Genomic DNA, 112,216 nt, shown 5'->3' with positions numbered 1-112,216 from the left:
GCACTATGCGTTCGGCGCGCTCGGTATCGTCGGCCTGATGTGGGCTGCGGCGTGGCTGGTCATGGGCAAGGAAGGGCCGCTGGTTCACACCGTTACAACGGCTGCAACCGATCCGCGCGTTCCGTATTTGCAGCTCCTGACTTCGCGCACATTCATCGGCTGCGTCGCCGCGACCTTCGGCGCCTATTGGGCGCTGTCGCTCGGGCTCACCTGGTTCACGCCGTTCATCGTCAAGGGGCTCGGCTTCTCGCAGACGGATGCAGGCTGGATTTCGGTTTTACCCTGGGTGTTCGGCGCGGCCGTCGTGCTGCTGACCGGCTGGGTTTCGCAGGTGATGCTGACGCGCGGTTACACGACGCGCGGTGCGCGCGGTGTGCTCGGCTCGGTGCCGCTGATCGTCGGCGGGGCCATCCTTACCGTGCTGCCCTATGTCAATGGCGCTGGATGGCAGATTGCGTTCCTCGTGGTCGGGTCCGGGCTGTGCGGCTCGATCTATGTGGTCTGCCCGCCGATGCTCGGCGAGTTCACACCGGTGAAACAGCGCGGCGCCGTGATCGCAATCTATGGCGCGATCTATACAGTGGCGGGAATGATCGCGCCGTTCGTGATGGGCGCCGTGATTCAGAATGCGGCGGTGCCGCTCGACGGTTACATGACCGGCTTCACCATCAACGCCGTGATCATGGCGGGTTCTGGGTTGCTCGGCCTGTTGCTGCTGTGGCCGAACACGGAACGCGCAAGGCTGATGGCGCAAGCCGCGGCACAGCCGAAATTCGCGTGACGCAAATGGCGCGCTACCGGCTTCATTGCATTGGCGCCTCCGGCAATTCCTACAAGCTGGCGCTCTATATGAATTGCGCCGGCCTCGACTGGGAGCCGGTGGGGGTGGATTTTGCCGGCGGCCAGACCCGCGATCCGGCTGGCGGGCAACTACGAACGCCATGGGCGAGGTCCCGGTGCTCGAAGTCGACGGGCAGCTTATGTCGCAGTCGGGCGCGATCCTGATTTGGCTCGCGGAAACCACCGGCAAGTTTGCGCCCAGCGCTGACCAGCGATACGAGGCCTTGCGCTGGATCATGTTCGATAATCACAAGTTCACGAACAACCATGCGATGCACCGGTTTCAGAGGTCATTCATGCCGGAGCCGGTGCATCCGGCCATCCTGTCGTTCCTGCGCTCGCGTACCGAGGCGAGCTTTGCGATCGCCGAAAAGCATCTCGCCGATCGCGCCTTCATGCTCGGAGACAAGCCCACCATCGTGGATTTTTCGATGGCGGGATATGTGTATTACCCCAAGGAGGAGACCGGCTTCGACATCGCGGCGGATTTTCCGGCGCTCCATGCCTGGCGCGAGCGCCTCGCGGCGCTGCCGGGCTGGAAGCCGCCTTACGAACTGATGCCGGTGGGATCGGATCTGCGGCTCTCGATGCTCCGACCCGCATAACCCTGCAGAGTTTCGTAGCCCGGATCGAGCGAAGCGCAATCCGGGTTCAGCCGATCCGCGTGTGAGGTCCCCGGGGTTACGCTTCGCTCCGCCCGGGGCCACGCTCAACTCGCCGCCGCGTCGAACTGCGGCTTTGAGCCCTGCGTGCCGCGCACCAGTTTGCCCGGGCGGGCGTCGGTGGCTTTACCGGCGCGCTGCGTCACCACGCCGGAGACGATGGTGGCGTCGTAGCCGTCGACCTGCTGCATCAGGCGGCGGCCACCGACCGGCAGGTCGTAATGCACTTTTGGCGGATGCAGATGCAGGCGGTCGTAATCGATCACGTTGACGTCGGCCTTGAAGCCGGGCGCGATTACACCGCGGTCGTAGAGGCCGACCGAGAGCGCGGTCTTGCGCGATTGCGCGGCGACCACGAACGGGATCGACAGTTTTTCACCGCGGGTGCGGTCGCGCGTCCAGTGCGTCAAGAGATAGGTCGGGAAACTGGCGTCGCAGATGATGCCGCAGTGGGCGCCGCCGTCGGATAGCCCCGGCACGGCATTGGGATCGCGCAGCATCTCGCTGACAGCATCGAGATTGCCGTCGGCATAGTTGAGGAACGGCACGTAGAGCATGCCGCGGCCGTCATCCGTCAGCATCGCATCATAGGCGAGTTCTTCCGGTTGCTTGCCCTGGCGGCGGGCCTGCGCACCCAACGTATTCTCCGGCGGCTGCTCGTAGTCCGGCGGATTTCCGAGCAGGTACATCTTGTCGTAGTTCGGCCGGAAGAACAGCGGATCGTCGGTCGCGGTGGCGTGCTCGCTCAGGATTGCCTTGCGCACTTCGGGCTGGCGCAGGCGGGCGAGCCGCTCGGCGAGCGGCAGATGCGCGATCGCCTGATAACTCGGGTGGTCTGGAACGGATTGCGCGACAGTTCGAGTCCGAGCATCAGTCCGACCGGGCGGGCGGCGATCTGCGCGGTGATCGACAGGCCGCGCACCGAGGCCTCCCTGATGGTGTCGAGCGTCTGGCGCCAGCGCTGCGGCGCCTTGTCGTTCTGGGTGATCGAGAACGACACCGGGATTTTGGTGTTCTCGGCGACCCGCAGCATCATCGGCAGGTCTTCGTCGATGCCGGAGAGATCGAGCACGAACTGAAAGACGCTGCGGCCCTGCGCATGCATCGCCGCCGCGATCGCGGTCAGTTCGTCCTCACCGGCTTTCAGCGTCGGCGTGAAATCGCCGGTCGAGGTGCGGTGGTTGAGCGTGCGCGAGGTCGAGAAGCCGAGCGCGCCGGCCCGCACGGCATCGGCAGCCAAGGCCGCCATCGCCTTGTTGTCGTCTGATGTCGAGGGATCGCGGCGCGCGCCGCGCTCGCCCATCACATAGACGCGCAAGGCCGCGTGCGGCAGTTGCGCGCCGATGTCCATGTCGAAGCTTCTTTTCGACAGCCACTCCATGTAATCCGGAAAGCTTTCCCACGCCCATGGAATGCCGGCGCTCAGCACCGGCTCGGGAATATCCTCGACGCCTTCCATCAATTGAATCAGCCGGACATGGTCGGCCGGACGGCACGGCGCAAAACCGACGCCGCAATTTCCCATGATCGCTGTGGTGACGCCGTTCTGCGAGGAGGGCGTGATGTCCTGGCTCCAGGTGACCTGGCCGTCATAATGGGTGTGGACGTCGACGAAGCCCGGCGTGACCAGCTTGCCGCGGGCGTCGATTTCCTCCTTGCCCTTCGCGGCGACCTTGCCGACTTCGGTGATGCGGCCGCCTGCAATCGCCACGTCGGCTTCGAACAAGTCGCCACCCTTGCCATCGGCAATTGTGCCGCTGCGGATCACGAGGTCGGGGGTCGAGGTCATGGCTTCCATCCCGCTTTTTGGTTTTGTTGCCGCATCATCCGACCTCATCGGATGCTGTCAACCGGCGGGGATGACGCTCAGGAATGCATTACAGCGGCTTCGGGACCGCCGGTTTGCGGTCGGTCACCAGCGCCAGCAGCACCGTCAGCACCATGAAGGCGACTGAGGCGCCGAATACCCAATGTGGCAAGCTCTGGTCCATGATCCAGCCGAACAATAACGGGGAGAGTATGCCGCTGAAATTAAAGCCTGTGGAGACGATGCCGAAGGCGCGGCCCGCGGCGCCCGCAGGAGCCGCGTTGCGCACCAGCATGTCGCGCGAGGGGGCGATGACGCCGCCGAGGAATCCGGCCAGCCCCATCGCAGCGGTCAGCACCACCGATGGCAAATTGATCGTCGCAATGATTGTAATGATGATGGCGTTGATGGCAAAGCACGCAGCGGCGACATTGCCATGCCGCTTGGTGCGGTCGGCGAGATAGCCGCCGGCGAGCACGCCGGCCGCGCTGGCGCCGAGATAGGCGGTCAGCGCGACGTTGGCGGCCGAGATCGTCACGCCATAGCCGCTCATCAGCGCAACGACGCCGAAATTGCTGATGCCGGCGCTGGACAGGCCGAGCAGCATGAAGAAGATCGTCAGCACGATGATCGCAGGCGTCACGATGCTCTGCTGCGGCGCTGCAGGGTCATCGGCCTTGCGATCGGCCGAACTGGCATCGGGAATTCTGACCGCGATCAATAGCAGTGCCGCCACTGGTCCCACCGCGCCGGCCACGATCAGCGCGCCGAGCCCGCCGACGGCTGTCACCAGCATGAGCATGATCGTGGGTGCCACCGCACCGCCAAGAAAACCCGCAAAGGTATGGACCGAAAACGCCCGGCCCATCCGCGCTTCATCCATATGTGTCGACAGGATCGCATAGTCGCAGGGGTGATAAACGCTGTTGGCAAGGCCAAGCAGCGCGGCCGAGATGATCAGCGAGACGTAGCTCAGGTGCAGGCCGAGCATGATCAGCGCGAGGCCGCCGACGGTCAGGCCGATAAGCAGCACTTTTCGTGCGCCAATGTGGTCGGCGAGATAGCCGATCGGGGCCTGCGTCAGGCCGGAGACGACGCCGAACACCGTGAGCGCGAAGCCGAGCTCAATGTAGCCGACGCCCAACTGCTCCTTCAGGAACGGAAACAGCATCGGCAACACAAACAGATGGAAATGGCTGACCCAATGGGCGACCGAAATCGCCGCGAGCGTGCGCAGCGAAGTGTCCGCTTTGGCTTGTTGCGGTGCGGCCAGAATATCGACCATGTCAGCTCAAAAATCCTGTGTAACTTTGGGCCCGGCTGGGCGGGGGCCGAAAATATAGGCAGGCGGTTATTTGTCCATGAATGCCGCTGCATGGCTGCCCCGGCGCAGGGCAGGGCGCACGAATGCCACTACTAAATCGGGAGACAAGGCGGGTCCACGTGGCAATGATCCGGCATGCCTGATCCCGCAAAACCGCTCCGGGTATTGGTCTCCGAAGGTTCCTCGACCTCGGCCCGGGAGGCCATTACGATTCTCGGTCTTTCGGGCCATCACGTCGAGGTCTGCGATCCCTCGCCCTGGTGCCTGTCGCGGTTCTCGCGCTTCGTCCGCAAGTTTCACCGCTGCCCTGGGCTGCGGGACGATCCCGCCGGTTACCTGGCCTTTGTCGAGCAGCGACTGGCCGGCGGGAAGTTCGACGTGCTGCTGCCGACGCATGAGCAGGGATTTTTGTTTGCGCGGGTTGCGCAGCGCATCGAAGGCCCCGCCGGTCTCGCGCTGCCGGACTTCGAGAGCTATCGCGAGGCGCATAGCAAGGCTGGCTTCAGCCGGCTGCTCGATCGGTTGGGATTGCCGCAGCCGCCGACGCGCATCGTGAAATCCGCGCAAGGGTTGCGCGATGCGGTTCGCTTTCCGGCCGTCGTGAAGACTTCTGTCGGCACCGCCAGCCGCGGCATCTGGTTTGTGCGCAGCGCGGACGACCTGATGCGCGCGCTGCACGATCTCGGCGGCGGCGATGCATTCGCCGGTGAGGTGCTGGTGCAAGACCTCGTCGCAGGCACCACCGAGAAGGCGCAATCGGTATTCTGCCGTGGCCGGATGCTCGGCTTTCATGCCTATCGGCAGATCGCGGCGGGCGTTGGCGGCGGCGAGGCGATCAAGCAGAGCGTGAGCCGGCCGGTCGTTCGCGCTTACGTCGAGCAGATCGGCCGGGCGCTCGATTGGCACGGCGCGCTGTCGGTCGATTACATCATGCCGGACGTCGATACCGCGCCATTGCTGATCGATTGCAATCCGCGGCTGGTCGAGCCGATGAATGCCTATCGTTCCGGCGTCGACCTCGTCGGACTTTTGCTTCTGATCTCGCTGGGCGAGACGCCGGCTCCGTTGCTCGCAAGCCGCGAGGGCGTGCTCACGCACCTGGCGATGCAGGCGTTGCTCGGATGTGCGGCGCGCGGCGGAACGCGGCCCGACATTCTCAGGGAATGTTTGCATCTCGCTGCGGCGCGCGGGCCTTATGCCGGCAGCAGCGAAGAACTCACACCGGTGCAGTCGGACTGGATCAGCGCCGTGCCGCTGGCGATGACGGCAGCCGTGCTGCTGGTTTCGCCGAAGCTGGCGGTCAAACTGGCGCGCGGCGGCTTTAGCGCGCATCTGCTCGATGCAGCGAGTATTCGGGTGATTGAAAGCGAAGGCTTCTACCAACACCGCTCGTCATCGCCAGCGAAGTGAACCGTAGGGTGGGCAAAGGCGCCCTTCGCGCCGTGCCCACCATTTGTACCGCGATCTCGTCTTGAATGGTGGGCACGCGCAGCCTGTCATCACTCCGCGAGCGCCCTTGCGCTCGTCGCTGGGCGCGCATTCGCGCGACCCGTTGGCTTAGCCCTACTGAGTCAGAGGGTCGCGGGCGATCGACTAGAAGAATCAGATAATTGCGAGATTCAAGCTCAGCGTGGAGGCTAAGATGAATCTCGATATCCGGTTTGCGTCCTATGTTGAGGAACTTGCGAGCGCGATGGGTCAGGCGGATCGGGCTCGACCGCTGCGCGACTACTGCACCGGGCTGATCCTGCCGGGCGAGCGCAAGAGCGTAGAGCCGATGGCGGCGCGGACCGATCCAGCGCGTGTCTCTGCGCAACACCAGTCGTTGCTGCACTTTGTCGGTGCTGGCGGTTGGTCGGACGAGAAGGTGCTGGCCAAGATCAGCGAACTGGTGGTTCCGGCAATCACGAAGCACGGGCCGATCGAGGCCTGGATCATCGATGACACCGGCATCCCGAAGAAGGGCCGACATTCGGTTGGGGTGAAGCCGCAGTATTGCGGGCAGCTTGGCAAGGAAGCCAATTGCCAAGTGGCAGTGTCGCTGTCGATTGCGAACCACTTTGCCAGCTTGCCGGTCGGGTATCGGCTCTATTTGCCGAAAGAGTGGGCCGAGGATCGCGCGCGTCGGGATCGGGCCGGGGTGCCTGAGGACATCCGCTTCAAGACCAAACAGCAGATTGCGCTCGAGTTGATCCAACGGGCGCACGCGGCAGGCCTTCCGCTGGGAGTGCTGTTGATGGACCTCGACTACGGCCGTGACTCGCGATTGCGCACGAGCGTGTCTGCCCTGGGATTGAGCTATGTGGCGGGCATTCAGCCGAACGTGTTGATGTGGGCGCCTGGCACCGGTCCGAAGCGGCCCGACAAATCGCTCAACAATAACGGCCGACGCAATGAGCCCGATCTGATCTCGGCCCAAGAAGTGGTGCGTGCTCTACCTGAGCACGCCTGGCGCACGATCCGCTGGCGCGAAGGCTCGGCCGATTGGCTGTCCTCGCGCTTTGCACGGGTGCGCGTACGCGTCGGCTACAATGGTGCAATCCCCGGGCAGGTCGCAGAGGAGTGGCTGCTGATCGAGTGGCCGGAGGGCGAAACAAAGCTCAGCAAATACAAATACTGGCTCTCCACACTGCCGGCAGAGATCAGCTTCCGCCAGCTCGTCGATATCACCAAGATGCGCTGGCGGATCGAGCGCGACTATCAGGAACTCAAGCAGGAGGTCGGGCTTGGGCACTACGAAGGGCGCGGATGGCGTGGCTTCCATCATCACGCAACGCTCTGCATCGCGGCCTATGGGTTCCTGGTCTCCGAGCGAGCCGCGATTCCCCCCTCAGGACCTCGTTCCCCCGCGCTGCTCTCGACGCCTGCATTACCCGACGGTTATCGACCCCGCGGATCCGCCCTTGCGGCCTGAACGCCACATTCCAAACTCGATCGCGACCATGCGTGCACGCTTGATCAAAGCGCTTACAAAGTGGCTCCCGCGATGCCCCTGTTGCGGAGCCCGTGCCGCTCGATATGTCAGAAAGCGCTCGTGACGCAGTAGGATTAGCCCACCCTACGGGCTACCAACTTTTATGAGGCTACAACGGCTCATCATCAGGACCATAACGGTCCCGCTTCGGCGTAGCGATGTCGCCGTCCTCGTGGTCCTCCTCCTCCTCAACCGGCGGGCGCGGCGGCTTCTTCGGTTTGGCATCGCCTTGTTTCGGAGGCTCGCTGTTCTTCCTGCCTGTTCCGCCCATATGATTTCACCAAAGTGATGCTTCTTCGCCGGATCAATCGGCGTTTGCGCTGCATGCCGACTCAGGGTAACGGCATGACCTCAATCTAATCGCGGCCGGAAGGTATCCTAGCGCCGGTCAAACGATTCTTCCCGCCCTTTTTTCGGCTTCAGCTCGAAGGGCATCACATGGAGCCAGTATGAAGAAGCCCCGCATTGCGCTCGATGAACCGCAACAGCGCAAGATCCTCCGCGCCGACAAGGCTCCGACCACCGGTTATTCGCTGGTCGTCGATGGCCACTTCAAGTCGCACCACGATACGGTGGAGGCGGCCGAGGAAGCGGGCATGGCGTTGAAGAACCGCTTCCAGATGCTTCAGGTGCAGGTTTACGATGCCGAGAACAAGACGCGATCGATGATCGATTGGCCGGGGCCGGCGTAACGCCGGATCTTTGAGCTCGATCGGCCGATCTCAGGTTCGTCGTCCGCCGTTCTGCTGGCTCGCCAGCCACTCGGACAGGGCCACCGGCTTCTCGTCGGGCCGCTTTGCGCTGCTGCGCGCCTTCTTTGCGGCCTTTGTGGCGGGCGCACGTTTCGGCTCGGCTGCTTCGCGCGCGAGCCGCAATGCCTTCAGCTTCGCCATATTGTCGAGCACGGCTTTCGCCGCTGCGTCGCGTTCGGCCTTGCCGGACTTTGCGTCCTGAGCCGCCTTGGCAGCCTTGTCGAAGCGCGCCTGGGCGCGATCGCGATCCTCTTTCGTCATTTCAAGTCAGCCTCTTTTCGCAATCCTGGCTCTGGTCTTGCCCTTGACTTTCGATTCCGGCGGATTTGCGCGGTCTGCCGCTTCCTTCGCCAGACGCAGCGCGCGCAGCTTCTCGGTTCGCTTGCGGATCGCGATATCGGCAGCCGCGATCTCGGCCATTGCCTTGATGCCATCGACTTCCTGGGCGCGCTTGCGGTTGAGCCTCATTTCTTTCAGCTCGGCGGCGCTCTTCGGCTCATCATTCATGTCATACCTCTGAAATCACGACTGATATCGTCGAGCGGTCTGTGGCCCATTTACCACGGATCGGCGCGCAGAGGACGTTATTTTCGGTCGAAAATGGCGCAGTTTCTGACAGAATCTGCCTTGATATGAAAGGCTGGCGGGGAACACGGCAGGTCGAGCCGGTCCGGCAGCAAGCCGAACCGGCTGTATCGGTCAGAACGTCGCGCCGGCCTTCACCATGAAGGTGCGGCCCGGGAGTGGATAGGCCGCGAAGCGGCCAGGCGTGAACGAGCTCGCGATCGCGTAGTCGTAATAGAGCGCGTTGAACAGATTATTCACGCCGACAGACCAGAAGAAGCGGTCGTAGGCGCCGCTCAGTTTCAAATCGACGGTGGCGTCCGCCGGAATGCGGTGCTGGGTATTGGCCTGGTCATTGTCCATGATGCGTTCGCTCCAGGCCCGCACCGTGGCGTCGAACACCAGATAGTTCTGCCAGATGTTCCAGGTCACGCCGCCGCTTGCGGTGTAACGCGACACCAGCGGCACGTCATTGCCGGCGAATGCACCCTCGCGGAAGACAGCGCGGGTGTAGGCCACGCCGCCGCGGAGCGTCACCGTGTCACTGACACGCAGCGAAGCGCTGGTCTCCGAGCCGTAGCGGCGGGTCGGACCGAGGTTGACGTTGAAAAACAGCGCCGGGATGAAATGGATCTCGTTCTCGAGGTCCATGTTGTAGATGCTCGATTGCATCTGGAAGCCACCGCTCTTGATGCGGAAGCCGCCCTCGATGTCGTGGGAGGTCTGCGTCTTCAACTCGAAAGTCCCTGGAACGAAGAAGGGGCCGCTGGAGACGCGCTCGTCGACGGTCGGGGTACGGAATGCGCGCGCGGCGCGGCCGAATACCGAGAACACGCTATTGAATCGATGCTCGAGCCCAGCATGCAGCGCGTATTGTGTTTCGTTGCTGTCCAACGGAGAGGCCGCTGGGCTGCAATTGAAGAACATGGCGCAACCGGGCGCATTGGGATCAAACCGATCCCGGGCACTCAGGCTGGTGTTTTGAATCCTGGCGCCATAGGAGAAATCCGTCGTCGGCAACAGACCGACGGTTTGCTGCCAATAGCCCGCCACCGTCTGTTGCGACAGATCGTAGATGTGGGTAGGCGGAAGGCCTTTGAACGCCCCGCGTTCCTGGTTGAACGTCGCATCGTAATAATCGATGCCGGTCAGGATCTGTGAGGGCATCCCGAGGATCGAGTTCTTGACGCTCAGTCGCGGCGTGATCGACCAGGTCTGCAGTGCCGCATCGTTATAGGTCGAGGAGAAGCTCGGCAGCGGCGACGCAAACGGTACCGCACCGAAGAAACCGCTTTGCGTGTCCTTCTTCCGAAAGCCGCCGTCGACGATGAGGTCGACGCCGTTCATGATCGTCTTGGTAAAGCCGGTGGTTGCGCTGGCGCCCTGCTGATTGCCGTAGTCGAACGGCGTATTGGTGCCCCTGCGATCAGTGACGAGTTGATTGAGTCCGATTGAGGGATCGACGGTGCGTCCGCCCGGGAAGCCGAGCTTCTGGTCGTCACCGGTCACTGTAAGGAAGGCCTTGAGGTCCGGTGTGGTATAATTGAGATTGCCGACCCCGTTGCGCTGGTCGAGGGCGTTGTTGACCCGGTAACCATCAGACTTGATGGCGTTGCCATAGAAGGACGTCGACCAAGGTCCGTAGTTGGTCGCGGTCGAAATGTTCGCAAGCCGCTGGTTGAACGAGCCGACGCCGGCTTCGCTGCGAATCGCGACAGGCGGGCCGCCGGCGCCGTCCTTCAGGACGATGTTGACGACGCCGCCGACCGCGTTGTCGCCGTAGAGCACCGCGCCGCTGTTGCCACGGGTGATTTCGATCCGTTCGATCGAATTGAGCGGAATGGTCGAAAGATCGACGCCGGCCATATCGATATCGTTGAGCCTGCGGCCATTGATCAGGACGAGGCTATTGGCCGTCGCGAAGGCGCCGAAGCCGCGGAGGTCGACGGACGTCTTGGCGCCGTTCACACCGCCGTAAAGGCTGGTCAATTGCACGCCCGGCACCTGCGCGATGATGTCGGGCAAGGTCTGCGCCGGCGAATGCGCAATGTCGTCCGCGGTAATGACGGTTGCGGACGTGCCGACGATGCCGGAGAACTGCCGTCCGCCGCCTGCGCCTTGCGGGGCCCTTTGCGATGCGACGTTCGAGCCGGTCCCCGCCGCAGGTCGCGTGCCGGTCGACGGTGCAGCCGCGGGCACGATGCGGCGCGAGGTCGATGGTTCATCATAGGTCGGCTTGGCGCGGGTCCGGTTCGGGTCGGTAGGCGAAGTTACCTCGATCGGCGGCAATGGCTCCGGCGTCTGCGCGTGCGCGCCGGAAATGCCGAGCGACACGATGGGAACGAGAAAACTGGAAGCGAGCCAAAAGCGGCGGCGCCTTGCGGCTCTGTTGGTGAAAGACATGACTTGGACCTCGGTATGACGTCAGTGGCACGTCACAGCGAACCAAGTCTCACCATGTGCTTTGAGCAGCTCTGGTGAAGCTAATGTCTGTACTCCCCGACCGACATCTTCGCGTGTGACCACGGCTGACGGCAGGTCTCCTGGCTCGCGGGTCGTTACCCCATCGTCGCCTTCCCAGGACCGAGATGCCCAGTGGCTTATGACGAAGGATTCGCCGCTTACAGTTGCGGGGGCAGCCGCGGAATTGGGGGATTTCCCCGCACCGCATTCCCTTTTGATCCCCAAACGGGAACCGTCGGGAACTATGGTAGAAGTTTGTCAAAGTCCGAGTCAATGCGCCCCGGGGCGTCCGGCGATCCTCACTGGACGAGTGCGCTATTTTTGCCGCATGAGCACGCCTGCCCGCCGTCTGTACCGGGGCGGGTAAACCTGCTTTAGGACGATCGATGAGTGTTGAGGCCGTAACCCTGACCAATGAGGAAGCCGCGCGCCGGCGGATCGGCGCGACCGCGGCGCTTGCCGCCCTCGTTGCGCTCTTGATGCTGATCTCGCTCGGCATCGGGCCGGTGCGGCTGTCGCCGCTTGCGGTGGCGGAAGCGCTGTTCGGCGGCGGCAGCGAGGTGGCGCAGGTCATCGTGCGGGAAATCCGCCTGCCGCGCACGCTGCTGGCGCTCGCAATCGGTGCCATTCTCGGGCTGTCAGGCGCGTCGCTGCAGGGTTTGCTCCGCAATCCGCTGGCTTCGCCCTCGCTGTTCGGCGCGCCGCAATCGGCCGCGTTCGGCGCAGTGCTGGTGATCGCGCTCGGGCTGGCCGACGTGCGCTCCTATGCGCTCCCGGTCGCGGCGATCGTTGCGGCATTCGCTTCGGTGTTCGTGCTGCTCTCGATCGCCGGCCGCAATGCGGGTTTGCTGATCCTCATTCTGTCGGGACTGGCGATTTCGAGCTTTGCGGGCGCTGCCACCGCGCTGGTGATGAACCTCTCCAGCAATCCCTTCGTGGTGCTGGAGATCGCATTCTGGCTGCTCGGCTCGCTGGAGGACCGCAGCTTTCAGCATGTGATGCTGGCGTTTCCCTTCATCATTGCCGGCGCGCTGATGCTGTTCAGCCAGCGCCATGCCTTTCGGGCGCTGAGCCTGGGCGAGGAAACCGCGCAGAGCCTCGGCGTCGATGTCGGGCGCTTACGGTTATTCGTGATTTCGGGCGTCGCGCTCGGTGTCGGCGGCGCGGTCGCCGTCACCGGCACCATCGGTTTCATCGGCCTGGTCGCGCCGCATCTGATGCGGCCGTTGATCGGCCACGATCCCGGGCGGCTGTTGGTGCCGAGCGCACTCGCAGGCTCGGCGCTATTGCTAGCTGCCGATATTGCGGTGCGCATCATTCCCTCGACGTCGGACATCAAGGTCGGCGTGCTGACCTCGATCATCGGCGTGCCGTTCTTCCTCTATCTGATCATGCGCGAACGCCGCGCGCTCGGCGGAGGCGTCGCATGAGCGAGGCTGCGCTGCTGATCGCAAGGAGACTCGGCGTGCGGCTCGCCGGCCGCGTCGTGCTGAGGGACGTTTCGCTGGCGCTATCGGCGGGACACCTGGTGGCGCTGGTCGGCCCGAACGGCGCCGGTAAGACGACGTTGTTGCGGGCGCTGGCCGGGCTAATCCCCTCCGAAGGCGAGATCGCGGTCGGCGGCGATGCGCTGGCCTCGCTGCCGCTGCGCGAGCGCGCCAAACGTTTCGGTTATCTGCCGCAGGGGCATCTCGTGCATTGGCCGCTGCCGGCGCGCGATATCGTGGCGCTCGGCCGCTACCCGCATGGCGCAACCGATCCGGCGCGGCTGTCGCCGAAAGACGCCGAGGCCGTGCTGCGCGCGATGCAGGCGGTCGACGTGATGGAGTTCAGCGATCGCCGCGTCACCGAGTTGTCCGGCGGCGAGCGCAGCCGCGTGGCGCTGGCGCGTGCGCTCGCGGTGGAGGCGCCGATCATCCTGGCCGACGAGCCGACCGCCTCGCTCGATCCGCGGCACCAGATCGACGTCATGAAGAACTTGCGCGCGACCGCGGACAAGGGCGTGCTGGTCATCGTGGTGACGCACGATCTCGGGCTTGCTGCGCGGTTTGCCGACCATGTGCTGGTGCTGAAGGAAGGCAATCTAGTGTCGTGGGGCACGCCGAGCGAGGGGTTATCGGAGCAGGTGATGGCGGACGTGTTTCGGATCAGCGCCTACCGCGCGGAATATCAGCGCGAGGCGGTCATCGTGCCCTGGGCGGATATCTGATGCCACGGTTCGGCTTTCTTGTCGCGATCGTCGCGTTGGCGATGTCAAGCGGCGCGGCATTCGCGGCCAGCCTTCCGCGTATGGTGTCGATGAATGTCTGCAGCGATCAGCTGCTGCTGACGCTGGCCGACCCCGAGCAGATTTTGGGCCTCAGCCGCTTCGCGCGCGACGGCCGGCAATCGCAGGCGGGCGACATCAGCCGCTATCCGGTATTATCAGGCGCGGCCGAGGACGTGCTCTTGCTCAAGCCGGACCTGGTCATCGCCAGTGCGTTTGACAAGCGCTCGACGCGGGAGCTGTTGAAGACGAAGGGCCTTCATCTTGCCGAGCTCGCCGTGCCGCGAAACCTCGACGAAGCCCGCGCGCAGATCCGCGAGGTCGGCGATAGGACTGGACACCCCGATCGCGCGGCCGCCGAAATCGCGCGGCTCGACGCTGCATTGGCGCGCGCCCGCCGTGCCGCCGCCGAGCGGCATTATCGCGTGCTGCCGCTGTCGCGGCGCGGCTGGGTAGCGGGCAGCGACAGTTTTCTCGGTTCGATGCTGCGCGAAGTCGGGCTGCGCAGCGCCGCCGGCGATCTCGGCTTTACCTTCGGCGGCTTTGCCTCGCTGGAAGCGGTCGTGTCCTTGAGGCCCGATTTCATCGTGGTTTCGCAAGCCGGCGATTATGCGCGAGACGACGGCCAGGCGTTTCTGGTCCATCCGGCGCTGGAGCGCTTCTACCCGCGGGAGCGGCGCATCGTAATTCCGGAGCGCCTGACCGAATGCGGCGGCGTGATGCTGGCCGACGCGCTCGATGCGCTGACGGCGGAATTGGCGCGGGTGGGGCGGTGAGGCTTGCTCGATTTTGTAGGGTGGGCAAAGCGAAGCGTGCCCACCATCCAGAGTCGATGTGCTGATAGATGGTGGGCACGGCGCTTGCGCCTTTGCCCACCCTGCGATCTTCACCCTTGAACCACCGGGCCACCTACCTTCTTCCACGCGTCCAGCCCGCCTTCGATATGGGCGGTGTTGGCGAGCCCCGCGTTCTTCGCCGCGGCCACCGCCATCGCGGAGCGTTCGCCGAAGGCGCAGAAGAACACCACCCGGCGGCCGGTCGCGGCGGCGACTTCGCGCAGCATACCGCCGGGCTTGAGGCTCTCGGCGATGCCGGGATAGGGCGCATGGAGCGCGCCCGAGATCGTGCCGTGCTTAGCGCGCTCGCCGGTCTCGCGCAAATCGACGAGCAGGATATCGGGCCGGCCGAGACTGTTGATCGCATCGCGGGCAGACAGCGCGAGCCCCTGCTTGGTAAGCTCCTCCTGGTGCAGGCCGACATGCATGTTGGCGGGCACCGCGACGTCCATCATCTTCGGGTTCGGCAGCTTCAGGTTCGCCATCAACTCAATGTATTCGTCAACGTTGCGTACCTGCAGCCGCGGATTATAGCGGCGCTCCTCGCCGATGGTGGAAACCGTGTCGCCCTTGTAGTCATGGGCGGGGAATACCAGCGTCTCGTCCGGCAGTTTCAGAAGCCGGTTGAAGATCGATTCATATTGCGCCCGGGAGGAGCCGTTCTGGAAATCGGTACGCCCGGTGCCGCGGATCAACAGCGTGTCGCCGGTGAAGACGCGGTCGCCCATCAAATAGCTATAGGAATCGTCGGTGTGGCCGGGCGTGTACATGACATCCAGGCTCAACCCCTCGATCGTCACCTTGTCGCCGTCGGACACCCGCATCGAGACCACGTCGGCCTTGCTCTGCTCGCCCATGATGGTGATGCACTGGGTGCGGTCGCGCAGTTCGCCGAGGCCGGTGACGTGGTCGGCGTGCAGATGGGTGTCGACCGCCTTCACCAGCCGCAGATCGAGCTCCCGCAGGAGCTGGCAGTAGCGATCGGCCTTTTCCAGCACGGGATCGAGGATCAACGCCTCGCCGCCGGCGCGGCTCGCCAGCAGATAACTGTAGGTACCGGACACGCTGTCGAAGAGTTGACGAAAGATCATGGCTACACGTCCGCGTTAACTCAGGTTGGATCAAGGCCGGACGTAGTTCCAGCCCTGCTCCTGCAATTTCATCAACTCTACCACGCCTGAGGGCGCGATGAAATTACGACAACTCTCTCCCCGTCATTGCGAGGAGTGCGCGCAATGAATTCACGGCCGCACCAACGTATACCCGTTCTCCGTCAGAAACAGGATCTGCGCGACGCCGACCTGCACAGGCGTTGCCGCGGCGATGAATTCCGGCCGCTTGCCGGCCTCGCGTTCGAGCGTGTCGACGGTGTTGAGGCAGACGTCGAAACGCGCGCCTTGCGCGACCAGGCTCTCGACCATCTTGCGGTTGGGATTTTCCGGGCGCAGCAGGTCGATACCGGGGCCGAATGCCACGACCTCGATCGCGACCTTGTCAGGATCGTAATGCTTCATCAGGTTGCTGGCGACGCTGAGCACGAGGCCCTGCTTGCGCGGATCGCTGTCGGAGAGCTGCAGCACGATTTTGTGCTCCGCGAACGGCTTGTCCTGCAGCGGCGCCTGCTGGGCGCGGGCGTGTGGCGCGGCGGCTGTGATCAGAAGCGCCGCGGCGGTTGCGCGAAGCATGGTCGAAAAGCCCGTCATGCCTGTCCCGCAATGCCCGGATTGCCTTCAACGCCTTTCAGCGTCACGCCCGGCAGCGAGCGGTTCGGCGGTTTGCCCGACCTCAGATGCCTTGCGACCACATCCCATACCGGCGCGCCGGTCTGCTCGTTGACGGAAGCCCAGCCCGCCACTCTGTAGTGCTTGTCGGCTTCCAGCGCGCGGCCATTGTCGAGCTTGAGCTCGGAAATCCGTTTTCCCACGGTTTCAGTCGGCGTGCAGGTGTAGGCGAGCCCGCCGACGCGGACCATGTCGCCGCCCTGCTGGTAATAGGGGTCGGTGTTGAAGAGATTGTCGCAGATGTCTTCCAGCACGTCCTTGATCTGACCGCCGGTCATGGTCTGGACATAGGTTTCCGGATAGGTGACGGCGGTCTGCGCCATCACTTCCTCCATCGTAAGCGGCTGGCCGGCCAGCGCGGTGGTGCCCCAGCGAAAACCCGGCGACAGCGCGATCTCCGCGTTCAATTCGCCGAGCAGCGCGTCGCAAATGAGTTGGTCCATGCTGCCGCTGAAATTGCCGCGGCGATAGAGCAGACGGTCGGCTACACCGAGCTTCTCGCTAAGCGCAACTGCCTGCGGCTCGCGGATCTCATCGATCAGCGCCTGCATCGCCGGATCGGGCTTCAGCAATTCGGAAAACACCGGCAGTAGCCGGTAGCGCACTTCCTTGATTTTGCCCTTGCCGATGTCGAGGTCGAGCACCGCCAGAAATTTTCCGTTCGAGCCGGCATTGGTGACGAGCGTGGTGCCGCTCGCGTTGGTGACGGCAATCGGCTGCGGCACGGCGTCATGGGTGTGGCCGCCGAGAATGACGTCGATGCCGGTGACGCGGCTGGCGAGCTTGAGGTCGACATCCATGCCGTTGTGCGAGAGCAGAATGACGGCGTCGACCTTGTCGGTGTTGCGATGCGTATCGACGAGTTTCTGCAGTTCATCGTCGCGGATGCCGAACTTCCAGTCCGGTGTGAAGCGCTTCGGATGGGCGATCGGCACGTAGGGGAACGCCTGTCCGATCACGGCAACGCGATAGCTACCGATTTCCTTGATGACGGACGGCTTGAACACGCGCCCCGATGCCGGGTCGAACGCCTTGGCGTCGTTGAAGGCGGCTTCCTCGGTGAGATAGACGTTCTGCGCCAGGAACTCGCCCTTGAAGCGTTCGAGGTTGGCGCGCAGCGCCTTCTCGCCATAGGTGAATTCCCAATGGCCGGTCATCGCCTCGATGCCGAGCAGATTGGCGGCCTCCACCATGTCGACGCCACGCATGGTATTGGCAAGACCGGTGCCCTGCCAGAGATCGCCGCCGTCCAGCAGCAGCGAGCGGCCGGAGCCGGCTTCGCTTCGCATGCGATCAATCAACGTCTTCAGATGCGCGAAGCCGCCGAGCTTGCCGAACCGGCCGGCGGCCTTCTCGAACTCGACGTAGGTGAAAGCATAGGCATCGGCACTGTCCGGGCGGATGCCGAAGCGATCGAGAAAGGCGTGTCCGACCAGATGCGGCGGGTTGCCCTGCATCGGTCCAACGCCGAGATTGACGCTCGGCTCGCGGAAGAACACCGGCCGAAGCTGCGCGTGCGTATCCGTGATGTGCAGGATACGTGCATTGCCGAAGCGCTCGAGATCGTAAACGCCCCCATTATCGGCGCCGCGCGCCAACCGTGGCAGGCTGCCGGACAGGGCGGCAGCGCCCGCTAGCGTCAGAAAATCGCGGCGGCGGATGGTCATGCGGGTCTCCGCGCGTCGTAACGGTGTCAGCGTATTTCCAGATCCTTCCAGCGGGTCTTCTCGCTGGTGGCCTGGAAGATCGAAGCCTTGGCCAGCGCCTCCGCTTCCTTGGCCGATGCGGCGGCCTTATCGAAATCACCCGCGTCCGCTGCCTTCTTCGCCGCCGCCAGCGTGTTCGCCGTGGTGGTCCATTGGTTGCGTAGCTTGCCGGCCTCCTTGTTGGCGGCTTCAGCCGCGGCGTAGGCCGCCTTGAATTCCTCCTCGGAGCCTGCGGCGAGCGCGGGTACAGCATCCGCGGCAAATAGCGCCAGAACTAATGCGGATTTCTGCATCAAGTTCCTCATGGCCGCGCTCCTGGACCTGAAATCGGCAGTCCGTTGCTGACATAGGACAGGTAATATTCGACGTTGCGATATTCGTCGTCCTGCGGGCTGAGCGGCACTGCGCGGATCTGGCTGTTGCAGGTGGTGAAGCGCCGGCTGGTGGTGCCCATGCCGCTCCATTCCGAGCGGTAGATCGGCATTGCGTTGACGATGCCGAGCGCGGGCGCGAGGATTTCGGCGCGGATGCGCTCGCCCGGGCTCTGCACGTGGCAGGTGGCGCAGGAGAAATTGAGCTGGCCGCGGCGCGTGTAGAAATATTCCTTGCCGTTTTCGTAAGCCGCGAGCGCGCGCGGATCGTTCGGGATCTTGATGTCCATCGGCTTGCCGCGCGAGGTGAAGGCCATGTAGGCGGTCAGCGCCGCCATTTCGTCCTTCACATAGGAGAACGGCGGCTCGCCATTGGCCTCACGGCAGCGGTTCAAGGCCAATTCAAGCGTGATGACCTTGCCTTCCTTCTCGTCGAAGTAAGGGTAGTTCTGACGGATGCCGATGCCGCCGTTCGGGAAGCAGTCGGCATAGGTCTTGCCGTTCTTGAACGGCTTGGAGAACATCTCCTTGCCCATTTCGAGCGAGAACTCGTAGGGCGGGAATTGCTCCTTGTCCTGCCACTGCCGATAAAGGTCCTCGTTCATCGAATAGGGGCCGTTGACGAAGTCCTCGAACTTTACCTTGGGAAATTTGTCTCTGAAGAACTTCTGGAACGCCTTGGCGTCGGCGACAGGATCGATCTTGTCGTCGGCTGCCAACAGCGGCGCGGCCGCCAGCGTCAGCGCGGCGAGCGCAATCGCGGCAGATGCCAGGAGGATCGCGGATCGCAGCTTCATTGGATCTTCGCCATGGTGGTGTCGGTCGCGCCCTTGTTGTCGACCCAACTGATCTTCAGCTCGTCGCCCTTCTTGGCTCCCTTGAACGCGAACTTCACATAGGGGTCCTTGGAGATACCACCGCCCCAATCGGCGGCGAACACGTTCTTGCCGTCATGCTCGAAGGTGAGCTGCTGGATGAAGTGCGGCGGAATGGTCTCGCCCTTGGCGTTCTTGACGAAGCCGGAATCCATCGGATGCTGGATCAGCGCCTGCACCTCGGTGATGTCGCCGTTCGAAGAAGCGCGCACGCGAATGGTGGATGCCATGTGAGTTCTCCCTGCCTTAACCGCCGCAACCGCCGACGGTGACTTTGACTTCCTTGGACGCGCTGTAGAGCTTGCCGCCGGCTTCCACCAGCACGGTCACGTTGCTGGTCTTGGCCATCTTGATGCGGTTGGCGACGCTCGGCAGCGTGCCGGCCGGGATGTTGTACTTTGCGATCAGCACGTTCGGATTCTCACTGACGAGGAACGCAACCGAGGTTACGTCGGCAAGGGTTGTAGAGACCGAGATCGGCACGACGGCGCCGTTCTCGGCGATTTCGGGCGCGTCCATCTTGACCTTGTCCGATGGCTCGGCGGTCTTGCCGTAGAGCGTCTTGATGACGTCGGCGTCACTCTTCTGCTTGAACGCCTCTTCCGGATATTTGTCGTTGGCCGCGGCGAGCGCCGGCGTCAGGCCGAAGGGAAGGTTGCCGAGGCCGATGAGCGCGACTGCGCCGGCACCCTGCAGGATCAGTCGCCGCGTGGTCGAAAATCCAACATCAATCTTATTCATCGAAAATCTCCTAAAACCTGCGTTGGCACGTCACAGGCTTGATCTCTCGTCTTGCGTTTAAAGCGTCTGCAGGAAATCCACCACTGCGTCGATTTCCTTTTCGGTCAGGATCCGGTTGCGTCCGAACGGCGGCATCACGGTGAGCGGATTGCGCAGGGTCTCGTCATGGAGAATGGCGACGAGATCCTCGCGCTTCGGATATTTGCTCTTGATGTCGACCAGTTCGGGCCCGATCGTGCCGGGGAGGTTGCCGCCCTTGATGACATGACAGGTCAGGCAGTTGCCCTTGCTGCGGTCGAAGGCCAGCTTGCGGCCTTCATCCACCGCGGACTGCGCCTGCGCGGCGCCCGCGGACGCCAGAGCGACGAGCAGCGCCAACGCCGGAAGCTTTGCGGATTTCGTCGGGAAATGATCGGTCACAGGCGTTTCCGTAATTTCTACTTCTGTTGCATCGTATCGAGTGGCCCGGTCGTGCGCGGCGTCAGATTCCTGCCCTCAGCCGTCGACGATATCCTGACATCGGCGGCGTTAACGCAATCGTTCATGCAGGGTTTTGTCATCGTATCGGGGCGCGGATCGGTCCAGATGAAATTGTCGCGATTGCGCATTTTGACTTTCGGCAAACTGTTGCGATCGGCAACGAATTCAGGGGGAACGAGATCGTTAAGGTTCAGAATATAGGCGGTCAAAGCATAAACGTCATCCGCTGACAATGTGTGCGGCGCCTGCATCGGCATGGCGCGGTTAATATAGTCCCACAGGGTCGGGGCGAATGGCCAGTAGCTGCCGACCGTCGGCTCCGGGCGCTCGTCCCGGAGCGATCCGACGCCGCCCACCAGCTTCGGAAACCGGCCTTCGCCCTCGCCGAAGGTTCCATGGCACGCCGCGCATTGCTCGGCATAAACCTCGGCGCCCCGGTCGACCGTGCCCTTGCCGGGCGGCAGGCCCGTTCCGTCCTCGCCGCGCACGTCGATGTCCCATCCGGCGATCTGCGCCGGCGTGGCTACGCTGCCGTAACCGAACGAGCCGGGTTCGGCCGCGCCGGCGAGACTTGCGGCGCAGGCAAGCAGGATGGCCATGATCGGCAGGCAAATCTTACGCGAGCTGTACATTGAAGACGCTTCCGTCGGGCTTGACCTGCCAGGTCTGGATCGAATTGTTGTGGTAGACCGAGTTTGAGCCGCGTTGTGCGCGCAGTTGTGCAATTGTCGGCTGCACATAGCCGGTCTCGTCGATAACGCGGGATGCGACCAGCGCGGGCCGGCCGTCCCAGCGCCAGGGCAGGGTGAATTTCGTCAGCGCCTTCGACAGCACCGGTTCGTGCAGCCGCGCGGTCTGCCAGTTGATGCCGCCGTCCATGGAGACATCGACGCGCTTGACCCTGCCGTTGCCGGTCCAGGCCAGTCCCCGGATTTCATAGAGGCCGGGCCCATCGAGTGGCTTTTCCGGGCAGGGAAAGGTGACGACCGATTTGGCGTCGATCAGCCAGGTGAAGCCGCGCGAGGTGCCGTCCGGCATCAGGTCGGTATATTTCGAGGTTTCCTCGCGGGTATGCCACGGCTTTTCGCCGAGCTTGATCCGGCGCAGCCACTTGATGTTGACGTTGCCTTCCCAGCCCGGCACCACCAGTCGCAGTGGGTAGCCCTGTTCGGGCCGCAGCGCCTCGCCGTTCTGCGCATAGACCACGAGGCAATCGTCGAGGCATTTGTCGAGCGGCAGGCTGCGGTTCATATGCGCGCCGTCGGCGCCTTCGACCATCGCCCACTTCGCCTGCTTTTTGATGCCGACCTCCTCCAGCAGCGTCGACAGTTTGACCCCGGTCCATTCCGCGCAACTGACCATGCCGTGGCTAAACTGCAGCGAATTCATCTGCGCCGCGCGCCAGTTCATGCCGCCATTGGCCGGGCATTCGATGAAATGGATGCGCGACACGGACGGGAAGCGCATCATGTCCTTCATGGTGAGAAGTAGAGGACGCTCGACGAGGCCGTGGATCATGAGTTTGTGCTGCGCCGGGTCGATATCGGGGCGGCCGGCGTGATGGCGCTCGAAGAACAATCCGTTCGGCGTGATGATGCCGTGCATATCCTGCAGCGGCGAAAAGCTCACTGACGATTCCGCGCTCGCGGTCAACCAGGGCACGTTGCGGCGGATGACGGAGGCTTCGGTATCGGCGGGGCGGCCATAGGGCCGGTCGACCACGCCGGCGCCGATCGATTGCGACCAGGGCGCGTCCGCGGGAGGAGACTCCTGCGCGGGGTTCGCTATAGCCTGTTTGCCGCCAACGGCGAGGCTGCCGGTCAGGACTGCGCCGAGGCCAAGGAAGCGGCGGCGGCCCATCGGGGTATCCGGGGCGGCGGGATCAGAAAGAACAGCTTTGCTGCGCAACGGGTCTGGCCGCACGTTTTCTTCCCCTCGCGGCCGCATCGCCGCATAATTTCTTGCTTTTTTGAACCGGTATCCACATTTACTAATTTAGTCAATGCTAAAGAAGGGCCGGCGCGCTAGTATGGTATGTCTGCTTCGCAGGCGCGGAAAACGATATCGGATCTGCAGTGATGAGAGCAGCCGCCCCGGCAGCCCAAGAAACTGAACAACAGACTACGCAAGAGACCGCCCCCGGCGCCGATGACGCGGCGGCGCTGAAGAAGCTGGCGAAGCAGGCCGGCGATGCCGCGCAGCTCCTGAAAATGCTCGCCAATGAAAAGCGTCTGCTGATCCTCTGCTTTCTTGCCGTGCGCGGCGAGATGACGGTGGGCGAGTTGGTCGCCATCGTGAATCTCAGTCAGTCCGCATTGTCGCAGCATCTGGCGAAATTGCGCGCCGACGGCCTGGTCGAATTCCGGCGAACCTCGCAGACGCTGCACTATCGCGTCGCCGACCAGCGCACATTGCGTCTGCTTGGGGTGTTGAAGGAGATCTTCTGCGGCGATCTGAAGTGATGGCTGCGCCACTGATTTTTTCGGGACCGAACTGCGATGGCTGAGCATGTGGCGGAATTCGGCAAGGATGGCCGGCCGGTCGAGTCCGATGGCCGGCTCGACGCGGCGGCATTCCACCGCAACCACGAACCGATCTGGGCGGTGCTGCAAAAATTCCTCACCGGCAAATCCGGCGACGTGCTGGAAGCCGGCAGCGGTACCGGCCAGCATGTGGTGCATTTTGCAAAGCGCACGCCCGACATCACCTGGTGGCCGAGCGATCTCAATGAACGACATCTCAAGAGCATCGAAGCGTGGCGCACGCATGCCGGTCTGCCGAACATTCGCTCAGTGCTGCGGGTCGATCTCGCTGACCCGGCCTGGTGTCCGGCGATGCATGACGGCAGCGGGCCGGGCAACCTGCTCGCGGTGTTCTGCGCCAACGTGATCCACATCGCGCCCTGGCGCGTCGCCGAGGGCCTGTTCGCCGGCGCGGCGCGTTATCTGCGCGATGATGGGCGGCTGTTTCTCTATGGCCCGTTCAAGCGCGACGGCAAGCACACCGCGATAAGCAACGCCGTGTTCGACACCAGCCTTCGCGAGCAGGACGCCGAATGGGGCGTGCGCGACATCGGAGAACTCAGTACATTGGCTGAGAGCGTCGGCCTTTCACTGATCGAAACCGTAGCAATGCCGGCCAACAACATGATTGTGGTCTTCGCGCGCGCCATCCACCAAAGGTGACGTCGGCGCATAGCGCGCGCCCGTTTGCGTCGGTTGATCGCGCCGCCCCGTGTCTTCATAGTTGCTGCGGAATCAATCAACGAGGCTCCCGGCCCGGGGCCTGCCGGGCGGGAATGCCGATGCTGGATACGACAGCCACCGAAGAGATATCGAACGACGCCCGCGCGCGCGCCAACGTGCTGCGGCTCGCCGCGGCGCAGGCGCTGACCGGCGCCAATTCGGCGGTGATTTTCGCCACCGGCTCGATCGTCGGCGCGACGCTGGCGCCGACCATATCGCTCGCCACCGTCCCGCTGTCGATGTACGTGCTGGGGCTCGCCGCCGGCACGCTGCCGACAGGTGCGATCTCGCGCGCCTATGGCCGCCGTGTCGCGTTCATCATTGGCACCTTCTGCGGAATCCTCACCGGTGCGCTCGCCGCCGCCGCCGTTCTCTACGCCTCGTTCTGGCTGTTCTGCTTCGCGACTTTCCTCGGCGGCCTCTACGGCGCAGTCGCACAGTCCTATCGTTTTGCCGCCGCTGACGGCGCCAGCACAGCGTTCCGGCCGAAAGCCGTGTCCTGGGTAATGGCCGGCGGCGTGTTCGCCGGCGTGCTCGGTCCGCAGCTCGTGCAGTGGACCATGGATATCTGGCCGCCTTATCTGTTTGCGTTCAGCTTCGTGGTGCAGGCGTTCGTCGCGCTGGTGGCGACGGCGGTGCTGTGGGGCGTCGACGCGCCGAAGCCGGCACCGTCGGACATGCATGGCGGGCGGCCGCTGTTCGAGATTGCACGGCAACCGCGCTTCATTGCCGCGGCGCTGTGCGGTGTGATTGCCTACCCCATGATGAATCTCGTCATGACTTCTGCGCCGCTCGCCATGAAGATGTGCGGGCTCACGGTGAGCGATTCCAATTTCGGCATCCAGTGGCACATCGTGGCGATGTATGGCCCGAGCTTCTTCACGGGAACGCTGATCGCGCGTTTCGGCGCACCGACAATCGTGGCACTTGGCCTGACCCTGGAAGCCGCCGCTGCCGCGATCGGCCTTTCCGGCATCACCGCGCTGCATTTCTGGGCGACACTGATCGTGCTCGGCGTCGGCTGGAATTTCGCCTTCATCGGCGCCTCGGCATTGGTACTGGAGACGCACCGGCCGCAGGAGCGCAACAAGGTGCAGGCGTTCAACGATTTCCTGATCTTCGGGATGATGGCGCTGGGGTCTTTTTCGTCCGGTCAGTTGCTGGCGCATTACGGCTGGTCGATGGTAAACATGGTGGTGTTCCCGCCGGTGCTGCTCGGCCTTGCAGTGCTGTCGTTTGCGTCATTTGCAAAGCGTCGCGCGAAGCTGCAGGCGGTCGACGAGATTCCAGGTCCGAGTGTCTAATTGCCGGAGGTCCCATGCCGTCGCGCGCCCGTCTCGATGAGTTCATCGCCGCCGTCGTCTCCGGCGATCACGCCGGCGCGATCGAGCGCTTCTACACCGAGGACGCCAGCATGCAGGAGAACGCCGCTCCGCCACGGGTCGGCCGCGACGTACTCGTGGCGCATGAGCGCGCGGTGTTGGAGCGGGTCAAAAGCGTGACCTCGACCTGCGTGACCTCGATCGTCGAGGGCGACCATGTCGCGATCCACTGGATTTTCGACTTTGTCTTTCATTCAGGCAAGACCGGGCGGTTCGACGAAGTCGCGCTGCAGGAATGGCGCGGCGACAAGGTTTGGCGCGAACGATTCTTCTACGATCCGTCGAAGCCGGCCTAGCTGCCACGTGCTGACAGTTCGGCCGGCACCGAAGCAATTGGCTTGCGGGTCTGCTAACCTTCTCCGTCATGGCCGGGCTTGTCCCGGCCATCCACGTCTTTGACCGCCGCAGGAAGGACGTGGATGCCCGGGGCAAGCCCGGGCATGACGATGTGAGAAATAGCAAAGAGAAGCAAACGACGTTGGACGCTCGCAACTACGCCACCATCGACGAGACCTCGATCCGCTACGACGGCTGGCGCATCGTCGTCGTGTGCTTCCTGCTGGCAACCTTCGGCTGGGGGCTCGGCTTCTACGGCCAGAGCGTCTATGTCGCCGAGCTGCAGCGGCTGCACGGCTGGCCGGCGTCGCTGATTTCGTCCGGCACCACGTTCTTCTATCTGTTCGGCGCGCTGCTGGTCGCCTTCGTCAGCGAGGCGATCAAAGCGTTCGGTCCGCGCAGTTGCCTGATCGCGGGGACATTCGCGATGGCCGCGGCCGCGATCTCGATCGGTCAGGTGCGCGAACCCTGGCAGCTTTACCTTGCGAACGCCGTGCTGGCGTTCGGCTGGGCCGGCACCAGCCTTGGCATCATCACCAACACGCTGGGGCTGTGGTTCGACAACAAGCGCGGCATGGCGATTAGCCTGGCGCTGAACGGCGCGAGCTTTGGCGGCATCGTCGGCGTGCCGCTGCTGGTGACCGCGATCGGCTATTTTGGTTTCCCTGGCGCTATGATGGCGTCGGCCGTCGTATTGGTTGCGTTGATGGTGCCGGTGATCCTGCTCTTGGTCGGGCGCCCCCCGCTTCACCTGAGTGCGGGCGGGTTAGAGGCTGCCGACGCGCCGTCGCCGACGCAAATTCGCGCACGTGCCTTTCGCGACATCGGCTTTCTCTCGGTGTCGTCGGCGTTCGCACTGGTGCTGTTCGCGCAGGTCGGCTTCATCGTCCACCTGATCGCATTTCTGGATTCCGTGATCGGCCGGCAGCGCGCGGCGATTGCGGTGGCGCTGTTGACGGCGATGGCGGTGGTCGGCCGTGTGCTGTTTTCCTTCGTGATCGACCGGATGAACCAGCGGCTGGCGTCCTCGCTGTCCTTTGTCAGCCAGGCGGTGGCGTTGCTCATTGTCATCAATGTGCATAACGATTACGTGCTGATCGCAGCCTGCGCGCTGTTCGGCTTTTCCGTCGGCAATCTCATCACATTGCCGGCGCTGATCGTGCAGCGCGAATTCGATCCGCGTTCATTCGGCGTGCTGGTCAGTTTGATCACGGCGATCAACCAGATCACGTATGCGTTCGGTCCCGGCGTAGTGGGATTGTTGCGGGATCTGTCCGGCAGCTACGCGCTGCCGTTCTACGGGTGCATCGGCGTGGAGTTGACGGCCGCAGTGTTGATCATGATCCGTGGTAGCCGCGCAAACACCTCATCCTGAGGAACTGCCGCCAGGCTGCGTCTCGAAGGATGGGCCGCGGGCCTCGTGGTTCGAGACGGCGCTGGCGCGCCTCCTCACCATGAGGGTCAGCTTTCCCGCTGCCGCAGCAAATCCTCCAGATCCAGCCGCTTGGTGAACATCGCGAGCGATCCGTCGGGCGCGTGGGGCCATTCTTCTTTCGGCCGGTCGCGATAGAGTTCGACGCCGTTCTGATCGGGATCGCGCAAATAGAGCGCCTCGCTGACGCCATGGTCGCTGGCGCCGTCGAGCTCGATGCCGGCCTGGATCACACGATACAGCGCATCCGCCAGCGCCGGGCGGGTGGGATAGAGAATGGCGGTGTGAAACAGGCCGGTGGTGCCTGGCGGCGGCGGATGGCCGCCCTTGCTTTCCCAGGTGTTGAGGCCGATGTGATGGTGATAACCGCCGGCCGAAATGAATGCCGCGCCAGAACCCATCCGCTGCATCACCTCAAAGCCGAGCACGCCGCAATAAAAGCCGAGCGCCCGTTCGAGATCGGCGACCTTGAGATGGACATGCCCGATCCGCGTGCCGGCGACGATGGGTGGGGATTGGGGCATGTGTTGTCTCCATTCGGAAGGTGACGTGCCCCGGATGCTGCGCAGCGCGAAGCGGTGCGCTGCTAAGCCGGGGCCTATGGCGCACGCCCGCATGGGTCCCGGCTCTGCAGTGCACCGCTGAAGAAGCGCTGCACTGCGTCCGGGACACGTAGGCGCGGATTCTCGTCACACAAGATCCGATACCTCGCCGTCCGGCAGCCCGAACTCAAACGTGTTCAGCGTCATCGACACCATCGTGTAATAGCCGCACAGCCCGATCACCTCGACAATCCCGCGTTCGGTGAGCACTTTTACCGCTTCGTCATACAGCGCTTGCGACACGCCGTGGCCCTCATGCAGCGATTTGGCGAGATCATAGATCATCCGGCCCTTGGGATCATCGAAGACGGGCGTGCGGCGGTCGCGGATGTCCTCGATGATTTTCGGATCCATGCCGCCCTTCAGCGCCAGGCGCTTGTGCGCATACCATTCGTAATGCGACGTCCAGTGCCGCGCAGTGACGAGGATCGCGATCTCGGAAAGTTTTGCGGGAAACATCGTGTTGAAACGAAGCTGCTCGCCGAGCCGCGTGGCGTGCCGCGCCATCTCCGGGCTGTTGAGCCAGGCCATCATCGGTGCCGGCGGGGCGCCGCGCTTGCCGGCGATGGCCTCGTCATAGGTTTCTTTTTGCGCGGCGCTCATTTCGCCTGGCGAAAGCAACTTCAGCCGCATGCCTGTTTCCCCTTGTTTTTCAATTGTTATCGTCTAGCGCATACACCCGATCGGGCATCGTGACCACCGCCAGAGCGGCATGGGCTGATGTCAGACATATATTGAATTCCGCAACGCGAGGGCTAAGGTCACTTCCAAACATTCCCACATGGAAGCGCCTGATATGTCCGACCTGGAAACATTCCGCCGTGAAACCCGCGCCTGGCTGGAGGCCAATTGCCCGCCGGAAATGCGACGGCCGATGACCTCCGAAAGCGATACCTACTGGGGCGGTCGCAACGCCAAATTCTCCTCCGAGCCGCAGCGCGTCTGGTTTGAGCGGATGCGCGACAAGGGCTGGACCGTGCCGGATTGGCCGAAGGAATATGGTGGCGGAGGGCTGGAGCCCGCCGAGCACAAGGTGCTGCGTGAAGAAATGGCGGCGATGGGCGTGCGCTCGCCGCTTTCGAGCTTCGGCATCTGGATGCTTGGGCCGGCGCTGTTGAAGTACGGCACCAAGGCGCAGAAGAAAGAGCACCTGCCTGACATCGCCGCGGGACTGATCCGCTGGTGCCAGGGCTATTCCGAGCCGAACGCCGGATCGGACCTCGCCTCGCTGCAAACCCGCGCCGATAGCGACGGCGACGACTACATCATCAACGGCCAGAAGATCTGGACGTCGTATGCGAACTACGCCGACTGGATTTTCTGCCTGGTGCGTACCGATCCCACCGCGAAGAAGCATGACGGCATCAGCTTCATCCTGTTCGACATGGCCTCGAAGGGCGTGTCGACCAAGCCCATTCTTCTGATCTCCGGTTATTCGCCGTTCTGCGAAACCTTCTTCGACAATGTGCGGGTGCCGAAATCGCATGTGGTCGGCCAGGTCAACCGCGGCTGGGATGTTGCAAAATATCTGCTGCAGCATGAGCGCGCGATGATCTCGGGCACTGGAGAGCGCGGTATCGGCCGTCCGCTCGGACAGGTCGCAGCCGACTCCGTCGGCAGCGATGATTCCGGCCGGCTCGACGATGCCGTGCTGCGCGGCCAGATTGCGGCGTTCGATATCGACGAGGCGGCGTTTGCGGCCGTGGCTGAGCGCGCCGTTGATCTCGCGAAAGCCGGGCAATCGCATCCGGCGTTCTCCTCGGCGATGAAGTATTACGGCACCGAGCTCAACAAGCGCCGCCACGAGATCCTGATGTCGGCCGGTGGCATCGACGCGCTGGAATGGGAAAGCGAGCGCTCGAAAGGCGGCGCCCGTCCGCGCGCCTGGCTGCGCACCAAGGCCAACTCGATCGAGGGCGGCACCAGCGAGGTGATGCTCGGCATCGTCGCCAAGCGCATCCTCGATCTGCCGGGGGCGTGAGTTTCTCTCGGTCGTTCCGGGGCACGCGAAGCGTGAACCCGGAACCTCGAGATTCCGGGTTCGGTGCTTTCGCATCGCCCCGGAATGACGCCTCAAAAGTCACGCGTTATTTTTAAACCCGGAATTACCTCCATGCCCCTCGTCCTCACCGAAGAACAATCCATGCTGCGCGACAGCGCGCGCGGCCTCATCAGCGACAAGGCGCCGGTGTCGCATCTGCGCAGCTTGCGCGACAGCAAGGACGAAACGGGCTTTTCCCGCGAGCTCTGGAAGGTGTTTGCCGAGATGGGCTTTTCCGGCCTGCTGGTGCCCGAAAATTTTGGCGGCAGCGGGCTCGGCTGCGTCGAGGCCGGCATCGTGATGGAGGAAATCGGCCGCACCCTGATGCCGTCGCCGTTCCTGTCGACTGCGGTGCTGGCGGCGTCGGCACTGTCGCGCAGTGGAAGTGACGCGCAAAAGTCCGCACATCTGCCGAAGATTGCGGACGGATCGCTGCTGGCGGCGCTCGCGATCGATGAAGGCGCAAAACATCGCCCGCTGCAGATCAATTTGCAGGCGGTGCGCTCCGGCAACGGCTTCAAGCTGAACGGTGCCAAGGCGTTGGTGGTCGACGGCCACACGGCCGATCTCCTGATCGTCGCGGCGCGCACTGGCGGCGCGGCCGGCGAACGCGATGGGTTGACGCTGTTTCTGGTCGATCCCAAGGCCAAGGGCATTGCGATCGAACGCACGGTGATGGTCGACGCACATAACGCTGCGCGGATCGAATTCAGCAATGTCGAGGTCAATGCCGATCAGGTGCTCGGCGAGGTCGATCAGGGCGGCGCGTTATTGGAGGGCGTGCTCAATATCGGCCGCGGCGCGGTAGCTTCCGAAATGGTGGGCTTGAGCGAGGAGGTGTTCGGCCGCACTGTCACGTATCTGAAGGAGCGCAAGCAGTTCGGCAAATTGATCGGCGAATTCCAGGCGCTGCAGCACCGCGCCTCCCAGCTCTATATTGATATCGAGATCACCCGCGCGGCCGTGCTGAAGGCGCTGCAGACCCTCGACGGCGATTTCGAGCACGCCGGCGCGGCGGTCGCGGTCGCCAAGGCACGCGCCGGCACCACGGCGACGCTGGCGGTACAAGAGGGCGTGCAGATGCACGGCGGCATGGGCATGACCGACCAGTTCGATATCGGCTTCTTCATGAAGCGCGCCCGCGTCTGCCAGGAATTGTTCGGCGACAGCAATTACCACGCCGATCAGTTGGCGCGGATGAAGAACTACTAGCCGCTGTCATTCCGGGGCGCGCAAAGCGCGAGCCCGGAATCCATTTCTCCACGGCGACTGCGGCACGATGGATTCCGGGCCTGCGCCTGTCGGCGCATCCCGGAATGACGCGGAGAGAGACCTACCTAATCGGTGGTGCGTACTGAATCCCGCCGTTGCTCCACAGCGAATTCAGGCCGCGCGGGATCTTCAGCTTCGATCCTTCGCCGACGTTGCGTTCGTAGACCTCGCCGTAATTGCCGACATGGCGGATGATGCGGGCGGCCCAGTCCTTGGGCAGGCCGAGATCTTCGCCATAGGCGCCTTCGGTGCCAACCAGTCGCATCACGTCGGGCTTCTTCGACTTCAGCGCCTCGTCGATGTTCTTCGAGGTGATGCCGAGTTCCTCGGCGTTGATCATCGCATACAGCGTCCACTTCACGAGCATCATCCAGTCGTCGTCGCGCTGGCGCACCACGGGCGCGAGCGGCTCCTTGGAAATCACGTCGGGCAGGATGACGTGATCGCTCGGCTGGATCAGGTTCAAGCGGAGCGCGTAGAGCTGAGAGACGTCGGCGGTGAAGGTGTCGCACTTGCCGCCCTCATAGGCCTTGAGCACGTCTTCCAGCTTGGGAAACTTGACCTCGGTATATTTCATATTGTTGGCGCGGAAATGGTCGGCGACATTGAGCACCGTCGTCGTCCCTTCCTGCACGCAAACCTTGCTGTTGTTGAGGTCCAGCGCGGAATCGATGTTGCGCGAGCGCGGCAGCATGAAACCCTGGCCGTCATAATAGGCGACCGCCGGGAAATAGAGGGCGTAGTTGCTCTCGCGGGACATGCTCCAGGTCGTGTTGCGCGAGAGGATGTCGACCTTGCGGCTCTGCAACTCCTTGAAGCGCTCGTTGGCATCCAGCGCCACGAATTTCGCCTTCTTGGGATCATCGAAGATCGCCGAGGCAACCGCGCGACAGAAATCGACGTCGAAGCCGGTCCAGTCGCCCTTGTCGTCGGGGATCGAGAATCCGGGCAGGCCCTTGTTGACGCCGCACAGCACTTCGCCGCGGCGGATGGTCCGCTTCAGCGTCTTGGTGTCGTAACGTTCATAGGTGATTGCAGCGGCCGCGACCGCGATTGCGACCGCCAGCCCGATGAGCAGGCCGCCTCGAAATGTCCGTAGCATTTTCTAACTCACGATTTCAGGAGAATGGACCGTCTGAACAGACAGCGGCGGGATTAGAGCTCCGGCTTCTGCCGGATAATCACCTTGGTGCCGACAGGCACGCGCTCATAGAGATCGGTGACGTCGGCGTTGACCAGCCGGAAGCAGCCGGAGGAGACGGCGGTGCCGATGGTGTCGGGCCGGTTGGTGCCGTGGATACGGTAGACGGTGGTGCCGAGATACATCGCGCGCGCACCGAGCGGGTTGCCGGGGCCGCCAGCCATGAAACGCGGCAGATAGGGCTGGCGCGCGATCATCTCGGGCGGCGGCGTCCAGTCCGGCCACTCGGCCTTGCGGGTAATGTTCACCAGTCCCTGCCATTGAAATCCTTCGCGGCCGACACCGATGCCGTAGCGCAGCGCGCGGCCGTTGCCCTGGATCAGGTAGAGGTGGCGCTCGGCGGTGACGACGATGATGGTGCCCGGCGCTTCGTTGGTGCGATAGAGCACCGCGGTCTTCCTGAACTGCGGATCGAGCTCGACGGATTCGTCGGGAAGCACGCCGGGCTGGTCGCCGACGTCGGGTTGCCGCAACTGCGCCTGGCTCTGAGAGGCTGAAAGGATCAGACCGCCGGCGGCGATCACCATCCAGATCAGGTGCCGAAATTTTGTCATCGCAGAAATTCTCCTTGTTGGCGCGGCGGCCAAATGGTTGGCGCTTTGGCAAATCAGCGGAACCATCAAATCTCAGGGCTGGCTTGATGGCAAGTTTAGGGCGAATGCGGCGGATACGTGACTGAAATGTCGTCCATTTTCGTCGTCCACCAAATTCATGGGATATCCCGCCTGCCTTATTTCGGCGCGATCCACAGCCGCAGGCAAAACGAAATCAGCGCGACGGTGCCGACGCCGCCGAGCCAGAGCGCGGCAAACCACAGCAGGCGCTGCATCAGAGGGCGAGGGGCCGGCTTGTTGGGCTTCAATGGTATCCACTCTCGGGTTTGACCTTGCCGCGGAACACCCAATAGGCCCAGGCGGTATAGCCGAGGATCAGCGGGATCAGACCGGCGACGCCGACCAGCATGAAGAGCTGGCTGTTTTCCGGTGCCGCCGCCTGCCAGATCGTGATGCTCTGCGGCACGATATAGGGATACATGCTGATGCCGAGGCCGGCATAGGACAGCGTAAACAGCGCCAGCGTCAGGAAGAACGGCTGGTAGTCGTATTTGTTAGCAAGACTGCGCAGCAACAGGGCGGTGACTACAGCAACCGAAATCGGTACCTGTGCCGTCATGAGGACGTTCGGCCAGGCGAACCAGCGCTCGGTGTACTGTATATGGAGGAACGGCGTCGCGATGCTGACCGCGGCGATGGCCCCGAGCATCGCGAGCAACAGGACCCAGCTCAGGTGATAGGCGCGGTCGCGCAACTCGCCTTCCGTCTTCATGACCAGCCACGTTGCGCCGAGCAGCGAATAGCCGATCACCAGCGATACGCCGGTCAGCATGCTGAACGGCGTCAGCCAGTCCCACCAGCCGCCGGCATAGTGCCGCCCCTCGACATGCACGCCCTGCAGGATGGCGCCGAGCGCGATGCCCTGTGCCAGCGTCGCCAGCAACGACCCGCCGAAAAAGGCGATATCCCATCGGTTGCGCGCGCGCGTCGTGCGCCAACGGAATTCGAAGGCGACGCCGCGGAACACGAGGCCGAGCAGCATCGCAATCATCGGCGTGTACAGCGCCGGCATCAGCACGGCATAGGCGAGCGGGAAGGCCGCCATCAGGCCGCCACCGCCGAGCACCAGCCAGGTTTCGTTGCCGTCCCACACCGGGGCGACGCTGTTCATGATGACGTCGCGGTCGCGCTTCTCCGGAAACAGCGGAAACAGAATGCCAAGCCCGAGATCGAAGCCGTCCATCACGACATAGACGAACACGGCAAAGGCGATGATGAAGGCCCAGACGGTGGCGAGGTCGACCGCGATGTTCATGAGCTGACCCCCTGGGCAGCCGGCGTGATGCCGGCGGTGCGGATCGGCGCCTCGTGCGACGACGGTCCCTCTTCGCCCGGATGCGGCGGCGCTGCCATCAGGCGCAGCAGGTAGATCACGCCGGCCGCGAACACCGCGAAATAAACGATGATGAAGGCGATCAGCGAGGAGGCGACGGCTGGTGCTGCCAGCGGCGAGGCGGATTCAACCGTGCGCAGCAATCCATAGACCGTGAACGGCTGGCGGCCGACTTCGGTGGTGATCCAGCCTGCGAGCACGGCGATGAAGCCCGCGGGAGCCATTGCGACCGCGAACATGTGCAACAGCCGGGAATCGTAGAGCTTGCCCTGAACACGCATCAACAGGCTGAACAGGCCGAGCGCCAGCATGAGCAATCCCATGCCGACCATGATCCGGAACGACCAGAACGTGATCGCCACCGGCGGCCAGTTTTCGCGCGGGACCGTGTCGAGGCCGGCCATCGGCGCATCCGTCGAGTGTTTGAGAATCAGCGAACCGAGCTTCGGCACTTCGACCGCGTAGTCGACCCTGCCGGCGCTCTGATTGGGCAAGCCGAACAGGATCAGGGGCGCGCCGTGCTTGTGGCTCTCGAAGTGGCCTTCCATCGCCATGATCTTCACCGGCTGGTGCTCCAGCGTGTTGAGTCCGTGCTGATCGCCGGCGATGATCTGAATCGGTGCCACCAGCGTCGCCATCCACATCGCCATCGAGAACATCACGCGCGGACCGGCGAGGTGGCGGTCTCGCAGGAGATGCCATGCGCCGACCGCACCGACCACCAGCGCGGTGGTCAGATATGCCGCCAGCACCATGTGCACGAGACGGTATGGGAACGACGGATTGAAGATCACTTTCAGCCAGTCGGCGGCGATAAACTGACCGGCCTCGTTGACGGTGTGGCCGGTCGGCGTCTGCATCCAGGAATTGGCCGACAGAATCCAGAACGCCGAAATCAGCGTGCCGACCGCGACCATCAGCGTCGCCAGAAAATGCAGCTTTGGGCCGACTCGGTTCAGGCCGAACAGCATCACACCGAGGAAGCCCGCCTCGAGGAAGAATGCGGTGAGCACCTCATAGGCCATCAACGGCCCGATCACCGGGCCGGTCTTGTCGGAAAAGGCCGACCAGTTGGTGCCGAACTGGTAGGACATCACGATGCCCGACACCACGCCCATCGCGAAGGCGACGGCGAAAATCTTCAGCCAGTAATTGAACAGGTTGATGTAGACCTCGCGCCCGGTCGCGAGCCACAGCGCTTCGAGCACGGCGAGATAGCTGGCGAGCCCGATCGAGAAGGCGGGAAATATGATGTGGAACGACATCGTGAAAGCAAATTGCGCCCGGGCCAATACGACCGCATCCCAGCCTTCGAACATCGGCACCACCTGTCGCAATTCCACCGGGCGCGATATCTTTCAAAAACGGAACTAGAGTTTTCGAAATTGCGTCCGAACCAGGCGTGTACCCTACCACGCCCGATGCGACGATTGTACCTGCGTGCCGCGCGGAACAGGCGTGCAAGCCTATCCGCTACGCGATGAATTCAATCCGAGCCGCCTGCTGATTTCGGCCCGCACCGCGCGGGTCTGGTCCTTGCCGACCAGCACCGGACTGCGGATCTTCTTGCCCGTGCGGAGCCGGACCGCGATGACGTACTGGCTGCCCCTCCGGCCGCCGCTTTCGACGTCGATGCGCTCGACATCGTCACCGGCGACGGTATCCGTCTCTATCGTACCCTTCAACGACAGGCGTTCAAATCTGATGGCGCCATCGCGGACAATCCAGAACGCAGTGGCCCGATAGATATGTCTGATCAGCAAGAAGGCGATGATCGCGCCGAGCAACCAAACTGCGATCCCTAGGGCAGACAATTTGCCGCTCCAGAGCGCATAGATGAATGGAAGGCTCAACGAGCAGGCCAGCAGCACGAGAAGAGCCCTGTACGCCCGGACACGTTTGGAACTAGCCGGCTTGCCCAGTCGTATCGCGGCATTGGCGGCGTCGAATGGGTTCTCGGCCGATTCGGGAGCAGGCAACCGAAGCAGCCGCGCGATCTGCGCGGTGGTTTTTTGCACCTGGGTCACATCAGGAAGCGGGGGTGCGGTGAGCGTGTCGCCCGATTCGGTCTCGATGATGAGGGTGAACTCCACCGATTTGCCGATGCTCTTTCGGAGACGCATCCCGGATATTTCGTCATCCCGGATCAATCTTGGGCGCACCTTCCCGAATGGACGCTGTTCGCCGATCAGGATTTCGCCTGGCGTAATGATCCAGACGACGTTGCGATCAAAGAGGGCGGCGCCCAGCAGGAGACACCCGAACAGCAACGCAAAGAGGGCGGCGATGCCAAGCCATTGGCCGTTTGCGAGGTAATCGAGGCCGGGCAGGGCCATCAAACACAAGACTACGGCGATGCCTGCAAGAACCAGCCGCTCGTTGAGCGACGTGCCCTTGCGTAGCCTGACTTCATTCTCGTTTGCCGCAGCGTCCATCGCCGGCGGCAAGCATCACGACCGGTGCGGTCTCGTCAAGCGGCAAATAGCGTGGCTGTACCGTGACAAGCCTGAGGTGCTTGATCTCAGCTCGCACCGTTCAGGAGCCCGGCGACCGCGCGGTCGATCTGCTGGTACTGGCCCTCGCCGTCGTGCTGGAACACGATCCTTCCGTTCTGGTCGACAATATATTGCGCCGGCCAATAGCGGTTGCGGTAAGCGTTCCAGGTTCGCGAGTCATTATCTTGCGCCACCGGATAAGTGATGCCGTGCCGCTTCAGCGCGGCCTGAACGTTGGACGCAGACCGCTCGAACGGAAATTCCGGCGTGTGGATGCCGACGACGACGAACCCGCGGTCCCTGTATTTGGCGTACAGGGCAGTGACATGCGGGAGCGTGTTGACGCAGTTGACGCAGCCATAGGTCCAGAAATTCACCAGCACGACCTTGCCGCGGAGATCGACGAGTTTCAGCGGCGCTGAGTTGAACCAATCGCCGAGACCGACGAACTCCGGCGCTGTGGTCTGCGTCGCGGCGACCGTGAACGGCTTTTCTAGCGCGCGTGGCGCGTCGCCGCTGAAGGCAGGTAACGCTGAACCCGCGAGAGAAGCTGCAGCGATGGCAGCGGATGCGGCAAGCAGACGTACGTTCATGGCAGTCTCCATTGGAATCAGAGGCCGATCTGGCCATTGGGGTAAAATCCGGTCAGCCACGCCACGATCAGCGTGTCGTATTGGAAGTAAGACAGCAGCGCGAAGGCTATGACGACGACGCCGAATCCCTGCTGCAGCCGCGGCGCGATCCGCGCGACGCTGCGAACGCGGGTGGTGACGGCCTGGCCGCCATAAGCGATCGCGAGCATCGGCAAGCCTGCGCCGATCGCGTAGACGACCAGCAGCAGGCTGGCCCAGGCGGTGTCTTTCGATGTGGCGATGACGGTCAGGATCGAGCCCAGCACCGGACCGGCGCAAGGTGTCCAGACCAGGCCGAGTGTCGTGCCGAGCACGAAGCCGCCGAGCATTCCCTGCCGGGAGGCCGTAGCGCCGGTGAAGCCGCCGATGCGGACCGACAGCCATTCGAACGGCGCCGGCCAGATCATCAATAATCCAAAGCCGACAAGAAGAATCGCGGCCGCGTTGCGCAGATGATTGGGATCGAAATCGAAGGCGCGCGTGATCGCGCCCAGCAGCAATGCCACCATCGAGAATGACATCACAAAGCCGAGCGCGATCATTGCCGGCCGCGCCTTGCCGGTCTGGCCGACCGATGCCCCGAGGAGGATGGGCAGCATCGGCAGCGTGCAAGGCGCGGCCACAGTGACGACACCTGCGAGCAGCGCGAGTACGAGATTGAGCATCGAAAGCATCCATCACCGGTCCCGGCGAGACATTGCCGGGTGCTTGATGGACTTCGCGGTGATGGGGCAGGGCGTTACGCCGGCGGCGCTTCAGGCGGCGTCACGTCCGTGTGAGACTCTTTCGGCCCGCGTACACGGAATCCGGAGCCAAAAACAGAGCGACCCGGCTGGGGGGCATCCCGGCCGGGTCGTTGGAGGTCGCTTGGGGTCTACAACTTGGGAGGTGAGAGGAAATTCAGCGGGGGGTCTCGCTGTCGTAGGAGATCACACAGACCTCCTTGGGACTCTTGGTGCCGCAATCGACCACCTGTTCGCGCACGAACGTCGAACCGGCGTCGCGCTGGGCGCGGGGCTGGACGTTCTGGGCCGACAGAGTGGCCAGGGTCGCGACGGCGCCGAGCGGGACGATGAAAAAGCGGAAGGACGGCTTCAGCATGTTCGCTCTCCTGTTCGGCGTTGGCGTTTAAGTCGATGCTGATCGGTATAGGGAGTGAGTTTTTCCGGGTGATGTCGTGAAATGTTTCATTTGTTTCGTCGGAAGTAATCTTTGTCCGTCGAAATCGCCCCGTTTTTCCGCCCCTATCTCCAATCTAACTGTTTGAAATCACTTGTCTTTAGGCGGCGATGCTGTCCACGCCGGCGCCCTTAAGCAACTCGGCCAATTGTTTGCGGGCATAGAACATGCGGGTCTTCACCGTGCTCTGGGGAATACCGATGATCGCGCCGGCCTCTTCCACCGACTTCTCGTGGTAGTAGACCAGGTTGATGATTTCGCGATGCGCCGGCGACAGCTTGGCGACGCAGGCGCGCAGGATCGCGCTGGTGTTGCTGCGGTCGAGCGAAGCTTCGGGCGTGTCGGCCTCGTCGGCGATCTCCAGCACGTCTTCCTGCTCGATATCCTCATGCTTGCGCTGGCGCAGCGCGGTCAGCGCCTTGAAGCGGGCGATCGACAGCAGCCAGGTCGATACCTGCGAGCGGCCCTCGAACTGGGCGGCGGTCCGCCACACGTCGAGAAACACCTGGCTGACGAGGTCTTCGGCCACGGTGGTGTCACGCACCATGCGCAGCACGAAGCGGTAAACCCGGACGTTATGACGGGAGTAAAGCACATGCATCGCCGTGCGGTCGCCCTTGGCAATACTCTGCAGCAGCATTTCGTCCGATGTCGCGCGGGCGGCGGCAATCGACTTCTTGGCTGCGGCGTTGATGGCGATGACGTTCGACATGACAGGCTCCCCTTGCGCCACGAGGTGCGGCGTTCCGTTGGGAGAATTGTTAATGAACCTCCGTTTCGGGATGTCTGCTCGAAAAGGGGAAAATGGTTTCGTGCGGCAGAGAATTGTTTCGTCGCGGGACCCGCGACGAAACATTCGGGGATAAAAGGCCAGTAATTTCAATATGCGGAAAATTGGAGAGACGAGATTTGGTCCCCGGAACAAGTCCCGTCGTCCCGGACAAGCGAGCGTAGCGAGCGCGATCCGGGGCCCATAACCACCGATGTTGATTGTAGAAATACGCTGGAGCCGCAGCCAGGCGAGATTACGAACGCCTGTGGTTATGGGTCCCTGCGTTCGCAGGGACGACGGAGAAAGCTCTAACCTTTCTCACCGGTCGGCGAGAACAAATAGCCGCCGCCTCTGATCGTGCGGATCACGGCGGGCTTGGTGGGATCGATCTCGATCTTGCGGCGGATACGCATGATGCGCAGATCGACGGCGCGGTCGAAGGCTTCGGCGTCTCGCGCATTGGCCAATTCCAACAGCCGCTCGCGCGACAACACGCGCTTCGGGTTCGCCGCGAACACTTTCAGAAGGCCGAATTCGGACGCCGTCAGCGGATGCTCGTTGCCTTCGTCGTCGCGCAGCGCCTGGGCTTCGAGGTCGAGCCATTTGGTGCCGAAGCGCACCAGTTGTTCCTTCTCTGCCTTGGCCGTCGCGGGCTCGGGCGTCGCCGCCTTGGGCGGCGTGCTGCGGCGAAGCACGGAGCGGATGCGCGCCATCAGCTCGCGCAGCTCGCAGGGCTTTGCGATGTAGTCGTCGGCGCCGAGCTCGAGGCCGACGACACGGTCGATCGGGCTCGCGGTCGCCGTCAGCATGATGACGGGGACGTTGATGCGGCTCTTGAGGTCGCGAATGATCGAAAGCCCGTCTTCCTCGGGCATGTTGAGGTCGAGCACGACGAGGTCGGGCACGGCGTTCTCGATCGCCTTGCGCAGGCTCTTCCCGCCGTCGCACAAGGTGACGCCGAAGCCGTGCATCTTGAGGTAATCGCCGACCATCTCGCGGGCCGGCGCCTCGTCGTCGACGATGAAGATATGCGGGCTCTGGGTCATGTCGTCTCTGTCGCAGGCAGTGTAACCGTAAATGTCGATCCCTGCCCGGGTCCGGCACTTTCCGCAGTCACATGGCCGCCATGCATGTCGATAATACGTTTGACGATCGACAGACCAAGGCCGGTCGAGCTTTCGCCGGCGGTCGGCTTGGCCGAGAGCCGCTGGAAGCGGCCGAACAGCCGGCCGAGATCCTCCGGCGAAAGACCGGCGCCCTGGTCGGCGATGCGGATCACCGTGTCGCTGCCTTCATGGCTCACAGTGACCGTGATCTTGCCGCCGATCGGCGAATATTTGATGGCGTTGCTGACGAGGTTGTCGATCGCCTCGCGAATCCGGTCGGCGTCGCACATGGTAACGATGTTCGGCGGGGCTGATACCGTGACGGCCTGCTGCTTGTTCACGGCCGAGGGCAGGTTGGAATCAGCGACCTCAGTCACGAGCGCGGCGACATCGACCGGTTCGCGGCGGATCGTGATGTCGAAGGCATCCGCCATCGCATCCGAAATCAGGTGGTCGACCATCGAGGTCAGGCGCTTGGTGGCGTCGCGGATATGTTCGACCTGTGCGGTGACGTTCTCCTTCGGCGAGCCCGCGCCGATCAATTCGGTCAGCATCTCGGTGCGGCCGAGGATCACCCCGAGCGGGTTCTTCAAATCGTGCGCCACGGTGCCGAGAATTTCGTTCTTGAAGCCGTTGGCGCGCTGCAGCCGCAGCCATTGCGCCGAAAGGCGGCGGTTGGCCTGCATCAGCGCGCGGGTGCGCTGGGCGACGCGGTCCTCGAGCTGGGTGTTGGCCTCATGCAGTTGGCGATAGAGGATGACGTTGTCGAATGCGATCGACAACCGGCTGGAGAAAATCTCGACCAGCGCGCGGTCGGTGTCGGAAAGCTGGCGCTCGGCTTGCAACAGCACCACCACTTCGCGGCCAGAGCCGGTGCGCAAATACAGCACGCTGCGGTGATCGGCGAATTCGTTCTTGCGGCGCTGGAAGGCGGCCTCCACCATTTGCCGCAAGTCTGGATCGAGCGCCTTCGAGCTCGTCGTGCCGATGAACCGGCTGTAACAGCCCGAGCCGGCCAGCACCGAGAATTCGCTGCCGGGCGCGCCGTCGTCGCGCAGCACCAGAATGCCGGCGCAGTCGACATTGAGCAACGAGGCGAGCTGCGTCAGCACGCCCTCCGCCAGCCGCTGCATCGATTTGAAATCGTAGAGCGTCGAGGCGGCGTCGATGATGATTTCGAGCCCGCGCCTTGTCTGCACCATGCGCTCGAGCTGCTGGTAGCTGCGCAGCGCCGCGGTCAGCGAGGTGAACAGCTTGTCGGCTGTCAGCTCGGTTTTGGCCTTGTAGTCGTTGATGTCGTACTGGACGATGACGCGGCGCTCGGGCGCCTGTCCGGGCTGGCCGGTGCGCAGGATGATGCGGACGGTTTCGTTCTTGATCTCGTTGCGGATGTATTCGACCAGCTCCAGGCCCGCGACGTCGGTCTCCATGATGACGTCGAGCAGCACGGCCGCGACGTCCGGATTGTCGCGCATCAAGATGCGGCCTTCGGCCGCGGAGTAGGCCGACAGGATCTCCAGCGTCGCGCCGTTGAGACTGTAGTCGCTGAGCGCGAAGCGCGTGCCCTCGTGCACGGCGGCATCGTCGTCGATGACGGCGATCTTCCACTTGCGCGCGGACGAGTCCTCCGGGGCTATGCCGGTATCGTCGATCAGGTGGAGGACATCGTCCTGTTCGGCCATTGCGAAGTTCCGTCGGCTGCTGTCTGGTCTGTACTCGTGGATCCGCCTGTCGATCCGCCCTTGGCGACTTTTGGCATGATAATGCGGAAGGTGGTGCCTTGTCCCAGCCTTGACTCCAGCATCATCCGGCCGCCGAGCTGTTGAGTGACAAGATTATAGACGATATGCAAGCCCAGTCCGGTGCCGCCCTCGTTGCGGCGGGTCGTAAAGAACGGGTCGAATGCCTGCCGTTGCACGTCCGGCGTCATTCCGGCCCCGTTATCGGCAAAGATGATCTCGACATCGTCGCTGCCGCGCGCCCGGGCCGAGATCGTGATCGCCCCGGACCGGCCATCGGCAAAGGCATGATTGGCGGCATTGAGGAAAAGATTGGTTAATATCTGGCCGTAGGAGCCGGGATAGCCGTCGATCACAAGCCCTTCCGGCACCTCGACCGACAGCGTGATCGCCGCCTTCTTCAATACCGGCTTCAAGCTCGCGACGATCTGGTCGGTGGCTTCGCTCAGGTTGAATTGCCGGCGCTCGGCGTGCGAGCGGTCGACCGCCACCTGCTTGAACGACTGGATCAGCTCGCCGGCGCGATGCAGGTTCGCCACCAGTTGCCCTGCTGCGTCACGCGAGCTCTTGACGAACTCGTCGAGCTTGGAGCGACGGAGCGGCTCGGTCCGCAACTCGGATTCGAAGGTTTCAGCCCGGCGCGCAAAGCTCGACGCCACCGTCAGGCTGATGCCGATCGGGTTGTTCACCTCGTGGGCGACGCCGGCGACCAGCCCGCCGAGCGCCGCCAGCCGCTCGGCGTCGATCAGGTTCTGCTGTGCGGTGTTGAGCTCGAGCAGCGCGCTCTCGGCTCTTTCCTTCGAGGCGCGCAGTTCGTCCTCGGTCTCGCGCTTGGCGATGGCGTTCTCGCGGAAGACATCCACCGCGCGCGCCATGGCGCCGACCTCGTCTCTCGCAGTGGTGCCCTGTACCCTGCGATCGTAATTGCCGGACGTGATCGCGTGCATCGCCGCCAGGATCTGCTGCAGCGGCAGGCGGATCGAGAGCGCGATCAGGACGCCGGCGGACAGGATGATGCCGAGGAACATCACGGCGATCGACAGCACGCGGCGCGAGATGCCCGACAGCGTCTTGTCGAAAGTCTCCTGCGCCTTTTGCTCGCGCCGGCGCATCTTGTCCGATAGCTCGTCGATGACCGCAATGGCCTCGGCCTGGCTGGCATCGATGGTATTGCGCAACAGTTCGGTCCGGACCGCGAGTTGTTCGGTCAGCTTGGCCATGCCCTCGCGCAGCGCCACCGTCCGCGCCTGCAGCCGCGTCAGCGCCATGCGCTGCAAATCATTATCCGCCAGATCGGTCATCACCGGGATGGTCTTCTCGATCGTCTCGGTATTCCTGCGGGCGTCCTCGGCGGAGCCTGAGGCGGGCGACAGGTAATAGGCGTTGGCGGCAACCAGCATGGCCGTAAACGCCTCGCGCGACTTTCCGAGCGCGGGCCAGATCTGCGCGTCGCGATGTCCGGTGGCGCCCTCGATGATCGAATACAGCCCGGCCATCTCCCGGGCCGGGCCCAGCACCTGCTGCTCATAGGTCTTGGTGATGGTGGCCTGCACGGCGCGCAGTTCGCCGAAGCCGTTGAGGAAGCGGTCGGTGACCTGTTCGAGTCGCTCCACCGACCCCGATAGCATCGGGTCGTTCGAGGCGCGCGTTGTGAGCGTGCCCAGTACGGCCTCTCGCAGCAGCAGGATCTCGGCGAACAGCTCGGGGCTCGGCTGGTTGATGTAGCGATGGATCAGGTTCTGCAGCCGGCTGGTTTCGCTTTCGAGGTGCGCCAGGATCTTGTCCGACTCCCGCACCTGCCGGACGTCGTCCCATGCAGAGCCCAGCACGTTGGCGCCGTTCCAGATCAGGACGGCGAGCACCATGACGACGGCGGAGTTCAATCCCGCGATCGACAGAATGCGCCATCGGATGGGCACCGCGCGGAGCCATTGGACGACGCGAAAGCGCCCGCGCGCGGCGAAGCTCGCCGGCCGTTGCGCTGGTCGCTGCTGTTGCGGCGCGCCGGTCAAATCCACTCCAATCTGCGAAGGCGCCCGACCAATAGCGGCGCCACCGTCCCGATCAATGCAACGTTGGTACGGTGGAGATCGATCGCACCGGTCCAGATCTGTCCGGGACGGTCCTGTTCCGCGCCGAACGGGCGGGAATGGAACATTTCGATCCGATGCCTGTCGGTTCGGGGATCGGCGGCAGGAAATCCGCGCGCAAAAACGCCCGTTGAGACCGCCGTAAGCAACAGCGCGACAACAAGCACCAAGGTCCGCGAAATGTTGGCGCGGCGATACACAGGCGACAAATCCCCTTAGAGATGGAGTCTGCGGCGGCGAGAAAAGGTTCAACGCAATTTTTAGCAGAATTTGCCGATGCTTGGCTATTGGTAGCATGGCGGGACGGGGGCTAGCCTGGGGTTATCCTGATGCGCTGGTCGCAATCTTTAATTGTGCATTGCAGTGATGTCGGCGGATTGAAACCGCGGTCGCAGGGATTTATGAGGGCGCGGCGAACGGGTACATCGCTCGTGCGGCAGAGCAGGGTGATCACCGGTGAAATCGGCATTGAGGTTCTTGCAATTCGCAGCGCTCGCCGCCATGGCGCTCGCGTCCCCCGCCCACGCCGCCACCGAGATCATGTGGTGGCACGCGATGTCGGGGGAACTGGGCAAGCAGCTCGAAAAGCTAGCGGCCGATTTCAATGCGTCGCAGTCCGACTACCGGATCGTGCCGACCTACAAGGGCAACTACACCGCGACGGTGACGGCGGCGATCTTCGCGTTCCGATCGCGAAGCCAGCCGGCCGTCGTTCAGGTCAACGAGATCGCCACCGCAACCATGATGGCGGCAAAGGGCGCGATCTATCCGGTGTTCGAATTGATGCGCGACCAGTCGGAGCCATTCTCGCCGGAGGCGTATCTGCCGGCCGTCACCGGCTACTATTCCGATGTTGCCGGCAACATGCTCTCGTTCCCGTTCAATGTCTCGACCCCGATCCTCTACTACAACAAGGATCTGTTCCGCGCCGCGGGCCTCGACCCCGAGGTGGCGCCGAAAACCTGGGCCGAGGTCGGCGCCGCGGCGAAGCGCCTGCGTGCGGCCGGCTCGCCCTGCGGGCTCACCACATCCTGGCCGTCCTGGGTCCATGTCGAGAATTTTTCCGCCTTCCACAATCTGGCGCTGGCAACCCGGGGCAATGGCTTTGGCGGTCTCGATGCAGAGCTGACCTTCAACAATCCGGACGTGGTTCGGCACATCGCGCAACTCGCGGAATGGCAGACAACGAAAGTTTTCGACTATAGCGGCCGCGGGGAATTGGCCGAGCCGCGCTTTCAAAAGGGCGAATGCGCCATCTTCATCGGCTCGTCCGGGACACGCGCCGACATCAAGGCCAATTCCAAATTCGAGGTCGGGTACGGCATGATCCCGTACCGGCCCGACATCGCCCCGCAAAACTCGATCATCGGCGGCGCCACGCTATGGGTGCTGCGCGACCGGCCGCGCGCCGAATACGCCGGCGTTGCGCGGTTCTTCGCCTATCTCTCCAAGCCCGAGATTCAGGCCGCCTGGCATCAGAACACCGGCTATCTGCCGATCACCCGCGCCGCTTTCGATCTCACCCGCACGCAGGGATTCTACGATCGCAATCCGGGCACTGCGATCGGAATCGAGCAGATGACCCTGAAGCCGCCGACCGAGAATTCGAAGGGAATCCGGCTTGGGTCCTTTGTGCTGATCCGCGACGCCATCGAGGACGAGCTGGAGCAGGTCTTCAGCGGCAAGCGCACTGCGCAGGCGGCCCTCGACGCCGCCGTCGAGCGCGGCAACCGCCTGCTGCGCCAGTTCGAGCGGGCCAATCCGGATCGGTGATCTCACAGTGTCAGTGCGAGCGCAGTGAAGCAATAGCCCGTCATTCCGGGGCGATGCGAAGCATCGAACTACGGTGCACACTTGCGCACCTGAGAATCTCGAGATTCCGGGTCTGGTGCTAACGCACCATCCCGGAATGACGGCGTTTCCATTTCGCTTCGCTCGCAATGATGGATAAAGTCGTTCCTTGCATGACCGCGTCACTTCCCGCCTTCACCGACTACGAAGCCTTTAGCCCCTTTCGCGCGGACCCCTCACAATGGCTGCCGATCGCGCGCGACATCGCTCACAGCCATGGCCTCGCATGCACGGCGCCGCACGTTTTTGCCACCGGCACCAATCTCGTCCTCGCCCTCGACGAAGAGCTGATCCTAAAAATCTTCCCGCCGTTTCTTCGCGGCCAATTCGCCTCGGAACGCAGCACGCTCGCGCAGCTTCGCGGACGACTTCGTGTCGCGATTCCCGAAATCGTCGTCGAGGGCGAGCGCGACGGTTGGCCATATCTCGTCATCACGCGGCTATCGGGCGTGTTGGGTGTGGATGCCTGGCCGTCGCTGCCGGAAGCGGATAAGGAGCGCGTGCTTGCCGAGATTGGCGAGACCATCGCCGAGGTGCAGCGCGTCCCCATTGGACCGCTCGGGCAGATCGAGCCGGGCTGGGACGTTTTCATGCGCGGACAGATCGAAGGGTGCCGCGCCCGGCACGCGCGTCTCGGATTGCCGCAGAATTTTCTCGACGGCCTGGACGATTTGCTCAGCGATGCGGCCACATTGGTCGCGCTGGAGGGGCCAGCGGTGATCCTGACCGGCGAATACATCCCGGAAAACTTCCTGCTGAGCCGCAGCGGTTCGGGTTGGCATCTCGCCGGGCTGATCGATTTCGGCGACGTGATGACGGGCAGGCGCGAGTATGACCTGCTTGGCCCCAGCGCCTTCATGACCGCAGGCATGCCGCGGCGGCTGCGAAGCCTGTTCGAGGGTTTTGGATATTCAGCCGCGGATATCACGCCCGAGCTGAAGCGGCGGCTGCTGGCGCTGATGCTGCTGCATCGGGCCAGCGATCCGGTCAGGCACATTTGTATTGAGGGTTGGCAGGAGAAGGTCGCTAACCTCGGTGAATTGCAGGATCTACTCTGGCCAATCTGAGTGCCGCCCAGCAACGGAGCGCACAGAATTTCTGCATATTTTATGAGCAAATATGCATCTTTGTATGCAATCCGTCAGCGCGTCGCGTTCCCCGACGCCGTTCGCTTCGGGTGCATTCTCCAGCAACATCAATGGATTGGCGTGAAAGTAAGCTTTCCTTAAGGGTTGGCACGAACCTTGCGATTCCAGTTCCAAAGCCGTTTTCCCTCGGGCGTTGGAGCATCACCATGAAGCGTCGCGATTTCCTCAAATCCGTGTCGGGGCTGGCGGCTGCCGGCGCGCTCACACCGGCGCCGGCGATCTGGTCCTCCGCCAAGGCGCAAGCGCGGTCGGAAACCTTGCTGATCGTCTCGGAAAGCGGCCCCAACAATCTCGACATTCACGGCGTCGGCACCAACGTGCCCGGCTATGAGGTGTCGTGGAATTGCTACGACCGCCTGATCAGCCACGAGATGAAGAGCGGTCCGGGCGGCGTGCCGTATTACGACCGCGACAAGTTCAAGCCCGAGCTCGCCGAGGACATGAAGGTCGGCGACATGTCGGTGACCTTCAAATTGAAGAAGAACGCGAAATTCCACGACGGCGCGCCGGTCACGGCGAAGGACGTCAAATGGTCGCTCGATCGCGCCGTCAGCGTCGGCGGCTTTCCGACCTTTCAGATGGGCGCGGGCTCGCTGACCAAGACCGAGCAGTTCGTCGTCGTCGACGACAGCACGGTGCGGGTCGATTTCGCCAAGAAGGACCGCCTCACCATCCCCGATCTCGCCGTCATCGTGCCATGCATCGTCAATTCCGAGCTGGTGAAGAAGAACGCCACCGAGAAGGATCCGTGGGGCCTCGAATACACCAAGCAGCAGACCGCGGGCTCCGGCGCTTATAAGGTGGTGAAGTGGACGGCCGGCACCGAAGTCATCATGGAGCGCAATGACGCGTGGGCCGGCGGTCCCCTGCCGAAGGTCAAGCGCGTGATCTGGCGCATGGTGCCGCAGGCCGGCAACCGGCGCGCGCTGCTGGAACGCGGCGACGCCGACATCTCCTATGATCTGCCGAACAAGGATTTCGTCGAGCTGAAGGACAGCGGCAAGCTCAACATCGTCTCGGTGCCGTATTCCAACGGCGTCCAGTATATCGGCATGAACGTGAAGATCGCGCCGTTCGACAACGTCAAGGTCCGCGAGGCCGTCGCCTGCGCGATTCCCTATCAGAAGATCATGGATGCGGTGCTGTTCGGCCTGGCCAAGCCGATGTTCGGCGCCGCAGCCGACAAAGCGACCGAGGTAGCCTGGCCGCAGCCGACCAAATACGTCACCGATATCGCAAAAGCCAAGGCATTGCTGGCGGAGGCCGGCTATCCCAACGGCTTCGAGACCACGCTGTCCTTCGACTTGGGCTTTGCCGGCGTCAACGAGCCGCTCTGCATTCTGGTGCAGGAGAGCCTGGCGCAAATCGGCATCAAGACCACGATCAACAAGATTCCCGGCGCCAATTGGCGCACCGAACTGAACAAGAAGGTGCTGCCGCTCTACACCAACGTGTTCTCGGGCTGGCTCGACTATCCCGAATATTTCTTCATCTGGTGCTACGATGGCAAGAACTCGATCTTCAACACCATGAGCTACCAGTCGAAGCCGATGGACGAATTCATTCACGGCGCCGTCGACGCGCCGCGGCAATCGGCAACACCGCGAAGTACGATACCGACGTCAAAGGCTTCGTCGATCTCGCCTTCAAGGACATCCCGCGCATCCCGCTGTATCAGCCCTACGTCAACGTCGCGATGCAGAAGAACGTGTCCGGCTATCAATACTGGTTCCACCGCAGGCTGGATTATCGCGCGCTGGTGAAGGCGTGATGCGCCATGCTGCGTGCGGGCGAAATATCGACTTGCTCCGCTCCGATTGGTGAGGGACGCGCAACTCTCTCACTCCCTCCCCCCTTGCGGGGTCCGAGGCGAGCGAAGCTCGCTCTCGAGGGCGGGGAGAGGGGTAAGCCACACGCACTGCCGTTGCCGCTACCCCTCTCCCCAGCCCTCCCCCGCAGGGGGGGAGGGAGCCGAGCAGTGCGTGTGGCAGCGCCTTCTTCCATCACCGGGAGCGGATCATGCTGACCATGATCGGCAAGCGGTTGATGTTTGCGATTCCCTCTCTCATCGGGGTCGTGATCGTCACGTTCCTGCTGACGCGCGCGCTGCCGGGCGACCCGGCCGCCTATTTCGCCGGGCCTGCGGCGAGCAAGGAAGCGATCGAGCAGATCCGCAAGAAACTCGGCTTCGACAAGCCGCTGATCGAGCAGTTCTTCCGCTACACCAACGATCTCGCGCATGGCGATTTCGGCACTTCGCTGACGACGGGCCAGCCGGTCGCGACCGAAATCCGCAACCGCCTGCCGGCGTCCGCCGAATTGACGCTGCTTGGTCTTATGGTTTCGATCGGAATCGCGATTCCCCTGGGCGTGCTGGCGGCGACACGGCCGGGCTCGTGGATCGACCATCTGTGCCGGATCACGACAACGGCCGGCGTATCGCTGCCGGTGTTCTTCACCGGTCTCGTGCTGGTCTACGTGTTCTATTTCAGGCTCGGCTGGTCGCCCGCGCCGCTCGGCCGGTTAGATGTGTTCTACAGCGCGCCGCCGACTGTGACCGGTCTATACCTGATCGACGCCCTGATCGCGCGCGAGTTCGAGACGTTTCGTTCGGCGTTGAGCCAACTCATCCTGCCGGCGGCGACGCTGGCGATCTTCTCGCTGGCGCCGATCGCGCGCATGACGCGCGCCTCGATGCTGGCGGTACTTGCTTCCGACTTCGTCCGCACCGCGCGCGCCAGCGGGCTTTCGCCGTCGACCGTGATCGTCACCTACGCGTTCCGTAACGCGATGCTGCCGGTCATCACCACGCTCAGCATGGTGTTCTCGTTTTTGCTCGGGGCCAACGTGCTGGTCGAGAAGGTGTTCGCCTGGCCCGGCATCGGCTCCTACGCGGTGGAAGCGCTGATCTCCTCGGACTTCGCGCCGGTGCAGGGTTTCGTGCTGACCATGGCGGTCATGTACGTGCTGCTCAATCTGGTCATCGACATTCTCTACGGCGTGATCGATCCGCGCGTGCGGCTTGAAGGGTGAGGTTGGAAGATGAGTAGCGTTGCACCTGCCGTTGAACCTGCCGCTCCCACGCGTACCTCCGGCGTGGCTGCGATGTTCGAGCATGTCAGCTACGTGCTCGGCGAGAACCGCGTCACCGCCTTTGCTTTCGGTTTGCTCGTCATCATCCTGTTTGCCGCGATCTTCGGCCCCTACATCGTTCCCTACGATCCGCTCGCCAGCGACACCGCCGCGGCGCTGAAGCCGCCGTCGGCGGCGCACTGGTTCGGCACTGACCAATTGGGCCGCGATATCTTCAGCCGCGTCATCGTCGCCACAAGGCTCGATACCTTCATCGCAGTCGCCTCGGTGGCGCTGGTGTTCCTGATGGGGGGACTGGCCGGCATCGCCGCCGGCTATTTCGGCGGCTGGACCGATCGCATCGTCGGGCGCATCGCCGATACCATCATGGCGTTTCCGCTGTTCGTGCTGGCGATGGGCATCGTGGCGGCGCTCGGCAATACCGTGCAGAACATCATTATCGCCACCGCGATCGTGAACTTTCCGCTCTATGCCCGCGTGGCGCGGGCCGAGGCCAATGTCCGCCGCAACGCCGGCTTCGTGCAGGCGGCGCGGCTGTCCGGCAATGGCGAGATGCGGATTCTGCTGGTCCACATCCTCCCCAACATCATGCCGATCATGATCGTGCAGATGTCGCTGACCATGGGCTACGCCATCCTCAACGCGGCCGGCCTCTCCTTCATCGGCCTCGGTGTGCGGCCGCCGACGGCGGAATGGGGCATCATGGTCGCGGAAGGCGCCACCTTCATGGTGTCGGGCGAATGGTGGATCGCGCTGTTTCCGGGCCTTGCGCTGATGATCGCGGTGTTCTGCTTCAACCTGCTCGGCGACGGTCTGCGCGACATCGTCGATCCGCAGCGGAGGACGTGATGGCTGTCTCCACGCTCGCTGCTGCGCTCCCTCCCCCCTTGCGGGGGAGGGTTGGGGAGAGGGGTGGCCGCGGGAGAGATGGGAGTTTGTGGCTACCCCTCTCCCTGCCCCTCCCCCGCAAGGGGGGAGGGAATGAGAGAATTGTGCCCAACTTACCGAATCTCTCCCGAAAATTATCCAATGAATTCAACCTCGTTCTACTTTGCATGGGGTTGTTTTCGAGATTTTTGCGGAGGTCGTCATGACGGCCCAGCCTCTTCTCGACGTCAACGATCTCACCGTCGAATTCACCACCCGGCGCGGCATCGTCAAGGCGGTGCAGCACGTCAACATCGCCGTAGCCAAGGGCGAGACGCTCGGCATTGTCGGCGAATCCGGCTCCGGCAAGTCGGTGACATCCTATGCCGTGATGCGGATCCTCGACCGCGCCGGCAGGATCGCCGACGGCTCAGTGATGTTTTCCGGCATCGACGTCAAGGCCGCGAGCGAGAATGAGATGCGCGATTTGCGCGGTCGCGAAATCTCGATGATTTTCCAGAACCCGCGTGCGGCGCTGAATCCGATCCGGAAAGTCGGCGACCAGATCGAGGACGTGCTGCGCCAACACGTGCAAAGCGCGGCGAGCGACCGCGGCGAGAAGGCGATCGAGGCGCTGGAGCAGGTCAAGATCGCACGGCCCCGCGAGCGCTATCATGCCTATCCGTTCGAGCTTTCGGGCGGCATGTGCCAGCGCGTCGTGATCGCGCTGGCGCTGGCCTGCAATCCGCAGCTCCTGATCGCGGACGAGCCGACGACGGGACTCGACGTCACCACGCAGAAGGCGGTGATGGATCTGATCGTCGAACTCACCAAGCGCCGGCATATGTCGACGATCCTGATCACGCACGACCTCGGGCTTGCCGCCGCCTACTGCGACCGCGTTGTCGTCATGGAGAAGGGCCGCGTGGTCGAGACCGCGAAGTCGGCGGATATTTTTGCAAAACCCGAGCACGCCTATACGAAGAAATTGATGCGCGCGACGCCGAGGCTCGGGGTGTCGTTGCGGGATCTGCTTCTGGAGGAGGAGACCTTAGCCTCTCCCCGACCATCCGCTGTCATGGCCGGGCTTGCCCAGAGTGCGAAGCCTCTTCTCCTCGTCGAAAAACTCGTCAAGGAATACCCGCGCCAGGGCGCAAGCGCGGTGCTGTCAAAACTGTTCTCCCGCAAGCCGCCGGTGGAAGCGGAGGTATTTCGCGCCGTTGACGGCATCAGCTTCACCGTCGGTCATGGCGAGAGCGTCGGCCTCGTCGGCGAATCCGGCTGCGGCAAATCGACCACGTCGATGATGGTGATGCGGCTATTGGACCAGACCTCGGGCCGCATCGTCTTCGACGGTGAGGAGATCGGCGCCATCCTGCCCCAGGCCTTTGCGCGGTTGCCGTTGCGCAAGAGCATCCAGATGGTGTTCCAGGATCCGACCGACAGCCTCAACCCGCGCTTCACCGCAGCACGCGCCATTGCCGATCCGCTTCTGCAGCTCGGCGACATCAGGGGACGCGATGCGTTGCGCGCCCGCTGCGAGGAACTCGCCGGCCTGGTCGGCCTTCCCGTCAATCTGCTCGATCGCTTTCCGCATCAATTGTCCGGCGGCCAGAAGGCGCGCGTCGGCATCGCGCGCGCGATCGCGCTGCATCCCAAACTCGTGATCCTTGACGAGCCGACGGCGGCGCTCGACGTCTCCGTTCAAGCCGTCGTGCTCAATCTGCTGCAGGATCTGAAAGCGTCGATGGGCATGAGCTATTTGTTCGTCTCGCATGATCTGAATGTGGTGCGTCTGCTCTGCGATCGTGTCATCGTGATGCGGGCGGGGCGAATCGTCGAGCAGGGTCCATCCGAACGCGTGCTCGGCGATCCGCAGGACGCCTATACAAAGGAATTGCTGACGGCGATCCCGCATCCGCCGTTGCCGGTTCACTAGAAACTAGAATGGAAGCGAAATGGCCGCCGATCCCCTGGACAATTACATCGACGCCGTCGCCAAGGCGCTGGCGCTGCCGGTCGAGGAAGCCTGGCGTCCCGCTGTGCGGGCGAACCTCGAAGTGTCGCTGAGGCTGGCGCGGTTGGTCGATGAATTCCCGCTGCCGGACGAGACCGAGCCGGCCAGCGTCTACACAGCGTGATAAGGCCATGACTGTAAACAGTGACGGGCTATCGGCCCAACAAATCGCGCAGGCCGTCGCAGGCGGCAAGCTATCCGCCATCGACGCGACCGAAGCCGCGCTAGCGCGAATCGCTAAGTATGATTCCGTGCTGAACTCGTTTACCGACATCACTGCGGATCGCGCACGCGCAAAAGCCCGCGCGGTCGATGCCGCCATCGCCGCCGGCCAGAACGCCGGACCGCTCGCCGGCGTGCCGTTCGGGGTGAAGAACCTGTTCGACGTAAAAGGTCTCGCCACCCGCGCCGGATCGAAGATCAACCGCGATCTCGCCCCGTCACCGCGCGACGCCACGCTGATCGAGCGCATGGAAGCGGCCGGCGCCGTGCTGGTCGGCGCGCTCAACATGGGCGAATATGCCTATGACTTTACCGGCGAGAACGTGCATGACGGCCCGTCGCGCAATCCGCACGATCCGACGCGGATGACCGGCGGCTCGTCGGGCGGCTCTGGCAGTGCGGTCGGCGGTGCGCTCGTTCCGATCGCGTTGGGGTCGGACACCAACGGATCGATCCGCGTGCCGTCGTCGTTCTGCGGCGTCTTCGGCCTGAAGCCGACCTATGGCCGGCTGTCGCGCGCGCGCTCGTTTCCCTTTGTCGCAAGCCTCGATCATGTGGGTCCCTTGGCGCGCGATGTCGGCGATCTCGCGCTGGCCTATGATGCGATGCAGGGCGCCGACGCTGACGACGCCGCCTGCACGATGCGGCCGGTCGAACCGGTTACGCCGCTATTGGCCCAGGGTATCGACGGCCTGCGGGTCGCGGTAGCCGGCGGGTATTTTCAGAAGAACGTCTTTCCGGAAGCGATCGAGGCGGTGGCGCGCATCGCCAAGGCGCTGAACGCGACCAGGACGATCGAGATCCCCGAGGCCGCGCGCGCCCGCGCCGCGGCCTATGTCATCACCACGACCGAGGGTGCGTCGCTGCATCTTGATCGCCTGCGCCAGCGCCCAAACGATTTCGATCCCGCGGTGCGCGACCGGCTCATCGCCGGCGCCATGGTTCCGGCGCCGCTGGTCGATCGCGCGCAAAAATTCCGCCGCTGGTATCGGGCAAGGGTGCTGGAGCTGTTCAAGTCGGTGGACGTGATCATCGCACCGGCGACGCCCTGCATCGCGCCGAGGCTCGGCCAGGTAACCTTTACGCTCGACGGCGTCGAACTGCCGGTGCGCGCCAATATCGGCATCCACACCCAGCCGATTTCGTTCATCGGCCTGCCGGTGGTGGCAGTGCCGGTGCCGCTGGAGCCGATGCCGATCGGCGTGCAGATCATCGCCGCGCCGTGGCGGGAAGATATCGCCTTGCGGGTAGCGCATGCGCTGGAGCGGATGGGTGCCGCCGCAGCGCCTGCGCCGAGAGGATTGTAACCATGGAGATCGATCTTCCCGACGTGCTCGCCGAAGTCACCGCGCAGTTCGAACGTTACGAAAAGGCGCTGGTGTCGAACGACGTGGCGGTGCTGGACGAATTGTTCCGTAACGATCCCCGCACGCTGCGCTATGGCATCGGCGAAAATCTCTACGGCTACGATGCCATCATGGCGTTCCGCGCTGCACGCTCGCCGGTCGGGTTGATGCGGCGAACCGATAAGATGGTGATCACGACCTATGGCCGCGATACGGCCGTGGCCTCCACGCTGTTCTATCGCGACGGCGCACCCGGAAAGGTCGGGCGGCAGATGCAAACCTGGATACGGTTTCCCGAAGGTTGGAAGATCGTCGCGGCCCATGTCAGCATCATCGACGAGCCCAAATCTTCCAAGCAAATGGATCAAAAGGCATGAGTCTGGAAGATCTGCCGGAAGCCACGGTTCGCCGCGTCGATCGCCCTTCGTCGCAGCGGGACAAGGTCACGCGCGCCGAAGAACTGCGGCTGCAGCTCGCCGATGAGATCGTGCGCGGCGTGCTGCCGCCGGGATCGGCGCTCGACGAGAGCGATATCGCCCGGCGCTTTGCCGTGTCGCGCACGCCGGTGCGCGAGGCGCTGCGACAGCTCGTGGCAAGCGGCCTGGTCGAAGCCCGCGCACATCGCGGCGCCGTGGTGGCGCAGCCCTCACTGGACCGCCTGACCGAGATGTTCGAAGCGATGGCGGAGCTGGAAGCGCTGTGCGCGGGGCTCGCGGCCGAACGGATGCCGCCGGGGGATCGCCAGAAGCTGGAAGCGATCCACGAGGAATTGCGGGTGCTGAGCCATGCCGGCAATCCGGAACGCTTTCACGCGGTCAACGAGCGCTTTCACAACGCGATCTATGCCGGTTCGCAGAACAGCTACATCGCCGAGATGACGCTGGCGACGCGGGTGCGCGTGCAGCCATTCCGCCGCGCCCAATTCCGCAATCTCGGGCGGCTGGCAAAGTCCCATGCTGAGCACGACCGCGTGGTGGTCGCGATCATGCGCGGCGACAAGGCCGGCGCGGCGGCGGCGATGCGCGCGCATATCGAACTGGTGCGCGGGGAGTATGAAATTTACGCGGTGTCGGTGTAGGTATTTCGTCGGAGTGCGTTCCCCGGACGCAGCGCTACACGCTGCACCGCGTCTGGGACACGAGAGCTACACCGCCGCCTTCTCCGCCATGAACGCGCGCCAGCCGCCATAGGCTGAAATATCGCGCGCGCCGTTGATGGCTGCCGGCTCGACCAGAAATCCCTTCACGCCCCTTCCGTTGGCGAGCCGTATCGTGCCGATGCCGAGTGGCGGCGGGATCGCGGCGACGAATTTGCCGAAGGCTCTCGCCGACAGCGCCCATAGCTCCAGCTTGATCGAATGTCCCGCGCCGCCGTCCACGCGCAGCATGCCGGGTTTCGGCGGCACCGTGTCGAGCGCGTAGAGCTTGTAGTCCGGCGCGGTCGTGGTCGTCTCGATCAGGCGTCCACCGAGGGCCTGCAGCTCGCCGTTGAGCGCCATGCCGGAGAGATGCGCGCCGACCACTGCGAGGGTGATCTCGTCGCCATCCGCGGCTGCCGGCAATGGAGCGAGCGGTGGCGGCGTCAACCCCTTGGCTCCCATCTTCAATTTGGTATCGGCATGAAACACGCGGCCGATGCTGGCGAGCTGTGCGTCGCGTCCTGCGGGCGCCAATAGCGTGATGCCGAACGGGATGCCATCCGCGCGCATCGCTGCCGGCAGCGCGAGGCCGCAGAGGTCGAGCAGGTTGACGAAATTGGTGTAAGTGCCGAGCCGGCTGTTGAGCTCGATCGGATTGGCCAGCACCTGCGCGGTCGAATAGGCGGTCGGCGCCGTCGGCAGCACCATCGCGTCGAAATTGGCAAAGCTGCGCTCGGCTGTGCGCCGCAGCGCTTGCAGCCGATAGAGCGCGGCGAAGGTTTCAGCCGCGGTCAGCCGCGCGCCGGCGGCGGTGATTTCGCGGGTCACCGGATGGATCGAATCCGGCGATGACGTGAGCAGATCGCGGATGACCAGATAGCGTTCAGCAACCCAGGGTCCCTCATAGAGCAGCCGCGCGGTCTCATAAAACGGCTCGAGGTCGAATTCGACCAGCGTGGCGCCAAGCTGCGTCCAGCGCTTGAGCGCCTCGCCATAGGATTTCTCGGAAGCCGCGTCGCCAAAGAAGATCAATTGGCCATTGCGCGGCACGCCAAGCCGGAGTGTTTCGGGAAATGCGGACATCGATCCTAGTGGCCGATCGCGCGAATATGGATCGGCGCCATCGGCGCCCACCATCGCAGCCAGCGCGGTCATTGCGTCGTCGACCGTGAGCGAGAATACCGAAATGCAGTCCAGCGTGCGGCAGGCCGGGACGAGCCCGGCGTTGGAGATCATGCCGAGGCTCGGCTTCAGCCCTACGATGTTGTTAAGCATCGCCGGCACGCGGCCAGAACCCGCGGTGTCGGTGCCGAGCGCCAGCGGCACCAAGCCGGCGGAAACCGCGACTGCCGAGCCCGAACTCGACCCGCCTGGAACGAGATCGGCGCGGATCGGATTGACGGGAATGCCGTAGGGCGAGCGGACGCCGACCAGGCCGGTCGCGAACTGGTCGAGATTGGTCTTGCCGATGATGATGGCGCCGGCCGCCCGCAGTTTTGCGACCGCCGTCGAGTCCTGCACGGGCAAATAGGAAAAGGCCGGGCAGGCGGCCGTAGTCGCTAAGCCCAGCGCGTCGATATTGTCCTTCACTGCAACCGGGACGCCGAGCAGCGGAAGCGATGCCGCATCTTTCGAGGCCAGTGCTTCGGCCTCCGCCACCGCATCCTTCTCGTCGCGCAAGCTGATGAACACGGCGGGATCGTTATGGGTGCGGATACGTTGATAGCTGCGCGCGATGGTTTGCGCCGGGGTGATCGCGCCGGCGCGGTGCGCGGCGACGATGGCGGCAACGGTTTCGGGCGCGTCGGACCCCATGGCGGCAAAACTCCAGCGAGCAAAGGTTACCCCGACTGAAGCAAGCGATGTGCCATTGTGTACAATCGCTTGGTCGAGCCAACGCTCAAATATAGATTCGTAATTTCATGTGCTTACGAGGCGACTGCGCATGCCATGAGCGCCGGCCATAGCCGGCGACTGCCTAAAACTTAGGCGATTCAGCCCAAGGCGCGGCGCCGGCCGCGCTCAGGTGAAGTTCGAGAGTATCTGCAGCAGTTTCTCCCGGTTCTCCTTGCCGATCTTCTCGGCCACATGGCGCTCATGTTCGGCAGCAAGCCGCTTGAACTGCGCCAGCGCCGTCCGGCCGCGGGCGGTCAGGTGCAGCGCGTGGGAGCGCCGGTCGGCGGCGGATTTGACGCGGCTGACGAGATCGCGCTCTTCAAGGCTGTCCAGGAGGTGCACCAGTCGGGCGCGCTCGATGCCGAGTCGTTTTGCAACAGCCATCTGGCTCAGCCCTGGATTGGCGCCGATCACCGTCATCACGGAATACTGCGTCGGCCGGATATCGACGGCGCTGAGCGTGCGAATGAAATCCTGGAAAATCCAGATCTGAAAGCGCCGCACCGCGTAGCCGGCGTGGCCCGCCAGCGCATCGAGGCCGATTTCGCCGTTCATCAGATCGCTGTGCGCGTTGCCGTTTTCACTTCGCGTGCGGCCGGGGCGCGGCCGGATACCAGCGCGTGACTTGGCTATTCGTGACTTGGCAATTCTGGGTGCCTGACTGTTCCTCGCCATCGTTCCCTTCTAGCGCTTCGCCTGGCCAAGGGGAAGATTGTTGTTGACGACAACAATTGTTGCGCCCAACATTAGCATCAAGCCAGCCCTTTCGAGGCGGCAGGAGGAAGCCCATGACCATCGCCGCCATCAGCGGTGCCGATTCCCAAAATCTATTCGCGACGCCCGCGATCGTTGCCGATCGCCGGACCGATGGTAGCATCTTGGTGAGGTCGACCACGCCGCTGCGGCCGAGTGCGCGCTGCACCGGCGACTGGCTGGAGCATTGGGCGCGGCAGGCGCCGGACCGAATCTTTCTCGCCGATCGCGCCAGCGTTGATACGCCGTGGACCACCGTCACCTACAAGGATGCGTTGCAGCGGGTGCGCTCGGCCGCCGCCTGGATCCTCGCGCAGGGGCTAAGCGCCGAGCGGCCATTGGTGATCCTGTCCGACAACAGCGTCGAGCACGCGCTGTTCGCGCTCGCCGCCCAGCATGTCGGCGTGCCGTCGGCCGCGATCTCGCCGGCCTATTCGCTGATGTCCACGGATTTCGACAAGCTCAAGAGCATGGTCACACTGCTCGGGCCGGGCGCGATCTATGTGTCCGACACAAAGCCGTTTGCGGCGGCGCTGGCGGCGATCAAGCCGCTGCATTCGGCCGCCATCGTCAGCGGCGGTGCGGGTGATGACAGCGCGATCTCCTTCCGCGCCATCACGGCGACGCCGGAAACGCCTGATGTCGAAAAGGCCTTTGCCGCGGTCACGCCGGATACCATCGCAAAATTCCTGTTCACCTCGGGCTCGACCGGCACGCCAAAGGCCGTCATCAACACCCAGCGCATGCTGACCTCGAGCCAGCAGGCCAAGGCGCAGACCTGGACGTTCCTCGAAGATATCGGCGAGGATCTCGTGATCCTCGACTGGCTGCCGTGGAGCCATACCTTCGGCGCCAACCACAATTTCAATCTGGTGCTGCGCAACGGCGGCACGCTTTATGTTGACGGTGGCAAGCCGGCGCCGGGGCTGTTCGCGACCTCGCTCGCCAATCTGCGCAGTGTGATGCCATCAGTCTACTTCAACGTGCCGCGCGGTTTTGACATGCTGATCGCGGCGCTGCGCGGCGACGACGAACTGCGCAAAAAATTTTTCAGCGAGGTGAAGTTCGCCTTCTACGCCGGCGCAGCATTGCCGCAGAATCTCTGGGACGCGCTGGAAGAACTCTCGATCAAGACGGTTGGCCGTGCGCTGCCGATGGTGTCGGCCTGGGGCTCGACTGAAACCTCGCCGCTCGCTACCGACTGCCACTTTCAGGCCAAGCGCTCCGGCAATATCGGCGTGCCGATCCCGGGCACCGAACTGAAGCTGGTGCCATCAGGCGACAAGCTCGAGGTGCGGGTGCGCGGTCCGAATGTTACGCCCGGTTACTGGAAGGCGCCGGAATTGACCGCGCAGGCGTTCGACGAAGAGGGTTTTTATCTGATCGGCGACGCCGTGACCTTTGCCGATCCGGCGCGTCCCGAACTCGGACTGTTCTTCGACGGCCGCGTCGCCGAGGACTTCAAGCTCAATTCGGGCACCTGGGTCAGCGTCGGCACCTTGCGCGTCGCCGGCATCGCCGCTCTGGCGCCGCTGGCGCAGGACATTGTCGTGACCGGCCATGGCGGCGACGAGGTTCGCTTCCTGGTATTTCCGAATATTGCGGCCTGCCGTGCACATGCCGGCTTGCCCGACAGCGCCGACGTAAAAGATGTAATCGGCCACGACAGGGTTCGAAGTGCGATTGCCCAGGGGCTCGCGAGGCTGAAGGCGCAGGCTGGCAACTCGTCCGGTCACGCAACGCGCGCGCTGCTGCTGGCCGAACCGGCGTCCGTCGACGGCGGCGAGATCACCGACAAGGGCTATATCAACCAGCGTGCGGTGCTGACGCGGCGCGCGAGTGCAGTGGCAACGCTGGACGACGACGCCTCGTCCGAATGGATCGGCTGCGCCGGCTGAAACGCCAGACTAGGCGCGTCGGGACGCCGCGTGCTTATGCGCCTCGACCAGCCGCACCAGCATCTGGAGAAATGCGGTCTGCTCGCTCTTGCTGAGCGCGGAAAGCGTCTGCGCATTGAAGCTCTCGCCAAGCCGGCTGGCCTCGTCAGCGCGCCTCTCGCCCGCCGCACTGAGGCTGAGCTCGACCGCGCGCTTGTCCCGCGCGGATCGCTTCCGCTTCAAGACGCCGGTCTCCTCCATGCGTGACAGGATTTTCACGAGGTTTGGGAGCTGCATCTTCAACACGGCGGCGAGTTCGCTCTGCGTCACCGTCTTGTTGTCCCGCACCGTAACCAGGATGGCGTATTCGAGCGGTGAAAGGTTTAAGGACTCGAAATACGGATAGAACGCCTCGAAGTTCTCCAACTGCAGGATCCGGATCATGAATCCCGGGGTCTGCTGCAGCGCGGTGAGATCGAGTTTTCGCGCCGAGTCCGGCTCGGCCGGTCTGGCCGCTCCGTTGTCCTTGCGCGTCGAAATTTTTCCGATTCTTTCCATGGGCAAAAGCTCGCACGGCATCACGTGAATTGACAATCCTCAAAATGCTTATAAGTTATAAGTAATTTCGAAGCGGTCGCGAAGGCCGCCTTTTCCATACAGGAGGGAACGCATGCGACAGCTTTTTCGCACAGGAATGCTCGTGGTCGCGCTCGGCGGAATCTTCGCAGGCGCTTCCCAAGTCCAAGCCCAGGACCGCGTCCGGATCGGCGTGCTCAACGACCAGTCGGGCGTGTTCTCGACTTACCAGGGCATCGGCTCTGTCATCGCTGCGCAAATGGCAGTCGAGGACTATGGCGGCAAGGCCGCTGGCAAGCCGGTCGACGTCATCACCGCCGACCATCAGAACAAGACCGACGTCGGCGTCGGCATCGCGCGGCGCTGGTACGACACCGAAAGCATCGACGCCATCTTCGACCTGCCGAACTCGGCAATTGCGCTCGCGGTTGCCAATATGAGCGAACAGAAGAACAAGGTCTTCATCGGCTCGGGCGCCGGCACCGCGCTGCTCACCGGCGAAAAGTGCACGCCGAATACCGTGCACTGGACCTACGATACCTATGCCTATGGCCGCGGCCTCGGCAAAGCCGTGGTGGCCCAAGGCGGCAAGAAATGGTTCTTTTTGACCGCCGATTACGCCTTCGGCCACGACCTGGAGAAGCAGGCGATGGAAGGCGTCAAAGCCTCCGGCGGCGAAGTGCTCGGCGCCGTGCGCCATCCGCTCGGCACCGCCGACTATGCTTCCTTCTTGCTGCAGGCGCAGGCCTCGGGCGCCGACATCGTCGGCGTGGCGAATGCCGGTGACGACACCATCACCTCGATCAAGCAGGCGGCGGAGTTCGGGCTAACGCAAAAGCAGAAGTTGGTCGGATTGATCCTCGGCATGAACGGAATTCCTGCGCTCGGCCTGAAGGCAGCCCAGGGTGCGCAGATCATGAATCCGTTCTACTGGGATTTGAACGACGGCACGCGCGCTTTTGCAAAACGGTTTGCCGAACGCCATCCGCAAAAGAATTATCCGAACGACATGCAGGCCGGCGTCTATGCTTCGGTGCTGCATTATCTGAAGGCCGTCGACAAGATCGGCGGCGCCACCGACGGCAAGGCCGTGGTGTCGGCGATGAAGGCGATGCCGACCGACGATCCGCTGTTCGGCAAGGGAACCATCCGCGCAGACGGGCGTAAGATTCACCCGCTGTTTCTGCTCGAGGTGAAGAAGCCTGACGAATCCACGTCGAAATGGGATCTGTTGAAGGTCGTCGCTACGATCCCGGGCGATCAGGCATTTCGTCCCGAAAGCGAGGGCAACTGCCCACTGGTCAAAAGGTGACCTGACCGGCGGCGGCCGGCAGGAATCGGCCGGGTCCGAAAATCGATCGTCGAGGCTTGTCGTATATGTTGCCAAGGCAACTAATTTGTGCGAGCGTATTTGCACAAAGCGGCCGATAGCAGAGCACGGGAGTGCCGGGCCGCACAGGGAGAAACGGATGTTCGGGCGTGTCGGATCGTCACGACGCAATGCGATGTCGCGTGCGCAGTGTGGGGGCCGCGGTGTAGCTAATAGACGCCACTCAGCTCTTCGTATCGACTTCGCCCGCGCCCTTCACGGCGTCGAGATTGCCGTGCACCCGCAGCAGCAGCGCGATCAGGGTCTCCCGCTCCGGCTTGCTCAGGCAGGAGAGCAGGCGGCGCTCGCGTTCGAGCGCGACCGCGATGACCTGGTCGTGGGTGGCATAGCCCTTCGGGGTCAGCGAGATCGAATGGGTGCGACCGTCCTCGCGATCGGCCCTGATGCTGACCAGTCCGCGTTCTTCCATGCCGGCCAGCGTCCGGCTCACGGGTCCCTTGTCGAAACCGATCACGTGGCAGATCCGCGCCGCGGAAATTTCCGGCTCGATTGCGAGCAGCGACAAGATCCGCCATTCCGTGACGTTGACCCCAAAGCGCTTCTGATAGACCACGGTCGCGCTGCGCGACAATTTGTTGGCGATGAAGGTGATGAGGGCCGGAACGTAACGGTCGAGGTCGAGCACCTGTTCGGCCCTTCCGCTCCTGCCTGCCGCGCCCGCACGGGGGGCGCGCGCCTGTCTGTTCCTGCTCATGCTTTTCCGACGCTGCTCCAGCGTTCCAGACATAGAGACAGCGGATACCGCTCTGCAAGAACATTATGCAGGAGACCCACATGAGCGCGACATCCCGGATAGATTCTGCAACCCCGGAGCGGAGTGCGCCGGCCGGCGTGCCCCATCTGGACGTGGACCCGTTCTCGACCGAGTTTTTCGAGGATCCGCACCGGATCCACGACGTCCTCCGCGAGGCCGGGCCGGTGGTCTGGCTCGAGAAGTGGGGCGTCTATGGCGTCGCCCGCTATGCCGAGGTGCACGCCGTCCTCAACGATCCCCTGACCTTCTGTTCGAGCCGCGGCGTTGGCTTGAGCGATTTCGCCAAGGAAAAGCCGTGGCGGCCGCAAAGCATCATCCTTGAAGCGGACCCGCCGGCGCATACCAGGACACGCGCGGTGCTCTCCCAGGTGCTGTCACCGACCGCCATGAAGCAGGTCCGCGAACATTTCACGACGATGGCCGCAGCCAAGATCGACGAATTGCTTGATCGCGGCAGCTTCGATGCGGTTGCCGATCTCGCGGAGGCCTATCCGCTCTCGGTATTTCCTGATGCGATGGGCCTGAAGCAGGAGGGGCGGGAGAATCTGCTGCCGTATGCGAGCCTGGTGTTCAACGCGTTCGGGCCGCCGAACCAGTTGCGCCAGGAGGCGATCGAGCGCTCCGCGCCACATCAGGCCTATGTCGCCGCTCAGTGCCAGCGCGAAAATCTTGCGCCCGGCGGCTTCGGCGCCTGCATCCATGCGCGCGCCGACGCCGGCGACATCACGGCGGAAGAGGCGCCGCTGTTGGTGCGCTCGCTGCTTTCGGCCGGGCTCGACACCACCGTCAACGGAATCGGCGCCGCGATGTACTGCCTGGCGCGCTTCCCCGATCAGCTTGCGCGGCTGCGCAGCGATCCGACGCTGGCGCGCAATGCCTTCGAGGAGGCGATCCGTTTCGAAAGCCCGGTGCAGACCTTTTTCCGCACCACGACGCGGGAGGTCGAACTCGCGGGCCATCGTATCGGCGAAGGCGAAAAGGTGCTGATGTTCCTCGGCGCCGCCAACCGCGATCCGCGGCGTTGGGAAAATCCTGATCGCTACGACATCACCCGCCGCACCTCCGGCCATGTCGGGTTCGGTTCGGGCATTCACATGTGCGTCGGCCAGCTCCTCGCGCGCCTCGAAGGCGAGGTGATGCTGGCGGCGATCGCGCGCAAGGTTGCAAGTATCGAGATATCAGGCCCGGTGAAGCGCCGCTACAACAACACGCTGCGCGGCCTCGAAAGTCTCCCCATCACCATTTCTCCGGCCTGACGGACCGCCCATGCCGAGCATCACGTTTGTTCATCCTGACGGCCGGGCGCAGCGCATCGACGCCCGCGATGGCGAAAGCGCAATGCAGGCGGCGACGCGCCACGATGTCGGTGGAATTCTGGCCGAATGCGGCGGCAACGCGATGTGCGCCACCTGCCACGTCTATGTCGACGAGGGCTGGCTCGCCCGCCTGCCGGCCATGGGCGACGACGAGGACGCGTTGCTGGACGGCGCCGCGGCCGAACGGCGAGCCAACAGCCGGCTGTCCTGCCAGATCAAGTTGGCTGCCGATCTCGATGGTTTGGTTCTCAATCTGCCGGACCGACAATTGTGACGGCCTGATCACCTGAACTGAAGTCAAACCCGGCGAAGTCCGGGAACGCTCAAGATCAAAATTCAAAAAGGGAGAGAACAATGAGGGGTTTAAGGTTAGGTCTCGCGCTTGCCTTGTCTTGCATGGCGTCGGGCGCGGTGTGCGCGGAGATTTCCGAAAATGTCGTGCGCATCGGCGTGCTGAACGACATTTCCGGTATCTTCCAGGACACCAACGGCATGGGCTCGGTAGAAGCCGCGCGCATGGCAGCGGAGGATTTCAACGGCGGCGGCAAGGGTATCAAGGTCGAGATCGTCTATGCCGATCACCAGAACAAGGCCGACGTCGGTTCGGCGATCGTGCGCAAATGGCTCGACGTCGATGGCGTCGATGCCGTGGTCGACGTGCCGAATTCCGCCGTTGGGCTCACCATCAACTCGCTGCTGCGTGACAGCCGCATGACGTTTCTTGCGTCGTCGACGGCGAGCTCCGACCTGACCGGCAAGGCCTGCTCTCCCAACACCATCCAGTGGGTCAATGACGCCTGGGCGACCGGCAACTCGACCGCGGCGGCGATGATGGCGCGGGGCGGCAAGGAATGGTACTTCATCACGGTGAATTTTGCGCTCGGCCAGGGCATCGAGGCCGAGGCCACCAACTACATCGAGAAGCACGGCGGCAAGGTGCTGGGCTCGGCTAAGCATCCACTCAACACGCCGGACTTTGCCTCGCTTCTGCTCCAGGCGCAGAATTCCAAGGCCAAGGTCATCGGCCTTGCCAATGCCGGCGGCGACACCGTCAACGCGGTGAAGCAGGCGGCAGAGTTCGGGCTTCAGCAAAGCGGGCAGACGATGGTGGCATTCCTGCTGTTCATCAACGACGTCCATGGCATGGGGCTTAAGGTAGGCCAGGGCCTGCAACTGTTCGAGGCGTTTTACTGGGACATGGATGAAAACACCCGCGCGTTTGCAAAGCGCTTCGCGGCGCGGCCGGGCGTGAACGGCAAGATGCCAAGCGGCAATCAGGCCGGCGTCTATGCTTCCACGCTCGCCTATCTCAACGCAGTGGCCGCGACCGGCAGCGATCACGCCAAGGATGCGGTGCCTGAGATGAAGAAGTTCAAGGGCAAGGACAAGCTGTTCGGCGACGTCACCATCCGCCAGGACGGCCGCGTCATCCACCCGATGTACCTGTTCGAGGTGAAAAAGCCGGAAGAGTCGAAATATCCTTACGATTACTACAAGCTGGTCTCGACCATTCCGGCCGACCAGGCCTTCCGCCCACTCGCCGACGGCGGCTGCTCACTGGTGAAATGAAAGTGCTCTCCCTCTCCCGCTTGCGGGGGAGGGGCCGGGGTGGGGGTATCGCCGCATAAAGAACCCGAGACGTTGGCGTCGTTCTTGCCTCGTCTTATTTCTGATTGACGCCCGCTTCGCCTGCACCACCATTGTAGGCCAGACGGCTGGTCAAAAACGCTGCTGCGACAGCGAAGGGGGAAACGATGCAACGCCTCAGATTCCATATTCGCACGTCGATCCAGTTGGCCTCGCTGCTCGCTGCGACCTCATTTCTTCCCGCAGACGCGACGGCCGCAAAGATGGTCGGCGATCCCGCCGCGACCTGCAGCGATTTGATCCGGCCGGCCGACAATGCCGTGCGGATCGATTCTGCGACCATGGTTGCGCCGTCGCCGCTTGCCGTAGCCGAAAGAGCACCGACGCCGGCGGCGCGCATCACGCCGGCCAATCCGGAATTCTGCAAGGTCCTCGGCCAGATCGCGCCGGCCGATCCCAAGGCGCCGCCGATCAAATTTCAGGTGAATCTTCCGGTCGAGTGGAACGGCCGCTCGCTGCAATATGGTGGTGGCGGCTTCAACGGCGTGCTGATCACCGGGCTTGCCTTGCCGCCGGCGTATCCGTTCGGCGCGCCGTCGCCGCTGGCGCGCGGCTTCGTCACCTATGGCACGGATTCCGGCCACGAGACCAAGCCGGGCGAGCCGCCGCAGACGTTTGCGCTCAACGACGAGGCCTTTGAGAATTTCGCCCATCGTTCCTACAAGCGCGTGCGCGACGCCGCGGTTGCGCTGATGCTGCGCGCCTACGGTAACCCGCCGGCCAAACTGTATTTCATGGGATCGTCGGAAGGCGGGCGCGAGGGGTTGACGATGGCGCAGCGCTATCCCGACGATTTTGACGGCATCTTTGCCCGCGTGCCCGTCATCAACTGGGTCGGATTGCAGCATGCCGGGACGCGGTCGGGGCTTGCAACGATGGGTGAGGGCTGGATCCGTCCCGCGCAGGTCGAGCTCGTGGCCAAGGCGGTGCTTGCTGCCTGCGACAAGGCGGACGGCGCCGAGGACTCGCTGGTGCTGGACCCGGTTGGCTGCAAGGCGAAATTCCAGCCGGACACACTGCGTTGTGCGCCGGGCCAAAGCGGCGACCAGTGTCTGAGCGAGACGCAGATCGCGGCGATCAAGACGCTGCATTCGACGTATAAGTTCCCGTTCTCCCTGGAGAACGGTCTTGACGATTATCCGGGCTGGGGCGTCTCCGGCGAAAACACCCCTGCGTTCGGTCCGACCGGCGGCTGGGTCGCCTGGTGGCTCGGCAAGGCGGCGCCGGCGCAGCCGCCGCTGCCTGCCAACGGCATCGCCTGGATCTACGGTGCGGGCGGCATCCAATATGTCTTCGCGCGCAATCCGAAGCTCGACGTCACGACCTACAAGCCCGAGGATCACAAGGAGCGCCTGCTGCAGGTATCGCGGTTGATGGATTCGACCAATCCCGACCTCAGCCGCTTTGCCTCCCGCGGCGGCAAGCTCGTGATCCTCGAAAACATGGCTGATTATGCCCAGAGCCCTTACGCAGGGATACGCTACTTCGAAAACGTGCAGCGCACCTTGGGCCGCGAGAAGACCGCAGAGTTCGCCCGCCTCTATACCGCGCCCGGTGTCGACCATGTCGGCTCCGGCGCGCCTGCCAATGTCGACATGCTGGCCGTGCTGGTCGACTGGGTCGAGAACGGCAAGGCGCCCGGCGACCTCGAGGTGATCGAGCAGAAGGTCGAAGCGCCGGCGTTTGAGACCACGCGCTCGCTGCCATTGTGCCAATGGCCGGCATGGCCGCATTACAAATCGGGGCCGACGAGTAGCGCGGCCAGTTTTGCCTGCGCGCGGTGAGGGGCTCCGCCCGCACGATCCCTGCGAAGCGAGCCTATCCCGTGACCTTGCTCGAGCCCTGCGTGATCAGCCGCGCCGCGCGCTGGTCGCGGGCGTGGATCCACAGCCAGCTCAAGGCGACGCTGAGCCGGTTGCGCAGGCCGATCAGGAAGTAGATGTGGGCGATGCCCCAGATCCACCAGGCGAGGTTGCCGCGCAGCTTGATGCGGCCGAAATCGATCACGGCCTTCTTCTTGCCGATCTGCGCGAGACTGCCGGCATGCTTGTAGCGGAACGGCGGCAGCGTGCCGCCGCTCAAGCGTGCCTTTATCAGCGCCGCCACGTAGCGCCCCTGTTGCTTGGCCGCCGGCGCGATGCCGGGCACGGGATTGCCGTCGGGGCCGGCGATCGTCACGGTATCGCCGATGGCAAACACGTCGGGATGGCCGGGCACGGTCAGATCAGGCTCGACCTTCAGGCGGTAGGCGCGGTCGGCGGGCGCCTTCAGCCATTCCGCTGCGCGCGAGGCGCGCACGCCGGCCGCCCAGACGATGGTCCTGGCCTCCAGCCTGTTGCCGCCATAGACGACGCCGTCGATCGCACATTCCGTGACCGGCTGCCCCAACACCACTTCGACGCCGAGTTCCCCCAGCGCGCGCTGCGCATAGGAAGAGAGGTCTTCGGGAAAGCCCGCGAGCACGCGCGGGCCGGCCTCGATCAGCACAACGCGGGTCTTGTGGGTGTCGATGTTGCGAAAGTCCGGCGGCAGCGTGTCCTTGGCGAGGTCGGCGATGGTCCCGGCCATTTCGACGCCGGTCGGGCCCGCGCCAATGATGACGAAGGTGAGTAGCGCCGCGCGGCGTGCCGGATCCTTTTCGCGCTCGGCGCGCTCGAAGGCGACGAGGATGCGCCGCCGTAGCGTCGTGGCATCCTCCAGCGTCTTCAGGCCTGGTGCGAACGGCTCCCATTCATCGTGGCCGAAATAGGCATGGCGGGCGCCGGTGGCGAGGATCAGCGTGTCGTAGGAAATCGTCTCGCCGTCTTCGAGCAGCACGCGCTTTCCCTCGGCATCGACGCCATTCACATTGGCAAACAGCGTCGTCACTTCGGGGCGGTCACGCAGCAGATAGCGGATCGGCCAGGCGATTTCCGACGTCGCCAGCGAAGCGGTCGCGACCTGGTAGAGCAGCGGCTGGAACAGATGATGGTTGCGGCGGTCGATCAGCGTGATCCGGACCGGCGCACCGGCGAGGCCAAAGGCGGCTTCCAGTCCGCCAAAACCGGCGCCGACGATCACGACGTGATGGGGTTCTTTCGGCACGGTCGTCATGGAACGGGACCCCCGGTTTCAGATGTCTCAACGCATTGGATTATGTAGCCATTTGCGGCTCCGCTCCAATACGTCTTTGTCAATCGACCGATAGCGAAAGTGCATCGTGCTGTCGTCCCGGCCCTTATGCGCAATTGCGCATCAGGAGCCGGGACCCATAACCACAGAAGATTATTGTTGAGAACGCTGGAGCCACAGCACAGCGCAACAACAAAAATCCTGTGGTTATGGGTCCCTGCGTTCGCAGGGACGACGGCAAAATAAATTTCCTGCCACCGCATCCTTTGCCCAATCCCAAACGTCCTTTGGGCTCGAGATGGCCGCAGAACAGGAGAAAGCCATGAGACGAACCGTGATCAGGTACAAGACCAAGCCGGAAATGAGCGACAGGAACGCCGAACTGGTGGCGGCGGTGTTTGCCGAATTGCAGGCGGCCCAGCCGGAGGGCTTTCGCTATCTGTCGCTGCGGCTGGAGGATGATACGTTCATCCATTTCGTCGAGACCGCAGCCGATGACGGCTCCAGCGCTTTGCCGAAACTGGCGGCGTTTCAGGCGTTCCAAAGCGGCATTCGCGAGCGTTGCGCCGAACCGCCGCTGCCGAAAGGCGTGACCATCGTCGGCAATTATCGCATGTTGCGCGAGACCGAGAACGCGCTTGCCGGAGTTTGAATGACAGTGGGTCCCGAGACGTCCGGCGCGTTCGACATCGAGCGCCTGCTGGTGGCGATGCGCCCAAGGCTGCATCGCTACTGCGCGCGCATGGTGGGCTCCGTCATCGACGGCGAGGACGTGCTGCAGGATGCCATGATCAAGGCGGTGGAGGCGCATGCCTCCGCCGGCACGCTCGGCAATCCCGAAGGCTGGCTGTTCCGCATTGCGCACAACACCGCGCTGGATTTTCTGCGCCGGCGCAAGCGCCAGGAGGCGTTCCGGGGACCAGCGGAGGTGGACATGATCGTTGACCAGCTCGATGCCGTGGCAAGCCGCCAGATCGCCGCGACCTCCTTGCGCACCTTCATGCGGTTGCCGGTGCCACAGCGTGCGAGTGTCATCCTGATGGACGTGCTCGGCTGCTCGCTGAAGGAAATCTGCGACGTAATGGATTGCAGCCTGCCCGCGGCCAAGGCCGCGCTGCATCGCGGCCGCGCGCAATTGCGTGAAATTGCCGACGAGCCGGACGACACGCCGCAGCAAAAACTATCGGACGCCGATCGTGAGCGGCTCGGCGCCTATGTCGCCCATTTCAACGCGCGCGATTTCGATGCCATCCGCGCCATGATCTCGGACGATGTCAGGCTCGATCTCGTCAGCAGGACCCACTTGCGTGGCAAGGCCGAAGTGTCGCGCTATTTCGGCAATTACGACAAGGTCAGCGACTGGCGCCTGGTGGCGGGCCTGGTGGAGGGGCGTCCCGCCATCCTGGTGTTCGATCCCAACGAAGGCGATGCAAAGCCGAAATATTTCGTGCTGCTGGGCTGGTCGGCCGGCAAGGTCGCGACCATCCGGGATTTCCGCCACGCGCCTTACGTCATCGATGGCGCGGAATACCTGATCTGAACGAGTGCTTCCTGGAAGGTGAAGGTGGGAATGCGCGATTCCACCCTTGCGAAAAATTGTTTTAAGCCTAAAATGATTTGTGTGAGACGGCGCTGCCGGGCGCCCTCGGTATTGATCTCGAGCCTTTCATGGATGGAAGCGAGGGGAGATTGAAAATGTCAGGTAGCCCCCTAGCCGGTCCCTTGGTCCGTCTGGGGCAACCGGCATTATATTTCTTGCCATCCCCGCCATCCGCGAATTATGGTGCAGGTGGCTTAAGCATGCGCCGAAGGTTCTAACCGGAGCCTTGGGTTCATGCTTGCCGCTGACCGGCGATTTCGCGCACAAAATACCTCACAGATAAGAGGCGCGCGGAGCAAGCGTTGCCGGTCGCCCGGTTGACCGGGTTTTGAGTGATAAACAGGAGGGGAGTGATTATGAAAAAGGCATTCTGGCTGGCAGGCGCAACAATTCTGGCGCTGGCGCAGCCCGCGCTCGCTGGCGACACCATCAAAATCGGCTTTGTCTCGACCTTCAGCGGCCCGACCGCTGTGATCGGCAACGACATGCGCAACTCGTTCGAGCTGGCGCTCGACCATCTCGGCCGCAAGATGGGCGGCAAACCGGTCGAGGTGATCTATGAAGATGACGGCCAGAAGCCTGATGTCGGCAAGCAGAAGACCGAAAAGCTGATCCAGTCCGACAAGGTCGATTTCATCGCCGGCTATATCTGGTCGAACGTGCTGCTGGCCTCGCTGAAGACCGCAGTGGATTCAAGGACCTTCCTGATCTCGGCCAACGCCGGTCCCTCGCAGCTCGCCGGCGATCTCTGCTCGCCTTACGTGTTCTCGACCTCCTGGCAGAACGATCAGACCCCGCAGGCGGTCGGCACCTACATGAACCAGAAGGGCGTGAAATCAGTGTTCCTGATCGGCCCGAACTACGCCGCCGGCAAGGACATGCTGGCCGGCGTCAAGAGCACCTTCAAGGGCCAGGTCGTCGGCGAGGAATACACGGTGTGGCCGAGCCAGCTCGACTTCTCCGCCGAGCTCACCAAGGCCAAGAATTCCAAGGCCGAGTCGATCTTCGTGTTCTATCCCGGCGCAGCCGGTGTCCAGTTCCTCAATCAATACGCCCAGGCCGGACTGAAGGGGCAGATCCCGCTCTATACGGCGTTCACGATCGACGAATTGTCGCTGCCGCTGCAGAAGGAAAACGCGATCGGTGTGCCCGGCGCGCAGCAATGGGTCAACGATTTGCCGTTCCCGGAGAACAAGAAGTTCGTCGAGGACTATCGCAAGAAGTATACCGGCCTGCGCCCGACCTTCTACGGCGCGCAGTCCTATGACGCCGCGAACCTGATCAACAGTGCGGTGGTTGCGGTGAAGGGCGATACCTCGAAGAAGGACGAGATGAAGGCCGAGATGGAGAAGGCCAACTTCAAGTCCGTGCGCGGCCCGTTCAAATACGGCAACAACCACATTCCGATCCAGAACTTCTACCTGCAGGATGTGGTCAAGGACGCCGACGGCCAGCTCTCGCTGAAGACAGTGGCGACCATCGTCAAGGACGACCAGGATCGCTTCCACGACAAATGTCCGATGAAGAAGTGATTGTTGGCATGGCCGGTGCATGATCGCCGGAGCGCGCCCTCGGGCTTGACCCGGGGGCGGTTAACGACAGATCATCCGCCCAACAAGAAAAATGGCGGCGGCGCAGATGTGCTGCCGCTGTTTTGTTAGGGCATGATCCGGACCCGGAGGGCCACGTTAGTGCAAAGTGGGAACCGGTTTTCCGAAAAGATCATGCCCAAAAATATAAAGATAGAGCGGGATGACGCGTCATCACGCTCTAGGTCCAGAGTTTAGGATTCATGCTCGTCCTTATCGAACAATCGCTGAACGGCCTGCAGTTCGGCCTGTTGCTGTTCCTGCTGGCGGCCGGCTTGACGCTGGTGTTCGGCATCATGGACTTCGTCAATCTGGCGCACGGCTCGCTCTACATGATGGGCGCCTATTTCGCCGCGACCTTCGTGGCGTGGACGAATAGTTTTGTGCTCGGCATATTGCTCGCGCTCGGTGCCACGCTGTTACTGGGCATCGCGCTCGAATTCATCGCACTGAGACACCTCTACGGCCGCGACCATCTCGATCAGGTGCTGGCGACCTTCGGGCTGATCCTGTTCTTCAATGACGCGGTGCGGCTGATCTGGGGTCCCGCCGGCCTGTCGCTGCCGCTTCCGCCCTGGCTGACCGTTCCGGTACAGATCGTCCCCGGCGTGTTCTATCCGGCCTACCGGCTGTCGATCATCGTGGTCGCGCTGGCGGTCGCGGCATTGCTTTATATCGTGGTGATGCGGACCAAAATCGGCATGCTGATCCGCGCCGGCGCCTCCAACCGTGAAATGATCGGCGCGCTCGGCATCAACATCAAGCTGCTGTTCACGCTGGTGTTCGGGCTTGGCGCGGCGCTCGCAGGCCTTGCCGGGCTGATGCAGGCACCGATCCTCACCGTGCAGATCGGCATGGGCGAGAACATCCTCATCCTTGCTTTCGTCATTATCGTGATCGGCGGCATCGGCTCGATCCGCGGCGCCTTCATGGCCGCGATCTTCGTCGGCATGATCGATACGCTCGGCCGCGCCTTCCTGCCCGATCTCCTGCGCACCGTGCTGAGTTCCGCCGCCGCTTCCACCGCCGCACCCGCGCTGTCATCGATGCTGATCTATCTCCTGATGGCCATCGTCCTCGTCGTGCGGCCGGAGGGGCTGTTTCCGGCTGCCAAGCGATGAAATCTCACATCAACGCCCGCAACGTCATCGTGGCGCTCGTCGCGCTTGCCCTCACCTTGCTGCCGGCCTATTCGGCACTGACCGGCAACATCTTCATCCTGACGCTGTTCACCCGCATCGTCATTTTCGCGCTGGCGGCCGCGAGCCTCAATCTCATCATGGGCTATGGCGGCATGATGAGCTTTGGCCACGCCGCCTATCTCGGCATCGGCGGTTACGCGGTGGGCATCCTCGCCCACGAAGGCGTCGGCTCCGGCTTCATCCAGTGGCCGGTCGCGCTCGCCGCGTCCGCCCTCTATGCGCTCGTGATCGGCGCGCTCTCGCTTCGCACCCGCGGCGTCTATTTCATCATGATCACGCTCGCCTTCGCGCAGATGGCCTATTACATCGCCTCGGGCCTCTCTCGCTATGGCGGCGACGACGGCCTCACCATCTACAAGCGCAGCACTTTCGGTGGCCTGATCGACCTGTCGAACCGGGTGCAGTTCTACTATCTCTGCCTCGGCTGCCTGTTCGGTGGCGTCTATCTGATCTGGCGCATCGTCAATTCCCGGTTCGGTATGGTGGTGCAGGGCGTGCGCTCCAACGAGCAGCGCATGCAGGCGATCGGCTTTCACGCCAACAGATATCGTCTCGTCTGCTTCGTGATCTCAGGCACGATCTGTGGCCTGGCCGGCGCGCTGCTCGCCAACAACACCGATTTCATCAGCCCGGCTGGGATGTACTGGACCCGCTCCGGCGAACTCATGGTGATGGTGGTCTTCGGCGGCATGGGCTCGCTGTTCGGTCCCGTCCTGGGCACCATCGTGTTCCTCCTGCTGGAAGAAGTCCTGTCGCAATTCACCGAATATTGGGCGCTGATCATGGGCCCGCTATTGCTGCTGATCGTGCTGTTCGCGCGCGGCGGCATCATGGGCCTGCTCGGGAGGTTGAGCCGTGGCTGATCCTCTGCTCCGTGTAGAAAACCTGGTCCGAAGTTTTGGTGGCATCAAAGCCACCGACAATCTGTCGCTCGATGTCGTGCCGGGCGAACTGCATGCCATCATCGGTCCCAACGGCGCCGGCAAGACCACGCTGATCAGCCAGTTGACCGGACAGTTGATGCCGAATTCCGGCACCATTCACTTCGCCGGCCGCGAGATCACGCGGCTGCCGTCCTATCAGCGCAGCCGGCTTGGCCTGGCGCGCTCGTTCCAGATCACCTGCCTGCTGCCGGATTTTACCGCAGCCGATAATGTCGCGCTGGCGGCGCAAGCGCATGACGGCCACTCGTTCCGCTTCTGGGGCTCGGCGCGCAAGGAGAGGCATCTGCGCGACGCGGCGCAGGCGGCGCTCGCGCGAGTAGGGCTCGCCAGGCGCGCCGACGTGCTGGTGTCGGAGTTGAGCCACGGCGAACAGCGCGAGCTCGAACTTGCGGTGGCGCTCGCCACCAAGCCGCAATTGCTGCTGCTCGACGAGCCGATGGCCGGCCTCGGGATCACCGAATCCGCGCGCATGGTGGCGCTGCTCAAGGAATTGCGCAAGGAAGTCACCATCGTGCTGGTCGAGCACGACATGGAAGCGGTGTTCGCGCTGGCCGACCGCATCACGGTGCTGGTCTATGGCCGCGTGATCGCCTCGGGCGATCCAGACGCCATCCGAAATAATGAAGAAGTCAAGCGCGCCTATCTCGGCGACCAGCACGTGGTGGTGAGCCATGGCTGAATCAAAAACCGCCGAAACCCTGCTCGAAGTTGAAGGGATCGAGACCCGCTACGGTCTCAGCCAGGTGCTGTTCGGCCTGTCGCTGAAGGTTCAATCGGGCGAGATGGTCGCCCTGATGGGCCGCAACGGCATGGGCAAGACCACCACCATCCGCTCCATCATGGGCATGACGCCGGCCCGCGCGGGCACGATCCGCTTCGCCGGTGAGCAAGTGCGCAGCCTGCCGTCCTACAGAATAGCAAAACTCGGCATCGGCCTGGTGCCGGAAGGCCGCCAGATCTTTCCGAACCTGACAGTCTACGAGAATCTGGTGGCGGCTTCGGGCAACCGCTCCGGCAATCCCGATCCCTGGACCATCGACAAGATCCACGCGCTGTTCCCGCGGCTTGCCGAGCGCGGCAACAACATGGGCGTGACCTTGTCGGGCGGCGAGCAGCAGATGCTGGCGATCGGCCGCGCGCTGATGACCAACCCGAAGCTTCTGATCCTCGACGAAGCCACCGAAGGCCTCGCACCGCTGATCCGCGAGGAAATCTGGAACTGCCTGTCAATGCTGAAGGGCCGCGGCCAATCCGTGCTGGTGATCGACAAGAACGTCGCCAACCTCTCCCGCATCGCCGATCGCCACTACATCATCGAGCGCGGGCGGACGGTGTGGACGGGGACATCAGAGCAGTTGATTGCCGAGCCTGATCTGCAGCACCGGTATCTCGGGATTTGAGGGCGCCGTAGGGTGGGCAAAGGCGCACCAGCGCCGTGCCCACCATCCATCCCGTCGGACGCCCGATGGTGGGCACGCTTCCGCCTTCGCTCGTTGAGCTACGGCGGACAAGTCGCTTTGCCCACCCTACGATTCCGGAGATTGGGGCACGGCCGATCCGCCCGTCATTGCGAGCGCAGCGAAGCAATCCATGCTTCCGCTTGCTGATTGATGGATTGCTTCGCTGCGCTCGCAATGACGACTGAGAGAGCGGAGTTTCCCAGCCTCAAAACATCTCGAAATATTCGCGGTGCTCCCAGTCCGACACTTCGGCCTGAAACCGCTCGATCTCGGCGTTCTTGATGTGGACGTAATAGTCCACGAACTCCGCCCCCAGCGCCTGCCGGAAGAACGGATCGTCCTGCAGCGCGAACACCGCCTCGCGCAAACTCTTCGGCAACAACGCCGCCTTGGTCTCGTACGGTGCATCCGCTGACGGTCCCGGATCGAGCTTGCGGTCGACGCCGTCCAGGCCTGAGAGAATCTGCGAGGCCATGTAAAGATACGGGTTCGCCGCAGGCTCGCCGATGCGGTTTTCCAGCCGTGTGGCCGCATCGCCCGGACCGCCGAGCACGCGGATCATGACGCCGCGGTTGTCGCGGCCCCAGATCGCGCGATCCGGCGCCAGCGAATAGGAGCGGTAGCGCTTGTAGCCGTTGATGGTCGGCGTCGTGAACACGGTGGATGCGCGGGCGTGCTCCAGCAGTCCCGCGAGATAGGCGCGTCCAAACGAGCTCAGCACCTCATCCTTTTCGCCGGCCATGAACGCATTCTCGCCGCTTGCGCGCGACACCAGCGATTGATGCAGGTGCCAGCCTGAGGCGAAGACATTGGGCAGTTTTGGCCGGCACATGAAGGTGGCGTGATAGCCGTGGCGGCGCGCGATCTGTTTTACGGCCGATCTGAACAGCACCATGTTATCGGCGGGCGCGAGGCCCCTGGTCGGTTGGAAGGTGAATTCGCACTGGCTCGGACCGAACTCGACCTCGACCGATCGCAAGGGAAGCCCGAGCGCCAGCACGTCGCGGCGGATGATTTCCAGCGCCGGCTCCATCTGGTCGTAGCGCTGCTCGGTGAGATATTGGTAGCCGTGCGACAGCAGACTGACGGAAGGCGGCCGACCCGGCTGGCCGGCATCCTCCGGCGCCATATGCGCGTCGTCGAGCTTGAAGAGATGGAATTCGACTTCGAGCCCAGCCACGAAATCGTAGCCGCGCTGCCCGAGCTGATCGATCACCTTGCGATAGAGATGCCGCGTGGCGAACGGCACCGGACGGCCATCGTTGAAGTAGAGATCGCACAGCAGCCAGCCGGTGGTCGGCGCCCACGGCAGCACCCGAAACGTGGTGGGGTCGGCGACCATCAAGACGTCGGCGGCGCCCTCCATCTCCTTCATCCCGAACCCGCCGCCGGCGGTGAACACCGGGAACACCGTCTTGTGCGAGGTGTCCTTGGCCAGCATCGTGGTGGTAATGGAGCAGCCGCTTTCTAGCGAGGCGATCGCTTCGCTGGCGACCAGCGTCTTGCCGCGCAGGATGCCATGTTGATCGGGGAAGGACAGGCGGATGACTTCGAGATTTTTCTCCTCGACGATCCTGCGCAGGCGGCTCGCGGCCTCCTGCTGCTCGTTCGACCACAGCCCGTGACGTTCTACGAAACTCAACGTCTATCCCCCATCTTCCGTCATTCCGGGGCGATGCGCAGCATCGAACCCGGAATCTCGAGATTCCGGGTTCGGCTCTGCGAGCCGCCCCGGAATGACGGTGCTAAATCACTCTGCCGCCGTAAGGTGGGGCACCTTGCCGGAAATCTCCGCCGGCACCGGCGCGGCCCAGGGCGCGCCGCGGCGGCGCTTGACGTCGATTTCCATCCAGTAGATTTCCCAGCCCTGCGTGGGCCCGATGCCGTCCATCGTGGCAGGCCCCTGGATCGAGCGCGCATGTGCCGCGTCGAGGAACAGCATAGGCTTCTCGCCGCCGACCACCTTCTCGATCTCCTGCCGCAGCAGGCGGCGATACTGCACGATCGCCTTGTCGGATTGTCCCAGATGCTCGTTGGTGCGGTCCTGGATCGGGCCCATCGACTCCACCGCCCATTGATCGTGGACGTTGATGTCGGTCCCCATGCCGGTATAGGTCGCGGTCGCCTGTTCGTGCGGATCGAAACCGTAATCGTTCGACTTGTTCTTGCGCGACTTGTAGTCCGGCAGCTCATAGAGCTCGAGACGCTGGTCGCGCATCTTCGTCTTGTCGACCGGCGTCGTGTAAGAGGTGAAGATCGCGTACCAGTAGCAGTTCTCGTCATCGATCGGCACGTGCCACTGCGTGATCGTCATCTCCGTGCTCATCGGGATGACGAAGCCGTGCGGGAAAAGCTGGTTGGTGACGCGCACATGGGTGCGCTCTTCGTCAATCTCGCGCAGCGCGATCAGGCGCAGGCCATATTCGGTGTGCTCGACATTGATGATCGGGTTGTCGTATTCGCGCAAAATCTTCGTCATCGGCATGTCGCTGCCGGCGGATGCGCCGCGGAACTGCTTGCCGTAGGCAGTGGAAGTGTCTTCGTCCTCGAAGAAGCGGTGCAGGAAGGAGGCGTGCGCCGGATCGATGCCGACTTCCAGCGCCTGCAGCCAGTTGCAATTCATGTGGCCCTTGAACGCAAAGGTATGGCTGTCGGGCGCCACAAAACAGTCGATCTCCGGAAACGCCGGCGGTTCGCCTTCGCCGAGATAGGCCCAGAGGATGCCGCTCTTCTCGACCACGGGGTAAGAGCGCTGCTTGATGCCCTGGCACAGCTTTGAGTCTTTTGGCTCGGCCGGCGTTTCCAGGCATTGGCCGGAGACATCGAACAGCCAGCCGTGGAAGGCGCAACGCAACCCGCCATTCTCCAGCCGCCCGAACGCGAGGTCGGCGCCGCGATGCGCGCAGTGGCGGTCGATCAGGCCGTAGCGGCCTTGCTCGTCGCGAAACAGCACGAGGTTTTCGCCGAGCAGCTTTACGGGGCGAACCGGCCGCGATCCCTGCAGCTCGTCGACCAGCGCCGCCGGCTGCCAGTACATCCGCATCAGCTTGCCGCACGGGTCCTTGCGGCCGGTGCGGGTGATCAGGTCGTTCGCTTCCTGGCTCATCATGGCGAGGCCTCCGATATCAGATTTGTTCGCCTATTGAACTTTTGTGCGATTTTAACGTAGGCTTGGCGCGAGGCAAGCGGATTATGGAGGCAGCGATGCCGAAGCTTAAGCGCGCGGCGGACGCAGACAACCGCGGCGCGACCGATTTCATCGAAAGCCTCGATCGCGGCCTGCGGGTGCTGGAGATATTCGGCGGCAGCCGGCAGCCGATGACGCTGAGCGACCTCGCCAAGGCGGCTGAGCTGCCGCGCGCGACCGCGCGGCGCATCCTCTTCACGCTCGAACGCGCCGGCTTCGTCGTAACTGACGGCAAGCTATTCCGCCTGACACCGCGCGTGCTGGTGCTGGCGTCAAGCTTTCTCGCCTCCAACCATGTCGTCTCGGTGTTGCAGCCGGCGCTGGATAGACTGTCAAGCGAAGCGCAGGAAATCTCCTCGATGGCGATCCTCGACGGCAACGATGTCGTCTTCATCGCGCGCGCCAGCCCGACACGAATCTTCTCGTCAGGCATCGATATCGGCTACCGGCTGCCGGCGTTTTGTACTTCGGTCGGCCGTGTCCTGCTGTCGCGCCTGGCTGATGACGAAGTGGCCGCTGCGCTCGACCGGATGGAGCTTGCGCCGCTGACGCCGTTCACCGTCACCGACAAGAAGCGGCTCCTGAAGACGATCGTCGCCGATCGCGCGCAGGGCTATTCGCTGGTCGATCGCGAAGCCGAGCCGGGTTTCCGCTCGGTCTCGGTGCCGGTCCGCCGCTACGACGGCGCGATCGTCGCCGCCATCAACATGGGCGCGCATGTCGACCGCGTGTCCGCGGAAGAGATGGTCGAACGCTTTCTGCCCCGCCTGCGCGAGGCGGCGGCGTCGGTCAAATCGATGCTGGTGTGAGTCCGAAATGGCGGACGATGTTCTGCGCGATTGCCTCCGCCGAATTCAGTTCGGTATCCAGCCGGACACAATCGGGCCGCGGCACTGCCGTGAAGTCGTAGCTGTCGAGAAATCTGGTGAGGGCTTCGCCTGAAGCCATCTTGCGTCGCGCTACCCGGTCGGGATTGCCGACCCGCTTCATCGCTTCTTCGCGCGAACAATGCAGGAAGACCGGCAGCAAATCGCCGCCGTACCGTTGTACGATCTCCTCGAAATTCGCGAACTGGACGCGATCGTCGGGCTCGGCGTAGCAGAACGTCATCACCAGCAACGGTACGCCGTTCGCTGCCGCGGCATTGAGCGCCGACGATCTGACGTCGTGGACAAGCTCCCAGAATCCGGGCGCGTCGAAGTCGAAGATCGTACGTGCAAGATCGATCGCCGCGTGATTGTCCATCAGCCGGCCCGGCACCATCCGGAGCAGAGCGTTGGCGACCGTCAGCTTGCCGACCGCGGGTGAGCCATGGAGGAAAACGAGCTTCATGCGCCATCAGTATCGCGAACAGGCCCGAAGTTCGAGGGCACCCGGGCTAGTGCTTGAACGCCGCGGCGATCGCCTCGAACTGGGCGACGACCTTCGGCGTCACCAGATAGTGCAGGATGCCCGCAACCGAGAGGCTGACGGCCATGGCGACGAGCGTGTATTGCGCGGTGAACACGGCCAGAAGGATCGTGCGCAGGCGGCGTCGGCGCACCTTCGGTGCCCGGGCGACGGCAAGGATGGCGTCGTCTTCGCCTTCAACGCTGCTCATGCGTTCTAATGCTCGGACAGAAGCTGATCGAGACGCGACTGCAGCCGCCGGTTGGCCCGTTCGGTCGCGCGCAGCTTGCGTGCCCGTTCCAGCGGAATGACGTCGCTCGTCTCTTCTACATCTGAAAACGCCAGCCCGGCCGCGTTGTGGTCGCGCCAGACGAGGCGGGCCGGGCAGGAGAGGCCCCTGCGCCCGATCTCGAAATCGATCCGGTCGGGGACGATGGCAGAGTTCTCGAATTCGATCTTCGCGCCACGCCTGCTGAAATTACGCACGACACAGGCAAGCGTCGAATTGCGCGCGTTGAACGCGACCATCCCGCCGTAATAGACGCGGGCTCTTTGGTGTTGACGGCGCTCCAGCATGATAGTCCCCCATGCGATTAACGCTTTAGTAACACTCCTTCAGCGTGTGTTACAGCCGTCGCTCGCATGGAACTTGTGCGGTGGTTAACGGTCGCGCTTGCCATCGGATGCAACCGTCGAGCGCGTACCTTCGGCCTGGCCGAAACAGCCGTTACGAATGGCGCTTTCGTAGAAGCGGTCAGGACGCTGCGCTGCGCAGGCCGAACGCGTGCTTGTCATGCAGCACCGGCGCGACCGCATCGCTCAGCCGCGCCGCCGCCGCGTCGACGGAGAGCCCTGCGGTATCGACCACGGCTGACGCCCGTGCATAGAGCGGTTCGCGGCTGACCAGGATGTTGCGCAATTCCGCCATCGCGGAACGGTCGTCGGCCATCGGGCGCAAATCGCCCTGGCGGCGGACGCGGGCCATGTGCTCTTCCGGCTCGGCCTTGAGCCAGATGGTGTAGAACGACGACAGGATCAGGTCGAAGGTCAACGGCTCGGAGACGATGCCGCCACCGGTCGCCAGCACCATCAATTCCTTGCGCGCCAGCAATTGCGTCAGTGCCGCCTGCTCCATGCGGCGAAAGCCTTCCTGGCCGTAGAGCGCGATGATCTCGGCGACGGACAAGCCGTTCTGCGCCTCGACCTCCTTTGTTGAGCTCGACGAATTTCCAGCCGATCTTCTTCGCCAGCATCCTGCCGAGGGTGGATTTGCCGGCGCCGCGCAGGCCGATCAGGGCGATGCCGGCAAAGGAAATCCGCCGCTGCGCCGATAGGCCGCCGCCGGCCAGCGCATCCTTGGCCTGCGCAATCTGCGCCGGCGTTGCCTTGCGCAAGAGATCGCGGATCACGGCCCAATCCGGCGCGGGCTCGGCTGAGGGAATGAGATCTTCGAGATGCGCGCCCATCGCGTTCGATACGCGTCTGAGCAGCACGATCGAGACGTTGCCCTTGCCGCTTTCGAGCTGCGCGATGTAGCGCTCCGAAATTCCAGAAACTTTTGCGAGCACTTTTCGCGACATGCCGCGAAGGGCGCGCATGGTGCGCACACGCTGGCCAAGCTGCTCGAGAAAGCCGGATTCGGGGTCGCTGGCCTCGGTCATTTCCCTCGTTCGGCATTGCGTCGGGGTGAACGGATTTCGGAAACATAATGCCGATGAGGATTGACAGCAAGCGTAGCCGGTGTCTTTGTATGAATTATAATTCTTAAAAACTCAGGGGAGAAGTGTCGTGAGCGGCACGTCCGGTTCGTACAATGCGGTGACCTGGCTGCTCGACCGCAATGTCGAGGAGGGGCGCGGCGCCAAGCTCGCCTTCACCGATACCGTCACCGAACTCACCTATGGCGAGCTGCAGCGGCGGACCCGCCGCGTCGCCAACATGCTGCGCCGGCTCGGCGTCCGCCGCGAAGAGCGCGTGGCGATGATCATGCTCGACACAGTGGACTTTCCCGCGGTGTTTCTCGGCGCGATCCGCGCCGGCGTCGTGCCGGCGCCGCTCAATACGCTGCTGACGTCGGAGCAGTACGCCTACATTCTCGGAGATTGCCGCGCGCGCGTGCTGTTCGTTTCCGAAGCGCTGCTGCCGGTCGTCAAAGATGTCGTCGCGCGGATGCCGGACCTCGAGCATGTTGTCGTGTCGGGCAAGGACGCCCACGGCCACAAAAAACTCTCCGATGAACTCGCACGCGAGAGCGATACGTTCGCGACCGCGGCGACGCATCCCGACGAGCCGGCGTTCTGGCTCTATTCGTCGGGCTCGACCGGCATGCCGAAGGGCGTGCGGCATCTGCATTCCAACCTCGCCGCGACGGCCGACACCTACGCCAAGCAGGTGCTCAGCATTCGCGGGGACGATGTTTGTCTCTCGGCGGCAAAACTGTTCTTTGCCTATGGCCTCGGCAATGCGCTGACGTTTCCGATGTCGGTCGGTGCTTCCACGGTGTTGCACACGGAACGGCCGACGCCGGCTGCGATGTTCGCGCTGATGAACAAGTACAACCCGACTATCTTCTACGGCGTGCCGACGCTGTTCGCCGCGATGCTCAACGACGAGACGCTGAAGGACGCGCGCGCCGGCAATCGCTTGCGCATCTGCACTTCCGCCGGCGAAGCGCTGCCGGAATCGGTCGGCAACGCCTGGAAGGCGCGCTTCGGTGTCGACATTCTCGACGGCGTTGGCTCGACCGAGCTGCTGCACATCTTCCTCTCCAATGCGCCCGGCGACATCAAATACGGCTCCTCCGGCCGTCCGGTGCCCGGCTACAAGGTGCGGCTGGTCAATGAGGCCGGCGCCGAAGTGGCCGATGGCGAGGTCGGCGAATTGCTGGTGGATGCGCCCTCGGCCGGCGAGGGCTACTGGAACCAGCGCGCCAAGAGCCGTTCGACCTTTGAGGGCCACTGGACCCGCACCGGCGACAAATACACTCGCGACGCCGATGGCCGCTACACCTTCTGCGGCAGAAGCGACGACATGTTCAAGGTTTCCGGCATCTGGGTCTCGCCGTTCGAGGTCGAGAGCGCGCTGATCACCCATCCGGCCGTGCTCGAGGCCGCCGTCGTCCCCGAAGCCGATCCTGAAGGACTGTTGAAGCCGAAAGCCTTTGTCGTGCTGCGCGCCGGCGCCAGGACGGATGATCTGCATGAAGCATTGAAGGAACACGTCAAGCAGAAGATCGGCCCATGGAAATATCCGCGCTGGATCGACGTGGTGGACAGCCTGCCGAAGACGGCCACGGGGAAGATTCAGCGGTTCAAGCTGCGGGATGGCGAAACGGCGAAGGCATGATGGACTTGTCATTCGAAGTGCAAAGTGTTGCCGCAAGTGGCGCTCGTTCCCTCCCCCCTTGCGGGGGAGGGCTAGGGAGAGGGGTAAGCCGCAACGGCGGTGCGCGTGGCTACCCCTCTCCCCAACCCTCCCCCGCAAGGGGGGAGGGAGCTCACCGCGCCGTGTTGTGAGGGGAGCGGTTACAATGACAACCCTAACCCCCTCAGGCTTCCTCACGGTCGGCGCCTCCCATCTCGAATACCGCATGATCGGTCCGTCGCCCGAGCACGCGCCTGTTATCGTGATGCTGCATGAGGGGCTCGGGTCGACAGGCCTGTGGGGCGACTTTCCGGACAAGTTGCAGGCCGCGACCGGCGCGGGCGTGTTCGTCTATTCGCGCGCGGGCTACGGCGCATCGACGCCGGTAAAACTGCCGCGGCCGCTCGACTACATGCATGTCGAGGCGCTCGACGTGTTGCCAAAACTGCTCGACAAGATCGGCTTTCGCCGCGGCCTGCTGCTCGGCCATTCCGATGGCGCTTCGATCGCGGCGATCTATGCGGGCTCGCATCAGGATCACCGCGTGCAGGGCCTCGCGCTGATCGCCCCGCATTTCATCGTCGAGGATATTTCGGTGGCGTCGATTGCGGCGATCCGGACCGCCTACGAGACCACGAACCTGAAGGGCAAGCTTTCGCGCTGGCACAGGGACGTCGACAACGCCTTCTATGGCTGGAACGGCGCATGGCTCGATCCTGATTTCCGCAACTGGGATATTTCCGAATACCTCGCCTATATCCGCGTGCCGGTGGCGATCGTGCAGGGCGTGGACGACCAATATGGGACCATGCGCCAGGTCGAGATCGCGCAGGAAGAATGCTATTGTCCGGTCGATGTGACTGTGATTCCGGGCGCGGGACATCAGCCGCATCGCGAAACGCCGGAGGCGACGCTCGATGCGATTTCGGAATTCGCAAAGGCGGTGTTGCACACAGGTAGCGGCTCGCAGGGACGGGCCGCGTAAGGCTTTTGTTCATGCGCTTGCCGAGGCGCCGTTCCGATGACCGCGCCGCCCGCAGGCATCGGTCATCTGCCGCTGCCGCGATGGGCTTATGTGCCCGGCCAGTCCAAGGAAGCCGCCGCCGATTACGAAACGCTGGCACAGATCGCAGCGCTGGTGCCGGCGCGCTTCCAGGGCTACGTGCCGGCGCGCCACCCGGCGCTGCGCTACGGCATGGCGCTCAACGACCACGGCTACTTCTGGGAGTCGCAGGAGATCCTGGAAGCGGTATGGGCGGCGGCGCCGCAGGGCGGCCGCGAGCGGATTTTGCTGCGAGCCTGCATCCTGATCACGACCGCCAACCTGCGGCTGCGCATGCAAAAGCCGCACGTCGCGGTGCGGCTATTCGGTGAAGCGTTCGGCGAACTCGAGGCGCTTGGTATGCGCAATGTCGGCGGCGACGGCTTTGCCGACAGCTTTCCGGTTGCGGCGCTGGCCGGCATCATCAAGGCCAAACTGGAGCAGCCGCAGCTCGCCAAGGCCGATTGCGTGGCCTTTGCGGCCGCCGGCCGAACATGAAACAAAATGCATGTTCCGGCGTTTTAGGCTAGACTCATTCAAGAACATGAACTATTGTGCATGCAACGAACCAAACAAATCCTGAGAAAACGACAGAGGGTGGCTCATGGCCGGTGAAGATCGCGTCCTTGCGGGGGGAGCGAAATACATCGATTTTCAAACCGATCCGTCGCGCTACCGTCACTGGAAGTTGGCGGTGGAGGGCGTGGTCGCAACCCTCACCATGGACGTCGACGAGAATGCCGGCCTGTTCGAGGGTTATCAGCTCAAGCTGAACTCCTACGATCTCGGGGTCGACATCGAACTCGCCGACGCCGTGCAGCGGCTGCGCTTCGAACATCCTGAAGTGAAGGTGGTGGTGATGCGTTCCGGCAAGAACCGCGTGTTCTGCGCCGGCGCCAACATCCGCATGCTGGCGGGTGCGACCCACGCCCACAAGGTCAATTTCTGCAAATTCACCAACGAGACTCGCAACGGTCTGGAAGATTCATCGGAAAACTCCGGGCAGCGCTTCATCACCGTCGTCAACGGCACCGCGGCCGGCGGCGGCTATGAGCTGGCGCTCGCGACCGATCACATCGTCATGGCCGATGACGGCGCCGCCGCCGTGGCGCTGCCGGAAGTGCCGCTGCTCGCGGTGCTGCCGGGCACCGGCGGACTGACGCGCGTGGTCGACAAGCGCAAGGTGCGCCGCGACCATGCCGACTTCTTCTGCACCATCGAGGAAGGAATTAAAGGCAAGCGCGCCGTCGCCTGGCGGCTGGTCGATGAAATCGCGCCGAACAGTAAGCTGGAGGCCAAGGTTGCCGAGCGCGCCAAGGAATTTGCCGCCAGCTCGAAGCGCAACGGCAGTGGCAAGGGCATCACGCTTGCGCCGCTCAATCGCACCATCGACGAGGCCGGCATCCGCTACGGCTTCGTCAGCGTCGATATCGACCGCGCGGCGCGCATTGCGACCATTTCGATCAAGGCGCCGGAGGCCGCGCCGCCCGCCGATATCGACGGCCTGATCGCGCAGGGCGCGTCGTTCTGGCCGCTCCAGGTGGCGCGCGAACTCGATGATGCAATCCTTCACTTGCGTATCAACGAACTCGAAATCGCGATGCTGGTGTTCAAGTCGCACGGCGACCCGGCCACTGTGGTCGCTTGCGACGCCTTCCTCGAAGCCAACAAGGCGCACTGGCTGGTCAACGAGATCAGGCATTATTGGAAACGGGTGTTGAAGCGCATCGACGTTACCTCGCGCACGCTGGTGACGCTGGTCGAGCCCGGCTCCTGCTTTGCCGGCACGCTCGCCGAACTCGTGTTCGCCGCCGACCGCTCCTACATGCTGATCGGCTCACGCCAGGGCGACAACCGCCCGCCGCCGGCGATCCAGCTCACCGCGCTGAATTTCGGCCCCTACCCGATGAGCCACGGCCTGACCCGCCTGCAATCGCGCTTCCAGGCCGATCCGTCCGATCTGGAACGCGCGGAGGTCACCATCGGCACCACTCTCGACGCGGAGGAAGCCGAAGAGCTTGGCCTGGTCACCTTCGCGCTCGACGACATCGATTGGGACGACGAGGTGCGGGTGTTCCTGGAAGAGCGCACATCCTTCTCGCCCGACGGCCTCACCGGCATGGAAGCGAATTTGCGCTTCGTTGGTCCCGAGACCATGGAATCGAAAATCTTCTCGCGCCTCACGGCGTGGCAGAACTGGATCTTCCAGCGCCCCAACGCGGTCGGCGAAGAAGGCGCGCTGCGCCGCTACGGCACCGGCCAAAAGGCGCAATTCGATATGACGAGAGTTTAGGCCCGTGTCCCGGGCGCTGCGCGGCACGCTTGTGACGCGCTGCAGAACCGGGACCCACCTTAGCCACCGAAATAGGTCCCGGCTCTGCGGTGCATCGTGAAGAACGCTGCACCGCGTCCGGGACACGAGACCGAACCACGGGAGGCCCCAATGAATTACATGAACGTCGACTATTCGACCAAAATCCCCAACAACGTGAATCTCAGCGAAGACCGCCAAGTGCTGAAGGCGCTGGAGGGCTGGCATCCCGGTTACATGGACTGGTGGGGCGACATGGGGCCGGAAGGTTTTCAGCAGTCGCTGGTTTACCTGCGCACCGCCTATTCGGTCGATCCGCGCGGTTGGGCCAAGTTCGACTACGTCAAGATGCCGGAATATCGCTGGGGTATCCTTCTTGCTCCCCAGGAAGAGAACCGCGTCATTCCCTTCGGCGAAAACTACGGCAAGCCGGCCTGGCAGGAGGTCCCCGGCGAACATCGCGCCACGCTGCGCCGCCTGATCGTGATCCAGGGCGACACTGAGCCTGCCTCCGTCGAGCAGCAGCGCCATCTCGGCAAGACCGCGCCCTCGCTCTACGACCTGCGCAACCTGTTCCAGGTCAATGTCGAGGAAGGCCGCCATCTCTGGGCGATGGTCTATCTCCTGCAGAAATATTTCGGCCGCGACGGCCGCGAGGAGGCCGACGATTTGTTGCGTCGCCGCTCGGGCGACGCGGATTCCCCGCGCATGCTCGGTGCCTTCAATGAGGCGACGCCGGACTGGCTGTCGTTCTTCATGTTCACCTATTTCACCGACCGCGACGGCAAGATGCAGTTGCACTCGCTCGCGCAATCCGGCTTCGATCCGCTGTCGCGCACCTGCCGCTTCATGCTGACCGAAGAGGCGCATCACATGTTCGTCGGCGAGACCGGCATCAGCCGCGTCGTGCAGCGCACCTGCGAGGCGATGAAGGCGGCCGGCATCACCGATCCGACCGATGTCACCAAGGTCCGCGCGCTCGGCGTGATTGACCTGCCGACCATCCAGAAGAAGCTGAACCTGCACTATTCGCTGTCGCTCGATCTCTTTGGTTCGGAAGTCTCGACCAACGCGGCGAATGCCTTCAATGCCGGCATCAAGGGCCGTTACAAGGAAACCCAGATCGACGACGACCACCAGCTCAAGAACGCCACCTATCCGGTACTCAAGCTGATCGACGGCGTGATCAAGCGGGTCGACGAGCCGGCGCTGACCGCGCTCAACATGCGGCTGCGCGACGACTACACGCAAGATTGCGTCAAGGGCATGCTGCGCTGGAACAAGGTGATCTCGACTGCGGGCTATCAGTACAAGCTGACCCTGCCGAACGTCGCGTTCCACCGCCAGATCGGCGAGTTCAAGGACGTCCATGCGACGCCCGACGGCGTCCTGATCGACGACGCCACCTGGAACCAACGCAAGGGCGAATGGTTGCCTTCGTCGCAGGACGGCGACTTCATCGCCTCGCTGATGAAGCCGGTCACCGAAGCCGGCCAGTACGCCTCCTGGATCTCGCCGCCGAAAGTCGGCATCGACAACAAGCCCGGCGATTTCGAGTACGTGAAGATCGAAACCTGAAGCATGATCCGGAAAAGTGGAAACCGGTTTTCCGAAAAGATCATGCTCAAATCAAAGAGATGGAGGGGGATGACATTTCGAAGAAAAGTCATCCCGCTCTAATCCCCGCAATCGGGGAGCAGTAACATGGACCCCGACCGCGACCTCGAACAACTAAGCCGCGACCAATTGGTCGCGGAGGTGAAGCGCCTCAGAGCAGGCATCCGCGCGCACCGCGACAGCACCGGTCACGACCTGTGCTGGCATCATCCCAATCTCTGGGGCCTGTTGCCCGAGCGCGTCACGCCCGAAGTGGCTGTCCCGCCTTGGCCGAAATTCCTGCGCGGCTGCGTGCGCTATCGCGAAGCGCTGGAGCGCGAACTGCCCAACGCGCCGAAGGCTGATGTCGAATATGATAAGGACGAGCCGTGAGGGCACGAAAGTCGCGCCTTCCATGCAAGCTGTCATCACCCGCGAAAGCGGGTGATCCAGTAAACTCCGACTTTAATTGCAGAAACACTGTGGCAACCAATTGAGGCCGCGCCGTACTGGATACCCCGCCTTCGCGGGGTATGATCGCTGCTGGTCTGTTGGCGCCTACCCCGCAATCTCACTTCCCGCCGTGGCATACACCACGCCGCCATCCACCGCGATCGTATTGCCGACGACATAATCCCCCGCGCGCGAGGCGAGATAGATCGCGACACCCGCCATGTCCTCATCGGTGCCGATGCGCCGCGCCGGAACGCGTTTTGCCACCGCGTCGGCCTGGTCGCGCGCGGCGCGGTTCATGTCCGATGCGAAGGCGCCCGGCGCGATCGCGGTGACATTGATATTGTCCTTGATCAGCTTGGCCGCCATGCGCCGCGTCAGATGAATCACCGCAGCCTTGCTTGCCGCATAGGAATAGGTTTCCGTCGGGTTGACGAAGATGCCGTCGATGGAGGCGATGTTGATCACCTTGGCGGGACGATCGGGCGAGGCCGCCGCGCGCAGCGGTTTCGCCAGCGCCTTGGTCAGGAAGAACAGCGACTTGACGTTGAGGTTCATCACCTTGTCCCAGCCACTTTCGGGAAACTCGTCGAATTCCGCGCCCCACGCCGCGCCGGCATTGTTGACGAGGATGTCGAGCTTCGGCTCGAGCTTGATGATTTCACCAGCCAGCTTTTCGCAGCCTTCGACCGTCGAGATGTCGATCGGCAGCGCGATGCATTCGCCGTCATAGGCGGCGGTGAGTTCTTTGGCAGTCGCCTCGCAGGGACCTGCCTTGCGCGCGGTGATGTAAACCTTCGCCGCGCCCTGCGCGAGAAATCCGGCCGCGATCATCTTGCCGATGCCGCGCGAGCCGCCTGTCACCAGCGCGACGCGGCCGTTGAGCGAGAAAAGATTCTTGGACATTGCGTTCCTCCATTTGCTTTGCCGGAGGTTTTGGGCGTGGGAGCAGAGCGAGTCAAGAAAGGTGTGTCCTTCCTTCTCCCCTTGTGGGAGAAGGTGGCGCGAAGCGCCGGATGAGGGGTTCTCTCCGCGGAAAGAACCCCTCATCCGTCTCGCTGCCGCTTCGCGCCAACGATCCACCTTCTCCCACAGGGGGAGAAGGGAAGTAAGGACTACGCCGCGTCGATGCGGCGAAAACCGTTCCACATCGCGGTGGCGGCGCCGGAGGTCAGGACGGGGATGATCCGTTCGTCCTGGTAGTTGCCGTTCAGCGAGATCCGCTGCAGCGCCGTGAGGTGGCCGGCGCTTTCGGGGAAGATCATGCCCGGCCGCGTCGTGACTGCCGTCTTGAATCCCGCCGCCTTCGCCAGGGCGAATTCGCGCTGGCCCGCGGCGATCCGGTCGCCATAGGGATAGGCGAGATGAAGCACCGGCCGCTGCAACTTAGCTTCGATCCGCGCGCGGCTTTCGGTCAGTTCGAGCCAAACGGTCTCTTCGCTCTGCCGCGCCAGATTGCAATGCGTGATCGTATGCGCGCCGATCGTCACCAAGGAATCGTCCGCGAACGCCTTCAATTCTTCCCAGGACATACAGAGATCGCGGGCGATGAGAGACTCGTCGACGTCATGGCGCGTGCATAGCGCGGAGATTTCGCGCTGCAGGTCGTGCTCGCCCGGCAATCGACGCAGCCAGTCGTGCACGCGGTCAAAGGCGGCCTGCTTGGCTGCCGGCGTCGAGGTATCGAGGCGGATTGCTGTGTCGCCGATCGGGACTTCGATCGAGGTAGTCTTGGCGATCGCCTTTTCGAGCGCGACCCACCACAACCTTCCGGTGCCTTCGACGAAATCGCTCGTGACGTAAACGGTGAGGGGCGCGTCAAACTCACGCATCACCGGCAAAGCGTAATCGCGGTTGTCACGATAGCCATCGTCGAGGGTGAAGCAGGCAAAGCGCCGCGCGAAATTCCGCTTCTGGAGTCGCTGACGCACCTCGTCCATGGTGACGATGTCGACGTCGAGCGCGCGAAGATGCGCGAGCATCGCGCGCAAGAACTCCGGCTCGACTTCGAGATGATGATTGGGCTGAAACTCGCCGTCGCGGCGCGGACGGACGTGGTGCAGCATGAAAATGATGCCGACTCCTGCGAAGATTGGTCGCAGCAGGTGGTGCGCTCCGGAGAAGTACAGCGCTTCCAGCCCGGCCCGAATGACGGTGTTGCGAAGCAGTTTCATCGAGATGCAGGGCTGCCCGGTTAATTACGGGGACGAAACTAGCGACAGACGGCTGAAGAAACTGTTAGCCGGACCGATTTCCGTCTCCTTTCGCGCCTGCGACATTTCGGGTTTGACAGCCCCGCAAGGGTTTGTTTTCTCTCCGTTCCGGACCCGGCGGGAACTCGAATGCGCGGACTTTTCAAGTGGAGTAGCAAATGGTGGCCGGGTGTCATTCCGTTGGTCATCTGTTGGGCTATCGCGGCCTGGACGAGCACCGAACCGCTGGAAATCGATCTGGCGCAGCGTTCGGCCGCAGCCCTCAAGGGCACCATCCTCGATAAACGGCGGATCTCGGTCGAAGGCCGCGACGTGACCCTGGCCGCAGACGCATTCTCGGAAGACGGCCGGCAGAGTGCGGTGGCTTCGGTGGAAGCGGTGCCGGGCGTGCGTTTGGTTAACGACGAAACCCGGCTCGTTCCCGAAGCCAGGCCGTTCGTCTGGTCGGCTGAACGCGACGTCGTCCGGGTAACGCTATCGGGTAGTTCGCCCCTGCCGGCGAGCAAGGGCCGGCTGATGGAGGCGGCTCGCGCCAGCCTCGGCGGCGTCGAAGTGGTCGACCGGACGAATTTGTCGCGCGGGGCGCCGCCTCGTTTCGATAATGCCGCGCTGTTGCTGATCGACCAGATCGGCAAGCTGAAGGACGGCAAGATCACGCTGTCGGACACCACGGTCAGCCTGTCCGGCATGGCACGCGAACTCGGCGGCCGCGAAGCCATTGCCGCCGCGCTGAAAAATCTGCCCGAGGGCTTTTCGATCGCGGCCAACGAGGTCAAGGCACCGCCTTACATTTTCCAGGCCTACAAGGATCCCGTCGCGGTAACGCTGACGCTGACCGGCAACGTGCCCGACAACAACGTCCACGCCGCGCTGGTGGCGGCGGCGGGGCGCAAGTTCTTCAGCGAAAAAGTCGTCGATAACCTCAAGACGAGCATCGGCGCGCCCGCAGGCTTCGCCAACGCGGTGGTACCAGCGCTCGGCGCGCTGTCGCGGCTGTCGACCGGTACGCTCGTCGTCTCCGACCGCGAGGTGAAGCTGTCGGGCGATGCGCTCTATGAAGCCGCCGCCAGTCAGATCCGCGCCGGCCTCGGCAAGGACTTTCCGCAGGGCTGGCAGTTCAAGCCGGAAATCTCGGTCAAGCCGGCCGCGGCGCCGGTGGATGCGACGGTCTGCCAGCAATTGTTTACCGAGCTGCTCGGCAAGGCCCGGATCCGCTTCGAATCCGGCAAGGCCGACATCGTCGCCGATTCCGCCGGTCTGCTCGATCGCCTGATCGAAACCGCGTTGCGCTGTCCGGCCGCCAATATCGAAATCGCCGGACATACCGATACCGACGGCGACGAGGCGGCCAACCAGGCGCTGTCCGAAAGGCGCGCGCAGGCGGTCGCCGACTATCTGGTCAAGGCGGGATTACCCGCCAACCGCTTCAGTGCGGTCGGCTACGGCTCGACGCAGCCGATTGCGCGCAACGAGACCGACCAGGGCAAGGCGCAGAACCGCCGTATCGATTTCGTGGTGAAGTGAGCATGGCCTATCTGACCACATTCTACTGGGGCTGGCTCCTGGCATCGGTGCTGCTCGGCTTCGGCATGGGCTGGATATCCGTGGTTCAGCACGGCGAAGGCATCTCGCGGAAATGGCGGTGGGCGCTTTCGGCTTTGGTCGCGGCGCTGGTCGCAGCCGCGCTCGCTCGCATTGTGCCCGGCCGTTTCGGCTACTGGCTCGATCTCGGCCTGATCATGTTCGCACTCTATCTCTGCGGTTGTGCGATCGGATCATTGTTGCGCAACTGGGTGGTCTCGCGCACCGCGCCGCCGGCCTGACTGCATCATGAGCCGGCCAGCATCACCGCCGTCATCGTCACGGGTTGTTGACCGGTCCCGGCTATGGTCCGAAACTCCCATCGGGCGGCGGGAATGCAGAAAAACTGTGCTACCGCCGTCATCAACTTCGCCTAATATGTTGAAGAAGCGCGTTTTATTGTCGTCAGACGAATTCCACTTCGGCCCAAAACGCGCTACCAGAGGGGCAAGGGAGCCGCGTAGCGGCGGCGGGGTTCGCGCCATTGCCGTCGTCGCAGAAGCGCAATTCGAGGTGTAGATGCTGGAAGCAATACGCAGGGCAACTTCGTTTCTGCGCCAGAAACAGGTCCTGCATAAGCTCGGGGTCCTTATCAGCATCACGGTCATCGCCGTTGCGTGCTACGTGCTCTATCACATGCTCCGCGGCATCGACACCAACGAGGTGATCGACGCCATCAAGGGCACCGAGCCGCGCCGGATCGCGCTGGCGGCCCTGTTCGTGGCAGCAGGCTATTTCACGCTGACCTTCTATGATTGGTTCGCCGTCCACGCCATCGGCCAGCACCACATACCCTACCGCATCAACGCGCTGGCTGCATTCACCTCCTATTCGATCGGGCACAATGTCGGCGCCAGCGTCTTCACCGGCGGCGCGGTGCGCTACCGGATTTATTCGGCCTGGGGGTTGAACGCGATCGACGTCGCCAAGATCTGCTTCCTGGCCGGACTCACCTTCTGGCTCGGCAATGCCGCGGTATTGGGACTGGGCATCGCCTACCACCCGGAAGCCGCCGCCTCGATCGATCAACTGCCGGCCTGGCTCAACCGCGTTGCGGCGTTCGGAATCATCATCGCCCTGGTCGGCTATGTCGCCTGGGTCTGGGCCCAGCCGCGCGGGGTCGGCCGCGGACCGTGGACGGTCACCCTGCCGGGCGGCCCGCTGACGCTCCTGCAGATCGCCATCGGCATCGTCGATCTCGGCTTCTGTGCGCTGGCGATGTACATGCTGGTGCCGGACGAGCCCGATATCGGCTTTGTCGTCGTCGCGGTCATCTTCGTCTCGGCCACGCTGTTGGGATTCGCCAGCCATTCGCCGGGCGGGCTCGGCGTCTTCGATGCCGCCATGCTGGTCGGCCTCTGGCAGATGGACCGGGAGGAACTGCTCGCCGGCATGCTGCTGTTCCGTGTCCTCTATTATATCGGCCCTTTTGTCATATCTGTAATCTTGCTGACGCTTCGGGAGATTATCATCGGCGCGCGATCGAAGCGCCTGCGCCAGTTGGCGTCTGCCGCCGACCCCGAGCCGAGGCATGAGGCCCCCGTCTATGTGCGCGAGCGTGGAGACACCGGCGCCTGATGATGTGGCGGGCGCCTCGCGAATAGCGGAAGGAAAGCCTGCGTCCATGGCGATAGACGATTCGAACTCCTCCTCCTTCTTTGCACCGTGGCCGGACCGGTTGCGGCATTCGGCCATCATCCTGTTGGCCGCCGGGCTGGCGCTGTGCGCGCTGGTGCTGTTGGCCGATCTCTCGCTGGCGCGTGCGGTAGCGGTCTTCATCTGCATTGCCGCCGCAGCACTGGTGCCGTGGCGGCTGCATGATACCGCCGGTTCCCGCGAGGATGTCCGCGCCGTCAGTCCGGTTGAATCTGCTGCCGTCAGCGCGGTCGTTGCCGGCATGCCGGACCCGGCCGTGCTGCTCGACCGCGCCGGCCGCGTCATTCATCTCAATGCGGCGGCGGCCCAGCTCGCGCCAGCGCTGCGCAAGAACGAACTCGCCCAGTTCGCGCTGCGCTCTCCCGAGATCATCACCGCATTGCGCGAGGCGATCGCGACCAGCGAGCCGCGCCGCGCCAACTATCTCGATCAGGTGCCGGTCGACCGCTGGATGGAACTGGTCATCACCCCGGTGCCGGTGCCGACGCTGTTCGGCGGCACCGAACGATGCATGCTGATGACCTTCCACGACCAGACGCCGCTGCGGCGGGTCGAGGAAATGCGCGCCGATTTTGTCGCCAATGCCAGCCATGAGCTGCGCACGCCGCTCGCCGCCTTGTCGGGCTTCATCGATACGCTGCAGGGCCCGGCCAGGGATGATGCCAAGGCGCGCGAGCGCTTTCTCTCCATCATGCATGCGCAGGCAACGCGGATGGCGCGGCTGATCGACGACCTGCTGTCGCTGTCGCGGGTCGAGCTGTCGGCGCATGTCCGCCCGGAAGCTTGTGTCGATATCGTGCCGATCATTCGCCAGGTCGCCGACGGGCTGGAGCCGTTGGCCAGGGAACGCCAGGTCGCGATCGAGATCGCCCTGCCGGAGGCGCCGGTCGCGATTGCGGGCGATCGCGAGGAACTGCTGCGGCTGTTCGAGAACCTGATCGAGAATGCGCTCAAATATGGCGCCTCCGGCGGGAGGGTGATCGTCTCGCTGAATCAGGTCGCCTCGGGCGAGGGCGCGCCGGAAGTGCGCGTCACGGTCCGCGATTTCGGGCCGGGCATTGCGCCCGAACACCTGCCGCGGCTGACCGAACGTTTCTACCGCGTCGATGTCGGCGACAGCCGCGCGCAGGGTGGAACCGGGCTCGGTTTATCCTTGGTGAAACACATTCTTAACCGCCATCGCGGCCGGCTGTTGATCGAAAGCGTGCCGAAAAATGGCGCCACCTTCACCGCCTGTTTTCCCCCGGCGAAGCCGCTCGCTGAGCGCTAGGGGGTAGTGCCTCGGTTTGAAATCTGTCCGGCTGAAGGTCGCTCGTCTAACTAGACGTTGGGGCACATTTTACGGAAAGCGCGGGACACGCGATGGAGCTTCAATCAACTCTGACTTGCCCAGCCTGCGGACATCAGTCCACCGAGACCATGCCAACGAACGCCTGCCAGTTCTTCTACGACTGCAGCGGCTGCGGAGAGAGGCTTCAGCCGCTTCCCGGTGATTGCTGCGTTTTCTGCTCATACGGCACAGTGCCGTGCCCGCCGATCCAGGAAAATAACAGGGGCGCTTGCTGTAGCTGAGGCTGAACGTCGGCACAGATCGGGCGGCTGAGCGCATAGTCAGCAAAGCGTGTCGCATCTGGCCACATTAGCTGGAAACCTCGATGCGCGCTCGCGCGAGCGGATGCCAAAGAAGCGCGCGTATGATGAGCGGTATGCCGAATGCGAGAGGTATCGCCCAGTACATAAAATGTGGCAATTCTTTCCAGATCGGCAGTTGCTTTCCGTTATCGACGTAAAAAGCAATAACCATCAGGGTATACGACATACCCATGCCTGCGATGTGGAGCTTAACCCAGCCTCGCCACCGCTGCCTGAGCGCTTCGCGCCCGCCCCAAGCGAAGGCGAACGACATCGCTCCAAGAATAAACAAGTGATAATTTTCGTCCCAGCGCATAAGCGACAGGAATGTCGCAGACGCGAACAGCGCCAGTAGACACCAGAAATAGATCGTTCCTAACTTCGAATGACGGCCGCGACGCTTCTCGCTCAACATCGCGATGGCGCCAATACCAACACACGCAAGGCCAAGGGGGATATGCAATCTGAAAATGACTGTCAGAAAGACAGGATCGGTCGAGGGAATCTCGATGCCCGCCACAACGGTTGTTTCCTGTGCCGTCATGACATTCGCTCGGTCATCGGAGATGGAATCGCCATCGTATTTGCCGTCGCTGACGGGCAACTGACGACGAAAGCTGCCGCCCCGCACATGAGGGAGAGCCCGCAGCAGATCGTCAGCACGGCTACGTAGCTTTCCGTCCAGTCGATACTTGCAGCGAAGGGAAGGGGCCCCAATGCTGCACCCGCGACACCGAACACAAACGAAGTTCCTCTGATTGCGCCCAGATGATCACGGCCAAAATACTGTGCGTAGCCGGCGGCGTTGATCGCCTGCTGCGAACCGTATGCGCCACCCAGGCTCAATGCGTAGAGCCAGCTCACCGCAACGCCGCCGCCGAACGCCGGTAGGGCGGACGCGAGCGCAAGCATGCCCATCGCCAGCGGAACCAGACGTCGTGGTTCATAGCGATCCACCAGAAATCCGGTGCCAATGGTAGCGACAGCCTGTACGCCGCCAGCAAGCGCCAGCAGTGTCAGCGCATCGATGTAGGCTACTCCGGCGGTCTGCATGATCGAGAAGTGATTGAGCAAGAGTGCCGTGCCGACCGCATTGGTCAGGAAACCGGCGGCGCACAACAGCCAAAATACGCCCGTGCGAAGCGCCTGTTGCCGCGAAAACGACGGCTCCGGCCGCGCGTCCTTCACTGGCGGTGCGAGGCCGGCATCCGGGTTGAGGCCAAATTTCTCCGGGCGATCCCAAAACAGCAGAGCGGCAACGGGCAGCATGGTCAGCGCGACAAATCCGGCCAGTGCAAGGTAGGCGCCTCGCCAGCCGAACGACGAAATGAGGAAATCGATTCCTTGCGGAAAGACCATTGATCCCGCCGCGAGCCCGAGACTGGCGGCGGCAGCCGCGATGCCGCGCCGTCGCACAAACCATAGATTGACAACTTGCTGACTCACGAGACTGAGGCCGCCAATGGCAGCGCCACGCAGGAATGCAAAGCCGATCAGCAGCATGAGCACGGACTGAACGCACGCCATGAATGCGCAGGCCAAAGCAAGTCCACCGGCGATGAGGGTGGCAGTGGTCCGTGGTCCTTGCCGATCAATCCAGCGGCCGATCACTGGCGCTGGCAGAATTCCTGCGAGCGTACCGGCGGCATAAGCGATCGAGGCCGTCGTGCGTGAAATGCCGAGTTCGGTAGTGATCGGATCGAAGAAAACGGAGACGCCCGCCGTCTGGCCGGGCACCGTCATGAAGGAGCCGAAAGCGCCGGCCCCCAATATGACCCAGCCGCAGTGAATAGTAGGCAGCTTCGAACGGACCTGCTGCGGTAGGTCAACCCGCACGGCGCGCGGCCTCTGCCGCCAAATCGTCCGCAAACCCTTCGCAACAATGCTCCCGCAAGAACTCGATGATGGAGTCGATGCGATGATATTGGGCGCGGCAAATCACCTGCCGCCCGATCTTTTCCTGAGCGACGAGGCCTGCGGCAACCAGGCCTCGCAGATGAAAGGCCAAAGTCGATGCCGCCAGATCGAGACGGGTTTGTATTTCGCTGATGTTGAGCCCTGGTGGGCCGGCGCGAACGAGCAGCCGATAGATGTCCAGACGAGTCAGGTTGCCTAGTTCGGCGAGGCAGCGTGCGGCGAGCTCTCGGTCCATGGCTCTTCATACTGCTCAGGCACAGAGATTGCAACCATAATACTAGTTTTATGGTGACGTTGGGGGGCAAGCGCAGATCGAATCGCGCGAGCTTTATCGCCTGTTTTCCCAAGTGAAGCCGAGGCCCGACGCCTGAAATCCAGCGATTACCTCTTTCGGGCGCGGGCCGCCGATTGCATCCTTTTTGGCTTCCTCCGGGCTGTGGCCTTGCTTGGTGAAGGCGCGCAGCAAGCGCCCTCAGTCGGTCCATCAAACATGTTGCAAAGCTCGGGATGACCATTGCAGCAATCGTTGACCAGGAATTGGAGAAGCGACTGCATTCCCTCGACATCCGAGCGGTAAACGATGGTGCGACCATCCCGGGCCGCACGCAGCAATCCCGCCCGCACCAAAATGGCCAGGTGCGTGGAGAGCGTATTGTGCGGTGCACCGATCGTTTCGGCGATCACGCCTGCCGTAATGCCAACTGGCTCGTGTTTGATCAGCAGCTTGAAGATAGCAAGACGTGTCGGCTGCGCCAGCGCAGCGAGCGCGGAGATGGCGTGGGGTTCGGTCAGTTGGCTGCCGGTGGGGACGAAGCTGGCGTGACTTGCGGCAGCCAGCATGGATTTGCGCATTGCTTCCTGCTTTCGAACGAGTCGGAATCTTAAACTTTTACCGAATGGTCTGGTGACAGGCTAGAACAATTCCATTATTGAATATGTCGAGATGTCTCGACAGATGGGTTTTTGGCTTCGTGCCGAAAGCGAGAAAGGTCCCACGAGGCATCAGCCGGCCGTGTTACCGGCTGACTGAGGAAACCCGCCGATAGGCGTATCGGCGTAGCCGAGGAGTGAATTACCATGTCGCGATGCGATCGCATGGTCGATGTCGGCCGCCGAAAATTCCTGGGCGGCGCAGGTCTTGCCGCCGCCGGTGCGGCCGCCACCACAATCGTTTCGACGCAAGCCAAAGCCGCCCCGCCCGCCGCGCGCGTCGACTATCCCTCAAACCGGCTCGCCAATGTCGGTGATCTCAAGCTCAACGAGCCAGTGAACGTCTCCTATCCCGACGGAGATGCGCCGGGCGTACTTTTGAAGCTTGGCAAGAAAGTACCGGGCGGCGTCGGTGCGGATGGCGACATCGTGGGCTTCTCGATCGTATGCCCGCACAAGGGATTTCCGCTCAGCTACAATGCGGCCGACAAAACGATGAACTGCCCAGGGCATTACTCCCGCTTCGACTGCGAGGCTGGCGGCCAGCAGGTCTGGGGCCAGGCAACGCAGAATCTCCCGCAATACGTGCTTCGTGTGGACGGCAAGGGTGACATCTACGCCGAAGGCGTGGATGAGCTGCTCTACGGCCGTCTTTCCAATGTGCTCTGAGGGGGAGAAACGTTCATGGCCTACAAGCGTCAAATCGATCGGCTCCCAATCATCCCCGCGGACGCCAAGGAATTCAACGTTACCTGCCATTACTGCATCGTGGGATGCGGCTACAAGGCCTACACCTGGCCCGCCAACAAACAGGGCGGCGTGGCTCCGGGGCAGAATAAATTCGGCACCGACCTCGCCAAGCAGCAGCCTGCCGAAACTGACGCATGGTACGCACCCTCGATGTACAACGTCGTTCGCCAGAATGGCCAGGACGTTCACATCGTCATCAAGCCGGACAAGAACTGCGTTGTGAATTCAGGATTGGGGTCAGTGCGGGGCGCCCGCATGGCGGAGATGAGCTATTCGCAGCAGCGCAACACGCAACTTCAGCGCCTTACCGATCCCATGGTCTGGCGCTACGGGCAAATGCAGCCCACAGGCTGGGACGACGCACTCGATCTGGTGGCGCGGGTTACCGTGGCCGTAATGAACGATATGGGCGAAGATGGAATATTCGTCTCAGCTTTCGACCACGGAGGTGCAGGTGGTGGTTACGAAAACACCTGGGGTACGGGGAAACTCTATTTTGGGGCGATGAAGATCAAGAACATCCGCATCCACAACCGGCCGGCTTACAATTCCGAAGTCCATGCAACCCGCGACATGGGCGTGGGCGAGCTCAACAACTGCTACGAAGATGCCGAACTTGCAGATACGATCGTGGCGGTCGGGACCAATGCCCTGGAAACGCAGACCAACTACTTCCTCAATCACTGGGTGCCGAACCTGCGCGGAGCTTCGCTTGACAAGAAGAAGGCGCAGTTTGGTTCGGAGCCGGTAGATCGGGCAAAAGTCATCATCGTCGATCCACGTCGGACTGTGACGGTCAATGCCTGCGAAGTCGAAGCCGGCAAAGACAACGTCATGCATCTGGCGATCAATTCCGGCACGGACCTGGCTCTGTTCAATGCCTGGATGACCTATATCGCGGAGAAGGGCTGGCTCGACAAAGCCTTCATTGATACGTCGACAACCAACTTCGAGCAGATGAAGGCTGCGAACAAGATCAGCCTGGAGGACGCTGCCAAGATCACTGGCTTAAGCGCTGATCAAATTCGCAGATCGGCAGAATGGATCGCGCAGCCCAAGCCAGGCAACGCCCGTCGTCGAACGATGTTTGCGTACGAAAAGGGACTGATCTGGGGCAACGACAATTACCGGACCAACGGCGCGCTGGTAAACGTCGCGCTGGCGACCGGAAATGTCGGGCGCCCCGGGGGCGGTTGCGTCCGCATGGGTGGCCATCAGGAAGGCTATTCGCGGCCTGCGGATGCCCATGTCGGCCGGCCCGCCGCCTACGTTGATAAGCTCTTGATGGAAGGCAAGGGCGGCGTGCATCACATCTGGGGATGCGACCATTACAAGACGACGCTGAACGCCTTCAAATTCAAGCAGAGCTACAAGAAGCGCACCGACATGGTGAAGGACGCAATGATGACCGCTCCCTATGGGGACCGGCCCGCCATGATCAATGCCATTGTCGGGGCGATCAAGAAGGGCGGACTCTTCGCGGTCGACGTCGACATCGTGCCAACCAAGATCGGTGAAGCGTGCCACGTGTGGCTGCCGGCAGCCACATCGGGAGAAGCCAATCTTACTTCAATGAATGGCGAGCGGCGCATGCGCCTCACCGAGAAATACATGGATCCGCCAGGGCAGGCGATGCCCGATTGCCTGATCGCGGCACGCATCGCCAACCACATGGAGCGGGTGCTGCGTGAGCAAGGCAAGGCCGATATCGCCGACCGCTTCAAGGGCTTCGATTGGAAAACCGAAGAAGACGCCTTCATGGATGGTTATCACAAGCATGAAAAGGGCGGCCAGTTCGTTACCTATGAGCGCCTGCGCGCGGTGGGTACCAACGGTTTCCAGGAACCCGCCGTCGATTTCAAGGACGACAAGATCATTGGCACCAAGCGACTGTTCACCGATGGAAAGTTCGGTACGAAGGATGGCAAGGCTAAGTTCATGGAAACGGCATGGCGTGGCTTGCAAGCGCCGGGCAAGGAAGCCGAGAGCAAGAAATTCCCGTTCCTCATCAATAATGGCCGCGCCAATGTTATCTGGCAGAACGCGTATCTCGACCAGGACAACGAGTTCGTCATGGACCAGATGCCGTATCCCTACATCCAGATGAACCCGAAGGACATGGAGGATCTCAAGCTCAAACAGGGTGATCTCGTTGAAGTCTACAACGACAACGGCTCGACGCAGGCTATGGTCTATCCCACGCCGACTGCCAAGCCGAAGCAAACCTTTATGCTGTTCGCCTATCCGACCGGCGTGCAAGGCAACGTGGTATCGGACGGCGTGAACGAATTCATCATCCCCAATTACAAGCAGACATGGGGAAGCATTCGTAAGCTCGCTGACGCGCCGGAAGGCGTCAAGCATCTCAGCTTCAAGTCGCTCGACTACACGGCCTAGAATTTCGATGTTGATTCCGAGATCAAAGCACGGTCGCTAACAGGGTAGCGACCGTGAGTATCCAGGCTGCGTCCTAACCAGACGAAGCGATGCTCCTGCAAGCCTGTTGCTCCGAGATGAGCACCGAGGAGGCCGGGAACAAATTTGCCTGTTTCCCCAGGCGAACCGCCCTTGCGCTTTTGTAATCCAAAGTAAAATCCAGGTAGGACGCCCTAAACGGATCAGCGCGCGGGCCCGGTGCTTCGTTCGCCAGATGGAGATCCAACATGACTTTCGTCAGGACAGTCGTCGCTGCCGGCTTGGTCGCCGCGTCGACGTCGGCCTTTGCGGCCGACATCACCGGCGCGGGCGCCACCTTCCCGTTCCCGCTCTATTCGAAGTGGGCCGACGCCTACAAGAAGGAGACCGGCAACGGCCTGAACTACCAGTCGATCGGCTCCGGTGCCGGCATCAAGCAGATCGTGGCCAAGACGGTGACGTTCGGCGCGAGCGACATGCCGCTCGAGCCGGAGCAGCTTGAAAAGTATGGCATGATCCAGTGGCCGCAGGCCATGGGCGCCTTGGTGCCCGTCGTCAATCTTGAAGGCATCGAGCCGGGTGAACTGGTGTTCTCGGGCGACCTGCTCGGCGACATCTATCTCGGGAAGGTCAGGAAGTGGGACGATCCCGCGATCGCCAAGCTCAATCCGAAACTGAAACTGCCGAGCGAGGCCATCACCGTGGTTCGCCGCTCCGACGGATCGGGCACGACCTTCATCTGGACCGACTATCTCTCCAAGACGAATGCCGAATGGAAGGCCAAAGCCGGCTCCGGCACTGCCGTGGAATGGCCGACCGGCGTCGGCGCCAAGGGCAACGAAGGTGTTGCCGGCAACGTCAGCCAGACCAGGAACTCGATCGGCTACGTCGAATACGCCTACGCCAAGCAGAACAAGCTGACCCATGGCGCCGTCATCAACAAGGCCGGCAAGGCGGTGCGACCGACCATTGCGGCGTTCCAGGCTGCAGCATCGAATGCTGACTGGGCCGGTGCCAAGAACTACTACGTGATCCTGACCGACCAACCGGGTGAGGCGTCGTGGCCGATCACGGGTGCGACCTTCATCCTGATGCACAGGGAACCCGCGAACAAGGCAGCTTCAGCCGAAGCCATCAGGTTCTTCAAATGGGCGTTCGAGAAGGGCGCCAAGATGGCTGAGGAACTCGACTACATCCCGATGCCGGATTCGGTCGTCAGGCTGATCGAGAAGACCTGGTCGGCCGGCATCAAGAGCTGAGCAACCCACGCTCATTTCCCAGTGTGCAATGGCACATTGCGAGGGCGTAAAACGAACCAGCCGGCCTGCGCGATCTCGCGAGCACACGGGGAACCGGGCTCGGTTTTATCCCTGATGAAACATATTCTTAGCCGTTATCGCGGCCGGCTTTTGATTGAAGCGTGCCTAAAAACGGGGCGACTTTTACCGCCTGTTTTCCCCCAGACCAAGATCCCGACAGCGCACTAAACCTGAGCGATTTCAATCGCTTGATGCTGTCATCCAACTGTCATCTAACCTTCGTAAAAGCTCTATCGACCGCTCCTAAACGGGGCGGCGTGAGCGCGATCGGGCGCATTCCGGCGCTTCGCTCACCAGATGGAGACCACCATGAAATTTTTCAAAACACTCGGTGCTACCGGCCCGATCGCTACATCGCTGGTAGCCCTGGCTTGCGCGTCGAGCCTGTCCACGTCAGCGTCCGCCCAGACCAAGACCATCACCATTGACGGTTCGAGCACCGTATTCCCGGTTTCCGAAGCGGTCGCCGAGGAGTTCCAGAAACAGAAGAAGAACGAGGTGCGCGTGACCGTCGGTATTTCCGGTACCGGTGGTGGGTTCAAGAAGTTCTGCCGTGGCGAAACCGATATTTCCAACGGATCGCGGCCGATCCTGCGCCAGGAAATGGACGAGTGCGCCAAGAATGGCGTCAAGTTCATTGAAATGCCGATCGCCTTTGATGCGCTCACCGTGGCGGTCAGCCCAAAGAACAAAACCCTCGAATGCGTCAAGGTTGCCGAGCTGAAGAAGATGTGGGAGCCCGCCGCCCAGGGCAAGGTCATGAACTTCAGCGACGTCAATCCGGCATGGCCGAACAAGAAGATGACGCTGTTCGGCGCGGGCGCCGATTCCGGCACCTTCGACTATTTCACCGAAGCCGTGAACGGCAAGGCCAAGGCTACCCGGGCCGACTTCACCGCCAGTGAAGATGATAACGTTCTCGTAACCGGCATCGAGCGTGACGAGAATGCGCTCGGCTACATCCCGTTCGCTTATTACGAGCCGCACAAGGACAAGCTGAAGGCGCTGGGTATTGATGAAGGCAAAGGCAAGGGCTGCGTGAAGCCGTCGCTCGAAGCGGTTACCGCCGGCACCTACAATCCGCTCGCGCGTCCGCTCTTCATCTATGTCAGCACCAAGGCCGCCGATAAGCCCGAGGTGAAGGAGTATGTCGAGTTCCTGATGACCAAGGGTCCGGCGCTGGTGAAGGAAGTGAAGTACCTGCCGCTTCCTCCCGCCGCCTATGCGACGGCGCACAAGCATTTCAAGGAAGGTCGGGTAGGCACCGTGTTCGGGGGAGTCCCCGAAGTTGGTGTCTCGATCGACGACCTGATGAAGCGTGACGCGAAGACCTGATCGAACGCAGTGAGCAACTAAGCCGGAGAAGCAATGGCTTCTCCGGCGCCGTCTGATACGAGCTGGTGGGGGATACTATGGCGTCAGCGTTAACTGTCGGGGAGCGCCGCAGGCAACGATTGCGCGAGCGGGCGATTGAATTCGTTCTTCTTGTCGCTGCCGCGTCTTCAGTCTTTGTGACACTCTCTATCGTCGGCGTCCTCATCTTTGAATCGATAGGCTTCTTCAGGTCTGTACCGATCACGGAGTTCCTGTTCGGGACGGTATGGACGCCGCTGTTCGCAAATCCTCGATACGGTATTCTTCCTCTTCTTGGCGGCACGCTTTTGAGCACCGTGGTTGCGCTGCTATTCGTTGCGCCAATCGGGCTTATAACGGCTATCTATCTGAGTGAATTCGCGTCACCCAGAACCCGTGAAATCATCAAGCCGATCCTGGAACTGCTGAGCGGCGTGCCGACGGTGGTGTATGGCTTTTTTGCCCTCTTGTTCATGACGCCGTTTCTGCAGACCTTTGTGCCGGACTTGCCGGGCTTCAACATCTTGAGTGCGGGCATTGTCATCGGCATCATGATCATCCCGTACGTCGCTTCGCTGTCGGAAGACGCCATGCGCGCTGTTCCGAACAATCTTCGCGACGGTTCGTTGGCGATGGGAGCGACGAGGCTGGAGACCGCCGTCAAGGTCGTGCTTCCTGCTGCGACCTCGGGCGTGGCGGCCGCCTTTATTCTCGGAATCTCGCGTGCCGTCGGCGAAACGATGATCGTCGCGATCGCTGCCGGGCAGCAACCAAATCTCACGATCGATCCGCGCGAGCCCGCCGCGACAATCACAGCGTATATCGTTCAAGTCGCCCTTGGTGACCTGCCGCACGGCAGCCTCGCCTATCAGACGATTTTTGCGACCGGGCTGGCGCTCCTGCTGCTCACCCTCGTCTTTAACATCGCCGGCTTCTGGCTCCGCCACAAATTCCGTGAGGTCTACTGATGTCCATTGCATCGACCATGACCGACGAAACGGTGCCGAGCCAGGCAGTCGACAACGAGTTTATCGATCGCCTCAAGCGTCGCCGGAGGAACGAAATAATATTCATTTGTTTCGGACTCGCGGCGACATCCATCGGATTGATTGCTCTGGCGGCGCTGATGGTCGACCTGGCGGTTTCCGGCTATCCGCGGCTGACGGCTGAATTCTTCACCAATTTTCCGTCCCGGCGCGCCGGCCAGGCAGGAATCCTGTCAGCTTGGGTCGGATCGCTTCTGGTGATTTCGGTTACTGCCTTTATCGGCGTTCCTCTCGGTGTGGCCGCAGGCATTTATCTCGAAGAGTATGCACCCAAAAACATCTGGACAAACATCATCGAAATCAACGTCAGCAATCTTGCGGGCGTTCCGTCCATTGTTTTCGGCCTTCTGGCACTTGGACTCTTCGTTTATGGCTTCGGCACGGGACGCAGCATATTTACGGCGGGCCTCACACTGGCTTTGCTGATCCTGCCCATCATCATCGTTGCCACCCGTGAATCGATCCGGGCCGTGCCATGGAGCTTGCGCGAGGCGGCCTACGGGATTGGTGCAACGAAGTGGCAAGTCACCCAGGATCACGTCTTGCCGGCGGCAATTCCGGGCGTCCTGACCGGCGTCATCATCGGTATTTCGCGCGCGCTCGGCGAGACCGCGCCGCTGGTCACTATCGGTGCGCTTTCGTTCATCGCGTTCTTGCCGCCGGCCCCGATCAACGGTGAGTTTCCCTTCGTATCATTTGCCTGGTTGTTCGAAGGCTTCACCGTCCTGCCGATTCAGGCGTTCAATTGGGTGTCGCGTCCGGGCGCTGATTTCCATTCAAACGCGGCCGCCGCGGGCCTCGTTTTGATGGCGATCACGCTTATTTTGAATGGGGTCGCCATCTACTTCCGCTACCGGCTCCGAAAGAAACTGCAATGGTAAAACTCGATTGGCGCGCGCGTCCGGCAAATCCAGAGTTACGGAGTTTTCAATGAATACCCATAGCGCTCCAGCCATGTCGTCGGTGACGATTCCCGTATCCGGCGAAATGCCGGTGGGTCGGTCGAAAATCACCGCAAAGAACGTCAACGTCCATTACGGAGAGAAGCAGGCGCTCTTCGACGTTACGGTGAACATTCCGGAGAAATCCGTCACTTCGTTCATTGGCCCGTCGGGCTGCGGCAAATCGACGTTCTTGCGCTGCCTCAATCGAATGAACGATACTATCTTGACATGCCGCGTTACCGGCGACATTGAGATCGACAATACGAACATTTACGAGCGCGGGCTCGACGTAGTCCAGCTTCGTGCTCGCGTGGGTATGGTGTTCCAGAAACCCAACCCGTTTCCTAAATCAATCTACGATAATATTGCTTATGGACCTCGCATTCACGGGCTGGCGCGGAGTAAAAGCGACCTCGATCACATCGTTGAGACCAGTCTGAAGAGGGCGGGGCTTTTCGAGGAAGTGAAGGATCGGCTCCATGAAGCCGGTACCGGACTGTCGGGCGGCCAACAGCAGCGGTTGTGTATCGCTCGGGCCATTGCTGTCGGTCCGGAAGTCATTCTCATGGATGAGCCTTGCTCCGCGCTTGATCCGATCGCGACCGCTCGCATCGAGGAACTGATCGACGACCTGAAGGAAAACTTCACGATCATCATCGTCACTCACTCGATGCAGCAGGCCGCGCGCGTCTCGCAACGCACGGCGTTCTTTCATCTCGGCGTTCTGGTGGAAGAAGGTGTAACGCAGACGATCTTTACCAATCCGCGCGACAAGCGCACCCAGGACTACATCACGGGCCGGTTCGGCTAAGGAGAACAAGGATGGCGTCTGAACACACGGCCAAGGCATTCGACAGCGACCTCCAGGAATTGACTCGTCTGGTCGCCGAGATGGGCGGTCTGGCCGAGCGCATGATCACCGAATCCGTCGACGCGCTGGTGCGCCGCGACGTCGCGCTCGGCAAACGCGTCGTCGCCAACGACCTCGAGGTCGATCGTCTACAGCATCTGATCGAGGAGCGCGCGGTGCTGACCATCGCCCGCCGCCAGCCAATGGCGATCGATCTGCGCGAGATCGTCGGCGCGATGCGCGTTGCCACCGATCTGGAGCGGATCGGCGACCTCGCCAAGAACATGGGCAAGCGGGTCGCGGCGCTGGAGAACGATTTCCAGCCGCTGAAACTGATGCGTGGCCTCGAGCACATGACCGATCTGGTGCAGTCGCAGGTCAAGTCAGTGCTGGACGCCTATGCCGCGCACGATCTGCCGGCGGCGATGGCGGTGTGGAAGGGCGACGAGGAAGTCGACGCCATCTGCACCTCGCTGTTCCGCGAGCTCCTCACGTACATGATGGAGGATCCGCGCAACATCTCGTTCTGTATTCATTTGATGTTCTGCGCCAAGAATATCGAGCGGATCGGCGACCACGCCACCAACATCGCCGAAACCGTGTTCTACATGATCGAGGGACAGCAGATGCTCGACAAGCGCCCGAAGGGCGACATGACGACGTTTGCCACCACGGTGCCGAATACCTGACAAAGCGTTTTCAAGCGAAGTGGAGACCTGTTCGCGTGAAGATAACGCGTCAAATAGAAGAGGCTGATGCAAGATGAGCGCGCGCATAATGGTGGTCGAGGACGAGGAAGCGCTGACCACGTTGTTGCGCTACAACCTCGACGCCGAAGGCTATGATGTCGAAACCGTCGCCCGCGGCGACGATGCGGATACGCGGCTGAAGGAGCGCGTGCCCGATCTCGTCGTGCTCGACTGGATGCTGCCGGGGCTCTCCGGCATCGAGCTGTGCCGCCGCTTGAGGGCGCGCCCTGAAACCAAGCAATTGCCGATCATCATGCTGACCGCGCGCGGCGAGGAGAGCGAGCGGGTGCGGGGGCTTGCGACCGGCGCCGACGATTACATCGTCAAGCCGTTCTCGGTGCCGGAACTGCTGGCGCGCGTGAAGGGCCTGCTGCGCCGGGCGAGCCCCGAGCGGCTCGCCACCGTGCTGACCTATGGCGACATCGAACTCGACCGCGAAAAGCGCCGCGTCGCGCGCTCGGGCCGTCAGATCGATCTCGGCCCGACCGAGTATCGCCTGCTGGAATTTTTCCTCGAGCATCCCGGCCGCGTCTTCAGCCGCGAGCAGTTGCTCGACAGCGTCTGGGGTCGCGACATCTATATCGACGAGCGCACCGTCGACGTCCACATCGGCCGCCTGCGCAAACTGCTCAACCCCGGCCGCGAGCAGGATCCGATCCGCACCGTCCGTGGCGCCGGTTACGCGCTGGATGACCGGTTTGCGAAAGTGGAGCCGTAGCTGCGTTCGCTGCTATTTCCGCAAACTCCGGCGTCGTCCCCGCCTAGTGCGCAATTGCGCACGGGGCGCGGGGACCCATAACCACAAATCTCGATTGTTGAAATGCGCTGGAGCTCCAGCTCAGCATAACCACAGACACCTGTGGTTATGGGTCCCTGCGTTCGCAGGGACGACAACGTTGAGATAATCCCGCCCCTTACCTCGTCTGCTTCGGCTGCTGCCTCCGCCGATCGGCGGCGGGCTGGTAGGCGATGCGCGAGTGGTGGGCGCAATAGGGCAGGCCGGTGAGCGCCTTGCCGCCGCAGAAGAAGAATTCCGGGCTCGAGGGATCGCCGACCGGCCAGTGGCAGGTGGCCTCGTTCAGTTCGAGCAGCGACAGCCGCTGGCTCATCGGCACGACGTTGTCGAAGGCGATCGGATCCGGCTCCATCTCGACTTCGAAGGCGTGTGCCAGCGCGGTGTTGCCGCGCGAGACCGGGCGCGACACCCGCATCATCGGCTGGGCGGGGCGTGCCTTGCGCTGCCGCGGGGCGGCCGAGGAGGGGCTCTTGGCACGGCCGGAAAGGCCCAGCCGGTGCACTTTGCCGATCACGGCGTTTCGCGTCACATTTCCGAGTTCCGCGGCGATCTGGCTCGCCGACAATCCGGCTTCCCAGAGCTTCTTAAGCTGTTCGACGCGATCGTCGGACCAGGTCAAAACGGTCATCGTAATCTTCCCTTCGCATCGCGCCGGCCAATCGGGGGCAGCGCTGGCGAGTCATTCGTCTCAAAAATCCCTGCGGTCAGAATCCCTTAGCCCTCGCCGGACGCGCTAACCGCGCCGAACGTTTACGCCTGCACAAAAGGACTCTAAGGGATCAGAACTGCCGCACGAGATGTCGTACCCGACAGCCCAAAAGCTACAATATGGCGTGACTCGGGCGCAAGAGTCCGGGCCCGAACGTCCACATGTTCTGACAATCTAGGCATTTCACTGCGTGTTTTCCACCACACCGCAATCTTACGGATTTCAGCATCTTGCACTGCAGGAAAGGCCGTTCCGTGCGTGTTGACAGCGCTCCCCACCCACATAGAATACCTCTCACGTGCCGCCCTTAAGAGGCGGCACGTTTCGTTTTCGCAAGACCGGCTGTTGCCGCGTTCGCGCCAATGCACGCCCGCGGCAGGTCTCAAAGGCAGGTCTCAAACCTCAGTGATTGCCATGACCAATAGCGCCACGTCGCATCTGCTCCCCGTCTTCGCCAGGGTCGATCTCGGCTTCGAACGCGGCGAGGGCTGCTGGCTGACCGCCACCAATGGCGAGCGCTATTTGGACTTCACCTCGGGCGTCGCGGTGAATGCGCTCGGTCACTGCCATCCGCACCTGATCGCGGCGCTGCAGGAACAGTCGACGAAACTCTGGCACATGTCGAACCTGTTCAAGTCGCCGGATGGCGAGAAGCTCGCCGCGCGGCTCTGCGAGCAGAGTTTTGCCGACCTCGTGTTCTTCTGCAATTCCGGCGCGGAGGCGATGGAGGGCGTGATCAAGGTCGTGCGCCGCTATCAATTCTCCAAGGGCCATCCTGAACGCTATCGCCTCGTCACCTTCGAGGGCGCATTCCACGGCCGCACCCTGGGCACGCTCGCAGCAACCGGCTCCGCCAAATATCTCGAAGGCTTTGGGCCGCCGATGGACGGTTTCGACCAGGTGCCGCATGGCGATCTCGAAGCGGTCAAGAAAGCGATCGGCCCGCAGACCGCGGGTATCCTGATCGAGCCGGTGCAGGGCGAGGGCGGCGTCCGCTCCGCGCCGCAATCTTTCTTCAAGGCGCTGCGCCAGCTCTGCGACGAGAAGGGCCTGTTGCTTGCGTTCGACGAGGTGCAGACCGGAATGGGCCGCACCGGTGATCTCTTCGCCTATAAGCGCGTCGGCGTCACACCGGATGTGATGTCGCTGGCCAAAGCGCTGGGCGGCGGTTTCCCGATCGGCGCGGTGCTGGCGACGGCGGAAGCAGCAAGCGGCATGACGCCGGGCTCGCACGGCTCGACCTTCGGCGGCAATCCGCTGGCGATCGCAGCGGCGAATGCCGTGCTCGACGTGATGCTGAAGCCCGGCTTCTTCGATCACGTGCAGAAGATGTCGCTGCTGTTGAAACAGAAACTGGCCTCCGTCGTCGACCGCTATCCCGCCGTGCTGTCGGAAGTGCGCGGCGAGGGGCTTCTGGTCGGCGTCAAGGCCGTGGTGCCGTCGGGCGATCTCGTCAACGCATTGCGCGACGAGAAATTGCTCACCGTGGGCGCCGGCGACAATGTGGTGCGGTTCCTGGCGCCGCTGATCGTCACCGAAACCGAGATCGAGGAATCCGTGCAAAGGTTGGAGCGCGCCTGTGTCGCGCTGTCGGCTGGCCAGTTGAAGAAGGCGGCGGGATGATGAGCAAGTCCGTCCGTCACTTCCTCGACATCAACGAACTGCCGTTGGATGAATTGCGCAGCATGCTGGCGTTAAGCGCCACCATGAAGGCGAAGCTGAAAGCACATGAGAAGGGCAAGAAGCCGCTCGAAGGCAAGACGCTGGCGATGATCTTCGAACGTCCCTCGACCCGCACCCGGGTGTCGTTCGACGTCGGCATGCGCCAGCTCGGCGGCGAATCCATCATGCTGACCGGCGCCGAGATGCAGCTCGGCCGCGGCGAGACCATCGCCGACACCGCGCGCGTGTTGTCGCGCTATGTCGATGCGATCATGATCCGCATCCTCAATCACGACGCGCTCTTGGAATTGGCCGCGCACGCCACCGTGCCCGTGATCAACGGCCTGACGCGGCGCTCGCATCCCTGCCAGGTGATGGCCGACCTGATGACCTTCGAGGAGCATCGCGGGCCGATCGAGGGCAGGACCGTGGCCTGGACCGGCGACGACAACAACGTGCTGGCCTCCTGGGCGCATGCAGCCGAGCGTTTCAAGTTCAAGCTCAATGTCGCAACCCCGCCGCAGCTTGCGCCGAACAAGGCGATGAAGGACTGGATCAAGGCGACGCAGGCGCCGATCGTGCTCGGCACCGATCCCGAAGCTGCCGTGCGCGGCGCCGATTGCGTCGTTACCGATACCTGGGT

106 protein-coding genes, 3 pseudogenes and 1 riboswitch (2 of these 110 running past the window's edge) are annotated in these 112,216 nt (G+C 63.0%); of the genes and pseudogenes, 61 read left to right on the top strand and 48 right to left on the bottom strand.

The window, feature by feature from the left end:
• Positions 1–781: the 3' portion of an MFS transporter gene (locus V1277_RS12275; RefSeq protein WP_334416368.1), read on the top strand. 506 nt of this gene lie to the left of the window's left edge; the window shows 781 of its 1,287 coding nt (coding positions 507–1,287); its start codon lies off the left edge, out of view; its stop codon occupies positions 779–781.
• Between the two features lie 160 nt (positions 782–941).
• Complete coding sequence (locus V1277_RS12270; protein WP_334416367.1) at positions 942–1,445, top strand: glutathione S-transferase family protein; 504 nt, start codon at positions 942–944, stop codon at positions 1,443–1,445.
• Between the two features lie 104 nt (positions 1,446–1,549).
• Here V1277_RS12270 and V1277_RS12265 read toward each other — a convergent pair.
• Positions 1,550–3,291 (bottom strand): annotated as a pseudogene (locus V1277_RS12265) (N-acyl-D-amino-acid deacylase family protein).
• Positions 3,292–3,379: 88 nt separating this feature from the next.
• On the bottom strand, positions 3,380–4,594 hold the full coding sequence (locus V1277_RS12260) for an MFS transporter (protein ID WP_334416366.1): 1,215 nt from the start codon (positions 4,592–4,594) through the stop codon (positions 3,380–3,382).
• A 174-nt stretch (positions 4,595–4,768) separates the two neighbouring features.
• Between V1277_RS12260 and V1277_RS12255 the strand changes: the two genes are divergently transcribed.
• From V1277_RS12255 to V1277_RS12245, 3 genes are all read left to right on the top strand, one after another.
• Complete coding sequence (locus V1277_RS12255; RefSeq protein ID WP_334416365.1) at positions 4,769–6,043, top strand: hypothetical protein; 1,275 nt, start codon at positions 4,769–4,771, stop codon at positions 6,041–6,043.
• 232 nt (positions 6,044–6,275) lie between these two features.
• Entirely contained in the window at positions 6,276–7,547 is a 1,272-nt protein-coding gene (locus V1277_RS12250) for an IS701 family transposase (RefSeq protein WP_334415441.1), read from the top strand.
• A gap of 509 nt (positions 7,548–8,056) precedes the next feature.
• The gene (locus tag V1277_RS12245; protein WP_028351930.1) at positions 8,057–8,299 is read left to right on the top strand and encodes a hypothetical protein; all 243 of its coding nucleotides are present in this window, start codon (positions 8,057–8,059) and stop codon (positions 8,297–8,299) included.
• Positions 8,300–8,329: 30 nt separating this feature from the next.
• On the opposite strand, the gene V1277_RS12240 is transcribed toward V1277_RS12245, so the two are convergent.
• The 3 genes from V1277_RS12240 to V1277_RS12230 form a co-directional block, all read right to left on the bottom strand.
• Positions 8,330–8,620: a hypothetical protein gene (locus V1277_RS12240; RefSeq protein WP_334416364.1), complete on the bottom strand. Its 291-nt coding sequence runs from the start codon at positions 8,618–8,620 to the stop codon at positions 8,330–8,332.
• Positions 8,621–8,626: 6 nt separating this feature from the next.
• Positions 8,627–8,866: a transcriptional regulator gene (locus V1277_RS12235; RefSeq protein ID WP_334416363.1), complete on the bottom strand. Its 240-nt coding sequence runs from the start codon at positions 8,864–8,866 to the stop codon at positions 8,627–8,629.
• 192 nt (positions 8,867–9,058) lie between these two features.
• Positions 9,059–11,326 carry a TonB-dependent receptor gene (locus tag V1277_RS12230; protein WP_334416361.1) on the bottom strand — a complete coding sequence of 756 codons (2,268 nt, stop codon included), beginning with the start codon at positions 11,324–11,326 and terminating at the stop codon, positions 9,059–9,061.
• A 113-nt stretch (positions 11,327–11,439) separates the two neighbouring features.
• Positions 11,440–11,638, bottom strand: a riboswitch (cobalamin riboswitch).
• 134 nt (positions 11,639–11,772) lie between these two features.
• Between V1277_RS12230 and V1277_RS12225 the strand changes: the two genes are divergently transcribed.
• From V1277_RS12225 to V1277_RS12215, 3 genes are read left to right on the top strand one after another with little or no spacing between them, the layout of a single operon-like run.
• Positions 11,773–12,816, top strand: coding sequence for a FecCD family ABC transporter permease (locus V1277_RS12225; RefSeq protein WP_334416360.1), 1,044 nt, complete (start codon positions 11,773–11,775; stop codon positions 12,814–12,816).
• Positions 12,813–13,595 (top strand): ABC transporter ATP-binding protein, encoded by a 783-nt coding sequence (locus V1277_RS12220; protein WP_334416359.1) that lies wholly within the window; start codon positions 12,813–12,815, stop codon positions 13,593–13,595. The genes V1277_RS12225 and V1277_RS12220 overlap by 4 nt, the downstream gene beginning before the upstream one ends.
• Positions 13,595–14,428, top strand: a complete 834-nt coding sequence (locus V1277_RS12215; protein WP_334416358.1) for an ABC transporter substrate-binding protein — start codon at positions 13,595–13,597, stop codon at positions 14,426–14,428. Before V1277_RS12220 ends, V1277_RS12215 begins: the two co-directional genes overlap by 1 nt.
• A 110-nt stretch (positions 14,429–14,538) precedes the next feature.
• Here the strand turns inward: V1277_RS12215 and V1277_RS12210 are convergent, their stop codons facing one another.
• From V1277_RS12210 to soxC, 10 genes are all read right to left on the bottom strand, one after another.
• On the bottom strand, positions 14,539–15,579 hold the full coding sequence (locus V1277_RS12210) for an MBL fold metallo-hydrolase (RefSeq protein ID WP_334416357.1): 1,041 nt from the start codon (positions 15,577–15,579) through the stop codon (positions 14,539–14,541).
• A 150-nt stretch (positions 15,580–15,729) separates the two neighbouring features.
• A complete protein-coding gene (locus V1277_RS12205) occupies positions 15,730–16,191 on the bottom strand; it encodes a DsrE family protein (RefSeq protein WP_442894475.1) in 462 nt (153 codons plus the stop codon).
• Positions 16,188–17,936, bottom strand: coding sequence for a thiosulfohydrolase SoxB (gene soxB / locus V1277_RS12200; RefSeq protein WP_334416355.1), 1,749 nt, complete (start codon positions 17,934–17,936; stop codon positions 16,188–16,190). The genes V1277_RS12205 and soxB overlap by 4 nt, the downstream gene beginning before the upstream one ends.
• A 26-nt stretch (positions 17,937–17,962) precedes the next feature.
• The gene (locus V1277_RS12195; protein WP_334420351.1) at positions 17,963–18,268 is read right to left on the bottom strand and encodes a hypothetical protein; all 306 of its coding nucleotides are present in this window, start codon (positions 18,266–18,268) and stop codon (positions 17,963–17,965) included.
• Between the two features lie 8 nt (positions 18,269–18,276).
• The gene (gene soxA, locus V1277_RS12190; protein ID WP_334416354.1) at positions 18,277–19,143 is read right to left on the bottom strand and encodes a sulfur oxidation c-type cytochrome SoxA; all 867 of its coding nucleotides are present in this window, start codon (positions 19,141–19,143) and stop codon (positions 18,277–18,279) included.
• A complete protein-coding gene (soxZ, locus tag V1277_RS12185) occupies positions 19,140–19,451 on the bottom strand; it encodes a thiosulfate oxidation carrier complex protein SoxZ (protein ID WP_334416353.1) in 312 nt (103 codons plus the stop codon). Before soxZ ends, soxA begins: the two co-directional genes overlap by 4 nt.
• 16 nt (positions 19,452–19,467) lie before the next feature.
• Complete coding sequence (soxY, locus tag V1277_RS12180) at positions 19,468–19,962, bottom strand: thiosulfate oxidation carrier protein SoxY (protein WP_334372235.1); 495 nt, start codon at positions 19,960–19,962, stop codon at positions 19,468–19,470.
• Positions 19,963–20,019: 57 nt separating this feature from the next.
• Positions 20,020–20,340, bottom strand: coding sequence for a sulfur oxidation c-type cytochrome SoxX (soxX, locus tag V1277_RS12175; RefSeq protein WP_334376988.1), 321 nt, complete (start codon positions 20,338–20,340; stop codon positions 20,020–20,022).
• 59 nt (positions 20,341–20,399) lie between these two features.
• Complete coding sequence (locus V1277_RS12170; protein WP_334416352.1) at positions 20,400–21,074, bottom strand: c-type cytochrome; 675 nt, start codon at positions 21,072–21,074, stop codon at positions 20,400–20,402.
• Positions 21,058–22,302: a sulfite dehydrogenase gene (gene soxC / locus V1277_RS12165; RefSeq protein ID WP_334416351.1), complete on the bottom strand. Its 1,245-nt coding sequence runs from the start codon at positions 22,300–22,302 to the stop codon at positions 21,058–21,060. Before soxC ends, V1277_RS12170 begins: the two co-directional genes overlap by 17 nt.
• A 218-nt stretch (positions 22,303–22,520) precedes the next feature.
• On the opposite strand from soxC, the gene V1277_RS12160 reads away from it, so the two are divergent.
• The 5 genes from V1277_RS12160 to V1277_RS12140 all read left to right on the top strand — a co-directional run bounded on the left by V1277_RS12160 (position 22,521) and on the right by V1277_RS12140 (position 26,780).
• Positions 22,521–22,904, top strand: a complete 384-nt coding sequence (locus V1277_RS12160) for an ArsR/SmtB family transcription factor (RefSeq protein ID WP_334416350.1) — start codon at positions 22,521–22,523, stop codon at positions 22,902–22,904.
• Between the two features lie 36 nt (positions 22,905–22,940).
• Complete coding sequence (locus V1277_RS12155; RefSeq protein WP_334416349.1) at positions 22,941–23,627, top strand: DUF938 domain-containing protein; 687 nt, start codon at positions 22,941–22,943, stop codon at positions 23,625–23,627.
• A 119-nt stretch (positions 23,628–23,746) separates the two neighbouring features.
• Positions 23,747–24,991: an MFS transporter gene (locus tag V1277_RS12150; RefSeq protein WP_334416348.1), complete on the top strand. Its 1,245-nt coding sequence runs from the start codon at positions 23,747–23,749 to the stop codon at positions 24,989–24,991.
• A gap of 14 nt (positions 24,992–25,005) precedes the next feature.
• The gene (locus V1277_RS12145) at positions 25,006–25,365 is read left to right on the top strand and encodes a nuclear transport factor 2 family protein (RefSeq protein WP_334416347.1); all 360 of its coding nucleotides are present in this window, start codon (positions 25,006–25,008) and stop codon (positions 25,363–25,365) included.
• A 182-nt stretch (positions 25,366–25,547) separates the two neighbouring features.
• Positions 25,548–26,780, top strand: a complete 1,233-nt coding sequence (locus tag V1277_RS12140) for an MFS transporter (RefSeq protein WP_334416346.1) — start codon at positions 25,548–25,550, stop codon at positions 26,778–26,780.
• Positions 26,781–26,866: 86 nt separating this feature from the next.
• Here the strand turns inward: V1277_RS12140 and V1277_RS12135 are convergent, their stop codons facing one another.
• Complete coding sequence (locus V1277_RS12135) at positions 26,867–27,361, bottom strand: VOC family protein (RefSeq protein ID WP_334416345.1); 495 nt, start codon at positions 27,359–27,361, stop codon at positions 26,867–26,869.
• 165 nt (positions 27,362–27,526) lie between these two features.
• Complete coding sequence (locus V1277_RS12130) at positions 27,527–28,072, bottom strand: carboxymuconolactone decarboxylase family protein (RefSeq protein ID WP_334416344.1); 546 nt, start codon at positions 28,070–28,072, stop codon at positions 27,527–27,529.
• 163 nt (positions 28,073–28,235) lie between these two features.
• Here V1277_RS12130 and V1277_RS12125 point away from each other — a divergent pair, with 163 nt between their 5' ends.
• A complete protein-coding gene (locus V1277_RS12125) occupies positions 28,236–29,420 on the top strand; it encodes an acyl-CoA dehydrogenase family protein (protein WP_334416343.1) in 1,185 nt (394 codons plus the stop codon).
• A gap of 132 nt (positions 29,421–29,552) precedes the next feature.
• Positions 29,553–30,692 (top strand): acyl-CoA dehydrogenase family protein, encoded by a 1,140-nt coding sequence (locus V1277_RS12120; protein WP_334416342.1) that lies wholly within the window; start codon positions 29,553–29,555, stop codon positions 30,690–30,692.
• Between the two features lie 121 nt (positions 30,693–30,813).
• Here the strand turns inward: V1277_RS12120 and V1277_RS12115 are convergent, their stop codons facing one another.
• The 13 genes from V1277_RS12115 to V1277_RS12055 form a co-directional block, all read right to left on the bottom strand.
• On the bottom strand, positions 30,814–31,854 hold the full coding sequence (locus V1277_RS12115; RefSeq protein ID WP_334372253.1) for an amino acid ABC transporter substrate-binding protein: 1,041 nt from the start codon (positions 31,852–31,854) through the stop codon (positions 30,814–30,816).
• Between the two features lie 53 nt (positions 31,855–31,907).
• Positions 31,908–32,507 (bottom strand): L,D-transpeptidase, encoded by a 600-nt coding sequence (locus V1277_RS12110; RefSeq protein WP_334416341.1) that lies wholly within the window; start codon positions 32,505–32,507, stop codon positions 31,908–31,910.
• A gap of 176 nt (positions 32,508–32,683) precedes the next feature.
• Entirely contained in the window at positions 32,684–32,782 is a 99-nt protein-coding gene (locus V1277_RS12105) for a DUF2474 domain-containing protein (protein ID WP_197427214.1), read from the bottom strand.
• A 29-nt stretch (positions 32,783–32,811) separates the two neighbouring features.
• Entirely contained in the window at positions 32,812–33,822 is a 1,011-nt protein-coding gene (cydB, locus tag V1277_RS12100) for a cytochrome d ubiquinol oxidase subunit II (RefSeq protein ID WP_334416339.1), read from the bottom strand.
• The gene (locus V1277_RS12095) at positions 33,819–35,219 is read right to left on the bottom strand and encodes a cytochrome ubiquinol oxidase subunit I (protein ID WP_334420348.1); all 1,401 of its coding nucleotides are present in this window, start codon (positions 35,217–35,219) and stop codon (positions 33,819–33,821) included. The genes cydB and V1277_RS12095 overlap by 4 nt, the downstream gene beginning before the upstream one ends.
• A gap of 147 nt (positions 35,220–35,366) precedes the next feature.
• Positions 35,367–36,335, bottom strand: coding sequence for a hypothetical protein (locus tag V1277_RS12090; protein WP_334416338.1), 969 nt, complete (start codon positions 36,333–36,335; stop codon positions 35,367–35,369).
• A gap of 86 nt (positions 36,336–36,421) precedes the next feature.
• Entirely contained in the window at positions 36,422–36,988 is a 567-nt protein-coding gene (locus V1277_RS12085; protein WP_334416337.1) for a thioredoxin family protein, read from the bottom strand.
• 17 nt (positions 36,989–37,005) lie between these two features.
• Complete coding sequence (locus V1277_RS12080) at positions 37,006–37,692, bottom strand: cytochrome c biogenesis CcdA family protein (RefSeq protein ID WP_334416336.1); 687 nt, start codon at positions 37,690–37,692, stop codon at positions 37,006–37,008.
• Between the two features lie 235 nt (positions 37,693–37,927).
• A complete protein-coding gene (locus V1277_RS12075; protein ID WP_334416334.1) occupies positions 37,928–38,128 on the bottom strand; it encodes a hypothetical protein in 201 nt (66 codons plus the stop codon).
• A gap of 178 nt (positions 38,129–38,306) precedes the next feature.
• On the bottom strand, positions 38,307–38,918 hold the full coding sequence (locus V1277_RS12070; RefSeq protein ID WP_334416333.1) for a sigma-70 family RNA polymerase sigma factor: 612 nt from the start codon (positions 38,916–38,918) through the stop codon (positions 38,307–38,309).
• 368 nt (positions 38,919–39,286) lie between these two features.
• Entirely contained in the window at positions 39,287–40,024 is a 738-nt protein-coding gene (locus V1277_RS12065) for a response regulator (protein ID WP_334372268.1), read from the bottom strand.
• Positions 40,021–41,766 carry an ATP-binding response regulator gene (locus tag V1277_RS12060; RefSeq protein ID WP_334372270.1) on the bottom strand — a complete coding sequence of 582 codons (1,746 nt, stop codon included), beginning with the start codon at positions 41,764–41,766 and terminating at the stop codon, positions 40,021–40,023. Before V1277_RS12060 ends, V1277_RS12065 begins: the two co-directional genes overlap by 4 nt.
• Positions 41,736–43,742 (bottom strand): sensor histidine kinase, encoded by a 2,007-nt coding sequence (locus tag V1277_RS12055; RefSeq protein WP_334420346.1) that lies wholly within the window; start codon positions 43,740–43,742, stop codon positions 41,736–41,738. Before V1277_RS12055 ends, V1277_RS12060 begins: the two co-directional genes overlap by 31 nt.
• Before the next feature lie 627 nt (positions 43,743–44,369).
• On the opposite strand from V1277_RS12055, the gene ugpB reads away from it, so the two are divergent.
• The 10 genes and pseudogenes from ugpB (at position 44,370) to V1277_RS12005 (ending at position 55,535) form a co-directional block, all read left to right on the top strand.
• Positions 44,370–45,686, top strand: a complete 1,317-nt coding sequence (ugpB, locus tag V1277_RS12050; protein ID WP_442894474.1) for a sn-glycerol-3-phosphate ABC transporter substrate-binding protein UgpB — start codon at positions 44,370–44,372, stop codon at positions 45,684–45,686.
• 191 nt (positions 45,687–45,877) lie between these two features.
• The gene (locus V1277_RS12045; RefSeq protein ID WP_334416332.1) at positions 45,878–46,831 is read left to right on the top strand and encodes an aminoglycoside phosphotransferase family protein; all 954 of its coding nucleotides are present in this window, start codon (positions 45,878–45,880) and stop codon (positions 46,829–46,831) included.
• Positions 46,832–47,058: 227 nt separating this feature from the next.
• Positions 47,059–48,683: pseudogene (locus tag V1277_RS12040) on the top strand (ABC transporter substrate-binding protein).
• Between the two features lie 248 nt (positions 48,684–48,931).
• Positions 48,932–49,945: an ABC transporter permease gene (locus tag V1277_RS12035; RefSeq protein ID WP_334416331.1), complete on the top strand. Its 1,014-nt coding sequence runs from the start codon at positions 48,932–48,934 to the stop codon at positions 49,943–49,945.
• A 9-nt stretch (positions 49,946–49,954) separates the two neighbouring features.
• Complete coding sequence (locus V1277_RS12030) at positions 49,955–50,854, top strand: ABC transporter permease (protein WP_334372280.1); 900 nt, start codon at positions 49,955–49,957, stop codon at positions 50,852–50,854.
• Between the two features lie 241 nt (positions 50,855–51,095).
• A complete protein-coding gene (locus V1277_RS12025) occupies positions 51,096–52,811 on the top strand; it encodes an ABC transporter ATP-binding protein (protein ID WP_334416330.1) in 1,716 nt (571 codons plus the stop codon).
• Positions 52,812–52,830: 19 nt separating this feature from the next.
• The gene (locus V1277_RS12020; RefSeq protein WP_057841254.1) at positions 52,831–53,013 is read left to right on the top strand and encodes a DUF4089 domain-containing protein; all 183 of its coding nucleotides are present in this window, start codon (positions 52,831–52,833) and stop codon (positions 53,011–53,013) included.
• 7 nt (positions 53,014–53,020) lie between these two features.
• Positions 53,021–54,418 (top strand): AtzE family amidohydrolase, encoded by a 1,398-nt coding sequence (locus V1277_RS12015; RefSeq protein WP_334416329.1) that lies wholly within the window; start codon positions 53,021–53,023, stop codon positions 54,416–54,418.
• A 2-nt stretch (positions 54,419–54,420) separates the two neighbouring features.
• Positions 54,421–54,834, top strand: coding sequence for an oxalurate catabolism protein HpxZ (hpxZ, locus tag V1277_RS12010; protein WP_334416328.1), 414 nt, complete (start codon positions 54,421–54,423; stop codon positions 54,832–54,834).
• Positions 54,831–55,535, top strand: coding sequence for a GntR family transcriptional regulator (locus V1277_RS12005; protein WP_334372287.1), 705 nt, complete (start codon positions 54,831–54,833; stop codon positions 55,533–55,535). The genes hpxZ and V1277_RS12005 overlap by 4 nt, the downstream gene beginning before the upstream one ends.
• Before the next feature lie 66 nt (positions 55,536–55,601).
• Here V1277_RS12005 and atzF read toward each other — a convergent pair whose 3' ends face one another.
• Together atzF and V1277_RS11995 are read right to left on the bottom strand one after the other, a co-directional pair.
• Positions 55,602–57,410 carry an allophanate hydrolase gene (gene atzF / locus V1277_RS12000; protein WP_334416327.1) on the bottom strand — a complete coding sequence of 603 codons (1,809 nt, stop codon included), beginning with the start codon at positions 57,408–57,410 and terminating at the stop codon, positions 55,602–55,604.
• Between the two features lie 207 nt (positions 57,411–57,617).
• The gene (locus tag V1277_RS11995; protein WP_442894473.1) at positions 57,618–58,166 is read right to left on the bottom strand and encodes a MarR family winged helix-turn-helix transcriptional regulator; all 549 of its coding nucleotides are present in this window, start codon (positions 58,164–58,166) and stop codon (positions 57,618–57,620) included.
• A gap of 113 nt (positions 58,167–58,279) precedes the next feature.
• Between V1277_RS11995 and V1277_RS11990 the strand changes: the two genes are divergently transcribed.
• Positions 58,280–60,142, top strand: a complete 1,863-nt coding sequence (locus tag V1277_RS11990; protein WP_334416325.1) for a feruloyl-CoA synthase — start codon at positions 58,280–58,282, stop codon at positions 60,140–60,142.
• A gap of 9 nt (positions 60,143–60,151) precedes the next feature.
• Here the strand turns inward: V1277_RS11990 and V1277_RS11985 are convergent, their stop codons facing one another.
• Positions 60,152–60,679 (bottom strand): MarR family winged helix-turn-helix transcriptional regulator, encoded by a 528-nt coding sequence (locus V1277_RS11985; RefSeq protein WP_334416324.1) that lies wholly within the window; start codon positions 60,677–60,679, stop codon positions 60,152–60,154.
• Positions 60,680–60,791: 112 nt separating this feature from the next.
• Between V1277_RS11985 and V1277_RS11980 the strand changes: the two genes are divergently transcribed.
• Positions 60,792–62,009: an ABC transporter substrate-binding protein gene (locus V1277_RS11980; protein ID WP_442894472.1), complete on the top strand. Its 1,218-nt coding sequence runs from the start codon at positions 60,792–60,794 to the stop codon at positions 62,007–62,009.
• 241 nt (positions 62,010–62,250) lie between these two features.
• On the opposite strand, the gene V1277_RS11975 is transcribed toward V1277_RS11980, so the two are convergent.
• On the bottom strand, positions 62,251–62,781 hold the full coding sequence (locus tag V1277_RS11975; protein WP_028351876.1) for a MarR family winged helix-turn-helix transcriptional regulator: 531 nt from the start codon (positions 62,779–62,781) through the stop codon (positions 62,251–62,253).
• An 80-nt stretch (positions 62,782–62,861) separates the two neighbouring features.
• On the opposite strand from V1277_RS11975, the gene V1277_RS11970 reads away from it, so the two are divergent.
• From V1277_RS11970 to V1277_RS11955, 4 genes are all read left to right on the top strand, one after another.
• On the top strand, positions 62,862–64,097 hold the full coding sequence (locus V1277_RS11970; RefSeq protein WP_334416323.1) for a cytochrome P450: 1,236 nt from the start codon (positions 62,862–62,864) through the stop codon (positions 64,095–64,097).
• Positions 64,098–64,107: 10 nt separating this feature from the next.
• Positions 64,108–64,431 (top strand): 2Fe-2S iron-sulfur cluster-binding protein, encoded by a 324-nt coding sequence (locus V1277_RS11965; RefSeq protein WP_334416321.1) that lies wholly within the window; start codon positions 64,108–64,110, stop codon positions 64,429–64,431.
• 80 nt (positions 64,432–64,511) lie between these two features.
• Positions 64,512–65,726, top strand: coding sequence for an ABC transporter substrate-binding protein (locus V1277_RS11960; protein ID WP_334416320.1), 1,215 nt, complete (start codon positions 64,512–64,514; stop codon positions 65,724–65,726).
• Between the two features lie 281 nt (positions 65,727–66,007).
• A complete protein-coding gene (locus V1277_RS11955) occupies positions 66,008–67,588 on the top strand; it encodes a tannase/feruloyl esterase family alpha/beta hydrolase (RefSeq protein WP_334420343.1) in 1,581 nt (526 codons plus the stop codon).
• Between the two features lie 34 nt (positions 67,589–67,622).
• Here the strand turns inward: V1277_RS11955 and V1277_RS11950 are convergent, their stop codons facing one another.
• Positions 67,623–68,897: an NAD(P)/FAD-dependent oxidoreductase gene (locus tag V1277_RS11950; RefSeq protein WP_334416319.1), complete on the bottom strand. Its 1,275-nt coding sequence runs from the start codon at positions 68,895–68,897 to the stop codon at positions 67,623–67,625.
• A gap of 340 nt (positions 68,898–69,237) precedes the next feature.
• Here V1277_RS11950 and V1277_RS11945 point away from each other — a divergent pair, with 340 nt between their 5' ends.
• The 7 genes from V1277_RS11945 (at position 69,238) to V1277_RS11915 (ending at position 75,650) form a co-directional block, all read left to right on the top strand.
• A complete protein-coding gene (locus V1277_RS11945) occupies positions 69,238–69,567 on the top strand; it encodes a hypothetical protein (RefSeq protein ID WP_334416318.1) in 330 nt (109 codons plus the stop codon).
• On the top strand, positions 69,568–70,455 hold the full coding sequence (locus tag V1277_RS11940) for a sigma-70 family RNA polymerase sigma factor (RefSeq protein WP_334416317.1): 888 nt from the start codon (positions 69,568–69,570) through the stop codon (positions 70,453–70,455). It abuts the gene before it with no gap.
• Between the two features lie 416 nt (positions 70,456–70,871).
• Entirely contained in the window at positions 70,872–72,047 is a 1,176-nt protein-coding gene (locus V1277_RS11935) for an ABC transporter substrate-binding protein (protein ID WP_334416316.1), read from the top strand.
• A gap of 260 nt (positions 72,048–72,307) precedes the next feature.
• Positions 72,308–73,225: a branched-chain amino acid ABC transporter permease gene (locus V1277_RS11930; protein ID WP_334416315.1), complete on the top strand. Its 918-nt coding sequence runs from the start codon at positions 72,308–72,310 to the stop codon at positions 73,223–73,225.
• The gene (locus V1277_RS11925) at positions 73,222–74,169 is read left to right on the top strand and encodes a branched-chain amino acid ABC transporter permease (protein ID WP_334416314.1); all 948 of its coding nucleotides are present in this window, start codon (positions 73,222–73,224) and stop codon (positions 74,167–74,169) included. Before V1277_RS11930 ends, V1277_RS11925 begins: the two co-directional genes overlap by 4 nt.
• The gene (locus V1277_RS11920) at positions 74,162–74,929 is read left to right on the top strand and encodes an ABC transporter ATP-binding protein (protein WP_334416313.1); all 768 of its coding nucleotides are present in this window, start codon (positions 74,162–74,164) and stop codon (positions 74,927–74,929) included. The genes V1277_RS11925 and V1277_RS11920 overlap by 8 nt, the downstream gene beginning before the upstream one ends.
• Positions 74,922–75,650 carry an ABC transporter ATP-binding protein gene (locus V1277_RS11915; protein ID WP_334416312.1) on the top strand — a complete coding sequence of 243 codons (729 nt, stop codon included), beginning with the start codon at positions 74,922–74,924 and terminating at the stop codon, positions 75,648–75,650. The genes V1277_RS11920 and V1277_RS11915 overlap by 8 nt, the downstream gene beginning before the upstream one ends.
• 265 nt (positions 75,651–75,915) lie before the next feature.
• Here V1277_RS11915 and V1277_RS11910 read toward each other — a convergent pair whose 3' ends face one another.
• Complete coding sequence (locus V1277_RS11910; protein ID WP_334416311.1) at positions 75,916–77,352, bottom strand: glutamine synthetase family protein; 1,437 nt, start codon at positions 77,350–77,352, stop codon at positions 75,916–75,918.
• A gap of 108 nt (positions 77,353–77,460) precedes the next feature.
• Entirely contained in the window at positions 77,461–78,819 is a 1,359-nt protein-coding gene (locus V1277_RS11905) for an aromatic ring-hydroxylating dioxygenase subunit alpha (RefSeq protein ID WP_334416310.1), read from the bottom strand.
• A 95-nt stretch (positions 78,820–78,914) separates the two neighbouring features.
• Between V1277_RS11905 and V1277_RS11900 the strand changes: the two genes are divergently transcribed.
• Complete coding sequence (locus tag V1277_RS11900) at positions 78,915–79,706, top strand: IclR family transcriptional regulator domain-containing protein (RefSeq protein WP_334416309.1); 792 nt, start codon at positions 78,915–78,917, stop codon at positions 79,704–79,706.
• Here the strand turns inward: V1277_RS11900 and V1277_RS11895 are convergent.
• From V1277_RS11895 to V1277_RS11880, 4 genes and pseudogenes are all read right to left on the bottom strand, one after another.
• A complete protein-coding gene (locus V1277_RS11895) occupies positions 79,687–80,229 on the bottom strand; it encodes a hypothetical protein (protein WP_334416308.1) in 543 nt (180 codons plus the stop codon). The two genes, V1277_RS11900 and V1277_RS11895, sit on opposite strands and share 20 nt — an antisense overlap.
• 46 nt (positions 80,230–80,275) lie before the next feature.
• Complete coding sequence (locus V1277_RS11890; RefSeq protein WP_334372318.1) at positions 80,276–80,497, bottom strand: hypothetical protein; 222 nt, start codon at positions 80,495–80,497, stop codon at positions 80,276–80,278.
• A 5-nt stretch (positions 80,498–80,502) separates the two neighbouring features.
• Positions 80,503–80,862 carry a PilZ domain-containing protein gene (locus V1277_RS11885; RefSeq protein ID WP_334372320.1) on the bottom strand — a complete coding sequence of 120 codons (360 nt, stop codon included), beginning with the start codon at positions 80,860–80,862 and terminating at the stop codon, positions 80,503–80,505.
• A 178-nt stretch (positions 80,863–81,040) separates the two neighbouring features.
• A pseudogene (locus tag V1277_RS11880) lies at positions 81,041–81,947 on the bottom strand (helix-turn-helix transcriptional regulator).
• A gap of 127 nt (positions 81,948–82,074) precedes the next feature.
• On the opposite strand from V1277_RS11880, the gene V1277_RS11875 reads away from it, so the two are divergent.
• The 6 genes from V1277_RS11875 to V1277_RS11850 all read left to right on the top strand — a co-directional run bounded on the left by V1277_RS11875 (position 82,075) and on the right by V1277_RS11850 (position 88,991).
• Complete coding sequence (locus V1277_RS11875; RefSeq protein WP_334416307.1) at positions 82,075–83,631, top strand: benzoate-CoA ligase family protein; 1,557 nt, start codon at positions 82,075–82,077, stop codon at positions 83,629–83,631.
• Positions 83,632–83,815: 184 nt separating this feature from the next.
• Entirely contained in the window at positions 83,816–84,634 is an 819-nt protein-coding gene (locus V1277_RS11870; protein ID WP_334416306.1) for an alpha/beta fold hydrolase, read from the top strand.
• A 36-nt stretch (positions 84,635–84,670) separates the two neighbouring features.
• Entirely contained in the window at positions 84,671–85,189 is a 519-nt protein-coding gene (locus V1277_RS11865) for a DUF309 domain-containing protein (RefSeq protein WP_334416305.1), read from the top strand.
• 106 nt (positions 85,190–85,295) lie between these two features.
• A complete protein-coding gene (boxC, locus tag V1277_RS11860; RefSeq protein WP_334416304.1) occupies positions 85,296–86,984 on the top strand; it encodes a 2,3-epoxybenzoyl-CoA dihydrolase in 1,689 nt (562 codons plus the stop codon).
• Between the two features lie 159 nt (positions 86,985–87,143).
• A complete protein-coding gene (boxB, locus tag V1277_RS11855) occupies positions 87,144–88,580 on the top strand; it encodes a benzoyl-CoA 2,3-epoxidase subunit BoxB (RefSeq protein WP_334420342.1) in 1,437 nt (478 codons plus the stop codon).
• A 126-nt stretch (positions 88,581–88,706) separates the two neighbouring features.
• Positions 88,707–88,991, top strand: coding sequence for a hypothetical protein (locus V1277_RS11850; protein ID WP_334416303.1), 285 nt, complete (start codon positions 88,707–88,709; stop codon positions 88,989–88,991).
• Positions 88,992–89,156: 165 nt separating this feature from the next.
• Here V1277_RS11850 and V1277_RS11845 read toward each other — a convergent pair whose 3' ends face one another.
• Together V1277_RS11845 and V1277_RS11840 are read right to left on the bottom strand one after the other, a co-directional pair.
• The gene (locus V1277_RS11845) at positions 89,157–89,957 is read right to left on the bottom strand and encodes an SDR family oxidoreductase (RefSeq protein WP_334416302.1); all 801 of its coding nucleotides are present in this window, start codon (positions 89,955–89,957) and stop codon (positions 89,157–89,159) included.
• A 209-nt stretch (positions 89,958–90,166) separates the two neighbouring features.
• Positions 90,167–91,225, bottom strand: a complete 1,059-nt coding sequence (locus tag V1277_RS11840; RefSeq protein WP_334416301.1) for a polysaccharide deacetylase family protein — start codon at positions 91,223–91,225, stop codon at positions 90,167–90,169.
• A gap of 168 nt (positions 91,226–91,393) precedes the next feature.
• Between V1277_RS11840 and V1277_RS11835 the strand changes: the two genes are divergently transcribed.
• The 5 genes from V1277_RS11835 to V1277_RS11815 all read left to right on the top strand — a co-directional run bounded on the left by V1277_RS11835 (position 91,394) and on the right by V1277_RS11815 (position 96,073).
• A complete protein-coding gene (locus V1277_RS11835; RefSeq protein ID WP_334416300.1) occupies positions 91,394–92,788 on the top strand; it encodes an OmpA family protein in 1,395 nt (464 codons plus the stop codon).
• Between the two features lie 2 nt (positions 92,789–92,790).
• Positions 92,791–93,087, top strand: coding sequence for a hypothetical protein (locus tag V1277_RS11830; protein ID WP_334372336.1), 297 nt, complete (start codon positions 92,791–92,793; stop codon positions 93,085–93,087).
• A gap of 277 nt (positions 93,088–93,364) precedes the next feature.
• Positions 93,365–94,423, top strand: a complete 1,059-nt coding sequence (locus V1277_RS11825) for a lysylphosphatidylglycerol synthase domain-containing protein (RefSeq protein WP_334372337.1) — start codon at positions 93,365–93,367, stop codon at positions 94,421–94,423.
• 46 nt (positions 94,424–94,469) lie between these two features.
• Positions 94,470–95,771, top strand: coding sequence for an ATP-binding protein (locus V1277_RS11820; RefSeq protein ID WP_334416299.1), 1,302 nt, complete (start codon positions 94,470–94,472; stop codon positions 95,769–95,771).
• Between the two features lie 92 nt (positions 95,772–95,863).
• Complete coding sequence (locus V1277_RS11815; RefSeq protein WP_334416298.1) at positions 95,864–96,073, top strand: GDCCVxC domain-containing (seleno)protein; 210 nt, start codon at positions 95,864–95,866, stop codon at positions 96,071–96,073.
• Positions 96,074–96,140: 67 nt separating this feature from the next.
• Here V1277_RS11815 and V1277_RS11810 read toward each other — a convergent pair whose 3' ends face one another.
• The 4 genes from V1277_RS11810 to V1277_RS11795 all read right to left on the bottom strand — a co-directional run bounded on the left by V1277_RS11810 (position 96,141) and on the right by V1277_RS11795 (position 98,902).
• A complete protein-coding gene (locus V1277_RS11810) occupies positions 96,141–96,677 on the bottom strand; it encodes a hypothetical protein (protein ID WP_334416297.1) in 537 nt (178 codons plus the stop codon).
• Positions 96,674–97,876, bottom strand: a complete 1,203-nt coding sequence (locus tag V1277_RS11805; RefSeq protein WP_334416296.1) for an MFS transporter — start codon at positions 97,874–97,876, stop codon at positions 96,674–96,676. Before V1277_RS11805 ends, V1277_RS11810 begins: the two co-directional genes overlap by 4 nt.
• An 82-nt stretch (positions 97,877–97,958) precedes the next feature.
• Positions 97,959–98,285: an ArsR/SmtB family transcription factor gene (locus V1277_RS11800; protein ID WP_334416295.1), complete on the bottom strand. Its 327-nt coding sequence runs from the start codon at positions 98,283–98,285 to the stop codon at positions 97,959–97,961.
• A 146-nt stretch (positions 98,286–98,431) separates the two neighbouring features.
• Complete coding sequence (locus V1277_RS11795) at positions 98,432–98,902, bottom strand: ArsR/SmtB family transcription factor (protein WP_334416294.1); 471 nt, start codon at positions 98,900–98,902, stop codon at positions 98,432–98,434.
• A 225-nt stretch (positions 98,903–99,127) separates the two neighbouring features.
• Between V1277_RS11795 and V1277_RS11790 the strand changes: the two genes are divergently transcribed.
• The 9 genes from V1277_RS11790 to phoB all read left to right on the top strand — a co-directional run bounded on the left by V1277_RS11790 (position 99,128) and on the right by phoB (position 109,124).
• Positions 99,128–99,649 (top strand): arsenate reductase (azurin) small subunit, encoded by a 522-nt coding sequence (locus V1277_RS11790; protein WP_334416293.1) that lies wholly within the window; start codon positions 99,128–99,130, stop codon positions 99,647–99,649.
• A 15-nt stretch (positions 99,650–99,664) separates the two neighbouring features.
• Positions 99,665–102,127: an arsenate reductase (azurin) large subunit gene (locus tag V1277_RS11785; RefSeq protein WP_334416292.1), complete on the top strand. Its 2,463-nt coding sequence runs from the start codon at positions 99,665–99,667 to the stop codon at positions 102,125–102,127.
• A 266-nt stretch (positions 102,128–102,393) separates the two neighbouring features.
• Entirely contained in the window at positions 102,394–103,404 is a 1,011-nt protein-coding gene (gene pstS / locus V1277_RS11780) for a phosphate ABC transporter substrate-binding protein PstS (RefSeq protein ID WP_334416291.1), read from the top strand.
• A 369-nt stretch (positions 103,405–103,773) separates the two neighbouring features.
• Positions 103,774–104,799, top strand: a complete 1,026-nt coding sequence (locus V1277_RS11775; RefSeq protein ID WP_334416290.1) for a PstS family phosphate ABC transporter substrate-binding protein — start codon at positions 103,774–103,776, stop codon at positions 104,797–104,799.
• 77 nt (positions 104,800–104,876) lie between these two features.
• Positions 104,877–105,785, top strand: a complete 909-nt coding sequence (gene pstC / locus V1277_RS11770) for a phosphate ABC transporter permease subunit PstC (RefSeq protein WP_334416289.1) — start codon at positions 104,877–104,879, stop codon at positions 105,783–105,785.
• Positions 105,785–106,744, top strand: a complete 960-nt coding sequence (gene pstA, locus V1277_RS11765; RefSeq protein WP_334372351.1) for a phosphate ABC transporter permease PstA — start codon at positions 105,785–105,787, stop codon at positions 106,742–106,744. The genes pstC and pstA overlap by 1 nt, the downstream gene beginning before the upstream one ends.
• Before the next feature lie 106 nt (positions 106,745–106,850).
• On the top strand, positions 106,851–107,618 hold the full coding sequence (gene pstB / locus V1277_RS11760; RefSeq protein WP_334376996.1) for a phosphate ABC transporter ATP-binding protein PstB: 768 nt from the start codon (positions 106,851–106,853) through the stop codon (positions 107,616–107,618).
• A gap of 11 nt (positions 107,619–107,629) precedes the next feature.
• Positions 107,630–108,346, top strand: coding sequence for a phosphate signaling complex protein PhoU (gene phoU, locus V1277_RS11755; protein ID WP_334372352.1), 717 nt, complete (start codon positions 107,630–107,632; stop codon positions 108,344–108,346).
• A 73-nt stretch (positions 108,347–108,419) separates the two neighbouring features.
• Positions 108,420–109,124, top strand: coding sequence for a phosphate regulon transcriptional regulator PhoB (phoB, locus tag V1277_RS11750; protein WP_057853529.1), 705 nt, complete (start codon positions 108,420–108,422; stop codon positions 109,122–109,124).
• A gap of 196 nt (positions 109,125–109,320) precedes the next feature.
• On the opposite strand, the gene V1277_RS11745 is transcribed toward phoB, so the two are convergent.
• Positions 109,321–109,830: a GcrA family cell cycle regulator gene (locus V1277_RS11745; RefSeq protein ID WP_028351833.1), complete on the bottom strand. Its 510-nt coding sequence runs from the start codon at positions 109,828–109,830 to the stop codon at positions 109,321–109,323.
• 495 nt (positions 109,831–110,325) lie between these two features.
• Between V1277_RS11745 and V1277_RS11740 the strand changes: the two genes are divergently transcribed.
• Both V1277_RS11740 and argF read left to right on the top strand, forming a co-directional pair.
• Positions 110,326–111,534 (top strand): aspartate aminotransferase family protein, encoded by a 1,209-nt coding sequence (locus V1277_RS11740; protein WP_334416288.1) that lies wholly within the window; start codon positions 110,326–110,328, stop codon positions 111,532–111,534.
• On the top strand, positions 111,534–112,216 hold the 5' portion of the coding sequence (gene argF / locus V1277_RS11735) for an ornithine carbamoyltransferase (RefSeq protein WP_334416287.1). It continues 244 nt past the right edge of the window; only the first 683 of its 927 coding nucleotides appear in the window; its start codon is at positions 111,534–111,536; the stop codon falls past the right edge of the window. The genes V1277_RS11740 and argF overlap by 1 nt, the downstream gene beginning before the upstream one ends.

The organism is Bradyrhizobium sp. AZCC 1588 (assembly GCF_036924735.1).
GTDB lineage: Bacteria > Pseudomonadota > Alphaproteobacteria > Rhizobiales > Xanthobacteraceae > Bradyrhizobium.
This window is presented reverse-complemented; position numbering and strand designations above follow the sequence as displayed.

What these genes read in the sequence shown, in the direction of transcription:
- V1277_RS12245 (WP_028351930.1), top strand. Translation starts at nt 8,057, where the DNA reads ATGAAGAAGCCCCGCATTGCGCTCGATGAACCGCAACAGCGCAAGATC.
- V1277_RS12235 (WP_334416363.1), bottom strand. Translation starts at nt 8,866, where the DNA reads ATGAATGATGAGCCGAAGAGCGCCGCCGAGCTGAAAGAAATGAGGCTC.
- soxC (WP_334416351.1), bottom strand. Translation starts at nt 22,302, where the DNA reads ATGGGCCGCCGCCGCTTCCTTGGCCTCGGCGCAGTCCTGACCGGCAGC.
- V1277_RS12150 (WP_334416348.1), top strand. Translation starts at nt 23,747, where the DNA reads ATGCTGGATACGACAGCCACCGAAGAGATATCGAACGACGCCCGCGCG.
- V1277_RS11985 (WP_334416324.1), bottom strand. Translation starts at nt 60,679, where the DNA reads ATGGAAAGAATCGGAAAAATTTCGACGCGCAAGGACAACGGAGCGGCC.
- V1277_RS11930 (WP_334416315.1), top strand. Translation starts at nt 72,308, where the DNA reads ATGCTCGTCCTTATCGAACAATCGCTGAACGGCCTGCAGTTCGGCCTG.
- V1277_RS12015 (WP_334416329.1), top strand. Translation starts at nt 53,021, where the DNA reads ATGACTGTAAACAGTGACGGGCTATCGGCCCAACAAATCGCGCAGGCC.
- V1277_RS12260 (WP_334416366.1), bottom strand. Translation starts at nt 4,594, where the DNA reads ATGGTCGATATTCTGGCCGCACCGCAACAAGCCAAAGCGGACACTTCG.
- V1277_RS11870 (WP_334416306.1), top strand. Translation starts at nt 83,816, where the DNA reads ATGACAACCCTAACCCCCTCAGGCTTCCTCACGGTCGGCGCCTCCCAT.
- V1277_RS12085 (WP_334416337.1), bottom strand. Translation starts at nt 36,988, where the DNA reads ATGAACGTACGTCTGCTTGCCGCATCCGCTGCCATCGCTGCAGCTTCT.
- V1277_RS11915 (WP_334416312.1), top strand. Translation starts at nt 74,922, where the DNA reads ATGGCTGAATCAAAAACCGCCGAAACCCTGCTCGAAGTTGAAGGGATC.
- V1277_RS11745 (WP_028351833.1), bottom strand. Translation starts at nt 109,830, where the DNA reads ATGACCGTTTTGACCTGGTCCGACGATCGCGTCGAACAGCTTAAGAAG.
- V1277_RS11835 (WP_334416300.1), top strand. Translation starts at nt 91,394, where the DNA reads ATGCGCGGACTTTTCAAGTGGAGTAGCAAATGGTGGCCGGGTGTCATT.
- V1277_RS12130 (WP_334416344.1), bottom strand. Translation starts at nt 28,072, where the DNA reads ATGCGGCTGAAGTTGCTTTCGCCAGGCGAAATGAGCGCCGCGCAAAAA.
- V1277_RS11805 (WP_334416296.1), bottom strand. Translation starts at nt 97,876, where the DNA reads ATGACGGTGCCCGGCCAGACGGCGGGCGTCTCCGTTTTCTTCGATCCG.
- V1277_RS12160 (WP_334416350.1), top strand. Translation starts at nt 22,521, where the DNA reads ATGAGAGCAGCCGCCCCGGCAGCCCAAGAAACTGAACAACAGACTACG.
- V1277_RS12110 (WP_334416341.1), bottom strand. Translation starts at nt 32,507, where the DNA reads ATGACAAAATTTCGGCACCTGATCTGGATGGTGATCGCCGCCGGCGGT.
- V1277_RS12035 (WP_334416331.1), top strand. Translation starts at nt 48,932, where the DNA reads ATGCTGACCATGATCGGCAAGCGGTTGATGTTTGCGATTCCCTCTCTC.
- V1277_RS11990 (WP_334416325.1), top strand. Translation starts at nt 58,280, where the DNA reads ATGACCATCGCCGCCATCAGCGGTGCCGATTCCCAAAATCTATTCGCG.
- V1277_RS12090 (WP_334416338.1), bottom strand. Translation starts at nt 36,335, where the DNA reads ATGGACGCTGCGGCAAACGAGAATGAAGTCAGGCTACGCAAGGGCACG.
- V1277_RS12020 (WP_057841254.1), top strand. Translation starts at nt 52,831, where the DNA reads ATGGCCGCCGATCCCCTGGACAATTACATCGACGCCGTCGCCAAGGCG.
- V1277_RS11890 (WP_334372318.1), bottom strand. Translation starts at nt 80,497, where the DNA reads ATGAGCAGCGTTGAAGGCGAAGACGACGCCATCCTTGCCGTCGCCCGG.
- soxZ (WP_334416353.1), bottom strand. Translation starts at nt 19,451, where the DNA reads ATGGCATCCACCATTCGCGTGCGCGCTTCTTCGAACGGCGACATCACC.
- V1277_RS12230 (WP_334416361.1), bottom strand. Translation starts at nt 11,326, where the DNA reads ATGTCTTTCACCAACAGAGCCGCAAGGCGCCGCCGCTTTTGGCTCGCT.
- V1277_RS11885 (WP_334372320.1), bottom strand. Translation starts at nt 80,862, where the DNA reads ATGCTGGAGCGCCGTCAACACCAAAGAGCCCGCGTCTATTACGGCGGG.
- V1277_RS11965 (WP_334416321.1), top strand. Translation starts at nt 64,108, where the DNA reads ATGCCGAGCATCACGTTTGTTCATCCTGACGGCCGGGCGCAGCGCATC.
- V1277_RS12135 (WP_334416345.1), bottom strand. Translation starts at nt 27,361, where the DNA reads ATGCCCCAATCCCCACCCATCGTCGCCGGCACGCGGATCGGGCATGTC.
- V1277_RS12080 (WP_334416336.1), bottom strand. Translation starts at nt 37,692, where the DNA reads ATGCTCAATCTCGTACTCGCGCTGCTCGCAGGTGTCGTCACTGTGGCC.
- V1277_RS12075 (WP_334416334.1), bottom strand. Translation starts at nt 38,128, where the DNA reads ATGCTGAAGCCGTCCTTCCGCTTTTTCATCGTCCCGCTCGGCGCCGTC.
- hpxZ (WP_334416328.1), top strand. Translation starts at nt 54,421, where the DNA reads ATGGAGATCGATCTTCCCGACGTGCTCGCCGAAGTCACCGCGCAGTTC.
- V1277_RS12155 (WP_334416349.1), top strand. Translation starts at nt 22,941, where the DNA reads ATGGCTGAGCATGTGGCGGAATTCGGCAAGGATGGCCGGCCGGTCGAG.
- V1277_RS12030 (WP_334372280.1), top strand. Translation starts at nt 49,955, where the DNA reads ATGAGTAGCGTTGCACCTGCCGTTGAACCTGCCGCTCCCACGCGTACC.
- boxB (WP_334420342.1), top strand. Translation starts at nt 87,144, where the DNA reads ATGAACGTCGACTATTCGACCAAAATCCCCAACAACGTGAATCTCAGC.
- V1277_RS12005 (WP_334372287.1), top strand. Translation starts at nt 54,831, where the DNA reads ATGAGTCTGGAAGATCTGCCGGAAGCCACGGTTCGCCGCGTCGATCGC.
- atzF (WP_334416327.1), bottom strand. Translation starts at nt 57,410, where the DNA reads ATGGGGTCCGACGCGCCCGAAACCGTTGCCGCCATCGTCGCCGCGCAC.
- V1277_RS11820 (WP_334416299.1), top strand. Translation starts at nt 94,470, where the DNA reads ATGGCGATAGACGATTCGAACTCCTCCTCCTTCTTTGCACCGTGGCCG.
- V1277_RS11905 (WP_334416310.1), bottom strand. Translation starts at nt 78,819, where the DNA reads ATGATGAGCCAGGAAGCGAACGACCTGATCACCCGCACCGGCCGCAAG.
- V1277_RS11800 (WP_334416295.1), bottom strand. Translation starts at nt 98,285, where the DNA reads ATGGACCGAGAGCTCGCCGCACGCTGCCTCGCCGAACTAGGCAACCTG.
- soxB (WP_334416355.1), bottom strand. Translation starts at nt 17,936, where the DNA reads ATGACCATCCGCCGCCGCGATTTTCTGACGCTAGCGGGCGCTGCCGCC.
- V1277_RS11845 (WP_334416302.1), bottom strand. Translation starts at nt 89,957, where the DNA reads ATGTCCAAGAATCTTTTCTCGCTCAACGGCCGCGTCGCGCTGGTGACA.
- V1277_RS12105 (WP_197427214.1), bottom strand. Translation starts at nt 32,782, where the DNA reads ATGCAGCGCCTGCTGTGGTTTGCCGCGCTCTGGCTCGGCGGCGTCGGC.
- V1277_RS11815 (WP_334416298.1), top strand. Translation starts at nt 95,864, where the DNA reads ATGGAGCTTCAATCAACTCTGACTTGCCCAGCCTGCGGACATCAGTCC.
- V1277_RS12065 (WP_334372268.1), bottom strand. Translation starts at nt 40,024, where the DNA reads ATGACCCAGAGCCCGCATATCTTCATCGTCGACGACGAGGCGCCGGCC.
- V1277_RS11790 (WP_334416293.1), top strand. Translation starts at nt 99,128, where the DNA reads ATGTCGCGATGCGATCGCATGGTCGATGTCGGCCGCCGAAAATTCCTG.
- V1277_RS11895 (WP_334416308.1), bottom strand. Translation starts at nt 80,229, where the DNA reads ATGAAGCTCGTTTTCCTCCATGGCTCACCCGCGGTCGGCAAGCTGACG.
- V1277_RS12060 (WP_334372270.1), bottom strand. Translation starts at nt 41,766, where the DNA reads ATGGCCGAACAGGACGATGTCCTCCACCTGATCGACGATACCGGCATA.
- V1277_RS12195 (WP_334420351.1), bottom strand. Translation starts at nt 18,268, where the DNA reads ATGCAGAAATCCGCATTAGTTCTGGCGCTATTTGCCGCGGATGCTGTA.
- V1277_RS11925 (WP_334416314.1), top strand. Translation starts at nt 73,222, where the DNA reads ATGAAATCTCACATCAACGCCCGCAACGTCATCGTGGCGCTCGTCGCG.
- V1277_RS11945 (WP_334416318.1), top strand. Translation starts at nt 69,238, where the DNA reads ATGAGACGAACCGTGATCAGGTACAAGACCAAGCCGGAAATGAGCGAC.
- V1277_RS11810 (WP_334416297.1), bottom strand. Translation starts at nt 96,677, where the DNA reads ATGACGGCACAGGAAACAACCGTTGTGGCGGGCATCGAGATTCCCTCG.
- V1277_RS12045 (WP_334416332.1), top strand. Translation starts at nt 45,878, where the DNA reads ATGACCGCGTCACTTCCCGCCTTCACCGACTACGAAGCCTTTAGCCCC.
- V1277_RS12120 (WP_334416342.1), top strand. Translation starts at nt 29,553, where the DNA reads ATGCCCCTCGTCCTCACCGAAGAACAATCCATGCTGCGCGACAGCGCG.
- V1277_RS12220 (WP_334416359.1), top strand. Translation starts at nt 12,813, where the DNA reads ATGAGCGAGGCTGCGCTGCTGATCGCAAGGAGACTCGGCGTGCGGCTC.
- V1277_RS11775 (WP_334416290.1), top strand. Translation starts at nt 103,774, where the DNA reads ATGAAATTTTTCAAAACACTCGGTGCTACCGGCCCGATCGCTACATCG.
- V1277_RS11785 (WP_334416292.1), top strand. Translation starts at nt 99,665, where the DNA reads ATGGCCTACAAGCGTCAAATCGATCGGCTCCCAATCATCCCCGCGGAC.
- V1277_RS12070 (WP_334416333.1), bottom strand. Translation starts at nt 38,918, where the DNA reads ATGTCGAACGTCATCGCCATCAACGCCGCAGCCAAGAAGTCGATTGCC.
- cydB (WP_334416339.1), bottom strand. Translation starts at nt 33,822, where the DNA reads ATGAACATCGCGGTCGACCTCGCCACCGTCTGGGCCTTCATCATCGCC.
- V1277_RS12145 (WP_334416347.1), top strand. Translation starts at nt 25,006, where the DNA reads ATGCCGTCGCGCGCCCGTCTCGATGAGTTCATCGCCGCCGTCGTCTCC.
- boxC (WP_334416304.1), top strand. Translation starts at nt 85,296, where the DNA reads ATGGCCGGTGAAGATCGCGTCCTTGCGGGGGGAGCGAAATACATCGAT.
- V1277_RS12210 (WP_334416357.1), bottom strand. Translation starts at nt 15,579, where the DNA reads ATGATCTTTCGTCAACTCTTCGACAGCGTGTCCGGTACCTACAGTTAT.
- V1277_RS11865 (WP_334416305.1), top strand. Translation starts at nt 84,671, where the DNA reads ATGACCGCGCCGCCCGCAGGCATCGGTCATCTGCCGCTGCCGCGATGG.
- pstS (WP_334416291.1), top strand. Translation starts at nt 102,394, where the DNA reads ATGACTTTCGTCAGGACAGTCGTCGCTGCCGGCTTGGTCGCCGCGTCG.
- V1277_RS12270 (WP_334416367.1), top strand. Translation starts at nt 942, where the DNA reads ATGGGCGAGGTCCCGGTGCTCGAAGTCGACGGGCAGCTTATGTCGCAG.
- V1277_RS12215 (WP_334416358.1), top strand. Translation starts at nt 13,595, where the DNA reads ATGCCACGGTTCGGCTTTCTTGTCGCGATCGTCGCGTTGGCGATGTCA.
- V1277_RS12025 (WP_334416330.1), top strand. Translation starts at nt 51,096, where the DNA reads ATGACGGCCCAGCCTCTTCTCGACGTCAACGATCTCACCGTCGAATTC.
- V1277_RS11840 (WP_334416301.1), bottom strand. Translation starts at nt 91,225, where the DNA reads ATGAAACTGCTTCGCAACACCGTCATTCGGGCCGGGCTGGAAGCGCTG.
- V1277_RS12125 (WP_334416343.1), top strand. Translation starts at nt 28,236, where the DNA reads ATGTCCGACCTGGAAACATTCCGCCGTGAAACCCGCGCCTGGCTGGAG.
- V1277_RS11935 (WP_334416316.1), top strand. Translation starts at nt 70,872, where the DNA reads ATGAAAAAGGCATTCTGGCTGGCAGGCGCAACAATTCTGGCGCTGGCG.
- V1277_RS11970 (WP_334416323.1), top strand. Translation starts at nt 62,862, where the DNA reads ATGAGCGCGACATCCCGGATAGATTCTGCAACCCCGGAGCGGAGTGCG.
- V1277_RS11980 (WP_442894472.1), top strand. Translation starts at nt 60,792, where the DNA reads ATGCGACAGCTTTTTCGCACAGGAATGCTCGTGGTCGCGCTCGGCGGA.
- V1277_RS12095 (WP_334420348.1), bottom strand. Translation starts at nt 35,219, where the DNA reads ATGTTCGAAGGCTGGGATGCGGTCGTATTGGCCCGGGCGCAATTTGCT.
- pstC (WP_334416289.1), top strand. Translation starts at nt 104,877, where the DNA reads ATGGCGTCAGCGTTAACTGTCGGGGAGCGCCGCAGGCAACGATTGCGC.
- V1277_RS12255 (WP_334416365.1), top strand. Translation starts at nt 4,769, where the DNA reads ATGCCTGATCCCGCAAAACCGCTCCGGGTATTGGTCTCCGAAGGTTCC.
- V1277_RS11955 (WP_334420343.1), top strand. Translation starts at nt 66,008, where the DNA reads ATGGTCGGCGATCCCGCCGCGACCTGCAGCGATTTGATCCGGCCGGCC.
- soxA (WP_334416354.1), bottom strand. Translation starts at nt 19,143, where the DNA reads ATGAAGCTGCGATCCGCGATCCTCCTGGCATCTGCCGCGATTGCGCTC.
- V1277_RS11825 (WP_334372337.1), top strand. Translation starts at nt 93,365, where the DNA reads ATGCTGGAAGCAATACGCAGGGCAACTTCGTTTCTGCGCCAGAAACAG.
- V1277_RS11960 (WP_334416320.1), top strand. Translation starts at nt 64,512, where the DNA reads ATGAGGGGTTTAAGGTTAGGTCTCGCGCTTGCCTTGTCTTGCATGGCG.
- soxY (WP_334372235.1), bottom strand. Translation starts at nt 19,962, where the DNA reads ATGAATAAGATTGATGTTGGATTTTCGACCACGCGGCGACTGATCCTG.
- V1277_RS11830 (WP_334372336.1), top strand. Translation starts at nt 92,791, where the DNA reads ATGGCCTATCTGACCACATTCTACTGGGGCTGGCTCCTGGCATCGGTG.
- phoB (WP_057853529.1), top strand. Translation starts at nt 108,420, where the DNA reads ATGAGCGCGCGCATAATGGTGGTCGAGGACGAGGAAGCGCTGACCACG.
- phoU (WP_334372352.1), top strand. Translation starts at nt 107,630, where the DNA reads ATGGCGTCTGAACACACGGCCAAGGCATTCGACAGCGACCTCCAGGAA.
- pstA (WP_334372351.1), top strand. Translation starts at nt 105,785, where the DNA reads ATGTCCATTGCATCGACCATGACCGACGAAACGGTGCCGAGCCAGGCA.
- V1277_RS11740 (WP_334416288.1), top strand. Translation starts at nt 110,326, where the DNA reads ATGACCAATAGCGCCACGTCGCATCTGCTCCCCGTCTTCGCCAGGGTC.
- pstB (WP_334376996.1), top strand. Translation starts at nt 106,851, where the DNA reads ATGCCGGTGGGTCGGTCGAAAATCACCGCAAAGAACGTCAACGTCCAT.
- V1277_RS11850 (WP_334416303.1), top strand. Translation starts at nt 88,707, where the DNA reads ATGGACCCCGACCGCGACCTCGAACAACTAAGCCGCGACCAATTGGTC.
- V1277_RS11975 (WP_028351876.1), bottom strand. Translation starts at nt 62,781, where the DNA reads ATGAGCAGGAACAGACAGGCGCGCGCCCCCCGTGCGGGCGCGGCAGGC.
- V1277_RS11795 (WP_334416294.1), bottom strand. Translation starts at nt 98,902, where the DNA reads ATGCGCAAATCCATGCTGGCTGCCGCAAGTCACGCCAGCTTCGTCCCC.
- V1277_RS12205 (WP_442894475.1), bottom strand. Translation starts at nt 16,191, where the DNA reads ATGACGGGCTTTTCGACCATGCTTCGCGCAACCGCCGCGGCGCTTCTG.
- V1277_RS11995 (WP_442894473.1), bottom strand. Translation starts at nt 58,166, where the DNA reads ATGGCGAGGAACAGTCAGGCACCCAGAATTGCCAAGTCACGAATAGCC.
- V1277_RS11950 (WP_334416319.1), bottom strand. Translation starts at nt 68,897, where the DNA reads ATGACGACCGTGCCGAAAGAACCCCATCACGTCGTGATCGTCGGCGCC.
- V1277_RS12115 (WP_334372253.1), bottom strand. Translation starts at nt 31,854, where the DNA reads ATGCTACGGACATTTCGAGGCGGCCTGCTCATCGGGCTGGCGGTCGCA.
- V1277_RS12225 (WP_334416360.1), top strand. Translation starts at nt 11,773, where the DNA reads ATGAGTGTTGAGGCCGTAACCCTGACCAATGAGGAAGCCGCGCGCCGG.
- V1277_RS12240 (WP_334416364.1), bottom strand. Translation starts at nt 8,620, where the DNA reads ATGACGAAAGAGGATCGCGATCGCGCCCAGGCGCGCTTCGACAAGGCT.
- V1277_RS11940 (WP_334416317.1), top strand. Translation starts at nt 69,568, where the DNA reads ATGACAGTGGGTCCCGAGACGTCCGGCGCGTTCGACATCGAGCGCCTG.
- V1277_RS11900 (WP_334416309.1), top strand. Translation starts at nt 78,915, where the DNA reads ATGCCGAAGCTTAAGCGCGCGGCGGACGCAGACAACCGCGGCGCGACC.
- V1277_RS12250 (WP_334415441.1), top strand. Translation starts at nt 6,276, where the DNA reads ATGAATCTCGATATCCGGTTTGCGTCCTATGTTGAGGAACTTGCGAGC.
- V1277_RS12170 (WP_334416352.1), bottom strand. Translation starts at nt 21,074, where the DNA reads ATGTACAGCTCGCGTAAGATTTGCCTGCCGATCATGGCCATCCTGCTT.